Source organism: Vibrio sp. 10N.261.51.A3, assembly GCF_041471965.1.
Taxonomy (GTDB): domain Bacteria; phylum Pseudomonadota; class Gammaproteobacteria; order Enterobacterales; family Vibrionaceae; genus Vibrio; species Vibrio crassostreae_C.
Map to the genome: position 1 here is coordinate 1 of NZ_JBFRPK010000031.1, position 115,343 is coordinate 115,343.

The window sequence follows — 115,343 nt, forward strand, 5'->3', positions numbered from 1 at the left end:
TTTGTGTATAAGAGACAGCCGTAAAGGAGCCTTTCTTAATTTGAGCTCCCCAGCGCTACACGTGCGAGCATAGCTAAAAATACCTAACTTGGTTCAAAGCTTTAGTTTCAAGACTAGAGAATGAATGTTGTTTGAGGTAAGTTGAAACAATCATTCCCAAATTTCATGAATATAACCCAATGCTACTCGAAGGAATCGAAACTCTACTGGTATTGAGTAAAGCAAAGACCATGAGCCGCACAGGCAGTTTGCTTTATATCAGCCAATCAGCGGTCAGCAAACGGATTGCGAATTTAGAAAAGAAGCTAGGTAAAAAGCTCATTGAACCGAGTGGCCGACAGATAAAACTCACGCCAGATGCGATAGCATTAATAGAGAGTATTGGCCCGACATTCAATGAACTTCGTGGGCTTATTTATGAACAGCAAGAGTTGGAAGATACCACTCTCATCACCCTAGACAGCAATAAGTCTCTGATAGCCGGTTATTTAGGTGAGATGATGGGCCAATTTATCCAGCAAGATAAGTACATCACCATTACCACCAACCACACGCCGAGAATTATCGAACGGGTGCAGTCCGGCAAGGCGACCTTGGGGTTGTGTGCTGGCTTACTGCCACCACATCATGGGTTGATGACCTTCCATCTTTTTGATGAACCGTTTTACATAGTGAGTAAGTCGCCGCTAACGGATCTCCCTCCAATGGTCATCACTAACGACATGACCAATCCAGCCAATTCTTATCAACTTTCTGTATTAGAAAAATTTGGTATCAAACCCTTGATGGAGATGGATGCCTACACCGCAGCGGCGCAACTTGCATTGGGCGGGACTGGGCCAGCGTTGATCCCGCTCTCTATCGTAAAAACACTCAATATTGAGCCTCAATATCTGTATAGCTTCACCGAATTAGCAGGCTTGATTCGGCCGATTCATATCTGTGTCAGACCAAATAGTTACCAGTCTCCACGAGTTAAAACACTGATAGAATCCATTGTTGATGCTGTTCCCAAAGCAGTTTAGACGCCATTAGCATCGACATCACGATCACAAGGGGGCGAATCCATTTCTGCCCTTTTGTCACCACCACTTTAGCGCCAAGCTGAGCGCCCATAAATCCACCGACCGCCATCACTAATCCCAACTCCCAAATAGGCAAACCAGCCAAAATAAAGAAAATTAAGGCAGCGATATTCGAGGTAAAGTTAAGTACTTTAGTACGCGCCGTAGCATCGACTAACGAGAAGTGACCAATAGCAACAAAGCAGACGGTGAAGATAGAACCTGTTCCCGGGCCAAAAAAGCCATCATAGAAACCCACGCCGCCACCAATACACAGAGCAAACATCGCCTCAGAGATCTTCTGTTTTCCTTCAGACGCTCTAGTTTGGGGTGCCAACAGGAAATAGAGAGAGATAGCGATAAGCAGCAGTGGGATAACACTGGTCAGTAGGCTCGCATCAATGTGCTGGACTAACTCAGCGCCAATTGCAGAGCCAATAAAGGTACAAAAGATAGCAAGGCGCATCTCTTTGATGCTGACGATACCGTTGCGCACGAAATACCAACTCGCGGAGAAGCTGCCAAATGAGCTTTGGAGTTTGTTGGTTGCCAGTGCCTGCGTGGGTGGAACTCCAGCCGCTAGCAATGCAGGTAGAGTCAGTAACCCACCGCCGCCAGCCATTGCATCAATAAAGCCTGCTGCCGTTGCAACAACAAACAAGATAGCCAATATTTCTAGAGTAATTTCCATATACCCAACGCCTTAAAATCCTGTGTAGCGACAAGTTACCACTCACAGCAGACGAGCAATAACGAAACACAAGATTCTAACCTATTCCAAATATTCATCATTAAGCTACCGCGGAATAACAGACATAAAAAAGCCCACTCCGAGGAGTGGGCTTTGAGCATTTATATCCGCATATCAGCGATACACTTTAGGCGATTAAGCTTGAGAAGCTTTAACCTGAGCGTGTAGCTCTTGAACTGAAGTTACTGACGTTTTCGCGTCTGCAGTGTGCGCCATACAAGTCGCGAATGCAGCATTTAGCGTAGTCGTGTAGTTAACTTTCTCAGCAAGTGCACCACGACGAAGAACTTTAGAATCTTCAATCGCTTGACGGCCAGCTGCAGTGTTCACGATGTACGTATACTCGTTGTTCTTGATACGGTCAAGAATGTGAGGACGACCTTCGTGTACCTTGTTTACTAGACGTGGGTTGATGCCCGCTTCGCCAAGGATAACCGCAGTACCGTGAGTTGCGTCTAGCTGGTAACCAAGCTTAGATAGTTTAGATGCTAGGTCAACAACACGCTCTTTGTCGCCTTCGCGAACAGAAAGAAGTGCACGACCGCCTTCTGGGTAGATGTTACCACAACCCAATTCAGCTTTAGAGTATGCTTCTGCGAACGTCGCACCAACACCCATAACTTCACCAGTAGAGCGCATTTCTGGGCCTAACAGTGGGTCAACACCAGGGAACTTGTTGAATGGAAGTACAACTTCTTTCACTGAGTAGTAAGGTGGGATGATTTCTTTCGTAAAGCCTTGAGACTCTAGAGATTGACCCGCCATTACACGAGCGGCAATCTTAGCGATTGGCGCACCAGTTGCTTTAGATACGAATGGAACCGTACGTGCTGCACGAGGGTTAACCTCGATTAGGTACACTTCATTGTTCTTAACAGCAAACTGCGTGTTCATCAGACCACGAACACCCAACTCGAACGCTAGCTTTTCAACTTGCTCGCGCATTACGTCTTGGATTTCTTGGCTTAGCGTGTATGCAGGAAGAGAACATGCTGAGTCACCAGAGTGAACACCCGCTTGCTCGATGTGCTCCATAATACCGCCGATTACAACGCGCTCACCGTCACAAATCGCATCTACGTCTACTTCAACAGCGTCATCTAGGAAGCTATCAAGTAGTACTGGAGATTCGTTGGATACGCTAACTGCTTCGTTGAAGTAGCGACGTAGGTCTTGCTCGTCGTATACGATTTCCATCGCACGACCACCAAGTACGTAAGAAGGACGTACAACAAGTGGGAAGCCGATTTCACGAGATTTCTCTACCGCTTGCTCCATTGTTGTTACTGTCGCGTTTTCTGGTTGAAGTAGGCCTAGACGGTCTACAGCAACTTGGAAACGCTCACGGTCTTCTGCACGGTCGATTGCGTCTGGGCTAGTACCGATGATTGGTACGCCAGCAGCTTCAAGAGCACGTGCCAGTTTAAGTGGCGTTTGACCACCGTACTGAACGATAACGCCTTTTGGCTTCTCAACACGAGCGATTGCTAGTACGTCTTCCAGAGTTACTGGTTCGAAGTACAGACGGTCAGACGTATCGTAGTCTGTAGAAACTGTCTCAGGGTTACAGTTAACCATGATAGTTTCGTAGCCATCTTCACGTAGCGCTAGTGATGCGTGTACACAACAGTAGTCAAATTCAATGCCTTGGCCGATACGGTTTGGACCGCCGCCTAGAATCATGATTTTTTCTTTGTCTGTTGGGTTTGCTTCACACTCGTCATCGTAAGATGAGTACATGTAAGCCGTATCTGAAGAGAACTCAGCTGCACACGTATCTACACGCTTGTATACCGGGTGGATATCGTATTGGTCACGTAGACGACGGATTTCGCTTTCCGCTACACCTAGAATCTTAGATAGGCGCGCATCAGCAAAACCTTTACGCTTAAGCTTGTTTAGCTCGTCTTTATTTAGACCAGCAAAGCCTTTCGCTTTAAGTTCTTGCTCTAGCTTAACGATGTCTTCGATTTGAACTAGGAACCAACGGTCGATTTGCGTTAGGTTGAATACACCATCTACCGACATACCAGCACGGAATGCGTCAGCGATGTACCAAATACGCTCTGCGCCAGCTTCTTTAAGTTCGTGACGGATAGTCGTTAGAGCATCTGGTGCGTCTAGGTCTACCATTTCGTCAAAACCAGTCGCGCCAACTTCTAGGCCGCGAAGTGCTTTTTGTAGAGATTCTTGTTGGTTACGGCCGATAGCCATAACTTCACCAACCGACTTCATTTGCGTCGTTAGGCGGTCGTTAGCACCTGCAAACTTCTCGAAGTTAAAACGAGGAATCTTAGTTACTACGTAGTCGATTGTTGGTTCGAATGATGCTGGAGTTGCGCCGCCAGTGATGTCATTCATTAGCTCGTCTAGCGTGAAACCAACAGCCAGTTTCGCTGCAATCTTAGCGATTGGGAAACCTGTTGCTTTAGATGCTAGTGCAGAAGAGCGAGATACACGTGGGTTCATTTCGATGATAACCATACGGCCATCTTTCGGGTTGATACCAAACTGTACGTTTGAACCACCTGTTTCAACACCAATCTCACGCAGTACTGCTAGAGATGCGTTACGCATTAGTTGGTATTCTTTATCTGTCAGCGTTTGAGCTGGAGCCACAGTGATTGAGTCACCTGTGTGAATACCCATTGGGTCGAAGTTTTCAATCGCACATACGATGATGCAGTTGTCGTTTTTGTCACGAACCACTTCCATCTCGTACTCTTTCCAACCGATAAGTGATTCATCGATAAGAAGTTCATTAGTTGGAGATAGATCCAAACCACGACGACAGATTTCTTCAAATTCTTCTTTGTTGTAAGCGATACCGCCACCAGTACCACCCATCGTGAACGATGGACGAATGATACAAGGGAAGCCAACCATGTCTAAAACTTTGTAAGCTTCTTCCATCGTTTTCGCTGTATCAGCAGTTGGACACTCAAGGCCAATTGCTTTCATTGCTTTATCGAAGCGTGAACGGTCTTCTGCTTTATCGATAGCGTCAGCCGTTGCACCAATCATTTCAACACCGAACTCTTCAAGAACGCCGTGCTTTTCTAGGTCTAGAGCACAGTTCAATGCAGTTTGGCCACCCATAGTAGGTAGAACTGCATCAGGCTTCTCTTTAGCGATGATGTTACGCACAACTTCCCATTGGATAGGCTCGATGTAAGTTGCATCTGCCATGTCTGGGTCAGTCATGATTGTCGCTGGGTTCGAGTTTACAAGAATAACTCGGTAACCTTCTTCGCGAAGCGCTTTACAAGCTTGAGCACCAGAGTAATCGAACTCACATGCTTGGCCGATAACGATCGGGCCAGCACCTAGAATAAGAATACTTTTAATGTCAGTACGTTTTGGCATTGTCTACTACTCCGAATTACGCTGTGTGCTGTTTGATTAGTTCAATAAAGTGGTCGAATAACGGCGCTGCGTCTTCTGGACCTGGGCTCGCTTCAGGGTGACCTTGGAAGCTGAATGCTGGTTTGTCTGTACGGTGAATACCTTGTAGAGAACCATCAAATAGTGATTTGTGCGTTGCACGTAGTGTCTCTGGAAGAGTTTCTTCGTCAGCAGCAAAGCCGTGGTTTTGCGAAGTAATCATCACAACATCACGATCTAAATCTTTCACTGGGTGGTTTGCACCGTGGTGACCAAACTTCATCTTCACTGTCTTAGCGCCTGACGCAAGAGCAAGAATCTGGTGACCTAGACAGATACCGAAGATTGGTAAACCTTTTTCTAGGAACACTTTTGTCGCTTCAATTGCGTAAGTACATGGTTCTGGGTCACCAGGGCCATTTGAAAGGAAAACACCGTCTGGGTTCAGAGCAAGTACTTCTTCAGCTGAAGTCTCAGCAGGAACAACCGTTAGGCGGCAGCCGCGGTCAACAAGCATTCGTAGGATATTTCGTTTTGCACCGAAGTCATAAGCAACAACGTGGTATGGCAATTCTGAGTCTGCTTTCGCTTCAGGAAGTCCACCCGTAAGCGTCCACGAACCTTGTTTCCATTGATACGCTTCTTTTGTTGTAACTTCTTTCGCAAGGTCCATACCTTTCAGGCCAGGGAATTCTTTTGCTTTAGCTAGAGCCAAAGCTTCGTCTAAATTGTTACCAGCTACGATACAACCGTTCTGTGCGCCTTTTTCACGAAGAATACGCGTCAGCTTACGAGTATCGATATCAGCGATACCAACAACGTTTTGCGACTTAAGGTAATCAGAAAGGGATTGTTCATTACGGAAGTTAGAAGCGATTAGAGGGAGATCGCGAATCACAAGGCCTTGAGCGTGGATTGAAGAAGATTCTTCGTCTTCGGAATTGGTTCCGGTATTGCCAATGTGAGGGTAAGTAAGGGTAACGATTTGTTGAGAATAGGAAGGATCAGTGAGGATTTCTTGGTACCCCGTCATCGAGGTATTAAAAACGACTTCACCAACTGCAGAACCTACAGCGCCAATGGCTTCACCGTGAAATACTGTCCCATCTTCTAGGACGAGTAGTGCTGACTTCTTCAAGACAACCTCCAGAAATAAAAATGCATTAAAATTGATTTAATTTGCAAATCTACCTTCCTGCAACACCAAAAACTGCGTGTTTATGGAAATTAGACAAATTGGCGGTATTTTAGTGATCTGCGTGATACGTGTCAACATTTAACTCAAAAGAAATTAAACATTTGTAAGGACTAATTCAATTTCCCCCCTCAAAGCTCCAAAAGTTCAACTTTCATACGCATTTAGCTCGAATATTACGATTTTCTAATTTTCACCCCTCATTTTAGCCAACCATAGAGTAACAAAAATATCAGCAACAAAACGCAATCGATAAATACAAAGAGAAAACATGGTAATTTAAAGGTCTAAAACAAAAAACACACTAAAGACCACATAAGTAGCATAGAAATAGAGTCAAAAAGGCGATAATAAGAAAGCAAAAGGAAGATCGTAGAAGTGAGTTTACTAAGGAAAAGGCACCAAATAAAGAAAGCGCCGGCAATTGCCAGCGCATAAATATCTATTTATAGGTCATTCAAACCAAGCACATCCGTCATGGTATAAAAGCCTGCTGGTTTATCATTTAACCAAACCGCGGCCTTGATTGCGCCATTAGCAAAGGTCATTCTATCAGTGGCTTTATGGGTAATTTCCACTCGTTCACCGATATCAGCAAACATAGCGGTGTGTTCACCAATAATGTCACCGGCACGAATCGTCGCGAAACCAATCTCATCTTTAGTACGCTCACCAGTAATACCTTCGCGTGACCATACAGCTACATCGTTCAGCTCGTTGCCCATCGCACCCGCAATAGCTTCGCCCATCCCAATCGCAGTACCTGACGGTGCATCGACTTTATGACGGTGATGAGCCTCAACGATCTCGACATCACAGTAATCGCCCATCACTTTAGCGGCCTTCTCTAGCAGCTTAAAGACCAGGTTCACACCAACGCTGTAGTTAGGTGCCATTACGATAGCCATCTCTTTTGAAGCAGCATCAATTACCTGCTTCTCTTCTTCAGAGAAGCCCGTTGTACCGATGATCAGTTTTTTACCGTGACGTTTACAAAGTTCAATATTCGCTAATGTGCTAACAGGGGCAGTAAAATCGACAATCACATCAAACTCTTCGATGGCTTTAGACAAATCATCGACTAAAGCAACATCAAAACGACCTTCACCGCATAACTCGCCGACATCTACGCCGACCAAAGATGACTCTGGACGCTCTGAACCAGCTCCAACACTTGCTTCTGAATTATGATGAGCGGCTTTCACCAAGTTGCGGCCCATGCGGCCCGCTGCTCCTGCAATTGCAATTCTTACCACTGCGAATATCTCCATTGTTTTGGTTACCGTTGCCACTTATCTCTTGCAGCAACGTTCAATCGATTAATCTCTTTAAACTAACAACAATCTCAAACTCAGGCTAGCAATTACGAAAACTCTTTTATTACTCGCTCTAAAATTGGCACATTTGCCTCTGGGAAGGCGTATTGATTCAATGATTCTAGGCTTACCCATTCACCTTGCTGACCTTCTTTACCATAAGGCTGCTCTTCAAAATCAGTCACGAGAATGAAATCGAACTTAAGTGACTTATCCGTGTAATCAAATTCAAGATGCTCAAACAGAGACTGCTCGGTCACCTTGATACCGACCTCTTCATCAAGCTCGCGAGTCATCGCTTGCTCAATAGTTTCGCCCTCTTCAACCTTGCCACCTGGAAATTCCCAGAAGCCACCTTTGTGCTTGTCATCTGGACGCTTAGTGATAAAGACCTGTGACTTATCTTGATTGAAGATAATACCCGCTACGATATGGATTCTTTTCATTGATGGTGTTCCTTAATAAAACGCTGAACTCACATAGTCCCTAAATACGTCATCCTCAAGAAAGAGGAACGACTGAGTTGGGGATCTAAAACTACGCGAGCCTAACTAAACAAGATTCCCTACTACGCTCACTCCTCGCTATAGGGAATGACAACTTCCTTGCGTAACAAAGTAAGCCATGAAATTTACATACAAAAAGAGCCGCCTAAGCGACTCTTTATATTCTATTTGTCAGTTTTATGAAGCTAAGTTGTAGTGTATGAGAGCAAGGCGGTGGCACGGAGCTTACGACTGTAAGTGAGTACCACCAACGCAGCTATCATGCGCTACAGCAACGATTCATTAAACTTACGCGATTTTACCGTGACACTGCTTGTACTTCTTACCGCTACCACATGGGCATGGCTCGTTACGGCCAACTTTACGCTCGTCACGCACTACCGTTTGTGGAGATGCCGCTTCAGCTTCATCGTCAGCTAGCTGGTTTTCAGCTGTTGCATGTTGCGCTTGTGCACGACGCGCCGCTTCTTCAGCTTGAGCTTGACGTTGAGCTTCCATCTTTTCAACTTCTTCTTGTTGCTGAACGCGCACTTTAGAAAGGATGGTAACAACGTCTGTTTTCAGTACATCTAGTAGGCCTTCAAACAGTTCAAACGACTCGCGCTTGTACTCTTGTTTCGGGTTCTTCTGAGCATAACCACGTAAGTGGATACCTTGACGAAGGTGATCCATCGCAGCCAAGTGCTCTTTCCAAAGGCCGTCTAGCGTTTGTAGCATCACAGATTTCTCGAAGTTACGCAGTACTTGAGCACCAACCACTTCTTCTTTCTGTTTGTACGAATCAACCGCCATAGCAAGAATACGCTCACGCAATGCTTCTTCATAAAGCTTGTCGTCTTCGTCTAACCAACCTTGAATATCAAAGTCTAGATCGAAGTCATTCTTCAGACGATCTTGCAGACCCGCGATATCCCACATATCTTCAAGAGACTGAGGTGCGATGTATTCATCAATCACTGATGCCAATACATCTTCACGGTTGTGTTCGATCATCTCGCTGATATCGTCAGAGCTCATCAGTTCATCACGAAGCTCATAAACCACTTTACGTTGGTCATTGGCTACATCATCGTACTCAAGAAGCTGCTTACGAATATCGAAGTTACGACCTTCAACTTTACGTTGTGCTTTTTCAATTGAGCGAGAAAGCATCTTAGATTCGATCGCTTCGCCTTCGTCCATACCACTTTGGATAAGACCAGCCATACGATCCGATGTGAAGATACGTAGCAGAGAATCTTCCATTGATAGGTAGAAACGAGAAGAACCCGCATCACCTTGACGACCAGAACGACCACGTAGCTGGTTGTCGATACGGCGAGATTCATGACGCTCAGTACCAATGATGTGCAGACCACCTGACTCAAGCACTTTATCGTGGATTACTCTCCAGTCAGCTTTGATCTTCTCGATCTGCTCTTTGGTTGGATTCTCTAGCTTCTCAACTTGTGCCTGCCAGCTACCACCTAATACGATATCGGTACCACGACCAGCCATGTTAGTTGCGATAGTTACCGCACTCGGCATACCAGCTTGTGCAACGATCTCTGCTTCCATTTCGTGGAATTTAGCATTTAGAACGCTGTGCTTAATTTTTGCTTTTTTCAGTGCGTTAGACAGTAGTTCAGACTTCTCGATAGAAACCGTACCAACCAATGATGGCTGACCAGCAGCTACACGGTCTTTGATGTCTTCAATGATCGCATTGAACTTGTCTTCTTCGGTACGATAAACCACATCTGGCATATCGTTACGAACCATAGGCTTGTTGGTTGGGATAACCACTGTTTCTAGGCCGTAGATAGACTGGAATTCGAAAGCTTCTGTATCGGCTGTACCTGTCATACCTGACAGCTTTTCGTATAGACGGAAGAAGTTCTGGAATGTAATCGATGCTAGCGTCTGGTTTTCATTCTGAATCTTCACACCTTCTTTAGCTTCAACAGCTTGGTGTAAACCTTCAGACCAACGACGACCTGGCATAGTACGACCAGTATGTTCATCAACGATAACCACTTCGCCTTCTTCAGTAACGATGTAGTCGACGTCTTTCTCAAACAGTACGTGTGCACGCAGCGCTGCATTAACATGGTGCAATAAGCTGATGTTTGTCGGAGAGTAAAGCGTATCACCCTCTTCCATCAGGCCGTTTTTGACCATTAGCTCTTCTACAAATTCTTGACCGTTTTCAGTCAGGTGAACTTGTTTCGATTTCTCGTCCATGGTGTAGTGACCTTCACCACGGTACTCTTCAGAATCTTCTTTATCTTGGCGCTCAAGGTTAGGGATCAACGTGTTAATACGCGTGTAAAGATCTGAACTATCTTCAGCTGGGCCAGAGATAATAAGTGGAGTACGAGCTTCATCGATTAAGATTGAGTCAACCTCATCGACAACTGCAAAGAAGCGCTCACGTTGAACACGATCTTCAGCACGGAAAGCCATGTTGTCACGTAGGTAATCGAAGCCAAACTCGTTGTTTGTTCCGTATAGGATATCCGCTTGGTACGCTTCTTTCTTCTCTGGTGGAGCCATGTTTGGCACGTTCACGCCAACAGTCATACCAAGGAATTCAAATAATGGGCGGTTTGTTTCCGCATCACGCTTCGCTAGGTAGTCGTTCACCGTTACTACGTGAACACCTTTGCTAGGTAGGGCGTTAAGATAAGCTGGTAGGGTTGCTGTAAGAGTCTTACCTTCACCAGTACGCATTTCTGCAATTTGGCCAGCATTTAGAACCATGCCACCAATCATTTGCACGTCAAAGTGACGCATGCCGTAAACACGCTTAGACGCTTCACGTACCGTAGCAAATGCTTCAGGTAGAAGTTGGTCTAGCGATTCACCTTTATCTAAGCGCTCACGAAACTCAACCGTTTTTGCTTTTAGTTCTTCGTCTGAAAGTGCTTCAAACGTTGGTTCGAAGTTATTAATTTCTTTTACAATTTTTCTAAGGCGGCGCAGTGTTCTGTCATTGCGACTGCCAATTACCTTTGTCAGCAGCTTAGTAATCATGTGCTTGGAATCTCTTCGTTCTCAGATCGTCCGCGATCTATTTTAAATGCCGTCAGTGTCTCTACTAGCTATGAACTAGTCTTCAGTTACTAACCAAGGATACTGAGATAAATCTAGTATCTTTGATATTGTACTTGAGAGTAGAGTTTTCAAGGCTTGAGTTAAAATTAATGCCCTTTAGTGTAAGTAATTTTCACACCAACGACCATTTATAACCCCATTTGTTTGATGTGCTTGGAACTTTTCTTTCTAATTGCTGATGGATTAGCCAGACTGCAGCTCATTGGGAGACAACTTTCGGATGTTGACGACACTGTATCTGGAAAATAGATACAAAAAAACCAGGTCAATGACCTGGTTTTCGAAATCTTATATTGTTGTAAACAACAATTACGCTAGAACCATTCCTGGCTCAGCAAATGCAACAGGAGAGCCTACTTCTTCTTCGAATGTTGCCCATTCCCAAGCTTCTGCGTCAGCAAGTACTGCACGTAGTAGTTGGTTGTTTAGGCCGTGACCTGATTTGTATGCACGGAACTCACCAATAATAGCGTGTCCACACATGTACAAGTCACCAATCGCATCTAGTACTTTATGAGTTACGAACTCATTGTCAAAACGTAGACCTTCTTCATTAAGAATTCGGTATTCGTCCAGTACGATAGCATTATCAAAGCTACCACCAAGTACTAGGTTTTGAGATTGTAGATACTCAATGTCGCGCATGAAGCCGAAAGTACGAGCGCGAGAAATTTCTTTCACAAAACCTTGTGAAGAGAAATCAAACAACAAACGTTGCTCATCAGATTCAATTGCTGGGTGGTTAAAGTCGATCTCAAAGTCCATACGGAAGCCGTTAAATGGAACAAATTCTGCCCACTTATCGCCATCTTCAAAACGGATAGGCTTTTTGATACGAATAAAACGCTTCGCTGCATTCAGTGTTTCTACACCCGCTTGCTGTAGCAAGTATACGAATGGGCTTGCGCTACCATCCATAATTGGGATTTCAGGAGCATCTACTTCAACAATAATGTTGTCGATGCCCATACCCGCTAAAGCTGCGTTAAGGTGTTCCACTGTAGAGATACGTACGCCTTCGTCATTAACAAGAGCTGTACATAGCATAGTGTCACGAACTGACGCTGGATCAGCTGGGAAATCTACAGGTGGATTTACATCTGTACGACGATAAACAATACCTGTATTTGCAGCTGCCGGGCGAAGAGTAAGTGTGACTTTACGACCAGAGTGGAGACCCACACCAGTTGTTTTCACAATTTCTTTCAGAGTACGTTGTCTGATCATCTGCTTGCCTCGTTATCAGTGCTACAAATCACGGTCAGTATTTACCGACCGCGAATTTTACCATTAATTCGACGATAGTCAAATTTTGGGTATTTGTTAATCAGCCTGACGTCGTAAGAATGCTGGAATATCTAAGTATCCACTCTCTTTCTCAGCCTTAGGTGCTGCACTTTGGCTAGCGCCTGTACCTGAAGAAACAGGTGACGTTGTTGGCTGCGGCTTAACTTGAGGTTTAACCTCAGTTTTTTCTTGCAATGGTTGTGCCACTTTCTCTTCCACTTTTGGTGCAGTTTGAGCCGCTACCTGTGGTTGAGGAGTTGGTGCAACCTTAGCTTTACCACCAGCAACTAATGTAATGTCTGGTTTTTTCTCTGTGCCGATACCTGTTGCTACAACAGTTACACGGATTTCATCCGTCATATCAGGGTCTAGAGAAGTACCAATCACAACTGTTGCGTTATCAGATGCGAATGCCTTAACTGTATTACCTACTGTTTCGAATTCATCTAGACGCATATCTAGGCCTGCTGTGATGTTCACAAGAACGCCACGTGCGCCAGCTAGGTCGATGTCTTCTAGTAGTGGGCTAGAAATTGCCGTTTCAGCAGCTTCTTCAGCACGGTCTTCACCTTTTGCGATACCGCTACCCATCATTGCATGACCCATCTCAGACATTACGGTGCGAACATCCGCGAAATCGACGTTAATCATACCAGGGCGAGTAATTAGCTCAGCGATACCTTGTACAGCGTTTTTAAGTACATCATTTGCACTTGCGAAAGCTTCTAGCAGAGTTACGCCGCGGCCAAGTACTTTAAGTAGCTTTTCATTTGGAATCGTAATTAATGAATCCACATGTTTAGAAAGCTCTTCAATACCTTGCTCAGCAAACGCTAAACGCTTTTTGCCTTCAAAGCTAAATGGCTTAGTTACAACAGCAACCGTCAGCACACCCAACTCTTTCGCAACTTCAGCAATAACTGGAGCAGCACCTGTACCAGTACCACCGCCCATACCAGCTGCGATAAATACCATATCGGCGCCAGTTAGAACTTCTTTAATTCTTTCTCGATCTTCGAGAGCTGCATCACGGCCTACTTGTGGGTTTGCACCAGCGCCCAAACCTTTAGTGATATCACCACCAATTTGGATCACGCTGCTCACGCTTGTTTTACGAAGTGCTTGTGCATCAGTGTTAACACTGATGAATTCTACGCCTTCGATTGATTCACGTACCATGTGCTCAACAGCGTTACCGCCACCGCCACCAACTCCAACGACTTTAATTACTGCATCGTCAGACATTTCCATCATCGGTTCAAACATGTGTTATCTCCGTTTTTTCCTGCAACTCAGGTTAAAACTCTTTTTGTATCCAATTACGCAATTTGCCAAATAAACCAGACATAGAAGGTGCTGAACGCTTAGGTTCGCTGTAATCACCTTCATCACTGATCTGACAATCTCTTGCGTAATGAAGTAAACCAACCGCCGTAGAATGATACGGCTCTTTAACATAGTCAGTTAAGCCACTAACTTCTAACGGCTTACCAACTCGAACTTGATTGCGGAAAACACGTTCCGCACACTCTACCAATCCGTCAATTTGTGCCGCTCCACCAGTAAGAACGACGCCAGCTGCAAGGTGGTGTTTAATACCTTCATCTCGTAGCTGTAATTGAACCGTATCAATAGTTTGGTTAACGAGACCCATAAGTTCAGTGTAACGTGGTTCAATCACTTCCGACAAAGTTTGTCGTTGCAAACTTCTCGATGGGCGACCACCAACACTTGGGACGTTAACAGAGTCATCCTTGCTTACGAGTTCACTCAGAGCGCAACCATGGTTTACTTTTATCTCTTCAGCATCGCTCACTGGCGTGCCGAAAGCGAAGGCAATATCACTGGTTACTGCATTTCCTGCGTAGGAAAAGACTTCTGTGTGTCGAAGTGCGCCGCCAGTCCAAATGGAAATATCCATTGTACCCGCACCGATATCGACAACACATACTCCAAGCTCTCTCTCGTCTTCAGTAATTACCGCATTGCTTGAGGCAAGTCCTGAAAACACGATTTGTTCTACTGTGAGACCACATCGTTCAACAGCTTTAATAATGTTTCTCGCCATGTCGCTATGGCAAGAAATTAGGTGAACACTGACTTCCATTCGAACACCAGATAAGCCAAGTGGGTTCTTAATCCCTTCTTGATAATCAATGGTAAATTCTTGTGGGATCACGTGCAGAATTCTCTGCTCATCACCTATTTTAATTGATTTCGCGGTATGGATCGCTCGATCCATATCGTCTTGAGACACCTCTTCATCAGAGATAGTGCCCATGCCTTTTTCAATTCGGCTTGCGATATGTTTGCCTGATAGCGAGATAAACACATTGCTGATTTGGCATTCCGCCATCAACTCTGCTTGATCAATTGCTCGCTGAACTGACTTAACTACCGACTCTAGGTCGTTCACACCACCTTTATCCATACCTCTGGATGGGCTTTGCCCAGAGCCAATGATATTGATTTGACCATCAGGCAATATTTCACCAACCAGAGCTGATATGGTCGCAGTGCCTATATCAAGACCAACGATTATGTTGTCATCTGCGGTCTTAGTCATCTGTGCTCTCTTCTAACTCTTGCTCTGGAAACCAGCCTACAGCGGCTCCCGTATCATACCTGAGGTCGATGTAGCTCACTTGATTCGCTTTACTACCAAGTTCGTTGTAAAGCGAAATGAAGCGTTCAACACGCTCATCTAAAGAATCTTTACCTAGTTCTAAACGGATACCGTTATCTAGGATTATTTGCCAAGCGCGACGCTCATTGAGAACGAGAGAGGTAACGGTTAACCCTAGACTGTTAATCAAAGGGGTTATCTGTCGCCACTTTTCTATCACTTCTTGGCTGGTGCCGTCTGGGCCGTAAAGCTTAACTCTATCGCCCTTCAACAGGCCGATATCACCATTAAACACCTGACCATCGTCATTCAGCAGCATGTTACCGTTCCAGATTGCTGCCGCATGGTACTCAGTCAAAAATACTTTTATTGTGTCTGGCCACTGCTTACGAATGGAGACCACTGAAACCCAAGGTAACGCTTCTAAACTGTCTTGCAACACACCGATGTCTTGCGACATGAAGGTTCCAATGTGCTCTAGCTCGCTAAAGGCATGTTGAACATCACCAGCGGTTACGTAAGTTAAGTCGCCTTGAAGTACTATTTTGGAGAGAGGCAATCGCTGATCGTCCCACATCCAAGTTAGTGTGGTATAGAAAAGAAACCCAATGAATAGCAATACCATGACAAAAAAAGACCCGCCTAAGGCGTGTTTCTTGAGCGACGGTAAACTGAATAGGTGGCGGTTTTCGCTAAAAGTACTTTCTACCAAAGCCCGCATTCCCTGTCGTTGGTTCGCAATTCTATTCCCTATCTTCGTAATAGAGGTAAAAGCACTTACTTTAACCTATGAATTATACTGAGCAAAATCAAACTATCAAACGTTGATAATAAGATTTTTGGTCAATTTTAGGTCAATCGCAAGAAGTGAGCGATTGACCACAGTCTGTAGACAGTATTCTGTTACGCGTTCTGCATTTTATTAATGTCTAACTGTAACGATTCCAACTGCTTCGCTACTCGACCAACATCGCCTGCACCCTGCGTTAAAACAAGGTCACCGCCTTGAATTACGTTGGCTAAAGCCGATGGCAGTGCGTTGATATCGGCAACAAAGATTGGGTCTATCTTACCACGCCCACGAATAGTTCGACTTAATGAACGTCCGTCAGCCCCTGCAATAGGTTTCTCACCTGCAGAATAAACATCTAACAGAATTAGGACATCAACCTGCTCAAGAACGTTCGCGAAATCATCATACAGATCGCGAGTACGGCTATAACGGTGCGGTTGGAAGATCATAACAAGACGTTTATCAGTCCAGCCACTACGAGCAGCTTGAATCGTCACATCAACTTCGGTTGGGTGATGACCGTAATCATCGACCAGCATTGCAACGCCTTTACCTGTTTCATACTCACCTAGGTGATCGAAACGGCGACCCGTGCCTTCCGTTCCCGCCATCGCTTTGAGAATCGCTTCATCGCTGATGTCATCTTCTGTTGCAACAGCAATCGCAGCCGATGCATTCAATGCGTTGTGGCGACCTGGAATGTTCAACGTGATATCTAAGTTAGCTTTACCTTCACGTACAACCGTAAACTTGCCTTGTTGACCTTCTTGTACGTAGTTTTCAATACGAATATCTGCGTCTTCAGAGAAGCCGTAAGTAATCACTTGGCGGCTCACCTGAGGGATAAGTTCACGTACAACAGGATCATCTACACACATCACAGCCTGGCCGTAGAACGGCAGGTTGTGTAAAAAATCAATAAATGTCTGCTTTAGCGTTTCGAAATCGCCGCCATAGGTATCCATATGATCCGCTTCAATGTTTGTCACGATACTAACCATAGGTTGCAGATGTAAGAATGACGCATCACTTTCATCAGCTTCAGCGATAAGGATACGGCTTGAACCTAAACGTGCGTTTGTGCCTGCACTTTTCACCAAACCACCGTTTACGAAGGTTGGATCTAGGCCGGCTTCCGAGTAAATCTGTGTCACTAGCGCAGTCGTGGTTGTTTTACCGTGCGTACCTGCCACAGCAATACCGTGACGAAAACGCATCAGCTCAGCCAGCATTTCTGCACGACGAACGATCGGTGTGCGCGCTTCACGAGCTGCAATAATTTCTGGGTTTTCTTCGTTGATAGCGGTTGAAACAACCACCACACTTGCGTCGGCAACGTTACTCGCTTGGTGACCGATATAAACGGTCGCACCCTTGCTAACTAAACGATCAGTCACTGGGTTTTGAGCAATATCAGAACCCGTGATCTGGTAGCCTTCATTTAGCAAGACTTCAGCAATCCCGCTCATTCCGGCACCACCAATACCAATGAAGTGGATAGATTTAACACGGCGCATCTCTGGCACCATTGCACGGATTTGCGCTAAGTCTTGGGTATGTTCAATCGTCATCAATTCAATCTCATTATTTTGCTAAAGCTTTAATCGCTTCAGCGACGGTCACATCAGCATCAAGCTTGGCGGCTTGACGAGCTTTTGTTGCCATCATTTTTAATTCATTTCTATCAAGCTGCGCGATAGTGTTCGCTAGCTTATCAGCCGTTAGTTGAGGCTGTTCAATCATTAACGCTGCGCCACATTCAACTAAATGGTCGGCATTCAACGCTTGTTGTCTGTCTTTGTGCATAAACGGAACGAAGATAGAACCGACACCTGCCGCAGACACTTCTGATACGGTTAATGCACCTGAGCGACACACTAATAGATCTGCCCACTCATAAGCTTGCGCCACATCATCAATAAATTCAGTCACTTGAACATTACCAACAGAATGTGATTTGTATTGCTCAATAACTTGTTGTTGATTGTTCTTACCCGCTTGGTGCATCACAGTGAAGCCTTCACCAAGCTGCGCCATCGTTACTGGCAAGGTATCGTTTAGGATTTTTGCGCCCTGACTGCCGCCCATAACCAAGATGCGGATGTCACCATCACGCTCAGCCATGCGTTGCTCGGGTTCAGCTAAGGCAACCACATCTTCGCGTACTGGGTTACCCACCACTTCTGCAGTAGGAAACGCACCAGGGAAAGCTTGGAAAACCTTTTTAGCAATCTTAGACAGCCATTGGTTGGTTAAACCTGCCACTGCATTTTGTTCATGGAGAACCACTGGAATGCCAGACAACCATGCCGCGATACCACCCGGGCCACTCACGTAGCCACCCATACCAAGTACCACATCAGGCTGCCATGCTTTGATGTGTTGCCTTGCTTGAAGTATGGCATTAATAATCTGGAACGGCGCTTTAATTAACTTGCTAATGCCTTGACCACGCAGGCCTTTCACTTTGATGAAGTCGATTTCAATGCCATGCTTTGGCACTAAATCCGCTTCCATTCTGTCTGCTGTGCCTAACCAGCGAATTTCCCAACCTTGTTGCTGAAGCTTTTTCGCTACTGCTAACCCTGGGAAAACGTGACCGCCAGTACCACCAGCCATCACTAAAAGTTTTTTGTTTTGTTTCATCACGTTAGATTCTTATTCTACTAATTCGTTTTGACTATCAGCTTGTTCTTTTTGTTGCATTCGGCATTCATGGTCAATGCGCAGCAGCATTGATACCGCCACAGACATAACAATTAAACTCGAACCACCATAACTGATTAGCGGTAGGGTTAGACCTTTGGTCGGAACGATGCCAGATGCAGCACCTACGTTAACAAGCGTCTGAAACGCAAACCAAATACCAATACCAAAAGCCAGATAGCCGCTGAACACTTGATCGTGTTCAAAGGCTTTTTTACCTATCAGAATGGCTTTTAACACCAAGCTGAAGATCAACATTAATACTAAGGTAACACCGACAAAGCCAAGCTCTTCAGCCAACACTGCAAATACAAAATCGGTATGCGCTTCTGGTAAGTATTCGAGTTTTTGAATCGAGTTACCAAGCCCTTGCCCCATCCAATCACCACGGCCAAACGCCATCAATGACTGAGTTAACTGGTAACCACTGCCGAACGGGTCGTTCCAAGGTTCCCAGAATGAGGTAACACGTCGAACACGATAAGGTTCTATAACAATCAAACCGACGACCGCGGCAATACCTGCCACCATCAAGGCGATAAACTGTGAAAGCTTGGCACCAGCAATGAATAGCATGCCGAACAGGGTCACTAGCATTACGACCACAGTACCTAAATCGGGCTGGCCTAGCAGCAGCACGGCAAAAGCGCCGAATACCATGATCGGTTTACCAAAACCACCGAAGAAGGTTTTTCTCACTTCATCTTGCTTCCGAACCAAGTAGCCCGCCATAAAAATAAACAGCGATAACTTGGCGACTTCAGCGGGTTGTAAGTTAAATAGCCCTAATGGGATCCAACGCGATGCGCCGTTAACCGACTTACCGACGGCTAATACCACAATCAGCAAGAAGAAGGACAAGCCCAGTAGATACATACTGTATTGAAACCAGCGTTGCATCGGGATTTGCAATATGACGCTAGAGACACCTAACGCCAATACAAGGAAGATGGCATGACGGAACATAAAGTGAAACGGCTGATCGGTTAAACGAGCACTGATGGGGAACGAAGCAGACGTCACCATCACCAAACCTGTCAGCATTAGCCCAAGAGCAATCCACACCAATTGACGATCGTAAAGCGCCTCGGGAGTAGCACGGTTTAGCCACTGCCAGATGGATTGATTAATCTCTTTGACTCTTTGCACTGAATGTTAGTCCTTCAACACGTTAAGCATACTCATGAGCAAGCTCAGTGAACGCATCACCTCTTGCCATGAAATTATTAAATTGATCGAAGCTTGCGCACGCCGGAGACAGCATCACCATATCTCCAGCCACCAGCTGTGGCGAGATAGATTCGATTATCTGCTGCATGGTATCGAACTTTTGTGCCGATGGGTGCAGAGGCATGAATTGATCTGCATCTTCACCGAAACAACACAGCTGAACACGCTCAAGTTGCGCCAATACTGGTTCAAGCTCACTAAAGTCAGCACCTTTACCAACGCCGCCAACCAAAAGATATAACGTACCTTGATACTCCAACCCAGACAGGGCTGCCAATGTGCTGGCTACATTCGTTGCTTTGGAGTCATTAACCCATTTGATTTCGCGCTTGTCAGCCACGACTTGGCAACGATGCGTCAAACCGTTATAGGCCTTCAAAGCATCAAGACTTTTGCTGTAGTCGATACCAACTTGCTTCAATAGTGCAAGTGAGACTAACGCATTCGCCACATTGTGACGTCCAACCAATGTTAAATCTTGGGTAGCAAGGACAGGTTTACCGTGATCGACCAACCACTCAGTACTATCAATCGTTGATACACCAAACTCTTGGTTATCTAGGCCAAAAGTCAACAATGGCATTGTCTGGTCAGGGTAAGTCTCTTTGTCTTCACGATTAACAGTCGCACACTGCGCGTTATTAAAGATTCTTAACTTGGCCTCACGGTAATCAGCCATGCCTTGATAGCGATCCATATGATCTTCAGACAGATTTAAGAATGCCGCAGCGGCAAGTTTTAAATTCGATGTGGTTTCTAACTGGAAGCTTGAAAGCTCAAGCACATATAAATCTGCATCAAGCTCAAGAAGGTCTAAAGCCGGAATACCAATATTGCCACCGACACCAACGTTAAGGCCAGCCGCTTTAGCAAGTACGCCTGTCAAATCCGTCACGGTACTCTTGCCGTTTGAACCAGTAATCGCCACGACAGGTTTATTCACCGCCCAGCCAAACAACTCAATGTCACCGACAACAGGCGTACCTGCTTGAAGCACATCTTGAATTTCAGGGGTTGCTAAGGCGATACCTGGGTTAGCTACCACCAAATCAGCTTCCGCTAACCATTGGCTATTCCAGCTTCCAGAATGCAGCTCTACCGACTCAGGCAAAGATTCCTTTCCTGGTGGTAGCTCTCGCGTATCAATCACCTTCACATGAGTATGAGGCTGATATTTTACGAGATGTTTAACGACAGAGAGCCCAGTAATACCGAGCCCCACAACCACTACATTTTGAATATTTTGCCAACGTTCCATTTAAACAAGATGCTCTTAATAGTTTTAAAGAGCCCCTACTCAGAGGCTCACATAGGATTAACGAACTTTCAGTGTCGCTAGGCCAACCAGTACTAATACCATTGAGATTATCCAAAAACGCACGATAACACGCGGCTCTGGCCAACCTTTAAGTTCATAGTGGTGGTGAATCGGTGCCATGCGGAAAATACGCTGACCACGCAATTTGTAAGAGCCCACCTGCAGAATCACTGACAGAGTCTCCATTACAAACACACCACCCATGATCACTAGTACCAACTCTTGACGAACGAGTACCGCAATCACACCTAACGCACCACCCAGTGCTAGAGAGCCAACATCGCCCATGAATACTTGTGCTGGGTAAGTGTTAAACCATAGGAAGCCAAGGCCTGCACCAACGATAGCAGTACATACCACCACCAGTTCAGAGGTGTATGGGATGTATGGAATGTGTAGGTATGCTGCAAAGTTAACGTTACCTGTCGCCCAAGCGATAACAGCAAAACCCGCAGCAACCATAACCGTTGGCATAATCGCCAAGCCATCTAGGCCATCAGTTAGGTTTACCGCGTTACTGGTACCCACAATAACAAAGTAAGTTAGAACAATGTACAGTAAACCAAGTTGTGGCATCACATCTTTAAAGAAAGGCACCACTAATTGTGTCGCAGCAGTGTCTTGCCCATGAGCATACAGAGCAAACGCCACAACCAATGCAATAGCCGATTGCCAGAAGTACTTCCAACGCGCAATCAAGCCATCAGTGTTCTTACGAACGACTTTACGATAATCATCAACAAAACCAACTGCACCGTAACCGCCTAGCACGGCAAGTACGGCCCAAACGTAAGGGTTTGATAAGTCAGCCCAAAGTAAGACCGTAATGATGATCGCAGCAAGGATCATCACACCACCCATGGTTGGTGTACCACGCTTACTGAAGTGAGACTCTGGGCCGTCATTACGAACAACTTGGCCAATTTGCAGCATTTGCAGACGCTCAATTAAACGAGGTCCCATCCACAGCGACAGACATAAAGCCGTCAAAATGCTCGCGATTGCACGAAACGATAAGTATTCGAACAAACGGAAAAAAGAAAAGTGTGGCTGTAGTAGCTCTGCAAGCCAAATTATCATGAAAAGTTCTCCTTTAAAGCAGCGGCTATTTTACTCATTCCTGCACTATTGGCGCCTTTTACCAACAAGGTATGTGGCGCGTTTTCTGGCAAGCTCAAGTGCTGCTCTATGTGCGCGATCATCGCTTCATGCGTTGCAAAGTGAGTGCCGTTACACACTTCACTAATCACCTTGGTATCATCACCGTAAGTGAGTACATGCTCAAAAGCGAATGGGGCAGCATATTCACCGACTTGACGGTGAAGTGCAAGGCTTTCATCGCCTAACTCAGCCATATTGCCTAAAATCAACCAACGCTGACCTTTGAAGCTCGACAACAATTTAGCTGCAGCCTTCATTGCCGGTACACTGGCGTTGTAACTGTCATCTATCAGCTTGATATTCTGACTTAATTGTTGAACCTCAACTCGGCCTTTAACTGAGATGAGATTCGCTAAACCGCTTTTAATTTCTGCAAGCGTGGCACCGAATTGAATGCTCAGTGCTGCTGCGGCTAATGCGTTGGCTACATTGTGCTGACCAATAATGCCAAGTTCGACATCGATAGCACCTTGCGGGGTCTGCATATCAAAGCAAGCTTCACCCTGCTCGTTGATGCGAATATTCGTCGAAAAGTAATCCGCCGTGTCATCACTTTCAGAAAAGGTCAGTACGTTTTTGTCTGCAAGCACATCTTTCCAGAAGTCACCACCATTGCTCTCTAGGTTAACAATAGCAGTATCACCAGCAGCAAGCCCCTGAAAAATTTCGCCTTTCGCTTGTTTAACACCATCAATTGAGCCAAAGCCCTCTAGATGCGCGGCAGCAACGTTATTCACTAAGGCCACCTGTGGTTTCACAAGCTGCGTGGTATAGGCAATTTCACCAATGTGGTTCGCGCCCAGTTCTATCACGGCATAGTCGTCATTGGGTTCACTGCGCAGCAAGGTTAGTGGTACTCCAATATCATTATTGAAGTTACCCGCTGTAAACAGCACTTTGCCACGTTGTTGTAGAATACTCGCGACCATCTCTTTGACGGTCGTTTTGCCACAGCTTCCTGTTATCGCCATGGTTGGCACGTTACATTGTTTGTGGATCCAAGCACTTAGCTGACCTAAAGCAAGTTTAGTGTCTTCAACAACAACTTGAGTAATATTTAGGTCAAGTTTTCGTTGAACTAATAACGCACTCGCATTGGCCTCAACAGCCTGACCACAAAAATCATGCGCATCAAAACGTTCACCTACGAGAGCAACAAACAGTGCACCTTCTTCAACGGTGCGAGTATCAGTAGAAACCGCATTGATCAAACTATTGCTCGATTTGCCAGCCTCTATCAGCTGACCACTGACCACGGAGCAGATCTGCTCGAGTGATACATCAATCATTATGAAATACCTAAAAGTTGTAGTGCTGACTCTCGATCCGAATAGTGGATCGTTTTGTCTTTTAATACTTGGTAATCCTCATGGCCTTTACCAGCCAGAAGAATAATGTCGTTATTACCCGCCTGCTCTAGAGCAAACTTAACCGCCTGAAAGCGATCGTGTTCAACAAAGGCGACTTCAGGCTCACTTAAACCTGCCAGCATGTCTTTAACAATCAATGCCGGGTCTTCACTGCGAGGGTTGTCATCTGAAATAATAATGTTATCGGCGAACTGCTCTGCGGTAACCGCCATCATAGGGCGCTTGCCTGTATCTCGATCACCACCGCAGCCAAAGATTGCCCATAGCTTTCCAGAGCAATGTACACGTAGTGCTGCCAATGCTTTCTCTAATGCGTCAGGTGTATGCGCGTAGTCGACAACCACTTTCGCTTTGTTTGGTACTTGGAACAATTCCATGCGACCAATAACAGGTTGCAATTGAGGTGCTGTGTCGATCAAGGTTTGCTTGTCGATGCCTAGTACAAGTAGGGTCGCGAAAGCAACCAATACATTTGATGCGTTGAACTGGCCAATTAAAGGAACAGACAGTTGTCCCTGCCCCCAGCTACCATCAAAAGCGAGTTTGATACCCGTCTCTGCATAAGCAACATCCGATGCCCATACTGACTGCTGGTAGCCCGATAACGGAAGCAATGACACAGCTACTGCATTGGACAGATCAGCCATCCAAGCTTTACCGACTTCATCATCAACATTAATCACAGCGTGCTTACACTTATGCTGAGTAAACAAGCTCTTCTTAGCCAGAGCGTACTCTTGCATCGTGCCGTGGTAATCCAAGTGGTCACGGCTCAAGTTAGTAAATACACCAGCCTCAAAATCCAATGCCTTAACTCGGCCTTGAACCAAACCATGAGACGAGATTTCCATCGCGGTATAAACAGCGTTTTCTTCAGCCAACTCACTCAGCGTACGTTGTATTTCAATCGCACTACCGGTCGTATTCGCCGCCGTTTTAAGGTTGTCTAGAAAACCGTTACCCGTGGTGCCCATTACCGCAGAGCGTTGGCCGACTAAATCTAGCCACTGAGCAATCAATTGGGTGATAGTGGTTTTGCCATTGGTGCCGGTAACACCAATCAGCTTAGTCGCCTGAGACGAGTAAACACGACCGGCCAACTCAGATAACACCAAGTTAAGGTCTTTAATGTAAACAACCGGAACAGCATCCAACCACTCAATCAGACCATGGGCCTTTTCAGCATCAGCTTGTGCGATAACGGCATTGGCTCCATGTGAGACCGCTTTGTCAATGAAACGACGGCCATCAACAGCATGCCCAACTACAGCAACAAAAATATCGCCGTCTTTGATGGCACGACTATCCAACTCCAACTGTTCAACGGCAATCGCATCCAGCTCAGGTGAACTAAAGTCACCCCAAGGAGAAAGTAAAGATGACAGCGTGAGGCTATTACTCATATTGAATCCTGATTGGCTCTATTCTTGAAACTTGTTTTCATCAGCAGGGACATTCAGAATTTGCAGTGCGCCCTTCATGATTTCAGAAAAAACAGGGGCTGCGACCGAGCCACCATAGTAGAGGTCACCTTGAGGTTCATTGATCATCACAACCAAAGAGACTCTTGGGTCACTCACTGGAGCAACACCTGCGGTATAGGCGAAGTACTCGTCTCCATAACCACCGGAAATCGCTTTTCTAGATGTACCTGTTTTTGCTGCTACTCGGTAACCCGGCACGGCAGCTCTTGTCGCTGTACCGCCCTTTTGGGTTACGCCTTCTAGCATGTTCAAAACCAACTCAGCATTTTCGCGCTTGATGATCTGTTTTGAGAAATCTTGGTCGTTGCTTTTAACGATATGGATAGGTTCGTAAACACCGTGATTCGCTAACGTCGCATAGGCATGAGCCAATTGCAGCGGAGTAATCGCTAGACCATAACCAAAGGATAAGGTAGCGATTTCAAACTTAGACCAGCGTCGACGGTTCGGGAAAATACCCGCGGTCTCACCGACTAGATTCAGCCCAGACATCTCGCCAAGACCAACAGAACTGTACATGCCCAGTAGCGCTTCAAGTGGCATATCCAGTGCTAACTTCGCCACACCGATGTTACTCGACTTCTTAAGGATTAACGCCAAGTCTGCCTTACCAACTTTGGAAGTATCACGTACACGGCTACCACCGATTTGCATGATGCCGTTACCCGTATCAATTACAGTATCAGCATCCGCGGTACCATTTTCGAGAGCGGCAAGAACAACAAACGGCTTAACCGTCGAACCTGGCTCAAAAGCATCGGTGATCACGCGGTTACGCATCTTAAAGCTTTGTAAATCAGCACGATTGTTTGGGTTGTAAGACGGTGCGTTAACCATGGCCAAAACCGCACCCGTTTTTACGTCTAATAAGATGGCAGATCCAGACGTCGCCTTGTGATCGGCTACCGCCTGTTTAATCGCTCGATAAGCGATGGCTTGTAAGCGCTGATCGATGGTCAATTCGAGTGGTTTACCTTCTTCACGCTCTTCTAGTGCAATGTTTTCAACTACTCGCCCGTAACGGTCTTTACGGATTGTACGTTTACCTGCTTCACCCGTGAGCCACTTATCGTAGCTGCGCTCGACACCTTCTAGGCCGTGTCCATCAATTCCGGTCACACCAATAAGATGCGCGCTGACTTCACCGGCTGGGTAATAACGACGTGATTCTGCTTTAAGACCAATACCCACCAGCTTTAAGTCGCGGATGTATTTCGCCATTGCTGGGCTAACTTGTCTTTGTAGGTAGATAAAACGACGAGATTTGTCGCTGGAGATCTTGTTGATCATCGATTGTCGATCTAAGCCAAGTACATCAGCTAGCGCATACCAACGATCAATTTGGGCCATGCCATTTTTATCGAAGATGGTTTTCGGGTCAGCCCATACCGCCTCAACAGGCACACTAACGGCAAGTGGTTCGCCATTGCGGTCTGAAATAATACCGCGGGCAGAAGGAATAGCCTTAACACGTACAGAACGAAGGTCGCCCTGACGAATTAAGTTATCTGGTTCAATGACTTGGATGTAAGCCACACGACCTACTAGTACAGAAAAGGCAACCAACACGAAAGCAATAACGACGTTGAAACGCCATTTAATCAGAATTGGATCCGAGTCCTTTTCGCTCTTCACTCGCTCTTTCGTTGGTTTCTTAACGGCTTTCGCGGGGGCTTTTTCCTTTTTTCCGGTCATTTCAGTGTGATCACAACTTCTTTGTCGGAGTCTGGACGTTTCATGTCTAGCTCTCGTTTTGCCGATGCTTGAACGCGGCTATGTTCAGCCAGAGCCGTCTCTTCAAGCATTAAATTTCGCCATTCATTATCAAGCTGTTCACGCTCACTCAATGCCATGTCTTTTTGCGTGATTGCCTGACGTGACATGTGTGTCGTGAGAACGACCCCCATCGCGCTCGCGAAGATACAGATAAGCAGCACCAATGGGACTTTACCCACGGAGATCAAATCAAAAAATATTATCTTGGCTAAGTTAGGTTTGGAGGTCTTCATTGACTATAGCTTTTCTGCGATTCGTAATACTGAGCTACGCGAACGAGTATTCTCATCCACTTCATCTTTAGAAGGCTTGATCGCTTTACCAACAGGCTTAAGATCAGCACTGCCTAGCGCTTTGATCTGCTCTTCTGTTAGTGGCAGGCCATATGGTACTTGCGGACCTTGGCTCTCTTTACGGATAAAGCGCTTCACCATGCGGTCTTCAAGAGAGTGAAAGCTAATAACAGACAAACGGCCTTGAGGAGCAAGAATGCTTGCTGCGCCTTTCAGGGCTGTATCGATCTCTTCAAGTTCACTGTTGATGTAGATACGGAAGGCTTGGAAAGCACGTGTTGCTGGGTGCTTTTTCTCTTTGAAGCTTTTTGGAGCTACATCCGAGATAAGCTTAGCCAACTGACCGGTACGCGTTAGTGGTTCGTTCTCTTCATTCTCTTGATAAGCAATGATGCCTTTCGCGATACGACGAGCGTGTTTGTCTTCACCGAACTCACGAATAACCCATGTGATGTCATCAAGATCGGCTTCAACTAACCACTGAGAGACAGGAATACCGGTTGTTGGGTCCATACGCATATCAAGCGGACCGTCTTTCATGAAGCTAAAGCCACGCTCAGCGTCATCTAGCTGTGGTGAAGAAACACCTAGATCCAGTAACACACCATCCACTTGACCGACTAAGTCATAACGCTCTGCATATTCAGCCATACCTGAGAACGGGCCGTGAATAATCGTAAAACGAGGGTCATCAATCTTTTGCGCTTCTGCAATCGCTTGTGGATCGCGGTCAATACTAAAGAGTCGTCCATTCTCGCCCAGTTTAGACAGGATTGTACGGCTGTGACCACCACGGCCAAAAGTACCATCGATGTAGGTACCGTCAGGTTTGATCGCAAGTCCGTCAATAGATTCGTTAAGCAATACTGAAATATGTTTGAATGCTTCTGTCATAGTCTTCTCAGTGAGTGGATTGAGCCATTAGTTCGGCAATAATTTGTTCTATTAACGTTTTAGTGTACTGATTTCACGCCGTATCTCCACCATATTGTGTATAGGCTTTGGGAATTTTTGACCCAAGCTCATATCAGGGTGAAGGATTCTAAGGAAATCTAAATAATTTACGTCAATATAAAGCAAAAAACCCATCACTACCGTTAAGTAATGATGGGTTCTTTATATAGGTGGAGTTGACACATACGCCGGGTTCTGTTCCGCTTGCGCGGCGGTAACCATTCGTCTAGGCCTGCAATCGCTCACAGGCTCAAGCAATCTACCCGCCCCCATACGCGAGCAACGCAATGTGAGGGCCTATTTGATCTTGCTCCGGGTGGAGTTTACCTTGCTACGAACTGTTGCCAGTCGCACGGTGCGCTCTTACCGCACCCTTTCAGCCTTACCTGTGCCCCTTCCGAAGAAATGAGGCCATCGGCGGTCTTCTCTCTGCTGCACTTGTCGTGGGCTCGCGCCCCCCAGACGTTATCTGGCACCCTGCTCTATGGAGCCCGGACGTTCCTCCCCTCTACCAGTCTCCCGAAGGACTTCAACGTCAGTTTCCCGAAGGACCTCAACGTCAGTCTCCCGAAGGACATCAGCAAAGCAGCGATTACCCGTTCAACTCCGAGGGCGGATTGTATAGAGATTAGGGTGCAGTGTCTAGCGAGATCACAAATATGGTGCAAACCTCTAAGCAACTGCGTGATTTTTACACAATTCAGACAAAAAAAGAGGAATGACGGCAATACCATCACTCCTCACAAGCTTTTCAATACAAGTTAGCTACTCTATAAAGAGGTTTCTAGTTGTCTAGATGCTCTAGGCCCCATTTGTATAAAGCGTTCTTTTTCAGATTGTAGATTTCTGCCGTCATCGCCGCCGCTTTTTTAAGAGGCAGCTCTTTGGTTAGAATGCCTAGTGTGCGAGTCGCTTCGTCTGGCAATTCTGTGCTCGCTTCTTCACGGTGACCGTGAATCAGTAACACCATCTCACCACGTTTACGGTTCGCGTCTTCTTCAATCCACTCAATAAGTTCACCCAGTGGCAGACCTTGGATGGTTTCGAAGGTTTTGGTTAGCTCACGCGCCAATACAACTTCACGGTCAGGGCCAAGAATCTCAAGCATATCTTGTAGAGAATCTGAAATACGGTGCGGTGATTCATAGAAGATGCAAGTGCGCTCTGCTTTTGCGATCTCTAAGAACTTGTCTTTACGACCTTTGCTCTTTGGCGGTAAGAAGCCTTCAAAGCTGAAACGATCTGACGGTAAACCAGAAGCACTTAACGCGGTAATCACAGCACAAGCACCAGGAAGTGGCACAACTCTCACACCCGCTTGACGACATTGTGAGACAAGATGGTAACCTGGGTCACTAATTAAAGGAGTACCCGCATCAGAGACTAATGCGATAGACTGACCTTCTAATAACCTTTCGACTAGAACTTGCGCTTTAGTTTGTTCATTATGATCATGTAAAGCGAACGTTCTGGTTGATATATTGAAGTGAGCAAGCAGCTTACCCGTGTGGCGTGTGTCTTCGGCTGCAATAACATCGACACTTGATAAAATTTCAATTGCTCTTTGAGTGATATCTCCCAAATTTCCGATTGGGGTTGGCACAATGTAGAGAGTTGGGCTCTCTGTGAGCAAGGTTTTGTTATCTGTCATTTGTTTACCATCACTTCAACGATTAATATAGATACAAATTTATACGGAATTTAAAGAACTCATGGCAACGATGAACCATAAGAGACTCAGTGTACCACGCTTACTAACCCCAATTGCATTAGCAATTACATTGGCGGCTTGTTCTTCAGGTCCTCAAGCACCAACGAGCGTTGATATTACACTAGATCCAGCGCAATCAACTGAAAGTTACATGATGCAGGCGGATAGTAGCAAAGGAAGTCTACAAAACGACTGGTTAATCATGGCGCTTAAATCTTCTGTGCAAGTTGGAAAAACCGATCAAGCAACACTGCTTATCAAACGCTTGGCTAAACAAGAGCTGAGTGAAGTTCAACAGGCAGAATGGCAATTGGCTCGCGCTCAGCTGTTAGTCAATAACTCACAGCCGGATCAAGCTTATAGCCAACTGAACTTTCAGCCTTGGTGGAAACTGCCTAACGAACAGTGGAAAGATTATCACGAGCTACGCGCGAACATTTCAGAGATGAAGAGTGAGTATTTCGAGGCAAGCCGTGAGTTAGTGCTCTATTCAGAGTACTTAGACGCTGACGAAGAGCTTCAACAGCAAACTGCCGACCGTATTTGGCAGAATCTGAATAGCTACTCTCAATACGAGATTCTAGAACTGAAAACATCGCCGACAGAAGATGTGCTTTCTGGTTGGTTACAACTGGCTATCTACATGAAGACGCTGAACTCGAATCTTCCAAACCTACAGGAAACCTTATCTGATTGGTTAGCCGAGAATCCTCAGCACCCAGCTGCTACTTACACACCTCAAGCGATCACCGATATATTAGCGTTAGAAATCAGCAAGCCAACCAGCACAGCACTGTTGCTGCCGCTAACGGGTAAGTACGGTAAGCAAGCACAACTCGTACGTGATGGCTTCATCTTTGCGATGATGAACGACAAAGAACGCGAAGAAGATGCAACGCTGACAGTAATGGATACCAACGTACAAAGTGCAGCTGAGATTAAAGCGACACTGGAAGAGAACAACGTTGATTTCATTGTGGGTCCGCTAATTAAGAGCAACATCACTAAGCTTCAGCAAGCGCAGAAAAACCACGAGAATTCGATTCCAGCTTTAGCTCTGAACATTCCAACGCAACTAGAACCTGATACCAATATTTGCTATCTCGCTCTATCGCCTGAACAAGAGGTCGCTCAAGCAGCGAAGCACCTTTTTGCTCAAGGCTACAAGTACCCGCTTATCCTTGCGCCAAGAGGACGTTTAGGTGAGCGTGTTGAGCAAGCGTTTAAAGAAGAGTGGAAAAAATACAGCAGCAACGATGTGGCTATCAGCTTGTTCTCTGACAAACGCCAACTGCAACGTAATGTGAATCAGGTATTTGGCTTGCAAGAGAGCCAACAACGTATCGCTCAAATGGATGGGTTACTGAACCTAGACCTAGAAACAGAGCCACGCAGCCGTCGTGATATCGATTCTGTCTACATTGTGGCTAAGAACTCAGAGCTAACGCTAATCAAACCCTTCATTGAAGTTGCAATTAACCCTGATGCTAGCCAGCCCGCTCTTTTCTCAAACTCACGCAGCAACAGCGGTGATAAGCAGTATGAAGACCTAACCGGCGTGTTCTACAGCGACATCCCACTATTGGTTGAGAACAAAAACGAGCTTAATAAAGAGCTAAACGACCTATGGCCTGCACACTCAAACGGCCAAAAGCGTCTGCAAGCACTGGGAATGGATGCATACTACCTAATGGATGCACTGCCACAGATGAAAGCCGTACAGGGTTACAGCATTCCAGGTGAAACGGGTGTGCTAACCATCGATAACAACTGTGTGGTTCAACGTGAAATCAGCTGGGCAGAGCATGGGGCTTTTTAGCCGAAAGTTCCTATCCAAACCAACCATCACCCACAAACAAGTGGGTGATAAATACGAGGCCGTGGCAAAATCTTATCTGATTAACCACGGTTTATCGTTAATAGAAGAAAACTTCATAGCAAAATGTGGCGAGATTGATCTTATAATGCGCCATAACAATACGGTTGTGTTTGCTGAGGTAAAATACCGCAAGCAAACCCGCTACGGACATGCCGCTGAAATGGTGACTGCCAAGAAGTCACAGAAACTGCTCAAAACAGCCAATGTTTGGCTTATGCAGCAAGGCTTGTCGGTGCACTCTACAGATTTCAGGTTTGATATTGTTGCCATTGAAGGGCCGAATGACACTATCGACTGGATTCAAAACGCGATTACCCAAGGATAAACATGCTAGACAGCATTAAAGAAAGTTTCACAGAAAGTATTCAAATCCAAATTGCGGCTGCAGAAGCTCTGCCTGACGCAATCACGCATGCCGCTCAAGCAATGGTTGCGACCTTGCTTAACGGAAACAAAATTCTTTGTTGTGGTAATGGTGGTTCGGCGTCGAATGCTCAGCAATTTGTATCGTGCCTACTCAACCGATTTGAAACAGAGCGCCCTAGCCTTCCAGCGATGGCACTCACAGCAGATAACACCACGCTAACGGCTGTGGCTAACGACTACCACTATGAAGAGATCTTCTCTAAGCAGGTACGTGCGTTTGGTCAAACTGGCGATATTCTGTTGGCTATCTCGACTAGTGGTAACAGCAAGAACATCATCAAGGCAATGGAAGCGGCGGTAACTCGCGACATGACAATTATCGCCTTTACCGGTAAAGATGGTGGTGAGATGGCAGGTTTGCTTGGTGAACACGATGTAGAGATTCGTATCCCTTCACACCGTACAGCGCGCATTCATGAAGTACACATGGTGACACTACACTGCCTATGTGACCTAATCGATCAAGTACTCTTCCCTGCTCACGAAGAGTGATATACGGAGCATCACAATGAAATCATTAACCTCTATGAGGCTGTTTAAGCTGATTAGTGTTTCGCTACTTACACTGTCTCTGTCTGGTTGTGCTGGCATTTTCATTGCTGGTGCTGCAACCACTGCAAACCTAGTCACGGATACGCGAACAACCAAAGAGATTTGGAACGACAACAACATCGAATTTGAAGTCGCAGCGATTACCAATAAACAACCATTCCGTGGCAACGTACGTGTCACCGCAAGCTCGTACCGAGGTTCGGTGGTATTGATGGGACAAGCAACCACAGATTCAGAACGTCGCGCTTTTGAAAACCAAGCCAAAGAAGTGGCTGGCGTTGAGAGCATCCACAATCAGGTTCGAGTGAAAGAACCTTTGTCTGTAAGTGCTATTAGTAAAGACAGCTGGATTACCACTAAAGTGAAATCAGCTCTGCTTGCGAATGCTGAACTTAACGGCATCAAAGTAAAAGTGATTACTGAGGATTCAGAAGTATTCCTGCTTGGACTCGTGACTCGAGAGCATGCCGATATCGCAACAGAAGTTGCTCGTAACATCTCTGGCGTAAAACAGGTCATTCGAGCGTTTGAATATGGTGAAGAAGAGACGGCTGTTAACTAGCCTTAAGCCAGTCAATTGAATGCTATATAGCAGAAAAGAAAAAGCAGCGACGAGTCGCTGCTTTTTTATTTGGTTCGTTATCTAATACCAATCGTAGTAAATAATCTATCATTCTAGCTTGTTAAAAATTTCGATAACTGCGTTAGAATTTTTGATTGTAGAATAACTACTTATCAAAAAATTCCGCCTTGCTCTCAAGCTTTTTTCCTGCGCTATTTCTGATCACTTACTTACTGTGATTGGTATAACTAACGTTATTTGATAACACGAAGGCTTGGGCGACCTTTCGCTGGACGAGGTGGCTCAGGATCTGAGTCTGGCTCTTCAGCATCTACGTCTGCCGTTGCTACGCTCAAAGATGGGCCTTTTTCTGGTTCTTCAAAAGGACTTTCTTCAATCCCTTCTTCAAACGCTTCCATGTAAGCCTCTTCAGGTTCAAACATGGTACCAGCACCATTTTCACGAGCATAAATCGCTTGTACTGCGTAAAGCGGAACGATCACAGAGTGTGGACGACCACTAAAGCGAGCACTAAACGTCACAGCTTCGTTACCCAGTTCAAGTTGTCCAACCGCACGAGGCGCGATGTTCAGAATGATCTGACCATCTTGAACAAACTCTTCTGGAACTCGCACACCCGGTAATGTTGCTTCAACAACAAGGTGTGGAGTTAGTTCGTTATCAACCAGCCACTCATAAAATGCACGAAGAATGTATGGTCGGCGTGGAGTCATATTAGAAATATCCATAAACGCTTAGCGAACGAGTCGCATCTCACGCTCAGCTTCAGTTAGAGAAGCTAGGAATGAATCACGTTCGAATACGCGGTTCATGTAAATCTTAAGCTCTTTAGAACCAGGACCAATCAGTTCGATACCAAGCTCAGGTAAACGCCATAGTAGCGGAGCTAGGTAACAATCAATTAGGCTAAACTCTTCGCTCATGAAGTATTCATACTCAGCGAAGATAGGAGCAAGAGTCAGTAGGTCGTTGCGCAGTTTAACGCGAGCTGCTTCAGATTCTTCAGCGTTGCCTTTAACGATCTTCTCTGCAACTGAATACCAGTTACGCTCAATGCGGTACATCATTAGACGGCTGTTACCACGAGCAACCGGGTATACAGGCATCAACGGTGGATGAGGAAAACGCTCATCTAGGTATTCCATGATGATCTTTGAGTCATATAGAGCAAGCTCACGATCAACAAGAGTAGGTACTGATTTGTACGGGTTCAGTTCAACAAGCTCTGCTGGTAGATTTTTTTCATCAACCAACTCAACTTCAACACTTACGCCTTTTTCAGCAAGAACGATGCGCACCTGATGGCTATACATATCAGAAGCACTTGAGAAAAGAGTCATTACAGAACGTTTATTGGCAGCTACAGCCATGGAGCCCTCCAGTACACTTTAAATAAAAACAATGGAGGCCTAAAGCCTCCATTGAACATTAACATAATTTGGGAATTAGCACGGTATTATAGCACAATTAGTGCACATCACGCCAATACTCTTTCTTCAGCAAAATCACGATGATAGTGAAGATTACTAAGAAGGCCATTACCCACCAACCCATAGCGTGACGCTCAAGTTGAACTGGGTCGCCCGAGTAAACCAAAAAGTTAACAAGGTCACGAACTGCTTCGTCGTATTCACCAGCACTTAATTCGCCAGAGCCGTCAGTCTCAGTGCCAACAACAACCGTCACTTCCTCGCCATCTACCATATGAGTATCGTAGATTGGTGTTGGGATACCTTGCAGTTCTTCAAGAACGTGCGGCATACCAACGCTTGGGAAAACAATGTTGTTCACGCCAAATGGACGAGACGGATCTTCATAGAAAGTACGAAGGTAAGTGTACAGCCAGTCTGCGCCACGAACACGAGCAACCAATGTTAGGTCTGGTGGCGGAGCACCAAACCAACTTGCCGCTTGATCAGAAGGCATAGCATTAACCATCAAGTCACCGATTTTCGCTTCAGGGTCGAAAATCAGATTTTCCTTCATAAGATCAACGGGGATCTCTAAATCATTCGCAACACGTTCATAGCGCTGGTACTGCGTTGAGTGACAAGCGAAACAGTAGTTCATGAACATCTTAGCGCCATTTTGCAATGAAGCTTTGTCTGTTAAATCATTGTTCGCTTTGTCTAATGGTACGTTTGCACCCGCTGCCATCACCAGTGACGGCAACATAGCAAATAAAATTACAATCCACTTTTTCATTTGAATGTCACCCTTTCTGGTAATGGTTTCGTCGCTTCATTTTTACTGTAGAACCACAGTAGAACGAAGAACATGAAGTAACCTAAGCTAAAGATTTGAGCCAGTAGCGTGTATGTTGGCGTTGCTGGAAGCGCACCAAGTACACCAAGCGCAATAAAGCTTATTGTGAATTGGATGATGTTAATCAAATGCAGTTTGCTACGGTAACGGTAAGAACGCACTTTACAACGGTCGAACCATGGTAGTAGGAATAGCACAACAATAGATGCGCCCATTGCTACAACACCTAGCAACTTATCAGGAACAGCACGCAGAATTGCGTAAAACGGCGTGAAGTACCATACCGGAGCGATGTGCTCTGGTGTTTTCAGTGGGTTAGCAGCTTCAAAGTTTGGCGGCTCAAGGAAGAATCCACCCATCTCTGGGTTAAAGAACAGCACATAACAGAAGAAGAATAGGAAACCGGCCACACCAACCATATCTTTCACGGTCCCGTATGGGTGGAAAGGAATAGAGTCAATGATGTCGTATTTCTTAGTGTAATCCTTGTGGAATGGGAACTGCGTTTTGTAGTCGTCGCCCATTGTGCCTTTAGGAAGTTTCGTCTCAATACCGTCTGGGTTGTTCGAACCCACTTCGTGCAGTGCTAGTACGTGAAGTACGATAAGCAGCAGAAGTACAATTGGTAGAGCGATAACGTGCAGTGCGAAGAAACGGTTCAGCGTTGCACCAGAGATGATGTAGTCACCACGGATCCAAAGCGTTAGGTCATCACCGATAACAGGGATCGCACCAAACAGAGAAATGATTACCTGAGCACCCCAGTAAGACATTTGACCCCATGGTAGTAGGTAACCCATGAAAGCCTCAGCCATAAGCACTAAGAAGATCAACATACCGAAGATCCAAAGTAGCTCACGAGGCTTTTGGTAAGAACCATAGATTAGGCCACGGAACATGTGCAGGTAGATAACAACGAAGAATGCCGAAGCACCTGTTGAGTGCATGTAACGTAGTAGCCAACCGTATTCCACATCACGCATGATGTATTCAACAGAAGCAAATGCACCCTCACCTGACGGTACGTAGTTCATTGTTAGCCAAATACCCGTAAGGATTTGGTTAACCAATACCAACATTGCCAAAGAACCGAAAAGGTACCAAAAGTTAAAGTTCTTAGGCATTGGGTATTCAGATAAATGCTTTTTATACGCATTCATCGCGGGTAGACGTTTCTCTACCCAATCAAGCAATCCTTGCATTACGCGTCTCCCTCGTCCACACCGATCATGATCTTAGTGTCACTCAAATACATATGCTTTGGTACAACAAGATTCAATGGAGCTGGTACGCCTTGGAATACTCGACCTGCCATATCAAACTTTGAACCATGACAAGGACAGAAGAAACCAGACTTAACACCCTGAACTTGTTCTGCAAAAGAATCCGGCAGGTAAGTTGGAGAACAACCTAAGTGCGTACAGAAACCAACAGCAACGAAGAATTCCGGCTTAATTGAACGGAACTCGTTCTGTGCGTATTCTGGTTGTTGTTCAGCTTCAGATTGAGGGTCACGAAGTTGACCACCGATCGATTTTAGGTTTTCTAGTACCGACTCAGCACGGCGTACAACCCATACAGGTTTACCTTGCCACTCGACACGAACCATTTGTCCCGGTTCTAACTTACTGACTTCCACTTCCACCGGCGCGCCCGCAGCTTTCGCCTTGGCACTCGGATTCCATGATTTAATAAAAGGCACGGCTACAGCAGCTGCTCCTAAACCACCAACAACGGCTGTTGTTGCGGTTAAGAAACGCCTGCGACCGTTATTTAAAGGCGCGTTGCTCATCCAAACATTCTCCCATTTGCTCCTTGTGGATTGAAATAATTCCGATTAAAGAGCATGGCTAACAAAATATGTATTTAGTTCTATTTATTGACGGCAAATGATAAATAAAACCCTACTTTTTGACAAGATAAAGCTACCTTTTTGTAACAATCATGAGGCAAAGCGCACATTGGGTTACAAAAGCTTTCAAAATATAAGAATTTGGAAATAAAACGAGGAAGGGAAAGCGTTTAGAGGGGGTATAAAAACAAAAAGCCCGGCATATAGCCGAGCTTTGAACCACAATTCCAGTCGTAAAACTGGGGGCGTGTACTTTTTCGTAAAGAAAAATTAACGCTTAGAGAATTGAGGTTTACGACGTGCTTTACGTAGACCAACTTTCTTACGTTCAACGCAACGAGCGTCACGAGTAACGTAGCCAGCTGCACGTAGAGCAGGACGTAGAGTTTCATCGTACTCCATAAGAGCGCGAGTGATACCGTGGCGGATTGCGCCAGCTTGACCAGAAATACCACCACCAGAAACAGTGATGTAAAGGTCAAGTTTCTCAGTTAGTTCAACTAGCTCAAGAGGTTGCTTAACAACCATACGAGAAGTTGGACGACCGAAGTAAACATCAAGGCTACGCTTGTTGATTACGATCTCACCAGAGCCTGGTTTGATGAAAACACGAGCTGCTGAGCTTTTGCGACGACCAGTGCCGTAGTATTGATTCTCTGCCATTTTCATAATCCCCTTAGATGTCTAGTACTTGTGGCTGTTGAGCAACATGGTTGTGCTCAGTACCAGCGTACACTTTAAGCTTACGGTACATCGCGCGGCCTAGAGGACCACGTGGAAGCATACCTTTAACTGCTAGTTCTAGAACCATTTCTGGTTTCTTAGCAATTAGCTTTTCAAAAGTGATAGTTTTAAGACCACCTGGGAACTCTGAGTGACGGTAGTAAACCTTACCCTTAGCTTTGTTACCAGTTACAGCAACTTTCTCAGCGTTAACAACGATGATGTAATCACCAGTGTCTACGTGAGGAGTGTATTCTGCTTTGTGCTTGCCGCGTAGGCGAGAAGCGATTTCACTTGCTAGACGGCCAAGAGTTTTGCCTTCAGCGTCTACAACATACCAGTCGCGTTTTACAGTTTCTGGTTTAGCAACGAAAGTTTTCATGCTAATAATTACCTATTTAAAAAATTTACACTTAAGGAATACTCGCGTATTCCCACTGTCTAAGAGTTACCATTCATCACCCCTTCGAGTGTTGGAAAACTCTTGGCATAACGTGATTTTACTCATCGCTAGAGGCCCGCAGTAACGGTAGGTCGCAGGATTATAGAGAAGAGCGAAGAAAAAATCACCTCTTTTTGAACAAAATCACGATTTTTTTAATTCTATTTCTTATTCGAGATAATCAAAGCTAACTTAAGTGTTCTTTTGCCAAATATTCATGGCTCTGCATTTCAATTAAACGCGACTGACAACGTTTAAATTCAAACTCTAGCTGACCATGGGTGTATAGCTTTTCTAGCTCCACTTCCGCTGAAATAATCAGCTTCACATTGCGCTCGTAGAACTCATCAACTAATGCAATGAAGCGCCTCGCAGCGTCATCTGAAGTCGCGCCCATTTGCAATACATCCGCCAATAGAACTGTGTGATAAACCCGAGACAACTCAATATAGTCGTTCTGGCTACGAGCCGACTGACAAAGCTGAGCAAAGGTACCATGCAGTACGCCATCACTCGCTTCGACTACATCTAATTGACGGTGGTTAACCTCTATCTGCTTAAGCTTCTCTTTATCTTCACCAACGAGCTGAGCGTAATACTTTTCGAGATTAATATTCGCTTGGCTATCTAGCGGGTAATGGTAAATCTCAGCCTGTTCTAAGGTACGTAGACGATAGTCAATACCACTATCGACATTAAGGATATGACAGTTGTCTTGAATGAGCTTGATGGCAGGTAAGAAACGCGCTCGCTGTAACCCGTTGCGATACAGATCCGCAGGTGGAATATTAGAGGTCGCAACCAAGATAGCGTTTCGAGCGAATAACTCTTGGAACAAGGTTCCTAGGATCATCGCATCGGTGATGTCTGAAACAAAGAATTCGTCGAAACAGATAATGTCCGCTTCTTCCTTCAACTTGTCTGCGACTAAAGGCAATGGATCACTCACATTACCTAGCGCCTTTAGCTCATCATGAACTCGATACATAAAGCGGTGAAAGTGAACACGCATTTTTTTAGTGGTCGGTAAGGCATCATAGAACGTATCCATTAGGTACGTTTTTCCTCGCCCTACGCCACCCCAAAAATAGAGACCTTTCGGTGGTTGTGGCAGTTCTGGCTTTTTGCCTAGTAATTTCTGGAAGCGAGTCAGTTGAGGAATGGGCGTATTCATGTAATCTTGAAATTGATGAAAGAGTTCATCTAAAGATTTTACGGCTTGCTCTTGTGCTGGATCTCTTTGAAATCCATGTTCTTTTATATCTTGTTCGTATTTTTTAATGGGATTCATGACGACATTTCCACAATGAAAGCAATATCAGACAACAACTAAAAATGAGCCCAAACAGTACGAGGAATAACGTGATGTGGTGAATAATTCAGCATCAAACTGCTAACTAGCGCACACGCATTTCTCTTTATACTGCGGCTTTCTCATAGTACCATGGAGCCGTATCACGTGTAACTAAGCAGTAACAAACATGTTAAAAAACAATAATAAGGAGCTGTTATGCCTTGGATGTATGCCGTTGCCGGTTTACTAGTCGGAGTTATTTTAGGGGTCGCTATTTCTCGTCTCATGACACCTGAATACAAAAAACAAAAGAACGTACAGAAAGAATTGGATAGCGCAAAGTTTGCCCTTGAGCAGCAGCGACAAGAGCTGGCTGATCACTTTGCGAAATCAGCAGAAATGTTGGACACATTAGGTAAAGACTACACAAAACTGTACCAACACATGGAAAAAACAAGCTCAGAGCTGATTCCTAACCTGCCAGAGCAAGATAACCCGTTTGTGAAAACAGCCGCTGCCCATTCGGACAAGCCACAAGAGAAGCCTTCAGTAAAAGAGGCGACACTTGAGGAACAACCGAAAGATTACGCTAATGGCGCAACCGGTTTATTTACAGAGCAGAAGAAAGAAATCATGAATGCTCCCGATGTTGTTACAGCAAAAGCATCGTAAACATTTAACACTTCTGTGAACTTTACAAAGGTTTTTGAGTCATAACTTTCACTCAGGTCATTTGAAACTTATCATACTTATTAAACGTATAAGAGGGTTAAGACCTTAACTAGAGAGGAGTTTATGATGAAAAAACCTTTGCTTGCTTTATCAGTGCTAACTTTAAGCTTAAGTTCAATCATCACCCCCATTAAAGCAACAGCCGCACTGCCATTAAGTGTGGGTAATGAACAATTACCGAGCCTTGCTCCTATGCTTGAACAAGTGACCCCCGCTGTGGTTAGTATTGCCGTAGAAGGCAAACAGGTACAACGTCAGCAAATCCCTGAACAATTTCAATTCTTTTTTGGTCCAGAACAAACACGAGAGCGTCCCTTCCGCGGATTAGGCTCTGGTGTCATCATTGACGCCGAGAAAGGTCATATCGTGACCAATTACCATGTCATTAATGGTGCGGACGATATCAAAGTAAAACTGCATGATGGTCGAGAGTACGATGCTGAGCTAATCGGCGGCGACCAGATGTCTGATATCGCACTGCTAAAATTAGAAGAAGCCAAAAACCTGACCCAGATAAAAGTCGCAGACTCAGACAAACTAAGAGTTGGTGATTTTAGTGTCGCGATCGGTAACCCATTCGGACTTGGGCAAACCGTGACATCCGGTATTGTTTCTGCACTCGGCCGCAGCGGCCTGAATCTAGAAAACTTTGAAAACTTCATTCAAACCGATGCAGCAATCAACAGCGGCAACTCTGGTGGTGCGCTAGTGAACCTTAACGGTGAGCTAATTGGTATCAACACCGCCATTCTTGGCCCTAACGGAGGTAATGTCGGTATCGGCTTTGCAATCCCTTCTAATATGATGACAAACCTGACAGAACAAATTCTCGACTTCGGTGAAGTAAAACGCGGCATGCTTGGCGTTCAAGGCGGAGAAGTGACCTCTGAATTGGCAGAAGCACTCGGTTATGAATCAAGCAAGGGCGCCTTTGTTAGCCAAATCGTCCCTGACAGCGCAGCCGATAAAGCAGGACTGAAAGCGGGCGATATTATTGTCTCTATTAATGGCAAACGCATTGATACCTTCAGCGAGTTAAGAGCTAAGGTCGCAACACTCGGCGCTGGTAAGCAGATTGAACTGGGTGTGGTTCGTGACGGTAAGAGCAAAACCTTTGATGTGACGCTTGGTGAATCCACCAATAATAAAACACAAGCTGAGAAGCTCCATGAAGGACTAGCTGGTGCTGAGTTAACCAACACAACAGAGAGTGACTCTGCAACGGGCGTCAAGGTATCGAATGTTGCTCAAGGTTCACCAGCCGAAGCCTATCAACTCCTGAAAGATGACATCATCATCGGAGTAAACCGCCAGCCCGTTAAGAACCTTGCTGAGTTTAGAGAGATTCTTGAAAAACAACCTGGTGTACTGGCGCTTAATATCCAGCGAGGCGACCGAACTATCTATCTTGTGATTCGATAGTCTTACGTCAGCGCAATTACAGGGAGGCTCAGTAAGTTTGCTTTAAACTTACTCAGTCTCCCTTTTCTTTAGATCAATCAAAATGCTATGCTTCACTTGTAATCAAATCAGTCATCCATTGATGGAGGCTTCACACCTTACTTGTTGAAGAGGGAAACATGCTGTCCTTTCTATTTCGTTCTATTTCCCTTGGACTCGTTTCAGCGGCGCTTATTCTTCTCGCCTTCCCGAGCTTAAGACCAGCGATTGTCGCTGACGTCACTAGCCCTAAAGTCGATAATATTGGCTCTCTTCAGATTTCATTTAACCAAGCAGTTCGCCGCGCGGCGCCTGCAGTGGTTAACATTTATAGCCGTAAATACGCTGAAAGCGATCGAAACAAACTGCTCACACAAGGTTTGGGCTCTGGGGTGATTGTTAGCGAGAAAGGCTACATCATTACCAACTTCCATGTGGTGGCTCAAGCAGACCAAATAGTTGTGGCACTTCAAGATGGCCGAGTAGCAGCTGCGCAACTTGTCGGTTCAGACAAACGCACCGATATCGCGATACTTAGAGTCAGCGGTGATAATCTACCGGTGATCCCACTCAATCCTAATTACAAAGCCAATGTCGGTGATGTTGTACTGGCTATCGGTAACCCATACAACCTAGGTCAAACAACAACCTTTGGTATCATCTCTGCAACCGGCCGTTCTTCGATCAGTGCCGATGGCCATCAAGCCTTTATCCAGACCGATGCGGCAATCAATGAAGGTAACTCAGGTGGCGCACTGGTGAACTCACAAGGTGAGCTAGTCGGTATCAATACCGCCTCTTTCCAGCAAGCTACCGACATGGAAACCTATGGGATCTCATTCGCTATCCCCTATCCGCTTGCTAATAAAATCATGGAAAAGATCATCGCCGATGGTCGTGTGATTCGTGGCTATATTGGTATCGATGGACAAGACATCAACTCAGTCACCTCACGCATGTTGGGTACTAAGAATATCGGCGGGATCGTTGTGTTGGGGATAGACCCTAATGGTCCGGCTGCCGATGCGGGTTTTGAAGCTCAAGACATTATTGTCAGTATCAACGATAACCAAGTAAATGGTCGCCAGAGTGTAATGGACATCGTTACCGACCTGCGACCTGGTACAGTTATCGATGTGGGTATATTGCGCCAAGGTGAAAGCAAAACCTTAAAGGTGACCATCGCCGAAGATACTCGCCTGTAGAGCAAACTCTGTAAGCAATGATTCAAGCTGCTAATACACAAGTACAAAAAACCCAGCTCATAGGCTGGGTTTTCTTTTATCTAAAGATTGTTTCAAGTATCTCTACGATTCACTTTGCTCTTCGATATCGATGCGAGTCACTCGCTGTAGTCCTCTAGGCAGTAGACCACCACGACGACCACGTTCACCACGGAAGTTTTCAAGATCCGCAGGTTTCAAACCAAGCTTACGTTTACCGGCGTAGATAGTCAGCGTCGCATTCTCTGGGATAGCCATAAGATGTGAGACAAACTCTTCACGCTCTTTTGCTTTCGCAGAAGGGATGTTGATGATCTTGTTGCCTTTACCTTTGCTCAGCTGAGGGAGATCTTTAATCGGGAACAACAACATACGACCTTGGTTAGTAATCGCCAGAATCTGATTACTGTCCAAGTCAGCAATAGGGCTTGGCATCATCACTTCAGAAGCTTGTGGCAAGTTAACCAAGGCTTTACCGCTCTTGTTCTTGGACAGCAGATCGCTACCCTTACAAACAAAACCATAACCTGCATCAGAACCGACTAACCATAATTGTTCATTCTCTCCCATCACCACTTGGCGAATAGAAGTACCTGGGCTGACGTTCAAGCGGCCTGTAATTGGCTCACCTTGGCTTCGCGCCGACGGTAATGAATGTGACTCAAGGGAGTAGCTTCGACCATCACTGCCGAGGAACACCGCTTGTTGGTTACTCTTACCCTTAGCACTCGCTAAGAATTTATCACCCGATTTGTAGTTCAAACCTTCAGCGTCAACTTCATGCCCCTTGGCATGACGAATCCAACCTTTCTCAGACAACACAACCGTGATTGGTTCGCTTGGTACTAAGTCGCGCTCTGTTAGCGCTTTCGCTTCAGCGCGCTCAATCAGAGGTGAACGACGATCATCGCCGTATTTATCCGCATCTGCTTGGATTTCTTTCTTGATCAGCGTATTCAAGCGACGCTCTGAACCGAGTAGCTTTTCAAGCTTCTCACGTTCAGCTTCAAGCTCTTCTTGTTCCGCTCGGATTTTAAACTCTTCTAACTTAGCTAAGTTACGAAGTTTAATATCAAGAATCGCATTGGCTTGAATTTCAGAAATGTTGAAACGGCTCATTAGGACAGGACATGGTTCGTCTTCTGTACGAATGATCTCAATCACTTCATCGATATTAAGATAAGCAGCAAGCAAACCTTCTAAGATGTGCAAGCGTGCCAGTACTTTATCTAAACGGTACTGCAAACGACGGCGAACCGTTGTGCGACGGAACTCGATCCACTCTTTCAGGATTTGAACTAAGCCTTTAACTTGAGGACGATTATCTAAACCAATCATGTTCAAGTTAACGCGGAAGTTTTTCTCTAGATCCGTCGACGCGAACAGGTGACTCATCAATTGGTCACAGTCGATACGATTCGAACGAGGAACGACAACGATACGCGTTGGGTTCTCGTGATCCGATTCATCTCGCAAGTCGTCAACCATTGGCAGCTTCTTAGCGCGCATCTGGTTAGCGATTTGCTCAAGTAACTTCGCACCTGACACTTGATGAGGTAAAGCCGTGATAACAATATCAGAGCCTTCCTTGTGCCAAACCGCGCGCATCTTGATGCTGCCACGTCCAGTACGGTAGATCTTTTCGATGTCCGATTTCGGGGAGATAATCTCAGCTTCAGTCGGGTAATCTGGACCTTGAATGAAACCCATCACGTCTGAAAGCTCAGACTTAGGCGTATCAATTAGGTGAATGGCTGCATTCGCGACTTCACGCACGTTGTGTGGTGGAATATCGGTCGCCATACCTACCGCGATACCAGTGATACCGTTAAGTAGGATGTGAGGTAGGCGAGCAGGCAACATTTGAGGCTCTTTCATCGTGCCATCAAAGTTTGGTTGCCAGTCAACAGTGCCTTGACCTAGTTCACCTAGAAGAACCTCAGCAAACTTAGATAATTTCGCTTCGGTATAACGCATCGCAGCGAACGATTTCGGATCATCAGGTGCACCCCAGTTACCTTGACCATCTACCAATGGGTAGCGGTAAGAGAAAGGCTGCGCCATCAATACCATCGCTTCGTAACAAGCAGAGTCACCATGTGGGTGATACTTACCTAATACGTCACCAACGGTACGTGCTGATTTTTTGTATTTCGATGCAGCCGATAAGCCTAGCTCAGACATCGCGTAGATAATACGACGCTGTACTGGCTTCAAGCCATCACCGATATACGGCAATGCACGATCCATGATCACGTACATTGAGTAATTTAAGTAGGCATCTTCGGTGAACTTGCGCATTGGCAGCTGTTCAACGCCATCATATGTAATTTCGTTAGACATCCATTATACCTCGGCCATATCACCGTTAGTCTGTAGCCATGTACGGCGATCATCTGCACGTTTCTTACCAAGCAGCATGTCCATCATCTCGTTGGTTGCTTCGCTGTCATCAATCGTTAACTGCACAAGGCGACGAGTGTTTGGATCCATGGTGGTTTCACGCAACTGAAGTGGGTTCATTTCACCCAGACCTTTGAATCGTTGCACGTTGATCTTGGCTTTCTTCTGCGATAGTCGTTCAAGCACACCGTCTTTCTCTGCGTCATCAAGTGCGTAGAACACTTCTTTACCGCAATCGATACGATACAGAGGAGGCATTGCCACATAGATATGACCCGCTTCAACCAATGCATGGAAATGGCGAGTAAACAAAGCACATAGCAGTGTCGCGATATGAAGACCATCCGAGTCCGCATCGGCAAGGATACAGATCTTACCGTAACGCAGGCCTGATAAATCATCGTTGTCCGGGTCGATACCTAGAGCCACCGAGATGTCGTGCACTTCTTGCGAAGCCAATACTTGGTCTGCTGACACTTCCCATGTATTTAGGATCTTACCGCGAAGTGGCATCACCGCTTGGAACTCACGGTCACGTGCTTGTTTAGCAGAACCACCCGCCGAGTCCCCTTCCACGAAGAAGATTTCGGTACGGCTTAAATCTTGAACTGAACAGTCGGTTAGCTTACCCGGCAGTGCTGGGCCAGAAGCGATTTTCTTACGCACAACCTTTTTGCTTGCGCGCATACGGCGGTGGGCATTCGCAATACAAGCTTCTGCTAGTTGTTCTGCCAGTTGTGGCTTTTCGTTCAACCACAGGCTAAACGCATCTTTTACCACACCAGACACAAACGCAGCGGTTTGACGAGAAGACAAGCGCTCTTTTGTTTGGCCAGCAAATTGCGGATCTTGCATCTTCACTGATAATACGTACGAACAGCGATCGAAGATATCGTCGCCCGTTAACTTAACGCCACGCGGTAGAAGGTTACGGAATTCACAGAACTCACGCATTGCATCAAGCAGACCTTGGCGAAGACCGTTCACGTGTGTACCACCTTGTTTAGTCGGTACTAGGTTCACGTAACTTTCGGTGATCATATCACCGCCTTCTGGCTGCCAAATGATCGCCCAGTTTGCCATTTCTGTTTCAGCGACAAATTCACCAACATACGGTTCTTCAGGCAGTAAGGTGTAACCTTTCACGCCTTCGGCAAGGTAGTCTTTTAGGCCATCTTCATAGAACCATTTATGCTCTTCGCCACCGACTTTGTCGATAAAGGTAATTTCTAAACCTGGGCAAAGCACTGCTTTTGCACGTAGGTTGTTAATCAGACGAAGTGTCGAGAATTTAGGGCTATCGAAGTACTTAGGATCAGGCCAGAAATGTACTGATGTACCACTGTTACGATGACCACAAGTGCCCGTCACAGTAAGCTCTGTTACTGCATGACCGCCTTCAAGTGCGATCTCGTGAACCTGACCTTCTCGGCGTACGGTCACTTCAACACGTTTTGACAGCGCGTTTACAACCGAGATACCTACACCGTGCAGACCACCAGAGAACTTATAGTTGTTATTCGAGAATTTACCGCCAGAGTGGAGCTTAGTTAAAATCAGCTCAACACCTGAGATCCCTTTTTCAGGGTGGATATCGACAGGCATACCACGGCCGTCATCGGTAACTTCTAACGATTGGTCTGCATGAAGTACCACTTTGATCTTCTTAGCGTGTCCCGCTAGTGCTTCATCGACCGAGTTATCAATGACTTCTTGGGCAAGGTGGTTAGGTCTTTCTGTCTCGGTATACATTCCCGGGCGGTGTCGCACAGGGTCGAGACCTTCAAGTACCTCGAGGTCTTTTGCATTATATTGTTCAGTCATAATACGGAGTTTACTCAAAAAGTTTGCGTCAGTTCGCTGGCTCCAGTTTCACTAAAGCAGAATCATTACTATGAACCGTCATAGTAGAGCGAACGAGCGAAGTATTGGGGAATATAGTCTGGAAGCTGAGTAATGATGTCAAGCTAGTTCAAAAACTAAGACATCAAACTATGATATTTCACCATTGATAGATGAAATAACAGGCAAACAAGAGAAAATCACTTGGTTGGTGGAACAGATTAAAGATTTAGAAAGGTGATGATTTGTTGTGGGTAGCGTTCAAAATCAACAAAGCTATGATCCCCGCCCTCTTCTACTGTCTGTGTTGCACCTTGGTACTTCTCTACCGCTTGTCGGTAATCCAGAACTTCGTCTTCCGTTTGCTGAAGTAACCAGAAGTCGCTCGGCTTAGCGATAGCCGAAACCTCTAACGCCTTCAGTTCATCAATATGTTTTGTTTCCAGTACATATCGTTCATCTGTGTATGGGTTTACTTGTTCACCTAAATAGTCAGCAAGAAGCTCATACGGCTTCACTGCTGGGTTTACAACCACCGCTTTAAAACCATAGTGGCTATTCAGCCATGTTGAAAGATAGCCACCCAGCGAGCTACCGACCAACGCTATTTGATATTGCTCTTTGTATTGCTCCACCAGCTGCTGTAAATGAAGTGCCGCTTGTTGAGGGAAACTCGGCAGTTGAGGGGTTACGACTTTAATATCAGCGCGATGCTCCGCACAGTAATCTGCCATCACATTCGCTTTATGAGAACGTGATGAGCTGTTAAATCCGTGAATATAGAGAAGCAGCGATGGCTTATTAGCTTGTTGATTAGAGCCTGGCATCAATAACCGCCTTCATTAGTAACCAGCAGCCTTAAAATCAGGCAAGAACTGCCCATGAGGCAGACGACGAACTTGCGTGCTAACGGTACCGTCTTGATGTAATTCAATCTCTCTCCAGCCCGGAGACAAAGTATCAACCGCGAAGTCATCTGAGTTAGGTTTGAATTGCACACAAGTCGACGGTGTTGCCATGACTTGTACACCATGATGATCTCGGTTCATGTCTTGATGAACGTGACCACACAGTACGGCTTTAACATTGGTGTGCTGTTGAACCACATCCCAAAATTGATCGGCGTCTTTTAGGTTATGTTGATCTAACCATGCGCTGCCAACCAACAATGGATGGTGGTGCAATAGAACCAAGGTATTACGTTCAGGGAACTCCGTCAGCTTCTGTTCTAATAGGTCAAGCTGTTGATCGCTGAGGCGACCATGAGGCACACCAACCACCTGCGAGTCTAGCATCACCATCTGCCAGTTATCGCCTAGCAAGACATGCTCAACACACTGTATTTGTGGTGATGGTAAAACACTGCCCATATTAGGCTTAAAGTCATGGTTCCCTGGCAGCCAATAGCATGGCTTTTCCAAAGGCTGAATCCCTGACTCAAATTTCTGGTACGACTCAGCACTGTGATCTTGAGATATATCACCGGTTGCTAAAATCGCTTGATAGTCAAAGCCCTGACTAACAATGCCATCGACTACAGCACGAAAGCTATCTTGAGTGTTGATGCTTAATAAGCTGCCATTGCTCGGCGCAAATAAATGCGTGTCCGTTAGCTGCACAAGCTTAATAGTGCTCTCATCAAATTTTGAAGTGTGTGATAATTCCAAAATAACAAATCCAGATACGTTACTGTTTAGACTTTAAAAGTGTTGATAAATAGGCTCAATTAAAAGGCAATTGGGGTTCGGCTGATACCCGTTTTTAAACAAAACGTTAACCATTCCCCAAGAAATTTATTCAATTGAAATTTCTCGTCCTTTTGCAGAAGCTTAGTGTTGGGGTAGTCATATTTCGCTTTGACTCGCGAAAAATCCCCGCTAGCGCACACTTCTGCAACTCGAGCGTCGTGATATAGCCTGACAGACATTTTTGGCAAAGGAAACACTGGCATCGCATCACTCTGACATATATCTATTAATGTGGTGTATTTTGTGACCTCATTCACTGTCAATTGATACACCATATTAACGGCTTGGTAACAGCGAACGTCACCAACCTCATGCCCAACCGGTAACAAAGCGTTCAGTTTGGCATAGTTAGTCTCGTAAACTCGCATCAATTCAGCAAGATCAACATGATACGGTTTTTTGACCGCGATATTTGGCATGACGTTAATCTATCCACTCTGACTGTAATTCTTGGTAGTTCAATTGTAGCCACTGTAGCGCAATGATCGTGGCTCCATTTTCAAATACACCATCTTTTACCAACTGATAAGCAGCTTCGCGACTCATCACTTGTACACGAATGTCTTCACCTTCGTAGTCCAACCCGTGTACCCCTTTGGCTGTCGTTGCATCAACACAGCCAACAAAGACGTCGAGCTTTTCAGAGCAACCACCAGATGAAGGATAATACGAAGTAATAGGCAATACAGATCCGACTTCGACTCCGGCTTCTTCCATTGCCTCACGACGAGCGACATCTTGTGGTGATTCATCGGTATCAATGATCCCAGCAACAATTTCGTATTGCCATGGGTTCTCATGCTCTAGGGCACCAACACGGATCTGTTCGACGATCACAACTTCGTCACGCACAGGATCATAAGGTAGCAAAGCGGCAGCATGTCCACGCTCAAACATCTCTCGCTCTATTGGTTGGCTCCAGCCGCCCTCAAACAGTCTATGTTTAAATGTGTACTTAACCATTTTGAAAAAACCACGAAACAGCGTCTCTTTTGAGACTATTTCCACATCTTGCGGAGTAAACTCATGTCGTTGATTGTCATACTGTTGCATTTGGTACCTCACTAAGTGATCTTTATAGTTTACTCATTGTCCGAGTTAACTACCAAGGATAAGGTTCAACTTTTTATATAAAATTTATAATTAAAGTTAAGTTTTAAAAAAAAATATTGCACAAGTGGACAGTTAACTGTAAAAAAGTGCAAAGTTTCGAGTAAATTACCACCAAACTGGGTTAAACTCTTCTAAAGAAAATTCCATAAAAGGCAGGAATAGGAAAATGAAAAAACTGCTTCCACTATTTATCAGTGCAGCAATTGGCAGCCTGAGTTCGTCAGCTTTTGCTGATACGCTAGCTGAAGTTTACGACCAAGCAAAACAGAACGATCCACAACTTCTTCGTTCAGCAGCGCAGCGCGATGCCGCTTTTGAAGCAGTAACGTCAAGCCGTAGCTCTTTGTTACCGCAAATCAATTTGACTGCGAACTACGACATTAATCGTGGTGACTATAAAGACGCAAGTAATGACAACAACCAATGGGGTGTTGGAATTGGTTTCAGTCAAGAGCTTTACCAGCGTTCTTCTTGGATCACTCTAGACACGGCAGAGAAAACTGCTCGTCAATCTGATTCAGCTTACGCGGCAGAACAACAAGCTTTGATCCTTCGTGTTGCAACAGCATACTTCGAAGTACTTAGAGCTCAAGATAACCTAGAGTTTGTTCGTGCAGAAAAAGCAGCGGTTGCTCGTCAACTAGAACAAACTAAGCAACGTTTTGAAGTGGGTCTTTCAGCAATCACCGATGTACACGATGCACAAGCTCAGTACGATGGCGTTTTGGCTGATGAAGTTCTTGCAGAGAACGACCTAACAAATAGCTACGAAGGTCTACGTGAGATTACAGGTCAGGAACACTCTAACCTAAGCATCCTAGATACTGATCGTTTCTCAGCAAGCAAATCTTCTGAGTCTGCTGTTGCACTTGTTGAACAAGCAGAACAAAAGAACCTTAGCTTATTGGCTGCACGTATCTCTCAAGACGTAGCAAAAGATAACATATCTCTAGCGAGCTCTGGTCACCTACCAAGCTTAACGTTAGATGGTAGCTACGGTCTTGCAGAACAAACCGACAGTTCTAACAGCACAAATGATTACGACTCTGATAACCTAAACATCGGTTTGAACTTAGTTGTACCTCTATACACGGGTGGTAGCACAACTTCTTTGACTAAACAGGCTGAATACAACTACGTTGCAGCAAGTGAAGATCTAGAAGCGACTTACCGTAGCGTTGTAAAAGACGTACGTGCATTCAACAACAACATCAGTGCTTCGATCGGTGCTCTACGCGCTTACGAACAGTCTGTAGTTTCTGCTCAGTCTGCTTTAGAAGCAACAGAAGCTGGTTTTGATGTTGGTACTCGTACTATCGTTGACGTACTAGATTCGACTCGTCGTCTATACGATGCGAACAAAAACCTTTCAGATGCTCGTTACAACTACATCCTAAGTGTACTTCAGCTTCGTCAAGCGGTTGGTACGCTAAGCGAACAAGACATTGTTGATGTAAACGCAGGTCTAAAAGTAGCAAGTAAGTAATTATTAATTACTTAAGTTACCCCTACAAAAATGCCGCTCATTGAGCGGCATTTTTATTATCTATTGAAAGCTAATTCTCAACCTAGCTCAAAGTTAAGCCTTGAGACTAGAAAACGGGAAGGCTAAGAGTTAGCCTCGACCACCTTTAATCGCTTTAATGATTTCAGTCGTAGAGCAACCATCTTCAAAGTTAAGTACTTTAACTTCACCACCAGCAGCAATCACTTCCGCACCACCAGCGATATCTTCAGGTTTGTAATCACCACCTTTCACAAGAATACTTGGCAATACCTCAGAGATTAAACGTTGAGGTGTATCTTCAGAGAATGGGACAACCCAATCAACTGCACCTAAGCCAGCCAATACCGCCATACGACGATCAGTTGGGTTCACAGGGCGACCTGGACCTTTCAAGCGTTTCACTGATTCGTCAGTATTCACCGCAACGATCAAACGATCACCCAGCTCAGCCGCGTGATTCATGTAAGAAACATGACCAGCATGCAAAATATCAAAGCAGCCATTGGTCATCACCACCTTCTCGCCTTTCGCACGAGCACGCTTCACCGCTTCAACCAGTGCCGCTTCAGAGATAACACCGTAGTCTGTGTCTTGACTACCGTGAATCGCTTCAGCTAGCTCTATCGTGGATAACGTTGACGTACCTAGCTTACCAACAACGACACCAGCTGCAGCGTTCGCTAATGCACACGCCTCATCCAATGGCTTACCAGCTGCAACAGACGCAGCCAGTACTGAGATAACCGTATCACCAGCACCAGTTACGTCGTACACTTCTTTCGCTTGGGTTGGCAAGTGGAATGGTGCCTGACCTTTACGTAATAAAGTCATACCATTTTCACTGCGAGTCACCAATAGAGCTTCAAAGTCATACTTCTCGATCAAGGCAATACCCTTCTCGATAAGATCTTCTTCTGATTTCACTTTACCTGCAACCAGCTCAAACTCTGCCATGTTTGGTGTAAGTAATGTCGCACCACGGTAGCGCTCTAAATCCGCGCCTTTGGGATCGATGAATACAGGAACATTGGCTGCGCGTGCTTTTTGAATGAAGCTCTGTACATGCTCTAATGCACCTTTCGCGTAATCTGACAAGATAACCGAACGTACATTTGGTAGGGCTTGCTCCATGCGAGACAGAATAAGCTCTGGGTTGGTGTTTTCGAATTTGTCTTCAAAATCCAAGCGAATCAACTGCTGACCACGGCTCATCACTCGTAGTTTGGTGATGGTTGGATAGTCTTCTAACTCAACGAAATCACACTTAACCTTCAGAGCACCTAAAGTGCTTTTCAACACCTCAGCAGGCTCATCTTTACCAGTCAAACCAACAACATGAGCATGCCCACCAAGAGAGGCAATGTTCATTGCTACGTTGGCAGCACCACCAGGACGCTCTTCGTTATTTTCTACTTTCACAACGGGGACTGGTGCTTCTGGTGAAATACGGCCAGTTGGGCCATACCAGTAACGGTCAAGCATTACGTCACCGACAATAAGAACACCTGATTGGCTGTAGTCAGGTAGAATTGGTTTCATTGTTGAGCTCCAAAAATCGAATCTGGCTAGAGTCTAGCACACTGATTACAGTGGCTAAACTACAGATAAATGAGTAAAAGCCTATCAAGATAAACATAGCACTCGCTACGCTATGACTGAATTATGCTTCCATCCACTGCTTCCATGCCTGAACAACATGTTCTCTTTCCATTTCGAACTTTTCAATCGCCACATCCGCATCAAGGTTAAGTAGATTACGGTGGTGGATTTCATCCCTTAATGTGGTGTACGCATTGGTCAATGCCATACCTTGTTGCTCGTCCATTATCCCTTGCGACAACAAGCTTTCAAAGATTCTCACATTGTCACACCAACGAGTAAGCTTAGGTTTCTCGTTGCTGTATCTCAGCACTAAGTATTGCGCCAAGAACTCAATATCAGTAATACCGCCCGCATCTTGTTTAAGCATGAATCGATCGGCTTTTTTACCGCCTAAATGGCCACGCATTTTTTCACGCATATCCACAACTGACTTTTTGAGTGTTGCCTCATCTCGTGGCAAGCACAAAACCTCATGCCTAGTTTTGTTAAACGCAGATACCAATAAGTCATCACCGTAAATCATACGAGCACGAGTGAGGGCCTGGTGCTCCCATGTCCACGCGTCATTGTGCTGATACTCGTCAAAGGCATCGGTTGGACTCACCAATAGACCAGATGCACCAGAAGGGCGTAGGCGAGTATCGACTTCGTACAAAATGCCAGAAGCAGTTCTGGTCGAGAAAATATGAATAATACGCTGCGCTAATCTTAAGTAGAATTGGCGTCCATCGATCTCTTTCTTTCCATCAGTATAGATGTGTACCGGGCAGTCGTGCATGAACACGATATCAAGATCGGAGTTATAACCAAGCTCCCAACCACCGACTTTGCCATAACCAACGACAGCAAAACCGCGACCTTCGCGATCTTTAACATGGGTCGGTTCACCAAACTTGGCGGATACTTGTAACCAAGCTTGATTGACCCCCGCCTCCACAATGGCTTCTGCTAAGTAGGTCAGGTGATCACTGACCTTCATGACAGGTAGAGCACCCGCAATATCCGCGGCTGCAATTCTCAATATACAGGTCTGCTTAAACTGACGCAGACCTTCCATCTGTTGCTCCATATCATCTTCAGGGATACGGGCTAGATAATCACGCAACTCGGTCTTGTAAGACTCTAAATGCACGGGATTGTAGAGTTGCTGAGGGTCGATAAGTTCATCTAACAGAATTGGATAACGACCCAACTGCTCCGAAATCATCGGGCTTGCCGTACACAGGCGAACTAGCTGAGTCAACGCGGCAGGGTGTTCATCTAGTAGTTCAAGGTAAGTGGTACGCGTAACGATTTTATGCAGCAGATGCAGTACTCGCGACAAACCAAACTCGGCATCCTTAGCGGTGTACAGCGCTTGAAACACTTTCGGCATCAGTCGATTGAGGACTTCCCGCCCACGAGGGCCAAGAGTCTTTTTAGCCAAATCGGCTTTAAACTGAATGATCGTTTTCGCCGCATCAGGCGGGCTCGCGACCGCAATGTCGTGTTCCAACACGTGCTCAATTACATCGGGTTTATGGGCCATATCCCACAACTCGCTAAAGTGGCTCGCGATCGGATTAGCGTCATCTTCATCAACGCCAATTAGGTCTTCGAACACGGTATGTACATTCGCCATATGGGCGCGAGTTGCCACAATCAAGCTATCCCAATCGGAAAATTGCATGGCAACCGCAAGCTGCAGTTGTTCGAATTCACCGTCAGGTAAGGTTTGAGTTTGCTTATCAGCCATGGCTTGTAACAGGTTCTCAAGGCGACGCAAAAACAGATAAGCTTCACGTAGGTGCCCCACCTCTTCAGACTCTAGCAGATGAAGGGATTCAATCGCACTTAAGGTTTCGAGTAACCCTCGACCGCGTAAGCTAGGCTCGCGTCCACCACGAATCAATTGGAAGACTTGTGCGATAAACTCAACTTCACGAATACCACCAGAGCCAAGCTTGATGTTGTTCGAGAGACCACGACGACGCACTTCGCTGCTGATCATAGACTTCATTCGGCGCAGAGATTGAATCGCACTAAAATCAATATAACGGCGGAACACAAACGGGCGTAGCATTTGGCGAAGCTCTTGATACTCAGGGTACATCTCACTGCCCATCACACGCGCTTTGACCATAGCGTAGCGTTCCCAATCGCGACCTTGTTCTTGATAGTAATCTTCTAGCGCAGCGTAACTCATGACCAGTGGACCACTCTCACCGAATGGACGCAGGCGCATGTCTACTCGATAACAGAATCCATCGAAGGTTTGCTGATCAAGCGCCTTAATAATACGTTGCCCGAGACGTGTAAAGAACTGCGCATTGGCAATGCTGCGTCTTGCACCTTGGGTTTCACCATTCTCTGGGTAGGTGAAGATCAGATCGATATCGGAAGAGAAGTTAAGCTCACCGCCCCCTAGCTTGCCCATACCAATGATCAACATCGGCTGTGCTTCGCCTTGTTCATTACAAGGTGTGCCCCACTCTTTACAACAAATATCGTACTGCCATTGGTAGGTTTCGAAGATCATCGCCTCAGCCAACATCGATAGATGATTTAGGCTCTGCTCTAGCTCCCACGAACCCATAAAATCACGCCAAGCAATGTAGGTCATTTCTCGATTTCGGAATTGACGCAGCACGCGCTGACCGCTCATTTCATCGGTGCAACTAGAAAGTAATTCAGCCAAGCGTTCTCGGTATCCTTCAGCGCGTTCTTCGCATGCCAACATATTAGGTAAGTCACCACATAAAACCGTATCACGCTGCAGGCAATCACCAATAAAACAGCTTAAACCGAGTACACGTTTAAGATCTTCAGTCAGTGGCTCAGACCAAGTATTGATGGCTTCACTTTGATGCTCTAATAATTGCTCAAAAGCAGACTGGGAGTGAGTGATGAGTTGAGAAGGCAATGGCATGTTTCTTCCTTGTATAAGCTGCGCGCCGAACAATCGGTTTATCGATTCAGTTCTTCAATAACGAGTTTTCATAACTAAAGATAAGTTATACCAAAGTTACGCCAATAAAAAACGCCCACATTAGCAATGTGGGCGTTTTATCGATTAACTTATCTGGTTGAGCTTACAACCGAGAAACAGTCTCTGGGAATTAGCCTTTGACGGATGAAGATTGGGTGCTGAGGACTAAACCTTAAATTGCTTAATCTTACCGTCGAGTTCTTGCGCGTTACTTTCCATAAGCTGAGAGGTCTCGAGCAGTTCACCAACCACCACAACTGAAGCTTCAACAAGCTCGCGTACATTGGTCAGGTTGACGCTCATCTCTTCAGCAACACTGCTCTGTTGGCCTGCAGCGGTCGCGATCTGGAAGTTCATATCATTGATTTGATTGACTTGGCTTACAATGCCGTCAAGCTCACTTCCCGCGTTAGTCACCAGATCAACACCTTCAGCCGCTTCAACAACACTCTTCTCCATCAGTTCTACCGCGGAGTTAGCGCTGCTTTGTAGATGACTGATCATGTCTTGAATCTCTACCGTCGCTTGCTGAGTGCGCTGTGCAAGGTTACGAACCTCATCAGCAACAACCGCAAAACCACGACCCGCTTCACCGGCACGTGCCGCTTCAATTGCAGCGTTCAATGCTAGTAGGTTTGTCTGTTCTGAAATGCCTTGGATAGTACCAACCACACTGCCAATTGAGTCAACGCGTTCTTCTACTTGGTTTACCGCTGCTGCAGATGCTGCGATATCTGAAGATAGCTCACTCATCTTAGACACTGATCCTTGAACGAACTTCTGACCAGTAAGAGCTTGGCCTGATGCCTGTTCAGTCAATGACGAAGCGCTTTGTGCATGCTCAGCGACAGTTTGCACCGTCGACGTCATCTCACTCATTGCTGTTGCCAGTTGATCGATCTCGTTGAACTCTTCTTGAGCTGAATCTTTGGTTTCAGACATGCTGATGGTCATCACTTCCGTCAGAGCAAACAGCTCATCAGAAGAGGCCACCTGAGTTTTGATCATGTCGTTCAGTTGAACGCGAGTTTTTTCAAGTTCGCGTGCCACATCGCCGTATTCATCTTTACAGTCCATTTGAATCGGCACTGATAAGTTCTTGTCTGCCATGGTCTTAATGGCGTCATTAAGGTATTGAGTCTGGCGCAGCATAACGCGAGCCGCTGCTAACAGAAGAACCACAAACACAATGATCATCAAGGCTGTTTGCCAAGCCACTTGAACTAGGTAAGTCTCGTAATGCTGTTGTGCGACTTGCGCATTGTTGGTTACAGCAAGCAATGAATCGTAAAACGTACTTGCGTCCCATAGCTGCTTCGAAATGATCAAGATAGTGCTGAATATCATCAACATGACCATTTTTGGAACGAGACGAACGTCAGAGATTACCCTTTCCCACGGCTTGAATGACAGTTTAGTCATTGTCAGTTCTCCATTAATTCTTATATATTGATGGCTTCTATATCCGCGAGGTGGCTATGTCAGTCAAAGTTCGCGATTTATTTTGAGCCTCGTATGAATGTTGAATAATACCAAAGACGCCACCAAGCCGATGAGCTTATTGTCACTGATTCTCTCTTTCTTAGCGTTATTTGTGATCTCAGGCTTATTGTTCGTACCGATCGATAAAGAATCGAAACAAGTCCTTATCGGCCTCGATTTTATAATCTGTAGTGTTTTTCTTTTTCAGCTCACAATTGATCTATTCAGATCACAAAACAAAAAAGAATTTCTAAAAGTACACTGGATCGATTTCTTAGCAAGCATCCCAATGATCGAACCACTTCGTTTCGCTCGCATTTTTCAGATCCTGCGTGTGATTCTTGTGCTTCGCTCGGGGAAACGTGTTTTCAGAGAGCTATTCCGCAATCGTAAAGAAACCACCCTCGCCTCAATTATATTGTTACTGGTCATTCTCCTGACCATAGGAGCGGGAACAATACTGCTGTTAGAACACAAAGATCCAACTGCCAACATCACCACTGGCCAAGATGCTTTATGGTGGGCTTTCGTTACTATCAGTACGGTGGGATATGGCGATCATTATCCAGTCACGAGCTCAGGAAAATTAGTCGCGTCTATGGTGATCATTTGCGGTGTCGGTGTGTTTGGTATGATTTCAGGCTTGATCACTTCTTTGATCACCTCCCCAACTCATCATGAGAATCAACGAGCGGAAAACAAAGAGAAACACCTTGAGAAGATCATCGAGCAGCAACAAAAGATCTTAGAGCGACTCGAAAAACTTGAGCAACAAACAAAAAAATAGGGCCGTAGCCCTATTTTCAAATTCATACTTATATTGATACGGTTGTTGAGTTTAGTCTTGCCAGTATGGCTCAACCTCAACACTGATTTGGCGCGTCTGTTCCATCGCATGCAGAATGGACACTTCTTGACGAGCCAACCAACGCTCTAGCTGAACCTTCTCATCACCTTCCAACTTTTCAGTCAAAGGCTCCAGTGTTTTAAGTGCCAGCAAATCATCAATGCCTTGCACCATATCGGCCCATGGCAATCGGAAGCTGTTTCGTTCAGCGTCATCATATAAACTCGCGAAACCAACACCAGAATACAGATTACGCATCAAACGGTATTGCTGCTCAATATACGCTTGGCTGGTCATCACTCGCTCTGGCGGGAAAGCTTCCATCAAGTCTGCCCATGTGCGATCGAGTTGCTGCACGGAAAACCATTCGATACCACGACCCATTTGCTCACGCGCTTTCTCATCTAAGAAAGGCTGCCAGCCACGAGACAAGATCCAACGGCTCAGATCCAACAATAAACCGGTGTAACGAGCAGAGCTCAGCAAGGTAAGCAGATCTTCACGATCTGGCAGTTGCTCTTGCATCTCTTTAAGCTCAGCGACTAAGAACTTACGCGCATCGAGTTTACGCAGCACGTGTCCTTTATCTTCCAGCAAGTCTTCGAAGTGATCATAGCTTTTCAGCCAGTCGAGCTCTTGCTCAAGCCACTTCAACTCTTGACGTAAAATAGCACTCGCACGTCTAGGGACAATGCCACCATAAATGGTGAAAGTCTGGCGGATAAAACTCAGCGAGTGACTGATCTCGTGTAGCGCTTCAATCGATTGGCGCTCAGTGAAAATCTGCTCGTGATAGTGCCAATGAGCGAGAGCATGCTCTAAAGATTGAATGAAACACGATTCAACGGTATCACTTTTGTCAGTATCAACTAAGGTCAAAGGAGTGACTTCATCTCCTTGATAACCTTGAGCAAGACGGTAACCCTTAGCTGCTTTGCTTAGGTTACCCAAACGCATGCCACCTTGTTCGCAGAATTGGCGAGACAATGTAAATAGCGCATCCGTTTGACCGGATTTAAGTTCCAATTCAACTTCGCAAATCGGTTCTTGTAGATCGCCTGATTCAACGAAGCCTTGATCAAATGCGACCTCGACTTGGCTACCATCAGGCATACCAATCAACCACTGCTCACGCGTGAAGTTGGTAGAGAACAGAGGAGTCAGCTCAGCTTGCAACGTTTCGATGTCTTTACCCGCTGGCCAGATATCCTCTGGGTGCAGGGCTAGCTTAGGTTCGTTGCTGTCGTGTTCTGCATTGTATTCAGGCCTTTGATGCAGGCCAGCAACCACACGACCAGCAGTCTTTACGGTTTGTACAAATACGTCATCAAAGCGTCGAATGCGTAAGCCTGTATCGTGCTTACGTAGCCAGTTGTCAGCGGTGTCAAAGTAGATGTTACCTAGCTCACGACAACTGTGCTGAAGTACTTTAGTTTCAGCAATTTTATTGCGTAAAGTCTCTGAAAATTCAGGAGAAACAAAAAACTTCAGTTCTATCTCGGTTTCCATAGTTATACCTTTCTGTGAAGATAGGGACAGGATATTGCCAATTTGAAAAGTCGGCAAGTCAGAAATATCGCCCTTATGATGATCTAAAACAGTTTTAATGAGAGATTGATTAGGTTAACATGCGCGACTTTGTAGCCATCGCTTAACATTTCACCATGAATATGGTGTATGTTGTTTTAAGGTTATTATTTATTAGGTTGGATGACCATGCCAGTAAATACAATTATGGGGTTATTTGCAAAGTCCCCAATTAAACCTTTGCAGCGTCACGTAGTATGCGTGAACGAATGTTGTTCTCACCTAGTTAATTTCTTTGAAGTTTCTTCAAAAGGTGACTGGGAAAAAGCATCAGAAATTCGAGCTCAAATTTCTCACCTTGAGAAAGAAGCTGACGTACTAAAACGTGAAATTCGCCTTAAACTTCCTCGTGGTTTGTTTATGCCAGTTGATCGCACCGATATGTTGGAGCTATTAACGCAACAAGACAAACTCGCAAACCTAGCGAAAGACATTGCTGGCCGTGTATATGGTCGTCAACTTGTCATTCCTGCTCCTATGCAAGAAAACTTCATCGCTTACGTTAAACGTTGTCTAGATGCAGCGAACCAAGCACAAAACGTAATCAATGAATTAGACGAATTACTTGAGACTGGCTTTAAAGGCCGTGAAGTAACACTCGTTGCCGAAATGATTCATCAATTAGATGTAATTGAAGATGACACGGATGCGATGCAGATCGAACTACGCCAACAACTAATGGCAATTGAAGGCGATCTGAATCCAGTTGATATCATGTTCTTATACAAAATTCTTGAATGGGTTGGTGGTATTGCAGATCAAGCACAGCGTGTAGGCGCTCGTCTTGAAGTAATGCTTTCTCGATCTTAAATCATACGTTAACCATATAACGAAGAGCATTTTTTGAACAAACCACTTATGCGCTGAGTATTCCTCTCGCTGAGCGGTTTTTTGCGTCTAAATTTGTTCCGCTTGTTATCAAACAACTAGGTATTACGATGGATATCCTTGCTAACTACGGCACTGTCCTGATTATTGTTGCAGCAGCTTTCGGTTTCTTGATGGCTATTGGTATTGGTGCAAATGACGTTGCGAACGCAATGGGCACCTCTGTAGGCTCTAAAGCTTTAACCGTTAAACAAGCGATCATTATCGCAATGATCTTTGAATTCGCAGGTGCTTACCTTGCGGGCGGCGAAGTAACAGACACGATCCGTAAAGGTGTTATCGAAACGTCTCTATTCGCTCATCAACCAGATGTACTTGTGTACGGCATGATGTCAGCACTTCTTGCTGCGGGTACATGGCTACTTCTCGCTTCTTACATGGGCTGGCCGGTTTCTACGACTCACTCAATCATCGGTGCAATCATCGGCTTCGCTTGTGTGTCTGTAGGTACTGAAGCGGTAGACTGGAACAGCGTTCAAGGCATTGTGGGCAGTTGGATTATCACACCGGTTATTTCCGGTTTCTTCGCTTACGTCATATTTGTAAGTGCTCAACGACTGATTTTTGATACAGAGAACCCGCTATTTAACGCGAAACGCTTTGTACCGGTATACATGTTCATTACAACAATGGTAATTGCACTTGTAACCATCAAGAAAGGCCTTAAGCACGTTGGTCTTCACCTAAGCAACACTGAAGCATGGGTTTGGGCTGCTGGCGTTTCTGCGCTTGTAATGATCGGCGGTTACCTATACATCCAGAAGAAATTCGCTAACCGCGAAGAAGACCACGGCTTTGCAGGTGTTGAAGGCATCTTCTCTGTACTCATGGTTATCACAGCTTGTGCGATGGCATTTGCACACGGTTCAAACGACGTTGCGAACGCGATTGGTCCACTGTCTGCTGTTGTATCAACCGTTGAGCACATGGGTGAAATCACAGGTAAGAGTACTATCGCATGGTGGATTCTTCCTCTAGGTGGATTCGGTATCGTTGTTGGTCTTGCAACAATGGGTCATAAAGTAATGGCAACCGTTGGTACTGGTATTACAGAACTAACACCAAGCCGTGGCTTTGCTGCACAACTTGCAACTGCATGTACGGTTGTACTAGCTTCAGGTACTGGCCTTCCAATCTCTACTACACAAACACTCGTTGGTGCTGTTTTAGGTGTTGGTTTTGCTCGTGGTATCGCAGCACTAAACTTAGGCGTTGTACGTAATATCGTGGCTTCTTGGATTGTGACACTACCTGCAGGTGCTCTACTTGCTGTTGTGTTCTTCTACGGAATTCAAGCTGCGTTTACTATGTAATCGCGACTGCGTTAGTGAATACTAGCGTCAGAACAGTGTGAGCTTCAGTAACGATATGTAAATGCCATGTCATTATTGACTCAAACGCACAGAAAGGGAGGCTTTGCCTCCCTTCTTTGTTGCACCGCATAAAGAAACTAAATATTATTTGCTGATTGAGGCTGACTCATACGCCTACCCAATTTGAATCGTTAAGGGATTTACTGTGAAAAAACTGATTAGCTTAGTTTTGTTCGCAATGCTTGCGGCTCCAGCTGCCTTTGCACAAGACCGTTATATTGCTGACAAACTATTTACTTATATGCATTCTGGCCCAAACAACACATTCCGTATCATCGGTAGTGTTGATGCTGGTGAAAAGATTACATTCCTACAAACTAACAAGAGTACGGGTTACACCCAAATTCAAGACAACCGTGGCCGTAAAGGTTGGGTTGAAAGCAAGTTTGTAAGCACTCAAGAAAGCATGGCACTGCGTATGCCTAAGCTAGAGAAAGAGCTGACGGAAGTTAAAGGCAAGCTAGCGAATGCTCGTCAGAGTGCTGACAGCGAAAAAGCTGGCCTAGCAAGCTCTCTAGATTCTCGTAACAAGCAGATTGCTGAACTAGAACAGAACTACAGTGAAATTAGCCAACAGCTAACGAGTTCTCAAACAGAGAACCGTGAACTGCGCGCTAAGCTAGACACTCAAAAAGACGACCTACTATTGAAGTACTTCATGTACGGTGGTGGTGTTGCGGGTATTGGTCTACTTCTAGGCCTTGTTCTGCCACACATCATGCCTCGTCGCAGAAAATCACCAAACGGTTGGGCGTAGACGTAACGCTTGTATTAGGTACAGTAAATTCAGTATCGAAGATCAAAAAGGAGCACCGAGGTGCTCCTTTTTATTTGTCTGTTATCTAGATACCTTTAGAGCTCGCTAGCCTTTCCACTCGTACAGAGCTGGGATTTCTATCTTCTGCTGATTGAACTCTATGATCACTGATTGTGGCTTAATCTCTAGTAATTGAATGTCTTGTCCAATCCAATCTCCTTGCGCCACTTCTTGGCCGTTCACTTTTACCCAACGTTTGGTCTCGCTGCTCGAGTACATATGAGTTTGTAGGTCTAACTTAGGAAGGACTCCTGATAAGCTATTGGTGTGCGTTTCCAACTCAATAACCTGAGAGCCTGTTTGCCCTGCGGGTCTAGAGTCCATCGGCTCAGGAGTGCTTTGTCGCTCCCCCATAATGGATTCAAGCTTCAATGCCAAATCAGGTGGCAACTCACTGAGGTCTAGCCCTTGCAGCAGATCACTGTCCGATTGTAAGTCACTATTTGATTGCTGATCAGTGCTTGATTGCAGAGCAGTCGTTTCATCACTCGCGCCTGGCTGAACGGATGACGACTCAGAACTGGCTGTCATTTGAGTGTTGTTATCAGCATTAGCGAAGATCACTGCTGAGCCACCAGCGGTGTTTGCACGATTAGCGCCAGAATCAATCTGTGCATACATCTCTTGGCGTGGCAATGCTTTCAACGGTTGGCTCGCCGGTGCAGGGCGAACGGTGAACAAGGCATCTTCTTCCTCAGACACGGCATCCATGCTTGCTATATCAGCATCCGCAATTTCAGGCTCAATGTCTGATTCAGTTTTAAATTCTGGCAGAGCGACATTGGCAGCTTGGTTCACGGCTTCTTGTTGTTGGATATACGATTGATAAGCCAAGACGCCACCCACCAACAAAGAAGGAACCAAGATTAAGAGTAGCCCCATCGCTAACGATGAACCTCGCTTGTTGCTCATCCCTTTTGCAGAATTAGGAACATGATGATTCTGGTAGCCTTTGAAGCTTGGTTTGCTAAGAGAGTGCTGATTAATAGAAGATGGCTTGTGAGACGGCTGTTTAAGTTCGTGCATAATACGTGACATTAGCTTTCGCCCCCTTCTAGTGACATCAGCTTAGGCGAATCGAGTTGAGCTAATCTCTGCAATCTTGCTAAGGTGCGCTTACCTGCAATGCCATCAACAGACATACCTTGCCACGTTTGAAATGCTTCGATTTTCATTTTTAACTCATAATCAAATACATCACTACCGGAAACAACCTCTCCTAATACTTCAGAAAGCAGTAGATCAAGCAAAGCAACCGCTTCACCTTGATAGCCCTCTTTAAGGGTCTCTCGCAGCGGCTGCTTCCAAATAGCGACGTAATCGCCTTGCCAGATTTGCTCTAAGGATTGCTTCGGCATCACCAACAGCTTTTCATTAACCAGCAACTCGACAGAATCCTTAGACACGCCATACAGCACAGCAAACACTGGCTTTTGGTCTATGTCGAGATTAAGTACCACAGGCACACCTAGTTCTAACAATGTATCCAAATTGGCCTGCTGCTGCTCACACACAAAAACACTTTGTGGCTCACTTAAGCACAATCCATCACGCAGTGAAGATTGATATCCCCACAGCGTATACAAGTCTTTGATAGCGAGAGAACGATTGGTCCCCTGCATCAAATGTTGTTGAATGTGTTGTGGCAATTCAAACTTGGCAGGTTTTGGCTCAGCAACCAACTTAGGAACATCTGATACCAAAGAACGCTGAGTACGTGCTAACACTTCCGTCTTTGCTTCATTTGATGCATCCGTAGGCAACCAAGCATTGATATAGCTTGGAGCGAAGTTAAAGGTCGCTATTGCAAGACCAACGCTTAACGTCGCAATCCCTGCGTATTGGAATAACTTAGGCGCGACACGAGAAGTTAGAGCTTTCTCGACGTGATACACATCGGCCTGAAAGGACATAACCTGCTGACACGCTCGGTTAACCGTTTCATTGCTCGGTAGCTGCTCACCGTCATGAAAAGCCAACTGCAGTGCTTTATCACACACCAAGTTAATGAGCCTTGGAATACCATGCGTATATTGAGCAATCAGCTTGATAGAACGGTTCGAAAACAACATCTGCTCGCCACCCGCCGTCTCCAAACGAAACGCGATGTACTTGCCCGTTTCTTCGGTATTAAGAGGCAGTAAGTGATAACGACCAGTAATGCGCTGTGCTAGCTGACGTAGCTGCGTGGTTTGTAAGTGCTGTTGTAATTCCGGCTGGCCGACCAACAGTACTTTTAACAGCTTACGATTGTCGGTTTCCAAGTTTGTTAGAAGGCGTAACTGCTCCAACACATCGGCAGCGAGGTGTTGGGCTTCATCGATCACCAATAGGGTTTGAATGCCTTCGGCATGGCTATCAAGTAGAAAATAATGAATAGCCTGACTGAGCTGTTTCAACGATGCTTGTTCTGGGTACTCGACCTCAAACTCATCGCAGATAGCTTCTAGTAAATCCGTATTTGAAAACGTAGGGTTAAGTATAAGGCCAGCCTGAGTATGACTATCCAATGAAGACAACATCGCCTTAGCGACCGTTGTTTTCCCTGTACCAACCTCACCAGTAAGCATCGCAAAGCCCCCACCCTCGCCTAAACCGGCTTGTAGGTTCTGCATCGCTTCTTGATGGCGCTGACTCAAAAACAAGTAGCGAGAATTTGGTACAATCGAAAATGGCATCTCAACGAAGCCAAAATATTCCTTATACATGTGCTGCCCTATAATTACGATTAATGGAAAGTACCATTGCTTGCAGTAAAGTCCAGCAGTGATAAAACATTTCGAGGTGATAAGTTGCAAATTTACGATAGCCTACCAAAAGACAACGGGCTACAACGCTATCTAGTCGGTGGAGCAGTGCGCGATAAGCTGCTCAATATTGATAGTTATGATAGAGATTGGGTCGTGGTAGGGAGTACCCCTCAAGAGATGGAAAACCTTGGCTTTACTGCTGTGGGAAAAGATTTCCCGGTATTCTTGCACCCAAAAACCAAAGAAGAGCACGCACTGGCTCGCACTGAGAGAAAATCAGGCTCTGGTTACACAGGCTTCGAATGTTACTTCGCGCCAGACGTGAGTTTGGAAGAAGACCTGATGCGTCGAGATCTGACCATCAACTCTATAGCTCAAGATGATAAAGGCCAACTTCACGATCCTTATCATGGCCAGAAAGATCTCTCGGATCGTATCTTAAGACACGTTTCAGACGCTTTTGTTGAAGACCCTCTTCGTGTACTGCGTGTGGCTCGCTTCGCCGCCAAGCTTCACCATCTTAACTTCACGGTTGCACCTGAAACCATGGATATGATGAGTGAGATCGTCCAATCTGGTGAGCTGGCACACCTTACTGCAGAGCGAGTTTGGCAAGAGTGGCATAAGTCTCTTAGTACACCGCACCCTGAAGTGTTCCTCTCTGTATTGAAAGAGTGTGGTGCATTGGCAGTCGTATTACCTGAGATTGACGCTCTATTTGGCGTCCCTCAACCTGAAAAATGGCACCCTGAAATCGACACGGGTATTCACACTCTGATGGTTGCTCAGCAAGCCGCACTATTAAGCCCATCGCTACCGGTACGCTTTGCAGCTCAAGTGCATGACTTAGGTAAAGGCGTCACACCACAAGCTGAATGGCCAAGCCATAAAATGCACTGCCACACAGGTGTTAAGATAATCAAGAAACTGTGTGAGCGAGTGAGAGTGCCCAATGAGTTCAGAGACCTTGCGTTGTTAGTGTGCGAGCAACATTCTAATATCCACCGCGCAGGCGAGCTCAAACCAACCACCTTTCTCAAGGTTCTCAACAAGTTTGATGTTTGGCGTAAGCCAGATAGGCTCGACGATATACTGCTTTGCTGCCAAGCCGATCACGCAGGCCGAAAAGGATTAGAAGATCAACCTTATCCTCAAAAAGCGCGTTTTGAAGTGGCTTACCAAGCGGCGCTGCAAGTCGAAGTTAAGGCGATTATTGCCGATGGCTTTAAAGGTAAAGATATTCGAGAAGAACAAGAGAAACGCAGAGCCATCGCAATTGAAAACGCCCTATCAGAACTCGCTAGCAGTTAATCGTCGCCGCTCTACCTAAAACGTATAAAAAGCCCGCAGTTAAGCGGGCCTTTTGTTTCAATTCTTACAGCGAGACCGTTACCTGTGACCGTTGCCTGTGTCTGTGTCTGTGTCTGTGTCTGTTACTGCATCATCAAGAAAGCAAACAGACCACAACCTAGAATCAGGCGGTAGATAACGAACGGTGTCATGCCCATACGAGAGATAAGCTTCAAGAAGAAGTGGATACAGATGTAAGCACTGATGAAAGACACCGCCACGCCCGTTAGCAAAGTGCCAACATGGATTGGGTCACCGCTTGTCACCAACTTAAGGCCTAAATAACCACCCGCCAGAGTGATGATTGGGATAGACATCAAGAAAGAGAATCGAGCTGCCGCTTCACGAGTGAAACCAAGGTAAAGCGCCGCGGTAATGGTTGCGCCAGAACGAGACGTGCCCGGAATGATCGCCATTGCTTGAGCAAGACCAATAAACAGCGCCTTTTTCCAACCCGCTTGGTATTCGTCGTCGCGCAGGCTTGAGTTCTTGTCCACCCACCATAGCAATAGACCAAAGATAATCGTTGTCGTCGCGATCACCCACGCACTGCGTAAGTAAAGCTCAACAATATCTTTCATCAACAAGCCAAAGATACACGCAGGAATCGTCGCGAGAATGATCATCCACGCTAACTTCGCTTCTTTACTGCGATCGCCTTTAAACACTGAACCAAAGAATGCGCTCAACAGAGAGACCACTTCTTTACGAAAATAGATAACAACAGCTGCCAAAGTACCAACGTGGACAGCGACATCAAAGGCCAAACCTTGATCTTCCCAGCCTAAAACAGCAGAAGGAAGGATTAGGTGTGCAGAACTGGAAATAGGTAAAAACTCTGTAAAGCCTTGCACCAACGCCAATATAAACGCTTCAAAATAACTCATTACTTACCTTAAAAATTATAGTTTTATATCTACGACAGAGAGCGAGTCTAATTGCTGCATCTTCTGCCATATTTCACTGACGGTTCTTCCGTCTTGCGGGATCACTCTCGCAGGGCAAAGATCATAAAGCGGTTGTGTTACAAAAGGATATTTGTAGATATCACTGCGTGGTAATTCTGGTTCACGCTCAGAAACCTCCTCTCCAAACAGCACAATATCAAGATCGAGTTTTCGATCTTGTAGTTTGTGCGCATCTTGAGAGCGACCCCATTTAAACTCAATTTTACGCAGCTGCTGTGAAAATTCAGTCAATGAGAGTGACGTGTCGAGCTCTATCACAAAGTTATAAAACGGATGGCTATTAAAACCCACGGGCTCACAGTGATAGATTTTAGAGCATTTAAGGTTAGTCCCTAACGATTGAAGCTCTGTCCATGCCACCCTTGCATGCTTATCGCGGTCTATGTTCGTGCCAACACCAACATAGGCTACTGTCATGCTTGACCTCGTTCGATGATCACGCCAACGGCTTTTGCTTGTGGCACTGCGCCAGGTTTCGCTAAGCGGATTTTAATCCACGGCACAGAGAATTGAGTCATGATCAATTCAGCGACTTCTTCTGCGACACGTTCAACCAATAGAAATCGGCCATTCGCAATGTGCTCAAGCACGGCAGTACTCACAGTCGAGTAGTCCAAAGCATCAACCACATCATCACTCTTACCTGCTGGGCGGTTGTCATGAGCCATTTCAATATCAAGCACAAGTTTTTGTTTAATCTCTTGTTCCCAATCGTAAACACCGATCGTTGTAATTACTTCTAGCTGTTCAATGAAAACTTTATCCAGTGCCATGACTTGTCCTTTTAGAGGTCGGATACCCATATAGGGGAAAAAAACGTATTATTTGCGTAATTCGAGATATGATATCAATTACTCTTGGATTGAGCATTATTTTCCCATCGTTAGGCTTATAACCGTTTAAGGAAAGACATGACCCCATTGGCACTAATCATGATCATTGCAGCCTATTTGCTAGGTTCAATCTCTAGTGCGGTCTTGATATGCCGAGTTTTGAGGCTCCCAGATCCTCGAACAGTAGGTTCTAACAACCCAGGAGCAACCAATGTCCTGCGTGTTGGCGGTAAAGGCGCAGCAGCTGCCGTCCTTTTGTGTGACATGCTGAAAGGCACTATCCCTGTCTGGCTTGGCTACTACCTCAAGATCGACCCAATCATTCTTGGGGTTGTGGCAATTGCGGCGTGTCTTGGCCATATGTATCCGATCTTCTTCCACTTCAAAGGTGGTAAAGGCGTGGCAACCGCACTTGGCGCTATCGCCCCAATAGGATTCGATCTAACCGGAATGATCATGGCGACTTGGTTAGTGGTCGCGTTTTTGTTTCGTTACTCTTCTTTAGCGGCACTGGTTACTGTGCTACTTGCCCCTTTCTACGCTTGGTTAGTCAAACCTCAATACACATTGCCAGTAGCCATGCTGTGCTGTTTGATCGTGTTACGTCACCACCAGAATATCCGCCGCCTACTCGATGGCAGCGAACCAAAACTCGGGCAAAAAAAATCGGCTTAAACTGTCATGTCTAAGCCGAACCATTTTAAAACCGAGATACGTTTAAAGCGACGTAAGTATGAGTCGATCAATCATACTCAGTATTTTAGAGCTTACAGCAGATGTTTATCTAAAAACGTCTTCAGCATAGCGTTAACAAACTCTGGCTGCTCTAGCGAACTAATATGACCCGCCCCAGGAATCACCACTAATTCACTGCCTGTAATGCAATCGTGCATTAAGTAAGATTCCAATGCTGGACGTGGCTTATCTTCTTGACCAACGGCAATCAAAACTGGCAATGCAAAGTTCTCTACCGATTCAATCATATCGCGACGTCCAAACACCATTCGACCAATTCGTGCCACTTCTTCAGCGTTGTCGCCCTCAAGAGCTGATAACTGCTGAGTAAAACCTTCAACTAAAGCTGGCGTGTTGGTTTGAGCATCATTAGCAAAGAACAGTGGAACAACCGCTTCAACAATTGGTTGAGGAACCATCTTAGTTTGAGTGATGGTGTCTAACATGTGGAAGTATTTAGCGTGCGCAACTTCTGGCTCTAAACCCACAAAGGTATCCATTAATACCAATGACTGAATTCGCGCAGGTGCTAATTCGGCAAGCTCCGTTCCCCACATACCGCCAACCGATAAGCCAACCACTGAGAATTCTTCGATCTCTAAATGATCAAGCAGAGCCAAAACGTGCTGAGCGTAATCTTTCAAGTTACGCATCGAAGCGGGTGCAGCTTGAGACTCACCGTGAGACCAAAGCTCTGGAACAATACAGCGATACTGAGTTTTTAATGCTTCGATCTGCGGCTTCCACATTGCACTATCCCAAAGGTAGCTGTGGCCGAGTACAACAACAGGGCCTTGACCTTCATCTAGGTACGCCATCGATTGATTGTCTACTGTGAACTTGTTCATTTTCTTCCCTAATCTCTATCAGCAATTATTTATCGACATACGGTCGGTAAGCTAGGATATAAAAACGGCCGCACAAGGCGACCGTTTATCGAAACACTATAGTCAATTACGCAATTGGCTCTAGCTGGTCAATAGGCCAACGCGGTGTGGCATGAACAGACAAATCAGCCGTTTCGCCATTCTTCAGGCGCTGCATGCCCGCATAAGCGATCATCGCACCATTATCTGTACAGAATTCTGTGCGTGGGTAGTACACCTCACCACCGACTTTCTTAGCAAGAGCTTCAAGCTCAACACGCAGTTGTTTGTTGGCACTTACACCGCCAGCAATCACTATACGTTTCATGCCCGTTTCAACCAAGGCTCGCTTACACTTGATTACTAAGGTTGCACAAACAGCTTCTTGGAATGCGTAAGCAATATCAGCACGAGTCTGGTCATCATTATCGTTATCACGAATGGTATTCGCTGCAAACGTCTTCAGACCAGAAAAGCTCATATCTAGACCTGGACGATCGGTCATTGGACGCGGGAACTTAAAACGACCCGGAGTGCCTTTTTCCGCCAAGCGAGATAGCAGTGGACCACCAGGGTAATCTAAGCCCATCAGTTTCGCGGTTTTATCAAACGCTTCACCCGCTGCATCATCAATCGATTCACCAAGGATTCGGTATTCACCAATACCTTTCACTTCTACCATCATAGTATGGCCGCCAGAAACCAGCAGAGCCACAAATGGGAATGGAGGTGGATTGTCTTCTAACATTGGCGCAAGAAGGTGACCTTCCATATGGTGGACAGGCACAGCAGGCACGCCCCACGCATAAGCAATACTGCGACCAATCGTTGCACCTACAAGCAAAGCGCCCACTAAACCCGGACCAGCCGTGTAAGCCACACCATCAATGTCTTTCGACGTTAGGTTCGCTTCAGCTAATGCCGCTTTAATAAGAGGAATTGTTTTTTTCACGTGGTCACGCGAAGCTAGCTCAGGCACCACACCACCGTAATCGGCGTGCAGCTTTACTTGGCTATATAATTGATGAGAAAGCAGCCCTTGCTCATCATCATAAATCGCGATTCCTGTTTCATCACAAGAGGTTTCAATACCAATAATGCGCATAATTTTCTCGGCACGCTTTCGTCTAAAATGGGAAATTAGCGCAATATTACCCTGCCTAAGCTCTTCAAACAAATATTGTACAGACTATAATCGACAAAGTGCTTTACAAAGCCACTGTGATCGGATTAAAATTCCGCACCATTTTTGATCAAGCTGGTTAATGGCCAAACGCGAATAGAGAGTTAGCTCGATGGGTAACTTCTCTGATTTGGTACTGAGTGGCCAGCGATAATGAATAACCCCTGAGGTGAAAGGCATATGCCAATAGTTAAAGTACGTGAAAACGAACCGTTCGACGTTGCACTACGTCGTTTCAAGCGCTCTTGTGAAAAAGCAGGTATCCTTTCTGAAGTTCGCCGTCGCGAGCACTACGAAAAGCCAACTACAGTTCGCAAACGCGCTAAAGCAGCAGCTCAAAAGCGTCACGCTAAGAAGCTAGCTCGCGAAAACGCACGTCGCGTTCGCCTGTACTAATAACTTAATCCATAAGGACTGAGTTATGGCTCTTATTGAACAACTCAAAGAAGAGCAAAAATTAGCGATGAAAGCCAAGGACAAACCGCGCCTTGGCACTATCCGCTTAGCTCTTTCAGCAATTAAGCAACGTGAAGTTGACGAACGGATCACTCTGAACGACGACGACATTCTTGCTGTATTAGTTAAAATGGTTAAGCAACGTCGCGATTCTGTTGCTCAATATGAATCGGCAAATCGTCAAGATCTTGCTGACGTGGAAAAAGCAGAAATTACGGTACTTGAAGGCTTTATGCCTCAACCGCTAACTGATGAAGAAGTTATTGCACTACTTGATAGCGCAATCGCCGAAGCTCAACCAGCGGGCATGCAAGACATGGGTAAAGTAATGGCTATCTTGAAACCACAAATTCAAGGGCGTGCAGATATGGGTAAAGTTAGTGGTTTAGTTCGTTCTAAACTCGCTTAATCCCAAATCAAATTGCAACAAGCCGTGCAATCCTTCGGAACGCACGGCTTGTTTGTATCTGTAACCTATTCAAACTATTATTATCCACACTCTCAGTTAGTGCATTTTTCTAAGGTTTTATGGCAGGACACATCCCGCGTAGTTTCATCGATGATCTCCTAGCGCGTCTCGACATTGTCGACATTGTGGACGCACGCGTGAAACTTAAGAAAAAAGGCAAAAACTATGGTGCTTGTTGCCCATTCCACAACGAAAAGACCCCTTCTTTTAGCGTAAGCCAAGAAAAACAGTTTTATCACTGCTTTGGTTGTGGCGTACACGGTAATGCTATCGACTTCATTATGGAGTTCGAACGTCTCGATTTTGTTGAAGCTATTGAAGAGCTAGCCTCTTTCTTAGGCCTCGATGTTCCTAGAGAACAGCGCAGCGGCGAGATATCAACAGCACCAAGAGCCAACAGCGAACAAAAACGTAACCTCTACGATTTGATGGGCGGTATCAGTAATTTTTACCGCTCTCAACTGAAAATATCAGCCAACAAACCTGCGATTGATTACCTAAAGAATCGTGGCCTGTCTGGCGAAATCGTCCAGAAGTTTGGCATTGGTTATGTGGCGGATGAGTGGGACTTGGTTCGTAAGAACTTTGGCCAACAGAAAGAAGCCCAAGACATGCTCGTGACCGGCGGCATGTTAATTGAGAACGATAAAGGTAACCGATACGACCGATTCCGTGGACGCGTAATGTTCCCGATTCGCGATCGTCGTGGCCGTGTGATTGGTTTTGGTGGTCGTGTATTAGAAGACGGTACTCCAAAATATCTCAACTCACCAGAAACGCCTATCTTCCATAAAGGTAAAGAGCTTTACGGCCTTTATGAAGTGCTGCAAGCCTACCGTGAACCGCCGCAAATACTTGTGGTTGAAGGTTACATGGATGTCGTGGCATTAGCGCAATATGGTGTTGATTACTCAGTAGCATCACTGGGCACATCGACAACCGGTGACCACGTTCAAATGCTGTTCCGCCAAACCAGCACAGTGGTTTGTTGTTACGATGGTGACCGAGCAGGTAAAGAAGCCGCGTGGCGCGCACTAGAAAATGCCCTTGAGTACCTGAAAACCGGTAACACACTCAAGTTTCTATTCTTGCCCGACGGTGAAGACCCAGACAGCTATATAAGAGAACACGGCAAAGCCGCTTTCGAACAGCTTGTTCAAAATGCGACACCGCTTTCGACCTATTTGTTCGATAACCTGATTGAAATACACAAGTTAAACTTGGGAACAACCGAAGGGAAATCGGCACTGCGCGCACACGCTAGCGCATTGATTAACAAAATCCCTGACAGTTACTTCCAAGAGTTGCTCGAAAAATTGCTCGATGAGCGCACTGGATTTGATAACCAATTGAGGCGAGCGCGTGTTCATACACAGAACCCGATACCTCAACCGCATAAAGAGCTGAAACGCACTCCAATGCGTGAAGTTATCGCTTTGCTTATCCAAAATCCGAGCTATGCTGATATGGTACCGGATTTATCAAGTGTCAAAGGCTTACAGTTGCCCGGACTAAGTTTATTCGTCGAAGTACTTGATAAATGCCACGAGCATCCCCATATCAACACAGGCCAATTATTAGAGCATTGGCGACACAATAAACATGAGGCTCTTCTGTCTCGTCTCGCGAGCTGGGAAATCCCCCTCGACGAAGACAATCAAGAAGACATATTTTTAGACTCATTGGACAACATACTTGCCCAGTGCGTTGAAAAACAAATTGAAAACCTGCAGGCCAAAGCAAGAAGCGTCGGTTTATCAGCCGAAGAAAAAAGGGAGCTACTAGCTTTAATGCTAGATCTAAAAGCGTAACCCTGTTTGATTAGTCAGCATTTAATAAATTTGTTAACATAATTGGTTTGCATTTGAGAATGCAACGTCCTTCACCAGACCTGAAGTTGGATATCATCTATGGATCAAAATCCGCAGTCACAGCTAAAATTACTTGTTATTAAAGGCAAGGAACAAGGCTATCTGACCTACGCCGAAGTAAACGACCACCTACCTGCAGAAATCGTGGATTCTGAACAGGTAGAAGACATCATTCAAATGATCAACGACATGGGTATCAAGGTAGTTGAAACTGCACCTGATGCTGATGATCTAGCACTTAATGATGACGATGCCAATATAGATGAAGATGCAGCCGAAGCTGCAGCTGCTGCGCTTTCAAGCGTAGAAAGCGAGATTGGCCGTACTACTGACCCAGTTCGTATGTACATGCGTGAAATGGGTACGGTTGAACTACTGACTCGTGAAGGCGAAATCGACATTGCGAAACGTATTGAAGATGGTATCAATACAGTTCAACTATCGGTTGCTGAGTACCCAGGCACTATTCCATACATCTTGGAACAGTTTGACCGCGTACAAGCAGAAGAGATTCGCTTAACAGACCTAATCAATGGCTTTGTTGACCCTGACGACGATGGCACAGCTGCGCCAACGGCGACTCACATAGGTTCAGAACTTGCTGAAACTGATCTGGAAGACGAAGACAAAGAAGACGCAGAAGACGACGAGGAAGAGGAAGAAGAAGATACAGGTATCGATCCTGAACTTGCTCTTGAGAAGTTCACAGCACTTCGTACTAGCTACCAGAATCGTCAACTAGCGATCAACGAGTACGGCCATGAAAGCCCGAAAGCAATGCTTGCAACGACAATGATGCAAGACGTATTCAAAGAGTTCCGTCTAACACCAAAACAGTTTGATTACCTAGTAAACGAACTGCGTAACTCTATGGATCGTGTACGTACTCAAGAACGCCTAATCATGCGTCAAACGGTTGAGTACGGCAAAATGCCGAAGAAATCTTTCATTGCTCTATTTACTGGCAACGAATCTAGCGAAGCATGGTTGGATGAAGTTCTTGCTTCAGACAAGCCATACGCAGAAAAGATTAAACGTAACGAGCACGACATCCGTCGCTCTATCCAAAAACTGGATATGATCGAACGTGAAACGTCTCTTACTGTTCAAAGTATCAAAGATATCAGCCGTCGCATGTCTATCGGTGAAGCGAAAGCTCGTCGTGCGAAGAAAGAGATGGTTGAAGCGAACTTACGTCTAGTAATCTCGATTGCTAAGAAGTACACAAACCGTGGTCTACAATTCCTGGATCTAATCCAAGAAGGTAACATCGGTCTGATGAAAGCGGTAGATAAGTTTGAATACCGTCGTGGTTACAAGTTCTCTACTTACGCTACTTGGTGGATCCGTCAAGCAATCACTCGTTCGATTGCCGACCAAGCTCGTACTATCCGTATTCCGGTTCACATGATCGAAACGATCAACAAACTAAACCGTATCTCTCGTCAAATGCTACAAGAGATGGGTCGTGAACCACTTCCGGAAGAACTGGCTGAACGCATGCAAATGCCTGAAGACAAGATCCGTAAAGTACTGAAAATCGCTAAAGAGCCAATCTCAATGGAGACACCAATCGGTGACGACGAAGATTCGCACCTAGGTGATTTCATCGAAGATACAACGCTAGAACTACCTCTAGACTCTGCAACGGCAACCAGCCTACGCGGTGCAACTAAAGACGTTCTTGCAGGCCTAACACCTCGTGAAGCTAAAGTACTGCGTATGCGTTTCGGTATCGACATGAACACTGACCACACTCTTGAAGAGGTTGGTAAACAGTTCGACGTAACTCGTGAACGTATCCGTCAGATCGAAGCAAAAGCACTGCGTAAACTTCGTCACCCAAGCCGCTCAGAAACTCTGCGTAGCTTCCTAGACGAGTAATCGCACACTCAAGTGTGGTTAGCTTTTAAGCATAAATAAGAAAAGGTGAGCGTTGGCTCACCTTTTTTTTATCTGTGTGATTTAAGTGGCTAAGATGTAAGCGGAATTGCCCCTTATAGTGTCTAGACACCACTGAATGCTTCCCCTATAATCTATGCCCTACGGCCCCTTAGCTCAGTGGTTAGAGCGCACGACTCATAATCGTTCGGTCCCCAGTTCAAATCTGGGAGGGGCCACCAAATTCCGATAAGGCTCATGAAGAAATTCATGGGCCTTTATCTTTTCTAGTCCTTTCCATATCCGGTCTTCGATTACTTCCTGTAAGCGCGATTCCATTAGCCCCACAGAAAGACTCCACCTAATCACCACAGAACCCGTAAATCTATCTCAGGCTGATATCGACCATCAGTAATCTTTCTCATCTGTACGACACGATTCTTCGCTAGATACATACCACTCAACACCAGAGTAGAACCCCAGAAAAACTTCCCGACTAAACCAACAAAAATATAACCAACATTCCGTTCCATTAGGTTCAGTAATTTATATAGATATAAATGAGAGACCTAAATGGAGTTCTAGCTGAGATCAGTCAGGAGACTCAGCACCGAAGATTAGAACCAGATGACTGTTGAACAATGATGACCAATTACCCTCAGTGGTAATTGGTCTGATATCTCTTAAGTGATTTAGGTTAGTAGTCAGCAGCAGTGAGCCTCAGAGCTAGAAACGAATGCTAATCACTGGACTGGTATTCATACTGAAATCGGTAATCTCAACGCTAGGAGTGGTTCTAGGGTGAATCTCGTATGCGTTAGGGTGAGAAGTTGGGTTAGTCGAATAGGATGTGAATCTAGCGGGATAATGTCAGCAGGGTTGGTAGGGATGTCGGGGTTGGAAGAGCTAACAGGGTTACTGGGGTTGGTTCTGAAATAACTAATGAATCCGTTCGGTAATTTCCCAACCCTATCAACCCTAGAATTGACTCGAAAGACCGGACTAGGACCGGACCGACGACGCCGTCAACAAAACCTAGGGAAAATAATTACTGAAGAAGTTAGGTAGGGCAAGGGTTAGAGAGAGATTACAGGGCCAGTCTAGAAAGACCGACCCAGCGACTTAGGATTTTAAGTTAGTTGGGGTGGGTATAGTTTAAATAAAATCAATTTCTTTAAAATCAAGAGTATAATTAGTCTTATTTAAACAGGTTTCCCAGTGTTCAAAAAATCTAGTAGAAAAAATTTCTTTAAACTCACAAGCGCTATCGATAAGTGAAGAGTTGTACCCATATGTTATTGATCTAATAGACAATTTATCAATATTGAACAAATATAGTACGTCTCTATGTTTTGAAAAATTCTCCAATGCATCTGCCATAGATCCTCGCTCACAACGATCTGAAATTTTTTCTAGTAAGAAATGATGCTCATTTTTTACTTTTTCGTAGCATTTTAAATCGTTTGCCATCTCTAGAAAGTGTGAAGGATCTCTGTGGGTTAGTAGCGCTTCTTCTGTAAGAACGACTTTATCCGCTTGTGACAGCCTTAGAATAGCTCTGTGTTCTTTTTCATATATCCATTCATCGCTTTTTCTTTGAAAAATCTCGTACAAAATTTGCTCTTCATGAAAGTTCGAGTAATCACAGTCAAAGCTATCTATGCGATACCTTGGCTGCTTTCTGTAACTAACTGCTTCAAATGCTCCATTGAATGGTGATGGGACTATATCAAAATTATCATGCTCAAAAAGGTCATCAAATAAGTGAAATGGTTCTGTTTCATGTTTAGAGCTAACAATAAATCCAATTACACAGCCTTTATGTTCTTTGGCATAATGTGACCACATTAACAGGTTCTCTTTAGACTCGGTAAGGCAAACAACACCAATTTTGTGTTTGTTATTTTCAACAAACTCACACAAATTTGTATCAATCCCATAACCAAACTTAATTTCTTCGGCTAGCTTACTTAGCCCTTCTTTACAGTAGTTCCCTTCAAAAGGATCATTTAACGCGCATAATTGTGAAGCTCGGATGTATCCATCCTTCAAAATAAAATTTGGATTTTCTACATATTTATATAGTATTTTCATCACTAACAGACACCGAGAACCTTTCTGTCATAAGGGTATCTGATTGACAATATAAGTAAAAGTATTTCTAACAAGCAAGCGTGATAATGAACCTGATGCTCTTAATGCCAAAAAAACAGCGGGCCACATACCCACTGCTTTTAGACTACCCGTTACTCACATCCCCCACCAACTCAGAAACATTAGCACTTACCTCTCTTAACCTAGAGCTAGCCAAATGAGCATACCTAGTCGACGTTTGAGGGCTCTGATGCCCAAGTAGATGCTGAACATCATAGAGCGTAGCGTTACCACTATTGATTAAAATTGAAGCGAAAGAGTGCCTTAAGTCATGTATACGGAAGTCATCATAGATCCCTGCTGCTTTCTTGATTCGAGCGAATGCCTTCTTTGGATGTGCGATAGGTCTACCGGGTGCATCTCCGGCAAAGATATAGGGGTTCTTACGTATCTGAAATCGTCGTTGGTCATTTATTACCTCCTTAGCTAAATTATTGAGTAAAACCGTCCTTGATAACCCCGATTTTGTGTGGGGAAGAAATAGGCTCCAATTGCCGTCGTCGTCGACGGTAAGACAGTCCCACTTAGAGTTAGTAATTTCACCAATTCTCATTCCGGTAAGCAGGGCGAATTTTAAGGCGTTGCCTTGAGTACGATTGGGTTCCTCGTTGCATGCCTTGATGAAAGATGAAACTTCTTTGCGGTTCAGGAATCTGTTTCTTAAATTATTCTCCTTAAGCTTCCTTATGTACTGCCCCGGATTCTTGTCCACGAATCCCCACTCCATCGCTAATCTGAACATTCTAAGGGCTAAGGAACGTAATCTATTCACTGTTGATGGTTTCCTTGTTTCTAGGACCCCATCGAGTAGCTTTTGAATGTCTTGTTGGCTGATATCGGTGATACTTTTCTTGCCCCATTTGGGGTAGAAATGAAGCTTTAAGTTACCAATATCATTCTTAGCAGTGAGTTTGTTCATTCGGGCATAGGGTAAGTAGTGTTCTTCCGCAAACTCGAAGAAGGTTAGTACATTGGATTTTTCGTCCCTCATAGCCTTAGGGTCATTACCCAGAGCTATCTCTCGCTTGTGGTCATTAGCTATCTGCCTAGCGGTATTGATATCTAGCGCTGGATATTCGCCAATTTGTAACGATTTTTTTTTGCCAAAATAGGTGTACCTGAATAGGAATCTGCGTCTCCCTTGTCTGTTGATAATTATTTTCAGGCCGCTACAGAGCTCATCCGTATACTCTGTTTCTTTGCTTCGACTTGTCGACGGCGTCGGCGGTAATGAATCAAGTTGGCGTTTATTGAATTTGAATTTACGAGATTGCATCAGTCCCCCTTACTCATCAGAGATTGAGAAATGCTGGTGTAATTCAGTACGGAGTGTCTTAGGCATGAGTAAGTAGAGCCCCTTACCGTTATCCTCGATAATGCTTAGGGATATAGAAGCTCCGTAATCCAGATCGTCTTCTAATTCGGTATAGGTTAGGGCTCGTTTCAGCAGTTCGATATCGTCGACGACGACGGCAGAGAGTTCGGACTTTGATGTGAGAAACCAGAGTTCACATTGCAGTTCATCCCATGCTTTTTGGGCTTCTGCTTCATCGTAAAATGGTTCAGTGAGTATCGATTTGACTTGTTCTTGTAGGGTTGCGGTGATTGGTAGGGTTATGATTTGTTGAAGGTTAGTTAGCTTGATCATATTAACTCCATGGTTATTAGTATCACGGAGTTAATATGTGTTTGATATTTATCATATTTCAGTGAGTATATAATGCAGGCTTAACGTTACTACTTATGTTAAAGACGCTCTATCACCCTAGCCTTGGCATTGCTAAACTCTTCTTCTGTTAGTGCACCACATTGATGTAAATCTTTAAGCTTTGCAAGCTTATCAAGATGTTCATCTGGTTCTAGAAAAATGATGTGTAGTTGGCATTGTCCCATACCGGATGTATCAGATTTTAAATTCATCTGTACATCTAACCCTGAAGAATTTGGAATGTTGCCACCTAAAGACAGTTCATCATGTAGATTCCGGGAGATATTAATACTAACTTCTTTCGCTCCGCTATTTTTAGCATTGTTAATTGCGTCATTAATACGTTCTACTTCATCTGTCGTGATAGAGCTCGCTGAAACTTCGTTGCTCTCCTCATTTGACTTCATATGGTCGTAAATTAGGTAAGGGAGACCACCTAACATGTATTTTACTAGCTTAGACATAAATAATCCCATGGTATGAGCAGAGTAAGAGCCTTGTATCATATAATTGTGCACTAAAATCAACCACATCTAATATCTGTGATGCAGTCTCTATTTATCAATTTTCTCTCTCCCTTCATCTCACTAAATCCCCCAACTAACTTAAAATCCTAAGTCTCTGGGTCGGTCACTCTAGACTGGCCCTGTAATCTCTCTCTAGCCCTTGCTCTACCTGACTTCTTCAGTAATTACTTTCCCTAGGTTTTGTTGACGGCGTCGTCGGTCCGGTCCTAGTCCGGTCTTTTGAGTCAATTCTAGGGTTGATAGAGTTAGGGGAGTTGCCGAACGGATTCATCATCTATTTCAGAACCAACCTCAGTAACCCTGTTAACCCTTCCAACTCCGACATCCCCATCAACCCCATCAACCTCGTCGTCGACGTCAGAGAAATCATGCGGATAATCAGGTGATGTGATTTTGCTGGTGGATTTCAGAGTGATTCGGGGCAGGGTTACTATGTTGATTACAGGGCTGAAGCTTGGCTCATAATCGTTCGGTCCCCAGTTCAAATCTGGGAGGGGCCACCAAATTAGAAAAGCCAGAACAGTTCACGCTGCTCTGGCTTTTTGCTTTTCTGATTCAGTACCAATCACACCCTGCACTTCCGAACCAAAAACGAATCGTCCCGCACACAATTCCAATTGCCTCTCTGTGACTAAACATACTTTTCTTTTATAAAAAAATCGGCAATATGAGAGTACATAAATCGCTCAATAGTTCAGGGAAGACTCATGAAAGACGAAACACTCTCGATTCACTTCGGTTACGACACTGATCCAACAACCAAATCGGTTGCCACTCCAATCTACCAAACCGTCGCGTACGAATTCGATGACGCACAACACGGCGCCGACCTCTTCAACCTTGCGGTGCCAGGTAATATCTACACACGGATAATGAATCCAACCAATGATGTGTTAGAAAAACGCATGGCAGCCTTAGAAGGGGGGATTGCAGGCTTAGTGGTAAGTGCGGGCAGTGCTGCGATCAACTACGCGATTCAGACGTTGGCGCAAATCGGTGACAACATTGTCTCAACGCCTCAGCTTTACGGTGGTACTTACACCCTATTTGCTCATATGCTGCCAAACCAAGGAATTGAAGTTCGTTTTGCTAAAGACGACAAACCAGAAAGCTTAGCGGCACTGATCGATGAAAAAACCAAGGCGGTTTACTGTGAAAGTATCGGTAACCCAGCAGGTAATATTATCGACTTAGAGCGTGTTGCTGAACTTGCTCACGCACAAGGTGTACCTGTGATTGTTGATAACACGGTGGCGACGCCTGTACTGTGTAAACCTATCGATTTTGGTGCTGACATCGTGGTGCACTCACTAACTAAATACGTGGGTGGTCACGGTACAACGTTAGGTGGCGTGATTGTCGACTCAGGTAAATTCCCATGGGCACAGCACAAGGACCGCTTCCCTGTGTTTAATCAGCCAGAGCCTTCTTATCATGGCGTGGTTTATACCGAGGCCTTTGGTGAGGCTGCGTTTATTGGTCGTGCTAGAACGGTTCCCCTACGTAATACAGGTGCAGCACTGTCACCAATGAATGCTTTCATGTTGATGCAAGGTTTGGAGACGTTGTCGCTACGCATGGAGCGACACACAGAGAATGCCTTGAAAGTAGCGGAATACCTCAAGCAACACGAGAAAGTCAGTTGGGTAAGTTACGCTGGCCTGCCTGATTCAGAATTCTATCCACTCGCTGAAAAGTACATGCAAGGTAAGCCATCGGCCATTCTATCTTTTGGTTTAAAAGACGGTTATGAAGCCGGTGTTCGCTTCTATGATGCACTGCAAATCTTCAAGCGCTTAGTTAACATTGGCGATGCGAAATCTCTCGCTTGTCACCCAGCTTCGACGACACACCGTCAACTAAGCGAAGCTGAACAGAAACAAGCCGGTGTATCACCGGAGATGATTCGCCTATCAGTAGGTATCGAGCACATTGACGATATCTTGGCTGACCTAGAGCAAGCACTGAGCGCTTAATGACGCTACAGCTAGCTCTAACACTGATCGTTAACTAACAGACATAAAAAAGCCCATCACAGGATGGGCTTCTTATTATCTATATCTTAGGTAAGCTGTCGATTACTCAACTGTTACCGCTTTCGCTAGGTTACGAGGTTGGTCAACGTCGGTACCTTTTATTAGTGCGACATGGTAAGACAGCAGCTGCATCGGTACTGTGTAGTAGATAGGCGCTGTTACTTCACTTACGTGAGGCATCTTGATGATCTTCATGTTCTCATCGCTTTCAAAGCCCGCGTCTTCATCAGCGAATACGTAAAGTAGACCGCCACGAGCACGCACTTCTTCAACGTTCGATTTCAGCTTCTCTAGCAAGTCGTTGCTTGGTGCAATAACGACTACAGGCATATCTGCATCGATAAGAGCCAAAGGACCGTGCTTAAGCTCACCAGCTGCGTATGCTTCTGCGTGGATGTAAGAGATCTCTTTCAGTTTAAGAGACGCTTCCATCGCGATTGGGTAGAACTCACCACGACCCAAGAACAGTGTGTGATGCTTATCAGCAAAATCAGGTGCCAGTGCTTCAATTTCTTTATCGAACGCTAATGCTTTCTCGATATCAGCAGGCAGTTGGTGAAGTGCTTGAACGATTTCCGCTTCTTTTTCTTCATTGATACGACCTTGTAGACGACCAATTGACGTTACCATCATCAGCATCGCTGCTAGTTGAGTTGTGAAAGCTTTAGTAGAAGCAACACCGATCTCTGTTCCTGCGCGAGTCATGAAGGCAAAATCAGATTCACGAACCAGTGAAGAACCCGCAACGTTACAGATAGTCATTGCAGACATATAACCCTTCTCTTTTGCAAGACGAAGTGCAGCAAGCGTATCCGCAGTTTCACCAGATTGAGACAGAGTCACCAATAGGCTGTTCGGACGAACAACGAAATCACGGTAACGGAATTCAGAAGCAATCTCTACGTCACAGCTTACGCCAGCTAGAGATTCAAACCAGTAACGCGCTGCCATGCCTGAGTTGTAAGACGTACCACATGCGATGATCTGCACGTGTTCAACCTTGCTTAGGATCTCTTCAGCTTTAACGCCGATCGCGTTAGTGATAACCGAAGTGTCAGAGATACGGCCTTCCATTGTATTGATCAGCGCTGTTGGCTGCTCGAAGATCTCTTTCTGCATGAAGTGGCGGTATTGACCTTTGTCACCTGCGTCGTGTTCAGCGTTTGACTCAACGATTTCACGCTCAACACGCTCACCCGCTACATCAAATACCGTAACATCACGACGAGTTACCTCAGCAACATCACCTTCTTCTAGGTACATGAAGCGACGAGTTACGCTCAGTAGCGCCAGTTGATCAGAAGCAAGGAAGTTCTCGCCGACACCAAAACCGATAACGATCGGGCTACCAGAACGAGCTACAACGATACGGCTAGGATCTTTACGATCAACCGCAACCGTGCCGTACGCACCGTCTAATTGTTTTGCTGTTTTCTGTAGCGCTTCAACCAAAGAAGCTGAAGTGCGAAGTTCCCACTCAACTAAGTGAGCAATAACTTCTGTATCCGTTTGTGAAGTAAATACGTAACCACGCTCTTGCAGCATAGCGCGCAGTGCTTCGTGGTTTTCGATAATGCCATTGTGTACAACGGCAATATCACCAGACATGTGTGGGTGTGCGTTCGCTTCAGACGGCTCACCGTGTGTCGCCCAACGTGTATGAGCGATACCTGTACCACCAATCACTTGTTGCTCTTCTACTGCGTCAGCTAGCTCTTGTACTTTACCTAGGCGGCGTACACGAGTTAGGTTAGATTCAGTATCGACTACAGCGACACCAGCTGAATCGTAGCCACGGTATTCTAGACGACGAAGGCCTTCTACTAAAATTTCAGCTACATCACGCTGTGCTACTGCACCAACAATTCCACACATAGTTTCACTCCATCAATTTTGTTTTATTCCTATTGGCAGCAAGCAAAGGCCAAATCTTCATTAAGATCAATTATAGGAAGGTAAATGCATAATACTTAAATTTGTTTTTACGCTGGATCGGTCAGGATCACTCGAACATCATGTGATTCGATACTTGCTTTGGATTCTTCGCCTAAGTCTGTATCGGTAATTAAGATGTCAATGTGTTCCCATGCCAGCTCTAAGTTCGGGATCTTTCGTCCCACCTTTTCCGACTCAACCATCACGATCACTTCTCGTGACACTTCAGCCATTACTTTGCTCAGGCCAACCAGTTCGTTAAACGTGGTTGTGCCTCTATCGAGGTCGATACCATCAGCCCCAATAAATAGTTGGTCAAAATCGTAAGCACGAAGTACCGACTCTGCAACTTTGCCTTGGAAAGAGTCCGAATGGGTATCCCAAGTGCCGCCAGTCATTAATAACGTCGGCTCGCTTTCAAGCTCATTAAGCGCATTAGCAACGTGCAATGAGTTGGTCATAACAACCAAGCCACGCTTAGCATTAAGCTGCTGAATTAGAGCACCGGTCGTACTGCCACTATCGATCACGATGCGGTTATGGTCGCGAATTAAATCTGCAGCGGCTTTTGCCAATGAAATCTTTCGAGTCGAAACTTGTTGACCCAGCTCTTCGTTGACAACCTCTTTCGGTAACGAAATCGCACCACCATAACGGCGTAAAAGCTGACCGTTTTTCTCTAAAGACGCCAAGTCCTTTCTAATAGTGACTTCTGAGGTTTCGAACTTAGCGGATAATTCATCAACACTAACCTCCCCTTTTTCATTCACTAGGTTAGAAATTGCATGTCTTCTGAGTTGGGTGTTTCGTTTCGACATTTAAAAAAGGCCACTAAGTTTCGATGTGAAACATATTATAGTTACAACGAAACTATTTAGTCCATTTATTTTGATCCAAAAAATTAATAAATAGCGATAAAACCTTGTCCTAAGACAATTGTTAAGCAGTGATATTGAACTCATTAGGTGGTAGAATCCGCACCCGAAAAGAAAAAAAATTACAAAACTGACTGTTATTTTTTTGCAACTTACCCCCTATATAGTGGGGTAAGTCACAGAAAACCGATATTGAATCAAAATCTTTTAGTCATAAAATGACTAAAATTGATGAAAGACTTACAACTCTGAAGGACATATTGGAAGTCCCGCGCTTTTACACAACAGGCACAAAATGTTGATGTAGCGGACCAATCTTCAGAACTTAAATAAATTTCAAATTGTAACAATACTTACCGGAGAGTACCTTCCATGAAAAAGACCAAAATCGTATGTACGATTGGCCCTAAAACTGAATCTGTAGAGAAGCTAACTGAACTAGTAGATGCTGGCATGAACGTTATGCGTCTTAACTTCTCTCACGGTGATTTCGCAGAGCACGGCACTCGTATCGCGAACTTCCGTAAAGTAATGGAAAACAAAGGTGAGCAACTTGCTATCCTTCTAGATACTAAAGGTCCAGAAATCCGTACTATCAAACTTGAAGATGGTAACGACGTAGATCTAGTAGCTGGTCAAGAGTTCACTTTCACAACTGACGCAACAGTTGTTGGTAACAAAGACGTAGTAGCAGTAACTTACCTAGGTTTCGCTAAAGACCTAACAGCAGGTAACACTATCCTTGTTGATGACGGCCTAATCGAAATGGAAGTTATCGCAACAACAGAAACTGAAGTTAAGTGTAAAGTTCTTAACAACGGTGCTCTAGGCGAAAACAAAGGTGTTAACCTTCCTGGCGTTTCTGTTCAACTTCCTGCTCTTTCTGAGAAAGACAAAGCTGACCTTAAGTTTGGTTGTGAGCAAGGCGTAGATTTCGTTGCTGCTTCTTTCATCCGTAAAGAAGAAGACGTTAAAGAAATCCGTGAGCTTCTAAACGCTAACGGCGGCGAGAACATCCACATCATTTCTAAGATTGAAAACCAAGAAGGTGTAGATAACTTCGATTCAATCCTTGAAGCTTCTGACGGCATCATGGTTGCTCGTGGTGACCTAGGTGTTGAAATCCCAGCTGAAGAAGTAATCTTCGCTCAGAAGATGATGATCGAGAAGTGTAACCGTGCACGTAAGATGGTTATCACTGCAACTCAAATGCTTGACTCTATGATCAGCAACCCACGTCCAACTCGTGCTGAAGCGGGTGACGTTGCGAACGCAATCATGGATGGTACTGATGCAGTAATGCTTTCTGGTGAAACTGCTAAAGGTAAGTACCCAGTTGAAGCTGTTACTATCATGGCTCAAATCGCGAACCGTACTGATTCAGCTCTTAAAGCTGAGCTAGGTTCTCGTCTAGACAGCCCACGTCTACGCATCACTGAAGCAGTATGTAAAGGCGCTGTAGACACAGCAGAGAAGCTAGCTGCTCCTCTAATCGTTGTTGCAACTGAAGGCGGTAAATCTGCACGTTCAGTACGTAAGTACTTCCCAACTGCAAACATCCTAGCTCTAACAACTAACGAAAAGACAGCTGCACAGCTAGTTCTTACTAAAGGTGTTAAGCCAGTTCTTGTTGACTCTATCGAGAACACAGACGCGTTCTACATCAACGGTAAAGAAATCGCTCTACAATCTGGCCTAGGTAACAAAGGCGACATCGTAGTTATGGTTTCTGGTGCTCTAGTAGCTTCTGGTACTACAAACACGGCATCTGTTCACGTTCTATAAGAATGAACCGATTCGCATAAAATATAAAAGAGGGCTTCGGTCCTCTTTTTTTATGAAACAAAATCTTGCCTAACTTTTCAGTACGCTGTATTATCAATCGCAATAGAACTACGTACTGTTAACCTCCAATTGACTCTTTCTAAGAGACGGATTAGCAGACTAGAAATCATATATAGATGAGGTTTGTAATGTCTAGTCCTACGCTCACTGAAAAAGTATCAAAGATGATTCGCCAAGATATTCTTAATGGTGAGTTAACCCCAGGCCAAAAGCTTGTTGTTGCTGATCTAAAAGCACGCTACAACGTTGGCGCATCCCCTATTCGCGAAGCCTTGGTACAGTTATCTTGGAGCAAATACGTAAAGCTAGAGCCACAAAAAGGCTGCTGGGTATCTCCTGTATCAAAGAAAGAACTGAATGACCTATACGAAAGCCTTCGTGTTGTATCATCGGTTCTGCTTAAAAAAGCGATTGCAGCAGGTGATGAGAGCTGGGAACTGGATGTACTAACGTCTTACCATAAACTATCGCGAGTACAGTACGTATCTGAAGAGTTTGACTGTGTAGAATGGGAAGAGCGCCACCAGCAATTCCATGTCGCACTGCTTGAAGGTGCAGATTCAGAGAACATGTTTAAGTTCTTTGATGACCTAATTAACCAAGTGAAACGTTACCGCTTCCTCGCTATGTCTGCAGAAAGCGCATCAGATGATCTGTTCAATATTGATGAACACGAAATGATCATGAAACTAGTACTGTCTAAGAATGTAGAACAAGCGACTGAACTGCTTGATCAACACCTGCTAGGTTCAATGAAACGAATTGAAGAAGTTATCGAAGCGGCATAACGCTAAAGTAGCTTCTAACCAAATAAAAACGGAGCCCAATGGCTCCGTTTTTTGTTTCCAGTATTACGACTGAACTACCACCCAAAAAACTCTTTGTGATGAGTATTGAGTAGCACAACCATAGGTAAAAAATACAAAGCACTCAATTGAAAGCCAAGAATGGCTAATGTGCCTATGGTTAACCTCACTAAAAAATCGACAAACATACCACGCCTCTTTTAACCAGACTGTATGATCCCCAAACTCTTGCTCCAGCTAACCTAATTCTACTGCTGCCTTTCAAACCATTGAAAAGGCTAGCTAATCAGTTGAATTAAGTTAACGGTGTCATCCTTTTACATCTGGTAAACACTCTATTTATTACACCGTTAAGCACGATGTAATCTGAAGCAAGGTAGTTTACTTATTGTTCATTTTAGCTCAAATTTCCACCAGCATTAGACTTTAGTCTAACTGTATAGATTTTGTGACATAGGTCGCTCAAAAGTGAGATTCCTATAAAAAGGGGGAGAGATAAAGTGAGTCGGGGCCAGCTTGAAGAGGTGAAGCAAAGAGAAGAAAGGATTAGATAGAAGCGAACCTAAGCGACATCATCGTAGCTAGGACACATAGAGACCGTATTACGACCAGACGATTTAGATTCGTAAAGCGCAACATCGGCACACTTGTATGAGCGAGTACTGTTACTTGTTAAATCAGTAAAGCCAACACTCACCGTTACCTTAGTTCCGGCTGCCAGTTCAATCTCAATTCGCAAGCGATCCAATACGCGCTTTGCTTCTGGCAGTGAGGTGTGTGGCATCAAGAGTGCAAACTCTTCTCCTCCAACACGTGCAACAAAGTCCGTCCCACGAAGGCTATCTTGCAGAAGTTTAGCAACACCAGCGATCACACGGTCACCTTCGTCGTGGCCAAGCTCATCATTGATTCGCTTGAAGTTATCGATGTCCACCAAGGCTAAGCTGGTGGTCGCTTCGATCGGGTAACGCTCAACTAAGCGAGAATAGTAGGCCAGCTGCTCTTCGAATTTTCGTCGGTTCCAGAGATTACTCAAAGAGTCACGTTCACTTAAGATCCTCAAACGTACCTCAAGCTCCTTCCTTACGGAAATATCAACCAACGAGGTGATGTAGTAACTGACTTTGCCTGAATTGTTTTTGACCGCATGCACTCGCATGATCGCAGTAAAAGGAATACGCAGCTTGTTCTTACACTGAACCTCCCCTTCCCATACTTCTTCTTGCTCTAAATGACTCCAAATAGCCGAGCTTGAGAGCACTTGGTCGGTATTCTCAAGCAGCAACTGCAATGCATTTTGACCGATCACCTGTTCTTTGCAGTACCCAGTCATGTTCTCAAATTCGTTGTTGATCATCATTGTGCGGTGCTGCTTGTCAGAGAGCATCACTGCCGACATACCATTCAATGCGGCGCGTGCCAATTTACTCTCTAGGCTTCGGCGTCGGCAGTGCGTCACCAGGTAAGCAAACGGGAAAGCGAATATCAGCACCGTAATCAGAACAATGATCTCTTCATGGGCCAAATCATCTAGATCACGCTCAGCCCGATCCATCAGTTGCTTTTGATTAAGTTGAATCAGTAAATGGACCTTTTGACTGTTCGCGAGCATAACCGTGTTAAAGGCAAACAAATTACCATCTTCAAAAACGTATCCCACCTGATCATTGGAGATCGCATCCCACGTCTTCGGCGCGATATTTTTCAGGTTATAGCCTTTTCTTTCAGGAATAGAGTCTCCGAACAACTTACCGCTGTTGTTACTCACGATGAAGTAACCCGCGTCATTGAGAACTTCTGCTCTAAGATCGTTATCTGGTGAAAAGCTCAGACGCGACGATAAGCCCCATACATCAAGATTGATGACGAGGTAGCCTACTCTTTCGTCAGGGGTTTCTACTGGGGTAAAGACACGGATTACCGGCGAATAAGGGAAGGTGACTTCACCATGCTCAGTTTCAAGCTCAATACCCCAACCGCCAATCTGTTCGGCTTCTAGTTTTTGAGCGTATTGGAAGTAGTTAGAATCCGACCTATCTTGCAGCTGTTGAGGAAACGTCACTCTACCGGTATCAGAGGAATAGTTAACACGCACCAATTCTTTGCCAGTGACATCTAACAGATGGATTTGTGTATACCACTTCTGGTTCACGAGAACAGATTGCCAGACCTCTTCAAGTAGATGTTTGGTTTGGTCTGAGGGAGAGGAAGCAAAGTTAACCAAGCTCTGGCTATGACTGAGTAGCTCCATGACCGAGACTAACTGAGTCTTGAGAAGATCATAATCTCGCTTGGCATACACTAACTGATGAACGGCTTGCTTAGCTGAGTAGTCAAAGCTCTGCTGTTTTACTTCTTTGTAGCGCTGCAAATAATACAGACATACTGCAGAAGACAATATGATAGAGATAATCAGCAATGTAATTATTGATTTTTTATTTCGCATTGCTAACTCAGATGAATGGAAGTGCAGCGCGGGATTATAGCACTCTAAAAAATTAACAAAATAAAAGCCGCTTAAAAAAGCGGCTTTAAAGTTATTTTTTAAAGACTTATCGTCTAGGCTTTCAACGCACGTTCGCCTCGTGCGATGCCAACAACACCACTTCGAGCTACTTCAAGCACTTCCGTCACTTCAGACAGCGCCTGAATGAAGGCATCCAGTTTCTCGCTAGTACCCGCCATTTGAACCGTATATTGAGAAGCCGTAACATCAACGATCTGACCACGGAAGATATCCGCTGTGCGCTTCACTTCCGCACGAGCAAAGCCGCTCGCACGTACTTTTACCATCAACAGCTCACGTTCAATGTGTTCAAGTTCAGACACTTCTTGTACTTTAAGTACGTCGATTAGCTTATGCAGTTGTTTCTGAATCTGCTCAAGCTGCATTTCGCTCGAGTTAGTAGTGACGTTCAAACGAGACAGCGTCGGATCATCGGTTGGAGATACGTTCAAAGACTCGATGTTGTAGCCACGCTGAGAAAACAAGCCAACCACACGAGAAAGCGCACCAGGTTGGTTTTCCATTAGTAGTGAAATAATGTGTCTCATATTATGTTCTCTCCGTTTTGCTTAGCCACATGTTATCCATACCCTCGCCTTTGATCTGCATTGGGTATACGTGCTCGGTGTCATCCACACTAATATCGACAAATACCAAACGGTCTTTCATCGCTAGTGCTTTTTCCAAACCTGATTCCAGTTCATCCGGAGATGAAATGCGCATACCAACGTGGCCATAAGCCTCAGCGATAGCAGCAAAATCAGGAACAGAGTCCATATATGAGTTAGAGTAACGGCCTTGATAAACAATGTCTTGCCACTGTTTTACCATGCCTAGGAAACGGTTATTAAGATTAATAATCTTAACCGGGATATTGTATTGCAGTGCTGTCGACAGCTCTTGGATATTCATTTGAATGCTGCCGTCACCGGTTACCACAACCACCTCTTCATCTGGCTTAGCAAACTTAACGCCCATACCAGCAGGCAGGCCAAAGCCCATCGTGCCTAGACCACCAGAGTTAATCCAACGACGTGGCTTGTTAAACGGGTAGTATAAAGCAGCAAACATTTGGTGTTGACCTACGTCAGAAGCAACATAGGCATCGCCATTGGTTACTTTATGCAGTGTTTCAATTACTTGCTGTGGTTTGATGCGCTCAGACGATTTCTCGTAAGCTAGGCAGTCACGCTCTTGCCACTGCTTGATTTCACTCCACCAGCTTTCAATCGCTTCTGCATCGTTAGTGCCGCCTTGCTCAACGAGCAAGTTCACCATGCTCTCTAGAACCTTTTCAGCAGAACCTACAATCGGTAGATCCACTTTTACGTTCTTAGAGATCGAAGATGGGTCGATATCAATGTGCATGATCTTCGCATCAGGGCAGTACTTATCTAGGTTATTAGTCGTTCGATCATCGAAACGTACGCCAATACCAAAGATCAAATCCGCATTGTGCATCGCCATATTGGCTTCATATAAACCATGCATGCCTAACATACCCAAAGAGTTCTTATGGGTGCCAGGGAAAGCGCCAAGCCCCATTAGGGTGCTTACCACAGGTAAATTCAGTGCCTCTGCTAATTTTAACAGCGGCTTATCTGCCTCAGAAATAACCGCACCACCACCGACATAAAGTACCGGCTTCTTCGCTTCAAGAAGGGCTTTTAGCGCCTTTTTGATCTGACCTTTATGACCCGTAACCGTTGGGTTATACGAACGCATTTTGAGCGTTTCTGGGTATTCATAAGGAAGCTTGATTTGTGGGTTTAAGATATCTTTCGGCAGATCAATAACCACAGGACCGGGACGCCCTGTCGTTGAAATATAGAATGCTTTTTTAACGACTTCAGGGATATCTTCCGCTTTCTTAACTAAGAAGCTGTGTTTAACGATCGGGCGTGATACACCCACGATGTCACACTCTTGGAAGGCGTCATTACCAATGAGGTTATTTGGTACGTTACCAGAAATAACAATCATTGGGATTGAGTCCATGTAGGCGGTTGCAATACCAGTAACGGTATTGGTCGCACCTGGACCAGAACACACAAGTACTACACCCGGTTTACCGGTAGAACGAGTATAGCCATCTGCCATGTGGGTAGCGGCTTGTTCGTGTCGCACTAATACGTGTTTAATTTCAGCAGTTTTAGCATGCAACGCATCGTAGATATCAAGTACAGAACCACCTGGGTAACCAAAGATTTGTTCTACACCCTCTTCAATTAGAGACTGCACCACCATCTCAGCGCCGGATAACATTTCAGCGCCGGATGACATGGCTGTTTCAGGTTTTGTTGTCATATTGCTCTCCTCACCAGTTTCCAATCATATTTGGTGAACATGTTGGGCTGGTTTTTCATAGTCTAGGGCTTATTCGTAGCCTAATTCGAAATACTTCCACTTTTTCGGCTATGGCTGTCTGTCGTGATAACAACAAACAGTAATACGAAACAACTTTAACGCTTTATTATCATCTGGTCTAACACCTGTTATTCGGCAACTGTGCCAAAAAACCAACTATTAGCTCAAAGCATTAAATAAAACCCAACTCAGCCCCCCACGCCAGGTTTAAACACTAGTTAGCGAACAAAAAAAAGCACTTAATATTTTAATAGATCGCTATTTATCGATAAACCGCGAGCTTGCTGGTGTGCGCTTTCGCACATTGTGCTGTGTCATTAGATACAAAAAATCCCCCTAAAAATGCAATCACATTCGTAGGGGGATTTTTAAACAACTGAAAATTTATCTCAGTAGAAAACTACTTATCTTTCGACTTTTCAGTGTACATTTCTTCGATTTCGTCTTGATACTTATCGTTGATAACCTTACGGCGCAGTTTCTGGGTCGGCGTCAGTTCGCCATCATCCATAGAAAACGCTTTTGGCAGTAGCTTGAACTTCTTCACTTGCTCAAACTTCGCCAGTTCTTGCTGTAGGTCATTCACACGCTTTTCTAGCATCTCGACGATTTGGTGGTGCTTAACAAGTTCAACGCGATCGTGATACTTGATATTAAGCTCTTTGGCGTACTCTTCTAGCGAGTCATAACAAGGAACAATCAGCGCAGAAACGAATTTGCGTGTATCAGCGATAACAGCAATCTGTTCGATAAAGTGATCTTTACCAATCGCACCTTCAACCACTTGCGGGGCAATATACTTACCACCAGAAGTTTTCATCAGCTCTTTGATACGATCAGTAATGAACAGGTTACCATTTTCATCAAAATGACCCGCATCACCGGTTTTCAAGAAACCGTGCTCATCGAATGTCTTAGCTGTCTCTTCTGGCATCTTGTAGTAGCCACGCATCACCATTGGACCGCGAACAAGAATCTCGTCCTTAGCACCAATCTTAACTTCTGCGCCCGGCATCGACATACCGATAGAATCAGGGTTAAAGCAGCGGTCATCCCAGCAAGACACCGTTGCTGTGGTTTCTGTCATGCCGTAGCCAAGTTTTACGTTGATGCCGATAGCATGGAAGAAACGACCAATCGTCTCATCAAGCTTCGCGCCACCACAAGGCATGAAGTTGATATTACCGCCCAGCAGCGCACGCAATTTAGAGAGTACTAGCTTATCTGCTAATGCATGGCTCTTCTTCAGCATTAGCGAAGGAGTGCGACCTTCTTGGTGACAAACAGAGAGTTTCGCTCCCATGTTCACCGCCCAAGTAAATAGAACCTTGCGGATAAACGGCGCTTTCGAAACCTTCTCGTGAATCGCAGAGAAAATCTTCTCGTAGAAACGTGGAACCGCACACATTACGGTTGGCTTCACGTCGCTCAGCGCGTCACGCACCTGCATGGTATCTTGCAAGTAACAGTTGGTTGCGCCTTTATAGAGAACGTAGAACGTCCACGCACGCTCAAATACGTGAGATAGAGGTAAGAAACACAATGAGACATCGTCTTTGCTTAAACTTAGACGCTCATCGTGGCCTTCTAACTGGTAGCCAATGTTGGTGTAATCAAGCATTACGCCTTTTGGCTGACCTGTGGTACCAGAGGTATAGATAAGAGTTAGTAGGTCGTCCATGCTTGCATCTGCAAGACGAGCATCAAGTTCAGCTTGCTGAGCTTCAACACCGCGCGCCATGAAATCAGCCCAAGATACCGCAAAGCTATGGCCTTGAAGATCGATATCATCAGACATCGCGACAACCACTTCTAGCTGTTCACACTCTTCGAATAGGCTCACCGCCGCGTCAAATTGAACTTGCTCACCAACGAATAAGATCTTCACATCCGCATTTTGGATGATGTAAGACGACTGTGCTGCTGTGTTGGTTGGATAAATCGGCACAGTCACAAGACGAGCTTGTAAAGATGCAAAATCTGCCACGGTCCATTGAGGCATATTATTTGAATAGATACCGATCTTATCTTGAACTCTCAGTCCCTGAGCCAATAGTGCTAATGAAAGCGTATCGATTTGTTGTCCAAACTGTTCCCAGCTAATGCCTTGCCATACATTGTCTACTTTGTGCTTCAAAGCTGTACGGTTGCCGCCTTGGGCAATTTGGTCACGAAGTCTTTTTACGATATGAAAATCTAAATTGGCCATCTCTTTACCTTTAGGCTTACACCTGTAAGCTTTTTTGAGCGCACAAGTGTACCTCTGATCATGGAAAAGGCAACTGATGAAGCTCAAAGTTATAAGTAATAGTACGTCTAACGCTTAGTTTTCTACCTACTAAAATAGCGCGCATAAAAAAGCCCTAAGTCAGTCTCCTAGCTTAGGGCTTATAAATCATAGGGATTAGTGTCTAGTTAAGTGCCACTACTTCGCCACAGATCATCATTAACTGATCTCGTAACCAAATGTGTCCTTTATCCTTTTCACTTGATTCGTGCCAGCTTAGGAAGCCAGAAATCGCCGCATTATCGAATGGGAAATCTAGAATCTGAAGCTGCTCTTTGTTTGCTGCATGTTCTACCATCCAACGAGGAGCAATTGTTACTAGTTCAGATTGGCCTACAACGTAAAGAACGTTGCTTAAACTCGTACCTTCGTAGAAAGGCGTGCAATCTAGGTCACGGTAAGCTTGCTCAGAGAAGCTACGTTGACCATGGATGCGAGACAGTTTTGCGTGCTTTTCGTTAAGCAGCTCTGCCGCAGAAACTTCACCGTTGATACGTGGGTGAGAAGCAGAAGCAACCACAACTAATTCGTCTTGGAAGATTTCAGTGCTTGAGAAGCCTTGCTCATCAAAACGAGCGTAATCAATAACGAAGTCGATTTCTTGGTAGCGCATACGCTCAGAAAGTTGACGATCGAATTCAGCATCCATATGCAGTTTCACGCTAGGTGCTTGCTCGTTGATTGTCGACATAATCTTAGGAGCAAAACGCATATCACAAGGGCTGCAAATCGCTAGTTTGAACAGGCGAGAAGACGACTCTGGAGAGAACACAGAACTTGGTAGTTCGTTGCGTACTAACTGTAGCGCTTGGCGGATTGGACCAAACAACTGACGAGCACGTTGAGTCGGTTGAATACCACGACCTTGACGCATGAATAGTTCGTCGTTAAACATCACTTTTAGACGAGCAACAGCGTTACTTACAGCAGGCTGAGACATACCCAGATTGTGAGCTGCACGTGTAATGTTTTGCTCTTGCATAACTGCATCAAATACAGTCAAAAGATTTAAGTCGACTCCACGAAGTGTGCTTTCCATTCTGTAGCTTGCAATAGCACTCATTGCGTCTTTCTTATCTAACATTCAAGTTGCCTCTTGTCGGTTCGACAGCGTTAAATTGGTAATGGTATGAGAATAGATAACCACTAATTCTTATATTTATCAGACCGATGTTTTTCGGATTGACATTACTATTAACCAATGCATCTCGAGCTACCAACAAGATTGATAAAGAATAATTTTATTTTACCTTAATGATTAAACAACATCTAAAAATCAATTATTTATAGAGTTATAAAAAAACATAAAATGCGTTACTTATGAGTTTAATTTCGACTTATTTAGCTGTTCTATCGTTTGGTTACATTTGTTACAATTTATTGAACTCGTGAATTATTCAACCGGCCAATTCAGAAATAGCACTTATGAGTTAGGTGAGCGATGCATAACTTGGAAAGTCGACCTTGTCCCAAAGTTGCTTTCTTAAATCATCTTGATTAGACCAATTCCCTGCTAATACCCACTCAACGAGTGCACTTGCCACGTCTGGATAGGTGACCACTTCGGCCTGTTTTTCACTGAGCCAAGCGCGCAAGATAGCCGCATCTAAAAACGTCATGGTTTGAGCTAACCCAAGGGCCTCTAGCGTCGCCACATTGCTCTGTTGTTCGAACTGTCCTTCGAGTGGTTTGAGAAGCAATTTCTTCCCCAAAGTTAGGGCTTCAGATGGCAATTCAAAGCCGCCATTTGCGACCACACCAGAGCACTGATTGAGGTCGAATTGAAAGCCCGCATGACTCAGTGGTTTGAACTCAATATTTTCAACTCGGCTATGCTCAATCACATCCGGGTGGTAACAGACAAAGTTTTGCGAAATGAACTTCATCAGCAGCTCTGAGATCGACTCAAGATCCTCAAATGGCAAATAGACCAACGTAAAGTCTTGTGCTGTTTTGGTTTGTTGCTCACCAACCAGCGTGTGAACGATAGGCGGCAAAATCGGCTGTTCAAAGTGATACCAGTGCAAGCCAATAGAGTGCTCGGTTGGGGCGAAATGTTGAATCACTGAATGTTCAATCCAGTTGCCCCCTTCTTTGGGTACATCATAACGAAACGCATTCTGGTGGCTTATCCCAATGCATGGCACACCTTGTCTCTTAGCCGCCCATGCAGTGACAGGCTCAAAATCATTAATCACTAAGTCATAAGGCGTAAGATCGATCTGGTTAATCTCACGGAGAAATCGCCAGATGTTGTTCTTCATGAATGTTTTGCCGTATTTAACCTGCCCCTGCTCGCTGTAAAAAGTTAAGCCGCTGCGGGTCTGATAGTTGCCAAACGCTTCCATCGAAAAGTATTTGCTCTCATCTCGTCCAGAGAACAGAAAATCGACATCAATATTTTGCTGACGAAAAGCGACGGCCATTGCTCTCGCTCGAGCGATGTGCCCATTTCCTGTGCCTTGTACGCCATATAAAATTTTCATGCATGTTCCTTTAAATTTACCACTTAAGCTCGGCAGTGGTTGCCAACAAAATAATTACAGGATGAAGCTGATAGCGAGGCTGGTACAAGCGATGCCCAAGGCTGCGCCAATCAGTACGTCTGTTAAAAAGTGCACACCAAGTAAGATTCGAGAGCCAGCAATCGCAGTTGCCCACACCAAGCTAAAGAGATATAAGCTCGGATAGAAATGTCCGATTAGGGTCGCCATAACAAAAGCCGCCGCGGAATGCCCAGATGGCAGGCTGTATTTATCGGATGGCACAATATGAGAGTGAAGTAGTGAAGAGAATTCAGCTGGTCGACGGCGCTTGAGGGTATTTTTAGCAAACCAGTAAATAGGCAGTTCGATTGCGAAGGCGGTTAAGCCCACCAAAAGAAAGTCTCGACCGGTGTTGCTATCGACCAGCAGTGCAATCAAGGCAATCAAAACATAAAGGTGTCCATCTCCAGTATGAGACACCGCTTTACTGAGCGTTGCATGTTGCCCGCCATAGCGGTTGTTTAAACAGAAAACAGAAAATGCCACATCCCAGCGGACAATAGGTTCGATAGTACGCATACGATCTCCTTAACAATCCTTATTCAGTTAAGGCTCAAGTTATGCCCAACAAATGACAGTTAAGTGACGTTTTGAATGAACTAAAATGAAATTTCCCATGCTTGATAGACAGGTCAATGGATCAAGTCAGGATGGCGATAGATGCAACCGATAAAAATAAAGCGACCCAAGGCCGCTTTATTCTTCTATGTTTTCAATTCTTTATATAAGCAAGCAAACGCTACTTCTATCGTGTCAATGGTTATAGCGTTCGCTAATGATACTAGAGCTCGCTAATAATAGTAGAGCTCGCAAATAATTAAACGCTAAAGGCTATAGCGCTAGTGGCTCGTGCTTTTTAACCAAACCGAAATCCGCCAATATCGCGTAAGCAGCAGGGATCATAAACAGCACCAGTAAGGTCGAGGCAAATATGCCGAATACGATCGAAATAACCAATGGCTGGATAACCTGAGCCTGTAAGCTGGTTTCCGTCAACAGCGGTAGCAAACCTGCCGCAGTCGTCATTGAGGTCAAGAATACCGCTCGGAAACGCTCACGACTGGCTTTTACCACCGAGTCATGCACGCTATCTCCCTCATCGACATGGTGACGAATGTACTGCACCAACAAGATGGAATCATTAACCACAATCCCGGCAAGCGACACAAAGCCCATCATGCTTGGCATACTCAAAGAATGGCCAAGTATCCAGTGACCAACGACCACCCCAATAAAAGCGAGTGGAATCGCCAACATCACGACCACAGGCTCTAAGTAGCTTCGGAATTGATAGCTAAGAATCGCAAACACGCCAAATAAGCCGAGTAAGAAGCCTTTGCCCATAGAGGCTCCAGTCTTAGCCGCATCTTTGGCCTCCCCTTCGAAATCAAAGCGTAGACCCGGGTACTTCTGAATAAGTTTGGCGGCTTCATCTTTTTGGAACTGAGCCAAGATCGCGGATGAACTCGCTTTCTTGTTATCAATATCACCAAAGATACTGATAGTTCTCAGCCCATCAATACGCTGAATTCGCACGTAATTACGTTGGAAATCTAACGTCGCCAACGTTGCTAGCGGGATCTGACTGCCATCTGCGGTGATGATCGGGAAGTTGGCCAGCTGCTGTATGTCGCCCGCTTGCTCTTTATCAAGACGCACTTCAATCGAGATATTCTCAACACCGATTTGAATCTCATCCGCTGTCTGACCAAAGAAAGCCGCACGCAATTGGGAAGCAATCATCTGCCCATTCACATTGTAGGTTTCAGCGCCCGGACGCAGCTTCACCAAGATCTCTTCTTTACCCATGCGCATATCATCAAGCACGCCATGCACCCCATCGAACTGATTAAGGTACTCCTGAATATCCAAAGAAGCGGATTTCAATGCGCTCAGGTCATCGTGTTTGGCGCGAATTTCAATAGCACGACCGCCCGGCCCCATAGTCGGTTGCTTGAACACCAATGAAATAGGATCCGCCAAGTCACCGATATCCTCTCGCCATGCATCAATGAAATCATCGATAACCGTGTTACGGCTCTCTGCTCCACGCAGATCTAAACGCACTGTGGCTAAGTGTGGGCCTGATTCATTGGCATCGGCGTTGGCATTGAATTGGCTGGTGATATGCTCGACCAGTGTATTGCCTTCTTCAACCTCTTCGCTCCATTGTTTGTTCAAGCGCTCAGCCGACGCGACAATTTTGTCGACCACTTTCTCGGTTTGAGACAGTGATGCGCCCGGCGGAAGAATAATACGCGCCTCGGCAATATCACCATCCAGCTCTGGGAAAGGTTGAAACTTAACAACACCACCAGCAATCAAGGCGACTGAAAGCAACAACAGCGTAATCACTCCGCCCATAAAGGCGTAGCGGAAGGTCACGACTTTCTCAACCATGTTCATCAAAGTGGTATTACGGAAGTTCTCAAACTTCTCAAGCAACACCACTTTAAAGCGCAGCGCTGGCTTGTCATTTTTTTCTTTGTGTAATGAATGAGATAGGTGATTAGGTAGAATCAGGAAGGCTTCAATCAAGCTCAACGACAGCACCAAAATCAATACTTGAGGAACGGCCTTAAGCACAGCGCCCATCTCGCCATCAAGAAACAGTAAGCTACCGAAAATACACACCGTGGTTAAGAAAGAAGACAGTACTCCGGGAAGCACTTTCTTAACGCCGTTGTACACCGCATCATCGACGCTTTGTCCCCTATCTAAGTGGGAGGCTATCGATTCGGCGATCACGATGGCGTCATCCATCATAATACCGATTGCCATTAACAACCCGACCAGCGACATAATGTTGATCGACAAACCAAGGTTGGCCATTAAGAACAAGCCACCAAGGAAGGCCACTGGCAACCCTGCCGCCACCCAAAATGAATAACGTAAGCTGAAGAACAGCCACATGGTGGCGAACACCAGCACAATACCTTGCCAGCCATTGCTCACCATCATGGTTAGACGATCCCAAAGTACAGATGAGAGATCGTTGGTCATTTGTAGTGTCACGCCATCAGGAGCAATCGCGCTTTGATCTTCAACGAATCGTGTTACGTTCTCTTTGATTCGCAGCGCATCGTCTTCTTTGTTCTTACTGATCTTAAGCAGCGCTGAAGGCTTGCCATCAAATAGCACCTTTTGCTCATCAAGCTCAAAGCGGTCGGTTATTTTGGCTATGTCTCTCAAACGAATCACCGAGCCATTAGGCGCAGATCCAACCACGATGCTTTCCAGCTCAACAGGCGTAACTCGTCTCTCGTCGAAACGAATCAGAAAGTTTTTGTCTGGTGTTTCAACGTTACCACTCGGCAGTTTTACATTCTGTCGACCAATTTGATCCGCGATATCACCGACACTCAAACCCAACTGACGAATAGCTTGGGTATCCAGTTCCACTCGATATTGATGATCCGAGAAGCCGCTAACCTCGACCAAAGAGACATCGTAATCAAGCTTCATGGTGCGCTTAAGATCTTCCGCGTAGGCCTTAAGTTCTGGCCACGACGTTTCGGCTGTTATAGCGATATCGACAACCGGTTCATTCCAATCTAGCTCTTGAACAACAGGCGATTCAATCTCAGTTGGGAAATCATTGATCGAGTTGATCTGGGTTTGCACATCCACCAGCATTCGGCCGATGTCCGCTTTTTCATTTAACTTTAGAATTAAACGGGCGCTGCCTTCGATCGCCTCACACTGAGTTTCTTCAATGTTGGCTAAACCATCTACCGCGTCTTCCATTCGCACACATAGGCTCTCTTCCACTTCTTGTGGAGAAGCGCCGGGATAAACGATGGCTGCCATAATGTAAGGCGGATCATAAGCGGGGAAGGTTTCACGTTTGATGGTTGATAATGAGCTTATACCCATGATCAACAATCCAAGCATCAACAAGTTGGCTGCTGTTGGGTGCCTAGAGAAGAACTTGATCATGACGCACTCTCCTGAGTATCCGATTCAAGCTCAGCCTCTTCAGAGTTGGACTCTCTCAGTAACATGCCTTCTATTGCTGGCAGGACATCATTGAGAACCAGTTTATCTCCAGTTTGTAGCTCTCCACTCACAACCACTTGATTGTCTCTGCGATAAAGCACTTCAACATTGACCACTTGCAAACGCTGGTTGTCATCCATCAGGTAAACCTTATCACCATGCAGTGCTCGCTCTGGAACCACCCAACTTAGATTGGCGACACCCTCAATCTCAGCTTTGACAAACATACCGTTAACCAAAGGCGTCGCGCTGTCTGGTTGCAATTGTGAGTAATCTTGAGCGATCTCGAGAATAATCCCCGCCGTCGCTTGGTTTTCATCAACTGTTTCGCTGATTCTTGCCACCTTCGCTGGCCAACTGAGGTTCAGGTTGCCGCTGTTAAGTTGAATGCTTGCTTTGATTGGCGCTTCATAAGGATTAGGGATTCCTGCAGCATCGCGAGGAAATTGGTTAAAGCTGGAGGCTAAAGTTTGCATATCGTGAATAGAAAGTTGCGCCTCTACTTCCATGACATTAATCCCGTGAGCAATAAACATCTCCTGCTGAAGGTTTACTACTTGATTTTGTTCGATATCAACCTGAGCAATTCGCATCGCTCTTGGCAAAGTGATGGTGGTCTTATCGAGAGAGCGCTGCGCCTCTTTTACCTTAGACACGTTGACCTTAATCACCGCTTCCGCAACACGCTTTTCATCTGGCATCAACGCGATTTGGTTCGCGATATCTAATACCAACTTCTGCTGAGACAATGCGCTTTGTTGTTGCAGGTCGACATCCGATTGAGAGGTGAGCCCTTTCTTACGCAGATCCTGTTTACGTTGTAGCTCTTTATTGCTGATCACCAAACGATTCTTTTCGATCTTAAGAGTCTGATTAAGGTTGTCTTCTTCTTGATTCAATTTCGCTAATGAGGTTTGGCTTGATTTTAGATCCGCCTCTGCTTGTATCAGTTTCAATTCGTAATCCAATGGATCAACCTTGAGCACGACCGTTCCTGCAGGGATCACCTGGCCTTTTTCAAGATCTGGATGTCGATACACGATCTGTCCTGTCACCTCAGCAATCGCTTTCCATTCAACTTTCGGCACTACTTTGCCAAAGCCGACCGCTAACGGCGCTATCAGTTGTTGTTCTAGACTCACAGTATCAACTAAGCGAGCCCTATCACCCGCAGGTTTGGTTGGAAGATCCGGCTTCAAGTTAATCGCGGCGACAAGGCCAATAACACCAACCGCAAGTGCTGGAAAGAAGAGTAGTTTTTTATTTATTTTCATTATCTTTGGTCCTGCACGGAAGAAGGGCTCGGTGCGTTAATAAAGCCTTCAGTCATCAATTGAATGTTGTGTTCGATTAAACGATTAAGAAATTCTTCATTAATCTCAATCCCATGAATTGCCAATAAAGGCGGCGGAGCGATGAAAGGAAACACCATCAAGCTTACATACGAAATACGGCACAATTTTGGATCCATGTTCTGTTTTAAGATGCCTTGTTCAACCAACTTTTCAAAAATGACATCTTGGGCTGGCTTTGCAACATCGAGGAAAACCTTTTCGAGCAACTCTCTTTGCACTTCAGAGGGAGGCATATTCATCACTTGGGCTATCAAGCGAGGAAACTTCGGCACTTTGACCATCTCTTTGTAGTAAGTCCGCATTAAATCAAGAAAGTTCTCATGACTGCTTTCATCAACGAGTCTCTGCATTTGTAATTGCATAGGGCGTAATGTTTCACGCAGCATCGCCTCAAACAATCCGGCTTTACTGCCAAAGTAATAGCGAATCATCGCAATATTCACACCCGCTCGCTCAGCAACTAAGCGAGTCGATACCTTGTCGTACGGTTGAACCACGAACAGATCTCGAGCGTGCTCAATGAGTAACTGCCGTACATCTAGATTCTGTTGAGGTCGCCCTGCTTTACGCGCTGCCATCACTGAGACCTATCCCTATAATTAATCACACGATTAATTATAGGAATAAATCGACATGGTTGTAGAAGATTAATTACTCACTATTTAATCAAATGATTAATTAATTTAGCCACCCTTTTAATTTTATTGGTGAATCGTTCCATCAAAAAGATTTACTACAAAGTTTTAACCTACACATCAGCCAAACGATAAACTAACCGCCCAGTACAAAACACTCAATCAGCTGATAACACCAGCAAACAACACGCAAGCAGCACAAACCAAAAAAAAACACCGCCAAAGCACGCTGATATTGGATTTTCTTGTTTGACGCTCAGAATAAATTGCGGTAAATATGGTGTTAACAGTTTATTTACGGATATTTGTGTAATGATTTTTTCTTCTTCTCGACTGCTGAAACTTCTCCTTATCGTGAACCAATCGCGCGGGTAAGTTGTGGGTCAAGAACTACACAAATATTAAAACCCGCGCTGAGCGGGTTTTTTTGTAACTGGCACTTTTAAAAGAACATCATTCTTAATAATAATTTGGATAGCAATCGATTCATTATCGATATAAGGAAGCACCCATGAACGATCAAGTGATAATTTTTGACACGACCTTACGTGATGGCGAGCAAGCGTTGGCTGCAAGCTTAACGGTAAAAGAGAAATTACAGATCGCTTATGCACTTGAACGACTGGGTGTAGATGTTATTGAAGCGGGTTTCCCTGTGTCATCCCCAGGCGATTTCGAATCAGTACAAACCATCGCAAAGAATATCAAAGATAGCCGCATCTGTGCGCTTTCTCGTGCAGTTGCAAAAGATATCGATGCCGCTGCCGAAGCACTAAAAGTAGCTGACCAGTTCCGTATTCATACCTTTATTTCTACATCGACGGTTCACGTACAAGACAAATTACGCCGCAGCTACGACGATGTTGTCGAGATGGCAGTGAAAGCGGTAAAGCATGCGCGTAACTATACCGATGATGTAGAGTTCTCTTGTGAAGATGCCGGTCGTACACCTATCGACAACCTATGTCGTATGGTTGAAGCCGCTATCAACGCTGGCGCAAAAACCATCAACATTCCAGACACCGTAGGCTACACAGTACCGAATGAATTTGGTGGCATTATCCAAACGCTATTTGATCGCGTACCCAACATAGATCAAGCGATCATCTCTGTTCACTGCCACGATGACTTAGGCATGTCGGTTGCTAACTCAATTGCTGCCGTTCAAGCAGGTGCTCGACAAATTGAAGGCACAATCAATGGTATTGGTGAGCGTGCAGGTAACTGTTCTTTAGAAGAAATCGCAATGATCATCAAAACTCGTCAAGAGCTATTAGGTGTTCATACCGGTTTGGACCACAAAGAGATTCACCGTACCAGTAAGTTGGTTAGTCAGCTTTGCCACATGCCGATTCAAGACAACAAAGCAATCGTTGGTGCTAACGCATTCAGCCACTCTTCAGGTATCCACCAAGATGGCATGCTTAAGAATAAGAACACTTACGAGATCATGACGCCTGAATCTATTGGCTTGAAAAACAAAGCATTGAACCTAACCAGCCGCAGTGGTCGTGCAGCTGTTAAGAGCCACATGGACGCAATGGGCTACAAAGACAATGAGTACAACCTAGATTCATTGTACGAAGACTTCTTGAAACTGGCTGACCGTAAAGGCCAAGTGTTCGATTACGACCTAGAAGCACTAATGCACTTTGCGAACCTACGCGACGAAGATGACTTCTATAAACTTAACTACCTAAGCGTACAATCTGGTAGTGTTATGTCTACCACCAGCATCAAGCTGCAATGTGGTGATGAAGAGAAATGCGAAGCGGCTGTCGGTAACGGCCCGGTTGATGCTTTATACCAATGTATCTACCGCTTAACGGGTTACGAAATTGCATTGGATAAATTCGACCTTACCGCGAAAGGTGAAGGCGAAGATGGCTTAGGCCAAGCTGATATTATTGCTAACTATAAAGGTCGCAAGTACCACGGTACGGGCGTTTCAACGGATATCGTTGAGGCCTCTGGTCAAGCGCTACTGCACGTTATTAATAGCATTCAACGCGCAGACACCATTGCTGAAATGAAACAGCAAAGAATCGCAACAGTTTAAACACCCAATAACAGAGCCCTAGAGCCGATGTTGTTGGCTTTAGGGACAAAATTTAAAACGAGCGAAAGAGCTCAGTAACAAGAATTAAAGGATTAACATGACTGATAAATCATACAAGATTGCCGTACTACCTGGTGATGGCATTGGCCCAGAAGTAATGCAGCAAGCACACAAAGTGCTAGACGCGATTGAAAAGAAGCACGCGATTAGCTTCTCTCGTGAAGAGTATGATGTTGGTGGTATCGCAATTGATAACCACGGCTGTCCACTTCCTGAAGCGACAGTAACAGGCTGTGAAGAATCTGACGCAGTACTATTTGGCTCGGTTGGCGGCCCTAAGTGGGAACACCTTCCACCAAACGATCAACCAGAGCGTGGTGCCCTACTTCCTCTACGTAAACACTTCCAATTGTTCTGTAACCTACGTCCTGCACAAATCCATAAAGGTTTAGAGTCTTTCTCTCCTTTGCGTGCTGACATCTCAGGTAACGGCTTCGATATCGTTGTAGTTCGTGAACTAACAGGCGGCATCTACTTCGGCCAACCTAAAGGTCGTGAAGGCGAAGGCGCAACTGAGAAGGCTTTTGATACAGAGGTTTACCACCGTTACGAGATCGAACGTATCGCAAAGATTGCGTTTGAATCTGCACGTCTACGTAACAAAAACGTTTACTCAATCGACAAAGCAAACGTTCTGCAGAGCTCTATCTTATGGCGTGAAGTGGTTGAAGAAATCGCAAAAGATTACCCAGATGTCACGCTAAACCACATGTACATCGACAACGCGACCATGCAGCTAATCAAAGACCCATCTCAGTTTGACGTAATGCTATGTTCAAACATCTTTGGTGACATCATCTCTGATGAGTGCGCAATGATCACCGGCTCTATGGGTATGCTTCCTTCTGCAAGCTTAAACGAAAGCAACTTCGGTCTATACGAACCTGCAGGTGGCAGCGCACCAGATATCGCAGGTAAGAACATCGCAAACCCAGTCGCGCAAATCCTTTCTGCAGCGCTAATGCTTCGTTACAGCCTAGGCGAAGAGGCGGCAGCACAAGACATCGAAGCAGCGGTATCTAAAGCACTTTCTGCAGGTGAGCTAACAGCAGACCTTGCAGGTAAGAACCAAGCACTGACTACCTCTGAAATGGGTGACAAGATCGCAGAGTACATATTAGCTTCATAAGCTAAATGCTCCGATTAGAAGCAAGTACATAAGAATAATATCAAGCCAAGTCAGCGTAAACCGCATGACTTGGCTCGAAACAAACACTGGGACTGATGCTCCCAAGGAAGAAAAGCTATGTCGACAAACCAGCAAGCAAAAACCTTATACGAAAAAGTTTATGACGCTCACGTTGCGGTTGCAGCGAAAGGCGAAACACCAATTCTTTATATCGATCGTCACTTAGTTCACGAAGTAACGTCACCTCAAGCCTTTGATGGCCTACGTGAGAAAGGCCGCAAAGTTCGCCAAGTTGGCAAGACTTTCGCGACCATGGATCACAACGTATCGACACAAACTAAAGACATCAACGCTTCTGGTGAGATGGCTCGTATCCAAATGGAAACGCTATCGAAGAACTGTGAAGAGTTTGGTGTCACGCTTTACGATCTAAACCACAAATACCAAGGTATTGTGCACGTAATGGGTCCTGAGCTAGGTATTACGCTACCGGGCATGACCATCGTATGTGGTGACTCGCACACGGCTACACACGGTGCATTTGGTTCACTAGCATTTGGTATCGGTACTTCAGAAGTGGAACACGTTCTAGCTACGCAAACGCTAAAACAAGCTCGCGCTAAAACCATGAAGATCGAAGTAAAAGGCAAGGTTACTCCTGGCATCACTGCAAAAGACATCGTGCTAGCGATCATCGGTAAAACAACGGCTGCTGGCGGTACTGGCTACGTAGTTGAATTCTGTGGTGAGGCAATTACCGACCTTACGATGGAAGGTCGTATGACAGTATGTAACATGGCAATCGAGCTTGGCGCTAAAGCAGGCTTAATCGCTCCAGATGCAACGACATACGAGTACATCAAAGGTCGCAAGTTCTCTCCAGAAGGCGAAGACCTAGAAGCAGCAATCGAATACTGGGATACGTTAAAAACCGATGCTGATGCAGAATTCGATGCAGTTGTTACATTAGAAGCGGCAGACATCAAACCACAAGTCACTTGGGGTACCAACCCAGGTCAGGTTATCTCAGTAGACACACCAATCCCTGCACCAGAAAGCTTCGCAGACCCTGTAGAAAAAGCATCAGCTGAAAAAGCGCTAGCTTACATGGGTCTTGAAGCCGGTAAATCTCTATCTGATTACAACGTAGATAAAGTGTTCGTGGGTTCTTGTACTAACTCTCGTATCGAAGACATGCGTGCAGCAGCAGCGGTAGCGAAAGGCCGTCAAGTAGCGAAACATGTTCAAGCGCTTATCGTTCCGGGTTCAGAGCAAGTTAAAGCACAAGCTGAGGCTGAAGGCCTAGATAAGATCTTCATCGAAGCAGGCTTTGAATGGCGTTTACCGGGTTGCTCTATGTGTCTTGCGATGAACAACGACCGTCTAGGTCCACAAGAGCGCTGTGCTTCTACATCAAACCGTAACTTTGAAGGTCGCCAAGGCCGTGATGGTCGTACGCACCTAGTTAGCCCAGCAATGGCAGCCGCAGCGGCTATCGCTGGTCACTTTGTCGATATTCGTGAACTTTAATTAGAGGATTTAACATGTCAGGTTTTCAACAACACACCGGATTAGTCGTTCCTCTAGATACGGCCAACATCGATACTGATGCGATCATTCCAAAGCAGTTTCTACAGAAAGTAAACCGCATCGGTTTTGGTAAGCACTTGTTCCACGATTGGCGCTTCCTAGACGATGCAGGCCAACAGCCAAACCCTGATTTTGTAATGAACGAAGCTCGCTACCAAGGCGCTTCAATTCTTTTAGCTCGTGAAAACTTCGGTTGTGGTTCATCTCGTGAACACGCACCGTGGGCGCTTGCCGATTACGGTATCCAAGTAATGATCGCACCAAGCTTTGCCGACATTTTCTACGGTAACTCGATCAACAACCAAATGGTGCCAGTTCGATTGACTGAGCAAGAAGTGGATGAGCTATTCCAATTCGTTGAAGCGAATGAAGGTGCAGAAATTACGGTTGATCTAGAAGCAATGAAAGTCAGCGCGAACGGCAAAGAGTACTCGTTTGAAATTGATGAGTTCCGTCGTCACTGCTTACTGAATGGTTTAGATAATATCGGCCTTACACTTCAACATGCCGATAAGATCTCAGAGTTTGAAGCTAAGATTCCTAGCTTCCTAAAATAATGAGACGTTTCTGAATAAATCTAAAGGTTGGCCAAGTGCCAACCTTTTTTATTTGGCTAAGCTTTTAACTTAACTTCATATGTTTATTTAAATGAAGAGCAATGAAAGAAAATGGTAAGCCTTAAGGTCTTAGTAGTCAGTCATCAGGAGAATGCCATGAAACAACTACTTTTTATTGTCAGCCTACTTTTCTCAACCTTAGCTTGGTCTGCGCCTAAGTCCGATCTTTGGCCATACTGGAACCAAAGCGACGAAACCAAACTAGAACAGGTATCTCATCAAGATTGGCAGCAATTCCTCGATAGCTACTTGGTTAAACAGGGGCAAAATACGTTAGTTCGCTATAAAGCAGTGAACACCGCCGATAAAACAAAGCTTAAACAATACATCAAGCAACTCGAACAGGTGAATCCGCTCGACTATTCAAAAGCGGAGCAGTATGCCTATTGGGTTAACCTATACAACGCCGTGACTGTCGATTTGATTCTTGATGCCTACCCGATCAAATCCATAACTAAACTTGGCGGACTATTTAGTTTCGGTCCGTGGGGAGATGATGTGGTAGTCGTTAATGGGAAATCACTGACACTCAATGACATTGAACACCGAATCCTAAGACCAATTTGGCAAGATCCTCGCACGCATTATGCAGTGAACTGTGCCAGCCTAGGTTGCCCTAACTTACAACCTGACGCTTTTACCTCTAAAAATACTGAAGCCTTGCTAGAGCAAGCTGCAACTGAGTTTGTAAGCAGTGACAAAGGCGTGATGGTTACAAACAATAAGCTTCAACTATCATCGATTTACGAATGGTTTGCTGTGGATTTTGGTACGAAGAAACAGCTTATTCAGCACTTAGAACAATATCGAATTGAAGCAGTAACCAATACTCAAAACATCAGTTATGAATACGATTGGTCGCTCAACCAAGCAAACTAGCTCTAAGGCTAAAGTTGATCACTAAAGTAAAAAAGAGGCGAGAGGTTTTTATTAACCTCTAGCCTCTTCTCAATTCTTTGACCGTATTTCTACAATTAAAAGCTTGAGCCCGGTTGCTGCAAGAACTCAATCTCTTCGGGAGTCGAAGCTCGCCCTAACACCTCATTACGGTGCGGATAGCGACCAAATCGCTCAATGATAACCTTGTGCTTAAACTCAAAGTCCAGATTATGCTCTAATCCCGTTTGAGAAAAGAGTTCCACGGCTTGTTCATGGACTAACAAAGATTCACTGTGCATATAAGGCATATACAGGAAGCTTTTCTGTTGCTCGTTAAGCTGGTGATCAAAACCACCCGCTACCGCCTCTTGGGCTAGAGCCAACGCCATCGGATCAGCAGAAAATGCTGTCGGACTTTTTCTACCAATATTTCGAGAAAACTGATCAAGTACGATAATCTCAGCCAATCGTCCTTGCGCAGTTTGGCGCCACTCAAATAGCTCGCCTTGAATGGCTGCTTTATGCAATTCAGAAAATCGAGACTCTATCAAAGTGTCAATCTCGGCGCCGCCAGTAAACCAATCTTTAGGCGTCAACTCATCGAACCAAAACTCTAGAACATCCTGATACGTTACCGTCATATAATTCCCTTTAATAAAAAACCGAGTAACTTTGTTATTACTCGGTTTAGTGTTCAATTACTTAAAACCTTTTACTTTCTTTATCAGGTCATAAGCATTCTGAATTTCTTGCGATTTCTCTTTCGCAACATTCATCATCTCAGGCGGTAAGCCCTTCGCCATCAGTTTATCTGGGTGATGTTCATTCATCAGCTTGCGGTAGGCTTTCTTCACCTCTTTACCGTCAGCACTTTCACTCACACCAAGAACCTTATATGCGTCGCCAAGTTGGTTCTGTTGCGAAGCCTGTTGCCAACCTGATGATTGCCCATGACCCTGATGGCCACCAAAGCTTCCACCTTGCTGTTGGAAACGGAACGCAGCTTCTTGCATCTGCAAGCGGCGTTCTAGTTGTGCTGCCGAAAACCCAAGCCCTTGCGCTATTTTATGCAGAACTTGACGTTCACTCGGGTGCAAACTTCCATCCGCAAATGCGGCAGATACCTGAAGCTCTAGAAAGAACTGCAGAAGATCAAAACGACCACCCGATGAGATTTTAACTCGCTCAAGTACGTCGTTCAGAGGGAAGTCGCTCTCTTTGCCGTCACGGAATGCATCTTGCGCTGCTTTACGCTGTTCGCCATGCAGGTTCATACGCTCCATCATGGTAGAAGCGAGTTGAATCTCTTCTGGCGTTACCTGCCCTTTCGCTTTAGCAACGTGCCCCATAACCGCAAAAGCGGATTTAAAAAACTCGTTCTGTCTTTCTGCTTGGCTTGGACCTCGACCAAAACCAGAGCTATTGAAGCCTGATTGGTTCAATCCGCGAGCTTTATCGAATTGGTGTCCTAAAAACAGACCAAAAACTAAACCGAGTGGCCCTCCAAATAAAAAGCCAAAAAACGCGCCCAAAATTTTGCCAAATATTTGCATTATGTGTTCTCTATCTATGAATTTTATCTGAGTAATGCTGTCTGATGATGCTGAATGCTATTATTTCCTTTATCATAAGGAAAATGCTTTATTAATTGGATTGATACTAGATCAACCCTTCATCTAGTGACACAGGATAGTTCAACTTCATGCAATCTTTTTCCCGCACCTTGTTAGCCGCGTCTATAAGTACGGCGTTATACGTGTCGACAACTCAAGCTGAAACAGTCACCGATAGTAGTGTGCAGGAAATGCCCTCTATAGATCAATGCTTGATCGAGCCCGCTGCAGAAAACGAGACACAGCTACCCGCTCACGTTGAGTCAGATCGCCTAGAAGCTATCAATGGTGACAAAGCAATATATTCAGGTGACGTAGTCGTTACGCAAGGGAACAAGACCATCCTTGCCGATAACGTAACCCTGCACCAACAAGAAAATATCGTTGTAGCTGAAGGCAACGTAAACTTTAGTGATGGTCAAATCAAATCTATCTCAGACAGAGCGACCAATAATCTGACTACAGATGAAATGACGCTTGAGAACACCGATTACGAATTCCTTTGCGAGCCCGGTCGCGGAGATGCTGTTTATATAGCAAAAACAGGTAAAGCGGTTTATGAGATTGAAGATGGCTCCATTACCTCTTGCCCTATCGGCGATAATGCTTGGCGTCTAAGAGCATCGAGCATCAGTGTCGACCAAGACGAAGAACAAGCCACTTTTTATAATCCACGTTTTGAAATCCAAAGTGTTCCCGTCTTTTACTTACCTTACTTAACAGTACCGGTGGGTGATACACGTAAAACCGGTTTCTTGTACCCAACAGTTTCGTATGGTTCAAGCGATGGTTTTGAAGCTGAAATTCCTGTTTATTGGAACTTAGCACCAGACTACGATTTGGAAACTACCTTCAAGTACATGCAAGAGCGTGGCACTCAACTCAACAGTAAATTCAGATATTTAAGCGATTTTGGTTCCGGTAGTATCGAGTCTGAATATTTACCAGACGATCAAAAGTACACTGATCTAGGCGATCGTTGGGGTTTCCAACTAGAACATTCAGGAATATTCCAACAATCTTGGTTATTCGAAATTGATTACTCTAAAGTCAGTGATATTGACTACTTTTCGGACATGAGCTCAAATATCGGTAACCGTGAAGATGGACAACTGCTTCAAGAAGGGCAAGCAACATACCGTTCTCAAAATTGGGATGCGTCTGTACTTGTTCGAGACTTCCAAGTTCTTACCACCAGCAATAACTTGCCTTATCGTCTAATGCCACAACTCGAGTATAACTACTATGCTCCAGAGGTAATGGATTACCTAGATTTTGACTTAATCAGTCATATATCAATGTTCGATACCGACGCATCAGGCAAACCATCAGCCACTCGTGTTCACGTTGAACCTGGTATTACAATCCCAGTAGGTAACACTTGGGGTACTTGGACAACAGAAGCTCGACTACTTGGTACTTACTATCAACAAGACCTTGATGGCGTTGATACCGGCGCAGGCTCTGATTATGAAGGCTTGGAAGAATCAGTAAGTCGAGTTATTCCAGAGTTTAGAAGCCACGCAGGTATCGTTCTTGAACGTGATACAAAAATTGTGGGCAATTACACTCAAACACTCGAACCTCAAGTTCAGTATCTTTACGTACCAGAAGAAGATCAAAGTGACATTGGTCTTTACGATACGACACTACTGCAGACCGATTACTATGGTCTATTTAGAAGCCGTAAATATAGCGGTGTTGATCGTATCGCATCTGCGAATCAAATTAGCTATGGCGCATCATCTCGCTTTTTTGATGATGAGTACCGAGAGCGCTTAAACATATCTTTTGGTCAAATTTTCTATTTTGATAAAGATACAAAACAGACTTTAGACAACGACGACTCTAATAAGAAAACTAATTATTCGTCTTGGGCTATTGAAATGGATTTCAACTACGATGATTACCTTTTCTACCATGGCGGTGTGCAATACGACATTGATTCATCTTCGATGCAACTTGCTAACAGTACCATTGAGTACCGTTTTGCCGGCGGCTATATACAAACCAACTACCGCTATGTAACAGAAGAGTACATAAATGAAACTGTAGATTTTGACGTATCATCCATAACTAGAGATGGTATCTCACAAGCAGGCTTACTTGGTGCTTACCAGATTTCGCGGAAGTGGAATGCCAGTGCTCAATATTTCTATGATTTAACCACACAAGAAAATCTAGAATGGTTGGCTCGCTTGAACTATAAATCCGATTGTTGGTATATCGGATTTACGTATAGTAACCAGCTGACAAATAACATTAGTGATCCAAATGTCACGCCTGAATATGAAAATAACTTTGGTGTGAATTTCGGTATTATCGGCTTTGGTACTAACTTAGGCTCTGATTCAGGCGCTGTTGGGGATAGCAGTTCTGATAACTCATTGAGCTACGGTCGCCCATTCTTCTTAAACAACTAATTTTCTTTACTGATAAGAAATCAGTAAATTTAAAGGATTACACATGACATTGTGGAAACGCACATTAATTGCTATTGCAGCGACTTGTACTTTATCAACAAGCTTTGCAGCACCGGTTGAGCTAGACAGCGTAAAAGTTATCGTTAACGAAGGCGTTATCTTACAAAGCGACATCGATGCTTCGATGAAGACACTGCGTGCCAACGCAAAAAAAAGCGGTCAAACACTGCCATCGCAAGATGTGCTCAATGAGCAAGTACTAGAAAAACTGATCATCGATACTATTCAAACTCAAGAAGCAGAACGTATCGGTGTTCGTATTGATGATGCTCGACTTGATCAAGCAATTGAAGGTATCGCTAAAGACAACAACCAAACGGTAGAACAACTTACCGCATCGGTTGCTGAAGAAGGCCTTAGC

93 protein-coding genes, 1 tRNA gene and 1 other RNA gene (1 of these 95 running past the window's edge) are annotated in these 115,343 nt (G+C 45.1%); 30 read left to right on the forward strand and 65 right to left on the reverse strand.

Annotated features, from left to right (window positions below; genetic code table 11):
- The first annotated feature begins 179 nt into the window (after positions 1-179).
- Positions 180-1,025, forward strand: coding sequence for a LysR family transcriptional regulator (locus tag AB4371_RS08670; RefSeq protein WP_102394343.1), 846 nt, complete (start codon positions 180-182; stop codon positions 1,023-1,025).
- On the opposite strand, the gene AB4371_RS08675 is transcribed toward AB4371_RS08670, so the two are convergent.
- The 22 genes from AB4371_RS08675 to rsmI all read right to left on the reverse strand — a co-directional run bounded on the left by AB4371_RS08675 (position 976) and on the right by rsmI (position 29,961).
- Positions 976-1,755 carry a TSUP family transporter gene (locus AB4371_RS08675; RefSeq protein WP_012603222.1) on the reverse strand — a complete coding sequence of 260 codons (780 nt, stop codon included), beginning with the start codon at positions 1,753-1,755 and terminating at the stop codon, positions 976-978. The genes AB4371_RS08670 and AB4371_RS08675 overlap by 50 nt on opposite strands.
- Before the next feature lie 195 nt (positions 1,756-1,950).
- Positions 1,951-5,181, reverse strand: a complete 3,231-nt coding sequence (gene carB / locus AB4371_RS08680) for a carbamoyl-phosphate synthase large subunit (protein WP_017059294.1) — start codon at positions 5,179-5,181, stop codon at positions 1,951-1,953.
- A 16-nt stretch (positions 5,182-5,197) separates the two neighbouring features.
- Positions 5,198-6,337, reverse strand: coding sequence for a glutamine-hydrolyzing carbamoyl-phosphate synthase small subunit (gene carA / locus AB4371_RS08685; RefSeq protein WP_048609692.1), 1,140 nt, complete (start codon positions 6,335-6,337; stop codon positions 5,198-5,200).
- Between the two features lie 503 nt (positions 6,338-6,840).
- Positions 6,841-7,665, reverse strand: coding sequence for a 4-hydroxy-tetrahydrodipicolinate reductase (gene dapB / locus AB4371_RS08690; RefSeq protein WP_020628676.1), 825 nt, complete (start codon positions 7,663-7,665; stop codon positions 6,841-6,843).
- Between the two features lie 92 nt (positions 7,666-7,757).
- Entirely contained in the window at positions 7,758-8,156 is a 399-nt protein-coding gene (mutT, locus tag AB4371_RS08695) for an 8-oxo-dGTP diphosphatase MutT (protein ID WP_017062897.1), read from the reverse strand.
- 348 nt (positions 8,157-8,504) lie between these two features.
- Positions 8,505-11,231, reverse strand: coding sequence for a preprotein translocase subunit SecA (gene secA / locus AB4371_RS08700; RefSeq protein ID WP_017059292.1), 2,727 nt, complete (start codon positions 11,229-11,231; stop codon positions 8,505-8,507).
- A gap of 390 nt (positions 11,232-11,621) precedes the next feature.
- Positions 11,622-12,539 (reverse strand): UDP-3-O-acyl-N-acetylglucosamine deacetylase, encoded by a 918-nt coding sequence (gene lpxC / locus AB4371_RS08705; RefSeq protein ID WP_010434751.1) that lies wholly within the window; start codon positions 12,537-12,539, stop codon positions 11,622-11,624.
- A gap of 96 nt (positions 12,540-12,635) precedes the next feature.
- The gene (ftsZ, locus tag AB4371_RS08710) at positions 12,636-13,865 is read right to left on the reverse strand and encodes a cell division protein FtsZ (protein WP_017059291.1); all 1,230 of its coding nucleotides are present in this window, start codon (positions 13,863-13,865) and stop codon (positions 12,636-12,638) included.
- 31 nt (positions 13,866-13,896) lie between these two features.
- Complete coding sequence (gene ftsA, locus AB4371_RS08715; protein WP_010434747.1) at positions 13,897-15,165, reverse strand: cell division protein FtsA; 1,269 nt, start codon at positions 15,163-15,165, stop codon at positions 13,897-13,899.
- Positions 15,158-15,850: a cell division protein FtsQ/DivIB gene (locus AB4371_RS08720; protein WP_017059290.1), complete on the reverse strand. Its 693-nt coding sequence runs from the start codon at positions 15,848-15,850 to the stop codon at positions 15,158-15,160. Before AB4371_RS08720 ends, ftsA begins: the two co-directional genes overlap by 8 nt.
- A 278-nt stretch (positions 15,851-16,128) precedes the next feature.
- Positions 16,129-17,589, reverse strand: coding sequence for a UDP-N-acetylmuramate--L-alanine ligase (gene murC, locus AB4371_RS08725; protein WP_017059288.1), 1,461 nt, complete (start codon positions 17,587-17,589; stop codon positions 16,129-16,131).
- Positions 17,590-17,602: 13 nt separating this feature from the next.
- Positions 17,603-18,664: an undecaprenyldiphospho-muramoylpentapeptide beta-N-acetylglucosaminyltransferase gene (murG, locus tag AB4371_RS08730; RefSeq protein ID WP_017062898.1), complete on the reverse strand. Its 1,062-nt coding sequence runs from the start codon at positions 18,662-18,664 to the stop codon at positions 17,603-17,605.
- A gap of 12 nt (positions 18,665-18,676) precedes the next feature.
- Complete coding sequence (gene ftsW, locus AB4371_RS08735; protein WP_065584711.1) at positions 18,677-19,873, reverse strand: cell division protein FtsW; 1,197 nt, start codon at positions 19,871-19,873, stop codon at positions 18,677-18,679.
- 22 nt (positions 19,874-19,895) lie between these two features.
- Positions 19,896-21,212, reverse strand: coding sequence for a UDP-N-acetylmuramoyl-L-alanine--D-glutamate ligase (gene murD, locus AB4371_RS08740; RefSeq protein ID WP_372149463.1), 1,317 nt, complete (start codon positions 21,210-21,212; stop codon positions 19,896-19,898).
- Positions 21,213-21,269: 57 nt separating this feature from the next.
- Positions 21,270-22,352, reverse strand: coding sequence for a phospho-N-acetylmuramoyl-pentapeptide-transferase (gene mraY, locus AB4371_RS08745; RefSeq protein ID WP_372149465.1), 1,083 nt, complete (start codon positions 22,350-22,352; stop codon positions 21,270-21,272).
- Positions 22,349-23,722 (reverse strand): UDP-N-acetylmuramoyl-tripeptide--D-alanyl-D-alanine ligase, encoded by a 1,374-nt coding sequence (murF, locus tag AB4371_RS08750; RefSeq protein ID WP_372083351.1) that lies wholly within the window; start codon positions 23,720-23,722, stop codon positions 22,349-22,351. The genes mraY and murF overlap by 4 nt, the downstream gene beginning before the upstream one ends.
- Complete coding sequence (gene murE / locus AB4371_RS08755) at positions 23,722-25,206, reverse strand: UDP-N-acetylmuramoyl-L-alanyl-D-glutamate--2,6-diaminopimelate ligase (protein WP_372149467.1); 1,485 nt, start codon at positions 25,204-25,206, stop codon at positions 23,722-23,724. Before murE ends, murF begins: the two co-directional genes overlap by 1 nt.
- Before the next feature lie 18 nt (positions 25,207-25,224).
- Positions 25,225-26,982, reverse strand: a complete 1,758-nt coding sequence (locus AB4371_RS08760) for a peptidoglycan glycosyltransferase FtsI (RefSeq protein ID WP_008223684.1) — start codon at positions 26,980-26,982, stop codon at positions 25,225-25,227.
- Positions 26,979-27,296 carry a cell division protein FtsL gene (ftsL, locus tag AB4371_RS08765; protein ID WP_017062901.1) on the reverse strand — a complete coding sequence of 106 codons (318 nt, stop codon included), beginning with the start codon at positions 27,294-27,296 and terminating at the stop codon, positions 26,979-26,981. The genes AB4371_RS08760 and ftsL overlap by 4 nt, the downstream gene beginning before the upstream one ends.
- A gap of 3 nt (positions 27,297-27,299) precedes the next feature.
- The gene (gene rsmH, locus AB4371_RS08770; protein ID WP_372149469.1) at positions 27,300-28,250 is read right to left on the reverse strand and encodes a 16S rRNA (cytosine(1402)-N(4))-methyltransferase RsmH; all 951 of its coding nucleotides are present in this window, start codon (positions 28,248-28,250) and stop codon (positions 27,300-27,302) included.
- A gap of 228 nt (positions 28,251-28,478) precedes the next feature.
- Positions 28,479-28,918: RNase P RNA component class A (rnpB, locus tag AB4371_RS08775), an RNA gene on the reverse strand.
- Between the two features lie 176 nt (positions 28,919-29,094).
- The gene (gene rsmI / locus AB4371_RS08780; RefSeq protein WP_019824587.1) at positions 29,095-29,961 is read right to left on the reverse strand and encodes a 16S rRNA (cytidine(1402)-2'-O)-methyltransferase; all 867 of its coding nucleotides are present in this window, start codon (positions 29,959-29,961) and stop codon (positions 29,095-29,097) included.
- A 61-nt stretch (positions 29,962-30,022) separates the two neighbouring features.
- On the opposite strand from rsmI, the gene AB4371_RS08785 reads away from it, so the two are divergent.
- The 4 genes from AB4371_RS08785 to AB4371_RS08800 are packed head-to-tail and all read left to right on the forward strand — an operon-like array spanning position 30,023 to position 33,440.
- Positions 30,023-31,840, forward strand: a complete 1,818-nt coding sequence (locus AB4371_RS08785) for a penicillin-binding protein activator (RefSeq protein WP_372149471.1) — start codon at positions 30,023-30,025, stop codon at positions 31,838-31,840.
- Complete coding sequence (locus AB4371_RS08790; RefSeq protein WP_017059277.1) at positions 31,827-32,225, forward strand: YraN family protein; 399 nt, start codon at positions 31,827-31,829, stop codon at positions 32,223-32,225. Before AB4371_RS08785 ends, AB4371_RS08790 begins: the two co-directional genes overlap by 14 nt.
- A gap of 2 nt (positions 32,226-32,227) precedes the next feature.
- Positions 32,228-32,818: a phosphoheptose isomerase gene (locus AB4371_RS08795; RefSeq protein WP_004729817.1), complete on the forward strand. Its 591-nt coding sequence runs from the start codon at positions 32,228-32,230 to the stop codon at positions 32,816-32,818.
- Between the two features lie 16 nt (positions 32,819-32,834).
- On the forward strand, positions 32,835-33,440 hold the full coding sequence (locus AB4371_RS08800; RefSeq protein ID WP_017059276.1) for a BON domain-containing protein: 606 nt from the start codon (positions 32,835-32,837) through the stop codon (positions 33,438-33,440).
- 254 nt (positions 33,441-33,694) lie between these two features.
- Here AB4371_RS08800 and sspB read toward each other — a convergent pair whose 3' ends face one another.
- From sspB to zapE, 8 genes are all read right to left on the reverse strand, one after another.
- A complete protein-coding gene (sspB, locus tag AB4371_RS08805) occupies positions 33,695-34,189 on the reverse strand; it encodes a ClpXP protease specificity-enhancing factor (protein ID WP_372149473.1) in 495 nt (164 codons plus the stop codon).
- A 6-nt stretch (positions 34,190-34,195) separates the two neighbouring features.
- On the reverse strand, positions 34,196-34,831 hold the full coding sequence (gene sspA, locus AB4371_RS08810) for a stringent starvation protein SspA (RefSeq protein WP_009848943.1): 636 nt from the start codon (positions 34,829-34,831) through the stop codon (positions 34,196-34,198).
- Between the two features lie 97 nt (positions 34,832-34,928).
- A complete protein-coding gene (locus AB4371_RS08815; protein ID WP_017061436.1) occupies positions 34,929-35,666 on the reverse strand; it encodes a cytochrome c1 in 738 nt (245 codons plus the stop codon).
- Positions 35,663-36,928: a cytochrome bc complex cytochrome b subunit gene (locus AB4371_RS08820; protein WP_017061435.1), complete on the reverse strand. Its 1,266-nt coding sequence runs from the start codon at positions 36,926-36,928 to the stop codon at positions 35,663-35,665. Before AB4371_RS08820 ends, AB4371_RS08815 begins: the two co-directional genes overlap by 4 nt.
- The gene (petA, locus tag AB4371_RS08825) at positions 36,928-37,518 is read right to left on the reverse strand and encodes a ubiquinol-cytochrome c reductase iron-sulfur subunit (RefSeq protein WP_017061434.1); all 591 of its coding nucleotides are present in this window, start codon (positions 37,516-37,518) and stop codon (positions 36,928-36,930) included. The genes AB4371_RS08820 and petA overlap by 1 nt, the downstream gene beginning before the upstream one ends.
- A 330-nt stretch (positions 37,519-37,848) precedes the next feature.
- The gene (gene rpsI / locus AB4371_RS08830) at positions 37,849-38,241 is read right to left on the reverse strand and encodes a 30S ribosomal protein S9 (protein ID WP_004740758.1); all 393 of its coding nucleotides are present in this window, start codon (positions 38,239-38,241) and stop codon (positions 37,849-37,851) included.
- A 13-nt stretch (positions 38,242-38,254) separates the two neighbouring features.
- Positions 38,255-38,683 carry a 50S ribosomal protein L13 gene (gene rplM / locus AB4371_RS08835; RefSeq protein ID WP_010434689.1) on the reverse strand — a complete coding sequence of 143 codons (429 nt, stop codon included), beginning with the start codon at positions 38,681-38,683 and terminating at the stop codon, positions 38,255-38,257.
- A 247-nt stretch (positions 38,684-38,930) separates the two neighbouring features.
- On the reverse strand, positions 38,931-40,034 hold the full coding sequence (gene zapE, locus AB4371_RS08840) for a cell division protein ZapE (protein ID WP_017061433.1): 1,104 nt from the start codon (positions 40,032-40,034) through the stop codon (positions 38,931-38,933).
- 219 nt (positions 40,035-40,253) lie between these two features.
- Between zapE and zapG the strand changes: the two genes are divergently transcribed.
- From zapG to degS, 3 genes are all read left to right on the forward strand, one after another.
- Positions 40,254-40,709 carry a Z-ring associated protein ZapG gene (gene zapG / locus AB4371_RS08845; RefSeq protein WP_017061432.1) on the forward strand — a complete coding sequence of 152 codons (456 nt, stop codon included), beginning with the start codon at positions 40,254-40,256 and terminating at the stop codon, positions 40,707-40,709.
- A gap of 126 nt (positions 40,710-40,835) precedes the next feature.
- Complete coding sequence (locus AB4371_RS08850) at positions 40,836-42,191, forward strand: Do family serine endopeptidase (RefSeq protein WP_017061431.1); 1,356 nt, start codon at positions 40,836-40,838, stop codon at positions 42,189-42,191.
- A gap of 158 nt (positions 42,192-42,349) precedes the next feature.
- Entirely contained in the window at positions 42,350-43,414 is a 1,065-nt protein-coding gene (degS, locus tag AB4371_RS08855; RefSeq protein ID WP_017061430.1) for an outer membrane-stress sensor serine endopeptidase DegS, read from the forward strand.
- Between the two features lie 102 nt (positions 43,415-43,516).
- Here the strand turns inward: degS and parC are convergent, their stop codons facing one another.
- From parC to nudF, 6 genes are all read right to left on the reverse strand, one after another.
- Entirely contained in the window at positions 43,517-45,775 is a 2,259-nt protein-coding gene (gene parC / locus AB4371_RS08860; RefSeq protein ID WP_017067236.1) for a DNA topoisomerase IV subunit A, read from the reverse strand.
- A gap of 3 nt (positions 45,776-45,778) precedes the next feature.
- Entirely contained in the window at positions 45,779-47,659 is a 1,881-nt protein-coding gene (gene parE / locus AB4371_RS08865; RefSeq protein WP_017061428.1) for a DNA topoisomerase IV subunit B, read from the reverse strand.
- Between the two features lie 239 nt (positions 47,660-47,898).
- Complete coding sequence (yqiA, locus tag AB4371_RS08870) at positions 47,899-48,504, reverse strand: esterase YqiA (protein ID WP_017061427.1); 606 nt, start codon at positions 48,502-48,504, stop codon at positions 47,899-47,901.
- A 15-nt stretch (positions 48,505-48,519) separates the two neighbouring features.
- Positions 48,520-49,344 carry a 3',5'-cyclic-AMP phosphodiesterase gene (gene cpdA / locus AB4371_RS08875; RefSeq protein WP_017061426.1) on the reverse strand — a complete coding sequence of 275 codons (825 nt, stop codon included), beginning with the start codon at positions 49,342-49,344 and terminating at the stop codon, positions 48,520-48,522.
- Positions 49,345-49,403: 59 nt separating this feature from the next.
- Positions 49,404-49,844 (reverse strand): DUF1249 family protein, encoded by a 441-nt coding sequence (locus AB4371_RS08880; protein ID WP_008222561.1) that lies wholly within the window; start codon positions 49,842-49,844, stop codon positions 49,404-49,406.
- A 4-nt stretch (positions 49,845-49,848) separates the two neighbouring features.
- Positions 49,849-50,478, reverse strand: a complete 630-nt coding sequence (nudF, locus tag AB4371_RS08885) for an ADP-ribose diphosphatase (RefSeq protein ID WP_017061425.1) — start codon at positions 50,476-50,478, stop codon at positions 49,849-49,851.
- 226 nt (positions 50,479-50,704) lie between these two features.
- On the opposite strand from nudF, the gene tolC reads away from it, so the two are divergent.
- Positions 50,705-52,024 (forward strand): outer membrane channel protein TolC, encoded by a 1,320-nt coding sequence (gene tolC / locus AB4371_RS08890; protein ID WP_136982227.1) that lies wholly within the window; start codon positions 50,705-50,707, stop codon positions 52,022-52,024.
- 129 nt (positions 52,025-52,153) lie between these two features.
- Here the strand turns inward: tolC and hldE are convergent, their stop codons facing one another.
- The 3 genes from hldE to AB4371_RS08905 form a co-directional block, all read right to left on the reverse strand.
- Positions 52,154-53,584 carry a bifunctional D-glycero-beta-D-manno-heptose-7-phosphate kinase/D-glycero-beta-D-manno-heptose 1-phosphate adenylyltransferase HldE gene (gene hldE, locus AB4371_RS08895; protein ID WP_372102376.1) on the reverse strand — a complete coding sequence of 477 codons (1,431 nt, stop codon included), beginning with the start codon at positions 53,582-53,584 and terminating at the stop codon, positions 52,154-52,156.
- A 121-nt stretch (positions 53,585-53,705) separates the two neighbouring features.
- The gene (gene glnE, locus AB4371_RS08900) at positions 53,706-56,555 is read right to left on the reverse strand and encodes a bifunctional [glutamate--ammonia ligase]-adenylyl-L-tyrosine phosphorylase/[glutamate--ammonia-ligase] adenylyltransferase (protein ID WP_372149475.1); all 2,850 of its coding nucleotides are present in this window, start codon (positions 56,553-56,555) and stop codon (positions 53,706-53,708) included.
- A gap of 225 nt (positions 56,556-56,780) precedes the next feature.
- Positions 56,781-58,037, reverse strand: a complete 1,257-nt coding sequence (locus AB4371_RS08905) for a methyl-accepting chemotaxis protein (protein ID WP_019826853.1) — start codon at positions 58,035-58,037, stop codon at positions 56,781-56,783.
- 97 nt (positions 58,038-58,134) lie between these two features.
- On the opposite strand from AB4371_RS08905, the gene AB4371_RS08910 reads away from it, so the two are divergent.
- Positions 58,135-58,884, forward strand: coding sequence for a potassium channel family protein (locus AB4371_RS08910; RefSeq protein ID WP_372126295.1), 750 nt, complete (start codon positions 58,135-58,137; stop codon positions 58,882-58,884).
- A gap of 51 nt (positions 58,885-58,935) precedes the next feature.
- Here the strand turns inward: AB4371_RS08910 and AB4371_RS08915 are convergent, their stop codons facing one another.
- Positions 58,936-60,453, reverse strand: a complete 1,518-nt coding sequence (locus tag AB4371_RS08915; RefSeq protein ID WP_017102953.1) for an inorganic triphosphatase — start codon at positions 60,451-60,453, stop codon at positions 58,936-58,938.
- 207 nt (positions 60,454-60,660) lie between these two features.
- On the opposite strand from AB4371_RS08915, the gene AB4371_RS08920 reads away from it, so the two are divergent.
- The 3 genes from AB4371_RS08920 to AB4371_RS08930 all read left to right on the forward strand — a co-directional run bounded on the left by AB4371_RS08920 (position 60,661) and on the right by AB4371_RS08930 (position 63,549).
- A complete protein-coding gene (locus tag AB4371_RS08920; protein WP_010434644.1) occupies positions 60,661-61,341 on the forward strand; it encodes a TIGR00153 family protein in 681 nt (226 codons plus the stop codon).
- A gap of 128 nt (positions 61,342-61,469) precedes the next feature.
- Positions 61,470-62,732 (forward strand): inorganic phosphate transporter, encoded by a 1,263-nt coding sequence (locus AB4371_RS08925; RefSeq protein ID WP_017062916.1) that lies wholly within the window; start codon positions 61,470-61,472, stop codon positions 62,730-62,732.
- A 205-nt stretch (positions 62,733-62,937) separates the two neighbouring features.
- The gene (locus tag AB4371_RS08930) at positions 62,938-63,549 is read left to right on the forward strand and encodes a TIGR04211 family SH3 domain-containing protein (RefSeq protein WP_017062917.1); all 612 of its coding nucleotides are present in this window, start codon (positions 62,938-62,940) and stop codon (positions 63,547-63,549) included.
- A 105-nt stretch (positions 63,550-63,654) separates the two neighbouring features.
- Here AB4371_RS08930 and AB4371_RS08935 read toward each other — a convergent pair whose 3' ends face one another.
- Together AB4371_RS08935 and AB4371_RS08940 are read right to left on the reverse strand one after the other, a co-directional pair.
- Positions 63,655-64,647 (reverse strand): general secretion pathway protein GspB, encoded by a 993-nt coding sequence (locus tag AB4371_RS08935; RefSeq protein ID WP_372129609.1) that lies wholly within the window; start codon positions 64,645-64,647, stop codon positions 63,655-63,657.
- On the reverse strand, positions 64,647-66,317 hold the full coding sequence (locus tag AB4371_RS08940; protein ID WP_372102380.1) for an AAA family ATPase: 1,671 nt from the start codon (positions 66,315-66,317) through the stop codon (positions 64,647-64,649). The genes AB4371_RS08935 and AB4371_RS08940 overlap by 1 nt, the downstream gene beginning before the upstream one ends.
- Positions 66,318-66,353: 36 nt before the next feature.
- On the opposite strand from AB4371_RS08940, the gene AB4371_RS08945 reads away from it, so the two are divergent.
- Positions 66,354-67,670 (forward strand): multifunctional CCA addition/repair protein, encoded by a 1,317-nt coding sequence (locus AB4371_RS08945; RefSeq protein WP_372129608.1) that lies wholly within the window; start codon positions 66,354-66,356, stop codon positions 67,668-67,670.
- 122 nt (positions 67,671-67,792) lie between these two features.
- Here AB4371_RS08945 and AB4371_RS08950 read toward each other — a convergent pair whose 3' ends face one another.
- From AB4371_RS08950 to folB, 3 genes are read right to left on the reverse strand one after another with little or no spacing between them, the layout of a single operon-like run.
- Entirely contained in the window at positions 67,793-68,596 is an 804-nt protein-coding gene (locus tag AB4371_RS08950) for an undecaprenyl-diphosphate phosphatase (protein WP_010434624.1), read from the reverse strand.
- 15 nt (positions 68,597-68,611) lie between these two features.
- Complete coding sequence (gene folK / locus AB4371_RS08955; protein WP_017061413.1) at positions 68,612-69,094, reverse strand: 2-amino-4-hydroxy-6-hydroxymethyldihydropteridine diphosphokinase; 483 nt, start codon at positions 69,092-69,094, stop codon at positions 68,612-68,614.
- Positions 69,091-69,450: a dihydroneopterin aldolase gene (gene folB / locus AB4371_RS08960; protein ID WP_017080233.1), complete on the reverse strand. Its 360-nt coding sequence runs from the start codon at positions 69,448-69,450 to the stop codon at positions 69,091-69,093. Before folB ends, folK begins: the two co-directional genes overlap by 4 nt.
- A gap of 138 nt (positions 69,451-69,588) precedes the next feature.
- On the opposite strand from folB, the gene plsY reads away from it, so the two are divergent.
- Positions 69,589-70,185 carry a glycerol-3-phosphate 1-O-acyltransferase PlsY gene (gene plsY / locus AB4371_RS08965; RefSeq protein WP_009847793.1) on the forward strand — a complete coding sequence of 199 codons (597 nt, stop codon included), beginning with the start codon at positions 69,589-69,591 and terminating at the stop codon, positions 70,183-70,185.
- Between the two features lie 92 nt (positions 70,186-70,277).
- On the opposite strand, the gene AB4371_RS08970 is transcribed toward plsY, so the two are convergent.
- On the reverse strand, positions 70,278-71,093 hold the full coding sequence (locus AB4371_RS08970; protein ID WP_372149477.1) for an alpha/beta fold hydrolase: 816 nt from the start codon (positions 71,091-71,093) through the stop codon (positions 70,278-70,280).
- A 106-nt stretch (positions 71,094-71,199) separates the two neighbouring features.
- The gene (tsaD, locus tag AB4371_RS08975) at positions 71,200-72,216 is read right to left on the reverse strand and encodes a tRNA (adenosine(37)-N6)-threonylcarbamoyltransferase complex transferase subunit TsaD (protein ID WP_017061410.1); all 1,017 of its coding nucleotides are present in this window, start codon (positions 72,214-72,216) and stop codon (positions 71,200-71,202) included.
- A 258-nt stretch (positions 72,217-72,474) separates the two neighbouring features.
- On the opposite strand from tsaD, the gene rpsU reads away from it, so the two are divergent.
- The 5 genes from rpsU to AB4371_RS09000 all read left to right on the forward strand — a co-directional run bounded on the left by rpsU (position 72,475) and on the right by AB4371_RS09000 (position 77,213).
- Positions 72,475-72,690, forward strand: a complete 216-nt coding sequence (gene rpsU / locus AB4371_RS08980; protein WP_004396009.1) for a 30S ribosomal protein S21 — start codon at positions 72,475-72,477, stop codon at positions 72,688-72,690.
- A 25-nt stretch (positions 72,691-72,715) separates the two neighbouring features.
- Positions 72,716-73,159, forward strand: a complete 444-nt coding sequence (locus AB4371_RS08985) for a GatB/YqeY domain-containing protein (RefSeq protein ID WP_017069475.1) — start codon at positions 72,716-72,718, stop codon at positions 73,157-73,159.
- 119 nt (positions 73,160-73,278) lie between these two features.
- Entirely contained in the window at positions 73,279-75,030 is a 1,752-nt protein-coding gene (gene dnaG, locus AB4371_RS08990; protein WP_017071431.1) for a DNA primase, read from the forward strand.
- Between the two features lie 99 nt (positions 75,031-75,129).
- Positions 75,130-76,974: an RNA polymerase sigma factor RpoD gene (gene rpoD, locus AB4371_RS08995; protein WP_048614894.1), complete on the forward strand. Its 1,845-nt coding sequence runs from the start codon at positions 75,130-75,132 to the stop codon at positions 76,972-76,974.
- A 163-nt stretch (positions 76,975-77,137) separates the two neighbouring features.
- Positions 77,138-77,213, forward strand: a tRNA-Ile gene (locus tag AB4371_RS09000).
- Positions 77,214-78,126: 913 nt separating this feature from the next.
- On the opposite strand, the gene AB4371_RS09005 is transcribed toward AB4371_RS09000, so the two are convergent.
- The 4 genes from AB4371_RS09005 to AB4371_RS09020 all read right to left on the reverse strand — a co-directional run bounded on the left by AB4371_RS09005 (position 78,127) and on the right by AB4371_RS09020 (position 81,297).
- Positions 78,127-79,065, reverse strand: a complete 939-nt coding sequence (locus AB4371_RS09005; RefSeq protein WP_372149493.1) for a DUF2971 domain-containing protein — start codon at positions 79,063-79,065, stop codon at positions 78,127-78,129.
- A gap of 145 nt (positions 79,066-79,210) precedes the next feature.
- Complete coding sequence (locus AB4371_RS09010) at positions 79,211-80,401, reverse strand: tyrosine-type recombinase/integrase (RefSeq protein WP_372149478.1); 1,191 nt, start codon at positions 80,399-80,401, stop codon at positions 79,211-79,213.
- Between the two features lie 9 nt (positions 80,402-80,410).
- Positions 80,411-80,773 (reverse strand): hypothetical protein, encoded by a 363-nt coding sequence (locus tag AB4371_RS09015; RefSeq protein ID WP_372149479.1) that lies wholly within the window; start codon positions 80,771-80,773, stop codon positions 80,411-80,413.
- A 98-nt stretch (positions 80,774-80,871) separates the two neighbouring features.
- Positions 80,872-81,297, reverse strand: a complete 426-nt coding sequence (locus AB4371_RS09020; RefSeq protein ID WP_372149481.1) for an SHOCT domain-containing protein — start codon at positions 81,295-81,297, stop codon at positions 80,872-80,874.
- Between the two features lie 770 nt (positions 81,298-82,067).
- On the opposite strand from AB4371_RS09020, the gene AB4371_RS09025 reads away from it, so the two are divergent.
- A complete protein-coding gene (locus AB4371_RS09025) occupies positions 82,068-83,336 on the forward strand; it encodes an O-acetylhomoserine aminocarboxypropyltransferase/cysteine synthase family protein (protein ID WP_017061406.1) in 1,269 nt (422 codons plus the stop codon).
- Between the two features lie 102 nt (positions 83,337-83,438).
- Here AB4371_RS09025 and glmS read toward each other — a convergent pair whose 3' ends face one another.
- Both glmS and AB4371_RS09035 read right to left on the reverse strand, forming a co-directional pair.
- The gene (gene glmS / locus AB4371_RS09030) at positions 83,439-85,271 is read right to left on the reverse strand and encodes a glutamine--fructose-6-phosphate transaminase (isomerizing) (protein ID WP_017061405.1); all 1,833 of its coding nucleotides are present in this window, start codon (positions 85,269-85,271) and stop codon (positions 83,439-83,441) included.
- Positions 85,272-85,378: 107 nt separating this feature from the next.
- Positions 85,379-86,149 (reverse strand): DeoR/GlpR family DNA-binding transcription regulator, encoded by a 771-nt coding sequence (locus AB4371_RS09035; RefSeq protein ID WP_017061404.1) that lies wholly within the window; start codon positions 86,147-86,149, stop codon positions 85,379-85,381.
- Positions 86,150-86,578: 429 nt separating this feature from the next.
- Between AB4371_RS09035 and pykF the strand changes: the two genes are divergently transcribed.
- Together pykF and AB4371_RS09045 are read left to right on the forward strand one after the other, a co-directional pair.
- Positions 86,579-87,991 carry a pyruvate kinase PykF gene (gene pykF, locus AB4371_RS09040; protein ID WP_017061403.1) on the forward strand — a complete coding sequence of 471 codons (1,413 nt, stop codon included), beginning with the start codon at positions 86,579-86,581 and terminating at the stop codon, positions 87,989-87,991.
- A gap of 176 nt (positions 87,992-88,167) precedes the next feature.
- Positions 88,168-88,839, forward strand: a complete 672-nt coding sequence (locus AB4371_RS09045; protein ID WP_136979312.1) for a GntR family transcriptional regulator — start codon at positions 88,168-88,170, stop codon at positions 88,837-88,839.
- A gap of 580 nt (positions 88,840-89,419) precedes the next feature.
- Here AB4371_RS09045 and AB4371_RS09050 read toward each other — a convergent pair.
- The 10 genes from AB4371_RS09050 to AB4371_RS09095 all read right to left on the reverse strand — a co-directional run bounded on the left by AB4371_RS09050 (position 89,420) and on the right by AB4371_RS09095 (position 104,495).
- Entirely contained in the window at positions 89,420-91,303 is a 1,884-nt protein-coding gene (locus AB4371_RS09050) for a diguanylate cyclase (RefSeq protein ID WP_372149483.1), read from the reverse strand.
- 113 nt (positions 91,304-91,416) lie between these two features.
- A complete protein-coding gene (gene ilvN / locus AB4371_RS09055; protein ID WP_008219984.1) occupies positions 91,417-91,911 on the reverse strand; it encodes an acetolactate synthase small subunit in 495 nt (164 codons plus the stop codon).
- Position 91,912: 1 nt separating this feature from the next.
- A complete protein-coding gene (locus tag AB4371_RS09060; protein WP_017062926.1) occupies positions 91,913-93,670 on the reverse strand; it encodes an acetolactate synthase 3 large subunit in 1,758 nt (585 codons plus the stop codon).
- 460 nt (positions 93,671-94,130) lie between these two features.
- Positions 94,131-95,939, reverse strand: a complete 1,809-nt coding sequence (locus AB4371_RS09065) for a long-chain fatty acid--CoA ligase (protein WP_102393664.1) — start codon at positions 95,937-95,939, stop codon at positions 94,131-94,133.
- 202 nt (positions 95,940-96,141) lie between these two features.
- A complete protein-coding gene (gene leuO, locus AB4371_RS09070; protein ID WP_017061397.1) occupies positions 96,142-97,101 on the reverse strand; it encodes a transcriptional regulator LeuO in 960 nt (319 codons plus the stop codon).
- Between the two features lie 346 nt (positions 97,102-97,447).
- Positions 97,448-98,503 (reverse strand): MJ1255/VC2487 family glycosyltransferase, encoded by a 1,056-nt coding sequence (locus tag AB4371_RS09075; protein ID WP_017068817.1) that lies wholly within the window; start codon positions 98,501-98,503, stop codon positions 97,448-97,450.
- Positions 98,504-98,557: 54 nt separating this feature from the next.
- Positions 98,558-99,082: a phosphatase PAP2 family protein gene (locus AB4371_RS09080; protein ID WP_017062930.1), complete on the reverse strand. Its 525-nt coding sequence runs from the start codon at positions 99,080-99,082 to the stop codon at positions 98,558-98,560.
- A 312-nt stretch (positions 99,083-99,394) separates the two neighbouring features.
- The gene (locus AB4371_RS09085; protein WP_372149485.1) at positions 99,395-102,502 is read right to left on the reverse strand and encodes an efflux RND transporter permease subunit; all 3,108 of its coding nucleotides are present in this window, start codon (positions 102,500-102,502) and stop codon (positions 99,395-99,397) included.
- Entirely contained in the window at positions 102,499-103,836 is a 1,338-nt protein-coding gene (locus tag AB4371_RS09090; protein WP_050053092.1) for an efflux RND transporter periplasmic adaptor subunit, read from the reverse strand. Before AB4371_RS09090 ends, AB4371_RS09085 begins: the two co-directional genes overlap by 4 nt.
- Positions 103,836-104,495, reverse strand: a complete 660-nt coding sequence (locus AB4371_RS09095; protein WP_017062933.1) for a TetR/AcrR family transcriptional regulator — start codon at positions 104,493-104,495, stop codon at positions 103,836-103,838. Before AB4371_RS09095 ends, AB4371_RS09090 begins: the two co-directional genes overlap by 1 nt.
- Before the next feature lie 568 nt (positions 104,496-105,063).
- Between AB4371_RS09095 and leuA the strand changes: the two genes are divergently transcribed.
- From leuA to AB4371_RS09120, 5 genes are all read left to right on the forward strand, one after another.
- A complete protein-coding gene (gene leuA, locus AB4371_RS09100; protein WP_019826902.1) occupies positions 105,064-106,611 on the forward strand; it encodes a 2-isopropylmalate synthase in 1,548 nt (515 codons plus the stop codon).
- Positions 106,612-106,708: 97 nt separating this feature from the next.
- On the forward strand, positions 106,709-107,800 hold the full coding sequence (leuB, locus tag AB4371_RS09105) for a 3-isopropylmalate dehydrogenase (protein ID WP_017061390.1): 1,092 nt from the start codon (positions 106,709-106,711) through the stop codon (positions 107,798-107,800).
- A gap of 117 nt (positions 107,801-107,917) precedes the next feature.
- On the forward strand, positions 107,918-109,330 hold the full coding sequence (gene leuC / locus AB4371_RS09110; RefSeq protein WP_108167343.1) for a 3-isopropylmalate dehydratase large subunit: 1,413 nt from the start codon (positions 107,918-107,920) through the stop codon (positions 109,328-109,330).
- A 14-nt stretch (positions 109,331-109,344) separates the two neighbouring features.
- Entirely contained in the window at positions 109,345-109,947 is a 603-nt protein-coding gene (leuD, locus tag AB4371_RS09115) for a 3-isopropylmalate dehydratase small subunit (RefSeq protein ID WP_017062937.1), read from the forward strand.
- A gap of 156 nt (positions 109,948-110,103) precedes the next feature.
- On the forward strand, positions 110,104-110,886 hold the full coding sequence (locus AB4371_RS09120; protein ID WP_137001752.1) for a DUF547 domain-containing protein: 783 nt from the start codon (positions 110,104-110,106) through the stop codon (positions 110,884-110,886).
- 95 nt (positions 110,887-110,981) lie between these two features.
- On the opposite strand, the gene AB4371_RS09125 is transcribed toward AB4371_RS09120, so the two are convergent.
- On the reverse strand, positions 110,982-111,527 hold the full coding sequence (locus AB4371_RS09125; RefSeq protein WP_017061386.1) for a DUF924 family protein: 546 nt from the start codon (positions 111,525-111,527) through the stop codon (positions 110,982-110,984).
- A gap of 57 nt (positions 111,528-111,584) precedes the next feature.
- Complete coding sequence (gene djlA, locus AB4371_RS09130; protein WP_017061385.1) at positions 111,585-112,439, reverse strand: co-chaperone DjlA; 855 nt, start codon at positions 112,437-112,439, stop codon at positions 111,585-111,587.
- A gap of 149 nt (positions 112,440-112,588) precedes the next feature.
- On the opposite strand from djlA, the gene lptD reads away from it, so the two are divergent.
- Both lptD and surA read left to right on the forward strand, forming a co-directional pair.
- Positions 112,589-114,922 carry an LPS assembly protein LptD gene (lptD, locus tag AB4371_RS09135; protein WP_372149487.1) on the forward strand — a complete coding sequence of 778 codons (2,334 nt, stop codon included), beginning with the start codon at positions 112,589-112,591 and terminating at the stop codon, positions 114,920-114,922.
- A gap of 43 nt (positions 114,923-114,965) precedes the next feature.
- Positions 114,966-115,343 carry the 5' portion of a peptidylprolyl isomerase SurA gene (gene surA / locus AB4371_RS09140; protein WP_136979300.1) on the forward strand. The gene runs 921 nt beyond the window's last position, so only the first 378 of its 1,299 coding nucleotides appear in the window; its start codon is at positions 114,966-114,968; the stop codon falls past the right edge of the window.

Excerpts from the sequence above, each read along its gene's own strand:
- mutT (WP_017062897.1), bottom strand. The coding sequence starts at position 8,156 with ATGAAAAGAATCCATATCGTAGCGGGTATTATCTTCAATCAAGATAAG.
- AB4371_RS09005 (WP_372149493.1), bottom strand. The coding sequence starts at position 79,065 with ATGAAAATACTATATAAATATGTAGAAAATCCAAATTTTATTTTGAAG.
- AB4371_RS08880 (WP_008222561.1), bottom strand. The coding sequence starts at position 49,844 with ATGCCAAATATCGCGGTCAAAAAACCGTATCATGTTGATCTTGCTGAA.
- glnE (WP_372149475.1), bottom strand. The coding sequence starts at position 56,555 with ATGCCATTGCCTTCTCAACTCATCACTCACTCCCAGTCTGCTTTTGAG.
- AB4371_RS09035 (WP_017061404.1), bottom strand. The coding sequence starts at position 86,149 with ATGTCGAAACGAAACACCCAACTCAGAAGACATGCAATTTCTAACCTA.
- mraY (WP_372149465.1), bottom strand. The coding sequence starts at position 22,352 with ATGATAATTTGGCTTGCAGAGCTACTACAGCCACACTTTTCTTTTTTC.
- lpxC (WP_010434751.1), bottom strand. The coding sequence starts at position 12,539 with ATGATCAGACAACGTACTCTGAAAGAAATTGTGAAAACAACTGGTGTG.
- murE (WP_372149467.1), bottom strand. The coding sequence starts at position 25,206 with ATGAGTAATAGCCTCACGCTGTCATCTTTACTTTCTCCTTGGGGTGAC.
- AB4371_RS09010 (WP_372149478.1), bottom strand. The coding sequence starts at position 80,401 with ATGCAATCTCGTAAATTCAAATTCAATAAACGCCAACTTGATTCATTA.
- AB4371_RS09075 (WP_017068817.1), bottom strand. The coding sequence starts at position 98,503 with ATGAAAATTTTATATGGCGTACAAGGCACAGGAAATGGGCACATCGCT.
- AB4371_RS09050 (WP_372149483.1), bottom strand. The coding sequence starts at position 91,303 with ATGCGAAATAAAAAATCAATAATTACATTGCTGATTATCTCTATCATA.
- rpoD (WP_048614894.1), top strand. The coding sequence starts at position 75,130 with ATGGATCAAAATCCGCAGTCACAGCTAAAATTACTTGTTATTAAAGGC.
- ftsL (WP_017062901.1), bottom strand. The coding sequence starts at position 27,296 with ATGAAGACCTCCAAACCTAACTTAGCCAAGATAATATTTTTTGATTTG.
- carB (WP_017059294.1), bottom strand. The coding sequence starts at position 5,181 with ATGCCAAAACGTACTGACATTAAAAGTATTCTTATTCTAGGTGCTGGC.
- tsaD (WP_017061410.1), bottom strand. The coding sequence starts at position 72,216 with ATGCGCATTATTGGTATTGAAACCTCTTGTGATGAAACAGGAATCGCG.
- AB4371_RS08820 (WP_017061435.1), bottom strand. The coding sequence starts at position 36,928 with ATGCAAGGATTGCTTGATTGGGTAGAGAAACGTCTACCCGCGATGAAT.
- AB4371_RS09060 (WP_017062926.1), bottom strand. The coding sequence starts at position 93,670 with ATGACAACAAAACCTGAAACAGCCATGTCATCCGGCGCTGAAATGTTA.
- AB4371_RS09025 (WP_017061406.1), top strand. The coding sequence starts at position 82,068 with ATGAAAGACGAAACACTCTCGATTCACTTCGGTTACGACACTGATCCA.
- yqiA (WP_017061427.1), bottom strand. The coding sequence starts at position 48,504 with ATGCCAGGCTCTAATCAACAAGCTAATAAGCCATCGCTGCTTCTCTAT.
- AB4371_RS09085 (WP_372149485.1), bottom strand. The coding sequence starts at position 102,502 with ATGATCAAGTTCTTCTCTAGGCACCCAACAGCAGCCAACTTGTTGATG.
- parE (WP_017061428.1), bottom strand. The coding sequence starts at position 47,659 with ATGACTGAACAATATAATGCAAAAGACCTCGAGGTACTTGAAGGTCTC.
- pykF (WP_017061403.1), top strand. The coding sequence starts at position 86,579 with ATGAAAAAGACCAAAATCGTATGTACGATTGGCCCTAAAACTGAATCT.
- AB4371_RS08950 (WP_010434624.1), bottom strand. The coding sequence starts at position 68,596 with ATGAGTTATTTTGAAGCGTTTATATTGGCGTTGGTGCAAGGCTTTACA.
- leuA (WP_019826902.1), top strand. The coding sequence starts at position 105,064 with ATGAACGATCAAGTGATAATTTTTGACACGACCTTACGTGATGGCGAG.
- AB4371_RS08970 (WP_372149477.1), bottom strand. The coding sequence starts at position 71,093 with ATGAACAAGTTCACAGTAGACAATCAATCGATGGCGTACCTAGATGAA.
- AB4371_RS09095 (WP_017062933.1), bottom strand. The coding sequence starts at position 104,495 with ATGGCAGCGCGTAAAGCAGGGCGACCTCAACAGAATCTAGATGTACGG.
- degS (WP_017061430.1), top strand. The coding sequence starts at position 42,350 with ATGCTGTCCTTTCTATTTCGTTCTATTTCCCTTGGACTCGTTTCAGCG.
- AB4371_RS08905 (WP_019826853.1), bottom strand. The coding sequence starts at position 58,037 with ATGACTAAACTGTCATTCAAGCCGTGGGAAAGGGTAATCTCTGACGTT.
- AB4371_RS08760 (WP_008223684.1), bottom strand. The coding sequence starts at position 26,982 with ATGACCGGAAAAAAGGAAAAAGCCCCCGCGAAAGCCGTTAAGAAACCA.
- leuC (WP_108167343.1), top strand. The coding sequence starts at position 107,918 with ATGTCGACAAACCAGCAAGCAAAAACCTTATACGAAAAAGTTTATGAC.
- AB4371_RS09045 (WP_136979312.1), top strand. The coding sequence starts at position 88,168 with ATGAGGTTTGTAATGTCTAGTCCTACGCTCACTGAAAAAGTATCAAAG.
- AB4371_RS08925 (WP_017062916.1), top strand. The coding sequence starts at position 61,470 with ATGGATATCCTTGCTAACTACGGCACTGTCCTGATTATTGTTGCAGCA.
- leuD (WP_017062937.1), top strand. The coding sequence starts at position 109,345 with ATGTCAGGTTTTCAACAACACACCGGATTAGTCGTTCCTCTAGATACG.
- plsY (WP_009847793.1), top strand. The coding sequence starts at position 69,589 with ATGACCCCATTGGCACTAATCATGATCATTGCAGCCTATTTGCTAGGT.
- glmS (WP_017061405.1), bottom strand. The coding sequence starts at position 85,271 with ATGTGTGGAATTGTTGGTGCAGTAGCACAGCGTGATGTAGCTGAAATT.
- rsmI (WP_019824587.1), bottom strand. The coding sequence starts at position 29,961 with ATGACAGATAACAAAACCTTGCTCACAGAGAGCCCAACTCTCTACATT.
- AB4371_RS08720 (WP_017059290.1), bottom strand. The coding sequence starts at position 15,850 with ATGGTATTGCTATTCATTGGGTTTCTTTTCTATACCACACTAACTTGG.
- AB4371_RS08850 (WP_017061431.1), top strand. The coding sequence starts at position 40,836 with ATGAAAAAACCTTTGCTTGCTTTATCAGTGCTAACTTTAAGCTTAAGT.
- AB4371_RS08675 (WP_012603222.1), bottom strand. The coding sequence starts at position 1,755 with ATGGAAATTACTCTAGAAATATTGGCTATCTTGTTTGTTGTTGCAACG.
- rplM (WP_010434689.1), bottom strand. The coding sequence starts at position 38,683 with ATGAAAACTTTCGTTGCTAAACCAGAAACTGTAAAACGCGACTGGTAT.
- murF (WP_372083351.1), bottom strand. The coding sequence starts at position 23,722 with ATGATTGATGTATCACTCGAGCAGATCTGCTCCGTGGTCAGTGGTCAG.
- zapG (WP_017061432.1), top strand. The coding sequence starts at position 40,254 with ATGCCTTGGATGTATGCCGTTGCCGGTTTACTAGTCGGAGTTATTTTA.
- secA (WP_017059292.1), bottom strand. The coding sequence starts at position 11,231 with ATGATTACTAAGCTGCTGACAAAGGTAATTGGCAGTCGCAATGACAGA.
- AB4371_RS09065 (WP_102393664.1), bottom strand. The coding sequence starts at position 95,939 with ATGGCCAATTTAGATTTTCATATCGTAAAAAGACTTCGTGACCAAATT.
- folK (WP_017061413.1), bottom strand. The coding sequence starts at position 69,094 with ATGACAGTAGCCTATGTTGGTGTTGGCACGAACATAGACCGCGATAAG.
- AB4371_RS08800 (WP_017059276.1), top strand. The coding sequence starts at position 32,835 with ATGAAATCATTAACCTCTATGAGGCTGTTTAAGCTGATTAGTGTTTCG.
- tolC (WP_136982227.1), top strand. The coding sequence starts at position 50,705 with ATGAAAAAACTGCTTCCACTATTTATCAGTGCAGCAATTGGCAGCCTG.
- murD (WP_372149463.1), bottom strand. The coding sequence starts at position 21,212 with ATGGAACGTTGGCAAAATATTCAAAATGTAGTGGTTGTGGGGCTCGGT.
- sspA (WP_009848943.1), bottom strand. The coding sequence starts at position 34,831 with ATGGCTGTAGCTGCCAATAAACGTTCTGTAATGACTCTTTTCTCAAGT.
- ilvN (WP_008219984.1), bottom strand. The coding sequence starts at position 91,911 with ATGAGACACATTATTTCACTACTAATGGAAAACCAACCTGGTGCGCTT.
- ftsZ (WP_017059291.1), bottom strand. The coding sequence starts at position 13,865 with ATGTTTGAACCGATGATGGAAATGTCTGACGATGCAGTAATTAAAGTC.
- murC (WP_017059288.1), bottom strand. The coding sequence starts at position 17,589 with ATGACGATTGAACATACCCAAGACTTAGCGCAAATCCGTGCAATGGTG.
- AB4371_RS08920 (WP_010434644.1), top strand. The coding sequence starts at position 60,661 with ATGCCAGTAAATACAATTATGGGGTTATTTGCAAAGTCCCCAATTAAA.
- AB4371_RS08795 (WP_004729817.1), top strand. The coding sequence starts at position 32,228 with ATGCTAGACAGCATTAAAGAAAGTTTCACAGAAAGTATTCAAATCCAA.
- AB4371_RS08670 (WP_102394343.1), top strand. The coding sequence starts at position 180 with ATGCTACTCGAAGGAATCGAAACTCTACTGGTATTGAGTAAAGCAAAG.
- AB4371_RS08985 (WP_017069475.1), top strand. The coding sequence starts at position 72,716 with ATGGCTCTTATTGAACAACTCAAAGAAGAGCAAAAATTAGCGATGAAA.
- AB4371_RS08935 (WP_372129609.1), bottom strand. The coding sequence starts at position 64,647 with ATGTCACGTATTATGCACGAACTTAAACAGCCGTCTCACAAGCCATCT.
- AB4371_RS09090 (WP_050053092.1), bottom strand. The coding sequence starts at position 103,836 with ATGAAAATAAATAAAAAACTACTCTTCTTTCCAGCACTTGCGGTTGGT.
- ftsA (WP_010434747.1), bottom strand. The coding sequence starts at position 15,165 with ATGACTAAGACCGCAGATGACAACATAATCGTTGGTCTTGATATAGGC.
- hldE (WP_372102376.1), bottom strand. The coding sequence starts at position 53,584 with ATGAAACCAATTCTACCTGACTACAGCCAATCAGGTGTTCTTATTGTC.
- AB4371_RS09120 (WP_137001752.1), top strand. The coding sequence starts at position 110,104 with ATGAAACAACTACTTTTTATTGTCAGCCTACTTTTCTCAACCTTAGCT.
- nudF (WP_017061425.1), bottom strand. The coding sequence starts at position 50,478 with ATGCAACAGTATGACAATCAACGACATGAGTTTACTCCGCAAGATGTG.
- rpsI (WP_004740758.1), bottom strand. The coding sequence starts at position 38,241 with ATGGCAGAGAATCAATACTACGGCACTGGTCGTCGCAAAAGCTCAGCA.
- AB4371_RS09020 (WP_372149481.1), bottom strand. The coding sequence starts at position 81,297 with ATGTCTAAGCTAGTAAAATACATGTTAGGTGGTCTCCCTTACCTAATT.
- AB4371_RS08790 (WP_017059277.1), top strand. The coding sequence starts at position 31,827 with ATGGGGCTTTTTAGCCGAAAGTTCCTATCCAAACCAACCATCACCCAC.
- petA (WP_017061434.1), bottom strand. The coding sequence starts at position 37,518 with ATGAGCAACGCGCCTTTAAATAACGGTCGCAGGCGTTTCTTAACCGCA.
- AB4371_RS09080 (WP_017062930.1), bottom strand. The coding sequence starts at position 99,082 with ATGCGTACTATCGAACCTATTGTCCGCTGGGATGTGGCATTTTCTGTT.
- leuB (WP_017061390.1), top strand. The coding sequence starts at position 106,709 with ATGACTGATAAATCATACAAGATTGCCGTACTACCTGGTGATGGCATT.
- murG (WP_017062898.1), bottom strand. The coding sequence starts at position 18,664 with ATGAAACAAAACAAAAAACTTTTAGTGATGGCTGGTGGTACTGGCGGT.
- djlA (WP_017061385.1), bottom strand. The coding sequence starts at position 112,439 with ATGCAAATATTTGGCAAAATTTTGGGCGCGTTTTTTGGCTTTTTATTT.
- zapE (WP_017061433.1), bottom strand. The coding sequence starts at position 40,034 with ATGAATCCCATTAAAAAATACGAACAAGATATAAAAGAACATGGATTT.
- AB4371_RS08915 (WP_017102953.1), bottom strand. The coding sequence starts at position 60,453 with ATGGAAACCGAGATAGAACTGAAGTTTTTTGTTTCTCCTGAATTTTCA.
- rsmH (WP_372149469.1), bottom strand. The coding sequence starts at position 28,250 with ATGACAGAAGCATTCAAACATATTTCAGTATTGCTTAACGAATCTATT.
- rpsU (WP_004396009.1), top strand. The coding sequence starts at position 72,475 with ATGCCAATAGTTAAAGTACGTGAAAACGAACCGTTCGACGTTGCACTA.
- AB4371_RS08910 (WP_372126295.1), top strand. The coding sequence starts at position 58,135 with ATGTTGAATAATACCAAAGACGCCACCAAGCCGATGAGCTTATTGTCA.
- AB4371_RS08940 (WP_372102380.1), bottom strand. The coding sequence starts at position 66,317 with ATGTATAAGGAATATTTTGGCTTCGTTGAGATGCCATTTTCGATTGTA.
- parC (WP_017067236.1), bottom strand. The coding sequence starts at position 45,775 with ATGTCTAACGAAATTACATATGATGGCGTTGAACAGCTGCCAATGCGC.
- leuO (WP_017061397.1), bottom strand. The coding sequence starts at position 97,101 with ATGTTAGATAAGAAAGACGCAATGAGTGCTATTGCAAGCTACAGAATG.
- folB (WP_017080233.1), bottom strand. The coding sequence starts at position 69,450 with ATGGCACTGGATAAAGTTTTCATTGAACAGCTAGAAGTAATTACAACG.
- AB4371_RS08785 (WP_372149471.1), top strand. The coding sequence starts at position 30,023 with ATGGCAACGATGAACCATAAGAGACTCAGTGTACCACGCTTACTAACC.
- AB4371_RS09015 (WP_372149479.1), bottom strand. The coding sequence starts at position 80,773 with ATGATCAAGCTAACTAACCTTCAACAAATCATAACCCTACCAATCACC.
- lptD (WP_372149487.1), top strand. The coding sequence starts at position 112,589 with ATGCAATCTTTTTCCCGCACCTTGTTAGCCGCGTCTATAAGTACGGCG.
- dnaG (WP_017071431.1), top strand. The coding sequence starts at position 73,279 with ATGGCAGGACACATCCCGCGTAGTTTCATCGATGATCTCCTAGCGCGT.
- dapB (WP_020628676.1), bottom strand. The coding sequence starts at position 7,665 with ATGGAGATATTCGCAGTGGTAAGAATTGCAATTGCAGGAGCAGCGGGC.
- AB4371_RS08815 (WP_017061436.1), bottom strand. The coding sequence starts at position 35,666 with ATGAAAAAGTGGATTGTAATTTTATTTGCTATGTTGCCGTCACTGGTG.
- AB4371_RS09125 (WP_017061386.1), bottom strand. The coding sequence starts at position 111,527 with ATGACGGTAACGTATCAGGATGTTCTAGAGTTTTGGTTCGATGAGTTG.
- sspB (WP_372149473.1), bottom strand. The coding sequence starts at position 34,189 with ATGGATATTTCTAATATGACTCCACGCCGACCATACATTCTTCGTGCA.